Origin of the sequence: Mycobacterium sp. DL99, assembly GCF_004762045.1 — a bacterium.
In the GTDB taxonomy this organism is placed as follows: domain Bacteria; phylum Actinomycetota; class Actinomycetes; order Mycobacteriales; family Mycobacteriaceae; genus Mycobacterium.
This window is the reverse complement of the sequence record NZ_SJOM01000007.1, coordinates 6,006,099-6,121,441: the sequence shown is the minus strand read 5'-3', so window position 1 is coordinate 6,121,441 and position 115,343 is coordinate 6,006,099. Positions and strand designations below refer to the sequence as shown.

Genomic DNA, 115,343 nt, shown 5'->3' with positions numbered 1-115,343 from the left:
TGAAACAGCTTGGTGCTCAAGCGGTCCTGGCCAATGCCTATCACCTGTACCTGCAGCCGGGCCCGGACGTCGTGGCCGAGGCCGGCGGGCTGGGGGCGTTCATGAACTGGCCCGGCCCGACCTTCACCGACAGCGGCGGCTTCCAGGTGATGTCGCTGGGTGTCGGGTTCAAGAAGGTCCTGGCCATGGACACCGAGCGGCTGCAGAAAGACGACATCATCGCCAAGGGCAAAGAACGGCTGGCCGTCGTGGACGACGACGGCGTCACGTTCCGCTCGCATCTGGACGGCTCGAAACACCGGTTCACCCCGGAGGTGTCGATCGGCATCCAGAACAAGCTCGGCGCCGACATCATCTTCGCGTTCGACGAGCTCACCACCCTGGTCAACACCCGCGCCTACCAGGAAAGCTCGGTACAGCGCACCCATGAGTGGGCGGTGCGGTGTCTGGTCGAGCACCACCGGCTGCAGGGGCTGTCGCCGGAGCGGCCGCGGCAGGCGCTGTTCGGCGTGGTACAGGGCGCCCAGTACGAGGATCTGCGCCGGCAGGCCGCGAGTGGGCTGGCCTCGATCGGGCAGGAGGCCGGGCCCGCCGAGGGGCTGAACTTTGACGGCTACGGCATCGGCGGCGCGCTGGAGAAGCAGAATCTGGCGACCATCGTCGGCTGGGTCAGCAGTGAGCTGCCCGCGGACAAGCCGCGCCACCTGCTCGGGATCAGCGAGCCCGATGACCTGTTCGATGCGGTGGCCGCCGGAGCCGACACCTTCGACTGCGTATCGCCGTCGCGGGTGGCGCGCAATGCGGCGGTGTACTCGGCGACGGGGCGGTTCAACATCACCGGGGCCCGGTACAAGCGGGACTTCACCCCGATCGACGCCGAATGCGATTGCTACACCTGCGCCAACTATTCACGCGCCTACATCCGGCATCTGTTCAAGGCCAAGGAGATGCTGTCGGCGACGCTGTGCACGATCCACAACGAGCGGTTCGTGATCCGGCTGGTCGACCAGATCCGGGCGTCGATCGTGGCCGGTGAGTTCGATGAGCTGCGGGCGCACGTGCTGGGGCGGTACTACGGAGTTTCCGATGAGCGCTTGCGCGAAGAGCGAAAAGCCTGAGGCAGCTGTCCTCTTTTCTACGTGTGCACAATAAGAAGATGGCGACCGTCACCGACGATCAGGCCCCGCAGGCCCTGCTGATGCAGCTGCTCGACCCGGCCTGCCGGGCCGATCCTTACCCGACGTACAACCGGATCCGTGAGCTCGGACCCCTGCACCTACCCGAGTCCAACCTCACGGTGTTTACGTCGTTCGCCGACTGTGATGAGGTGCTGCGACACCCGGCGTCGCGCAGCGACCGGACCAACTCCACCATCGCCCAGCGGCAGCTCGAGTCCGAGCCTGGGCCGCGTCCCCGCGGCGCGACCAATTTCCTGTTCCTCGACCCGCCCGATCACACCCGACTGCGCAAGCTGGTCAGCAAGGCCTTCGTGCCGAAGGTGGTCAAGGCCCTCGAACCCGACGTCACCGACCTGGTGAACGGGCTGCTCGACGGCGTCGAGAGGCAGGGGAGTTTTGACGCCATCGACGACCTGGCCTACCCGCTGCCGGTGGCGGTGATCTGCCGCCTGCTCGGCGTGCCCGTCGAGGATGAGCCGAAATTCAGTCACGCCTCGGGTCTGCTGGCCGCCTCGCTGGACCCGTTCCTGGCCCTGACCGGTCATACCTCGGATCTGTTCGATGAGCAGATGAAGGCCGGGATATGGCTGGGCGACTATCTGCGCGAGCTCATCGATGCCCGCCGCAGTGTTCCCGGTGAGGACCTGATGTCCGGGCTGATCGCGGTCGAGGAATCGGGGGACCAGCTCACCGAGGACGAGATCGTCGCGACGTGCAATCTGCTGCTCGTCGCCGGACACGAGACGACGGTCAACCTGATCGCCAACGCGACGCTGGCGATGCTGCGCCATCCGGCCCAGTGGGCCGCGCTCGGGGCGGACGCCTCGCGGGTGGCCGCGATCATCGAAGAGACCATGCGGTACGACCCGCCGGTGCAACTGGTGGGCCGAATTGCCGGTGAAGACATGACAATTGGTGACATCACGATCCCGGCCGGCGACACCATGCTGCTGTTACTGGCCGCCGCGCACCGTGACCCGGCGGCCAGTGAGCGGCCCGGCGAATTCGATCCGGACCGCGAGAACATCCGGCACATCGGGTTCGGCAAGGGCCCGCATTTCTGCCTGGGCGCACCGCTGGCCCGGTTGGAGGCGTCGGTGGCGCTGTCGGCGGTCACCGCGCGGTTCCCGCAGGCCCGCCTGGCTGCCGACCCGGTGTACAAGGCGAACCTGACCTTGCGAGGGATGTCGACGTTATCCGTGGAGATTTAGACGATCTGCCACGGATTCATCGAAGAAATCGTCCAACACCGACGAAAACCGCAATCTGTAGGTACGGTTCTTCGGCATGCGGATCCTCTTGGTCGGTGCCGGCGGCGTGGGTGCCGCGTTCTGTGCGATCGCGGCCCGGCGCGGCTTCTTCGAGCAGATCGTGGTGTGCGATTACGACGAGGCCCGGGCCGCCACGGCGGTCGACGAGGTCGGCGACCCGCGGTTCAGCGCCGCCCAGGTGGACGCGAGCTCGGCCGAGGCCGTCGCCGCACTGGTCGGGCAACACAACATCACCCACGTGATGAACGCCGTCGATCCCCGGTTCGTGATGCCGATCTTCAACGGTGCCCTGGCCGGTGGCGCCGACTACCTCGACATGGCGATGAGCCTGTCGCATCGTCATCCCGACAAGCCCTACGAGCTCACCGGGGTCAAGCTCGGTGACGAACAGTTCGCGGTTGCCGACGACTGGCAGGCCGCGGGCAGGCTGGCCCTGGTTGGCATCGGTGTGGAACCCGGGCTCTCCGATGTGTTCGCGCGCTACGCCGCCGATCATTTGTTCTCCGAGATCGACGAGCTCGGCACCCGCGACGGGTCCAACCTCACCGTCGACGGCTACGACTTCGCGCCGTCGTTCTCGATCTGGACCACGATCGAGGAGTGCCTGAACCCGCCGGTGATCTGGGAGGCCGACCGCGGCTGGTTCGTCACCGAACCATTCAGTGAGCCAGAGGTTTTCGACTTTCCCGAAGGCATCGGCCCGGTCGAATGCGTCAACGTCGAGCACGAGGAAGTGCTGTTGATGCCACGATGGGTGGACTGCAAGCGCGCCACGTTCAAATACGGCCTCGGCACCGAGTTCATCGATGTGCTCAAGGCTCTGCACAAGGTGGGGCTCGACCGCACCGACAACGTCACGGTCGGCCCCGTCCAGGTCAGCCCCCGCGACGTGGTCGCGGCCTGCCTGCCCAACCCGGCGACGCTCGGCCCGCAGATGCACGGCAAGACCTGTGCGGGGCTGTGGGTGACGGGCACCGGGAAGGACGGTAACCCGCGCTCGACGTACCTGTACCACGTCGTCGACAACCAATGGTCGATGGCCGAGTACGGGCATCAGTGCGTGGTGTGGCAGACCGCGATCAATCCCGTTGTGGCGCTGGAACTCCTGGCCAACGGAACCTGGAGCGGCGCCGGCGTGCTGGGCCCGGAGGCGTTCGACGCGGTGCCGTTCCTGGATCTGTTGAAGGACTACGGCTCACCGTGGGGCATCAAGGAGCTCGCGCCGTAGCCCGGTGGCGGTCAGCAGTATCGCGAGCGCGATCGCCGCAGCGGTGACGGCCGCGGTCACCGGCCAGCCCAGCCACCCGACGGCGGCGGCGCCGAATGCGGTACCCAGGCTGCCGCCCACGAAGTACACCACCATGTAAGCGCTGTTGAACCGTGCCGGCGCGGCCGGGTCGATGGCCAGAACCGTGCTCTGATTGGCCACTTGGGCGGCGAACAGCCCGGCGTCGAACACCGCCAGGCAGACGAGGGTGGCCACCGGGTTCGACAGGCACCCGCCGAGGGCGATCGCGCCGAAGGCGGCGATGAGCAACCCGACCATCATGACTCGTCGTGCGCCCACACGGTCGGTCCACACCCCGGCGATGCGCGTGGCGACAATGCCCAATAGACCGGCGAGGGCGTACAGCCCGATCCGCTCGGCTGAGTATGAGTACGGCGGCTGAGCCAACGCGACGGCCAGGCCGGCCCACACCGCGCAGAACGCGAAAAACCAGAGCGCGCCGCGTATCGCGGCGATGCGCAACGTCGGGAATCGCAGGTACAGGCCCGGCAGGCTGCGAAGCGTCGCCAGGTAGCCGCTCGTGGCCGAACCGGCGGAGGCGGGCAGGGTCCGCAATGCGACGAGTGCGGCGACGACGCACGCGAGTGCGAACACGACCAAGCCGCCCCGCCATCCCAACACGTCGGTCAGCCACCCACCGGCGATGCGGCCGCCGATGATCCCGGCCGAGATGCCCGCTGTCACAATGCCCAGCGCGGTGGCCCGACGGCCGTCCGGGACGAAGCGCGCGGTGATCGAACTCAATTGCGCACCGACGGTGGAGCAGGCACCGATCACCCCGACCGTGAGCCCAAGGATCCACACGGCGCCTGCGGCGGCGTTGGCGGCCAACGCCGCGGCCAAGGCGCCGAACTGCGCTGCGAGTATGTATTTCGGCGGAAACCGGTCGACGAGCGGCACCAGCATCGCGAGCCCCAACAGGTAGCCGACCGGACCGCACGCCAGGGCGATCCCGACCTGGGCGACCGAGATGTCAAGGCTGTCAGCGACATCGGATATTGCCGGTTGCAGTGGGTAGATGGCGGCGGTGCCGAGCGCTGCGGCAATCGTCATGAACCACACGGTGGTTCGGTGTATTTCGGCCTGCGGTGTCATGTCGGTGACGGTATGAGCACACGCGCCGGGGTGCTGGCGGAAATCGGACCACGCGGTGTGGGAGAGTGGCCGAACAAGCCGCTAGAGCGGGTTCAGGATCCGCTGCAGGAACTGGCGGGTGCGCTCTTCTTTTGGGTCGCCGATCACCGCGGCGGGCGGACCCTGCTCCAGGATCACCCCGCGATCGGTGAACAGCACCTGATCGGAAACCTGTCTGGCGAACTGGATTTCGTGCGTCACGATCACCAGAGTCCAACCTTCGACGGCCAGATCGCGGATCACCGCGAGCACCTCTCCGACCAGTTCCGGATCGAGCGCCGAGGTCGGCTCGTCGAACAGCACCACTTTGGGTTTCAACGCCAGTGCCCGAGCGATTCCGACGCGCTGCTGCTGGCCGCCCGAGAGCTGATACGGATACTTGTCCTGCTGGTCGGCCAGGCCCACCTGCCCCAGTAGCTCGGTGGCCTCGGCCACCACCTCGTCACGCGGGCGCTTCTGCACCACCAGCGGGCCCTCGGTGACGTTCTGCAGCACCGTCTTGTGCGGGAACAGGTTGTGGGACTGGAACACAAAGCCGCTCTGTGCCCGGTAGCCGCGCAGCTGGTCCTTGGGAACCGGCTTGGCGAAGTCGATTTCGGTGTCACCGACCCGGATCACCCCGGAGTCGGCCACATCGAGGGCGTTCAGCGTGCGCAACAGCGTGGTCTTACCGGAACCCGACGGGCCGATCACGGTGGTCGCGGTGCCCCGCGGCACCCTGAACGACACGCCCTTGAGCACCTGGAAGTCGCCGAACGCCTTGTGCACATCGGTGGCGACGATCCGGTCGTCGCGTTCTGTGGTCATCGCGCAATGTGCCTTTCCAGTCGGCGTTCCAGGCGACTCTGGCCGAACGACAGCACCAGGCAGATCACCCAGTAGTAGATCGCGGCCGTGCCGTAGAGGGCGAAGAACTCGAATGTCGGCGCCGCGATGATCTGGGCTTGGCGCAGCAGTTCGGTCACCAGGATGGTCGAAGCCAGCGACGTGTCTTTGACCAGGGAGATCAAGGTGTTCGACAGCGGCGGTACCGCCACCCGGGCGGCCTGCGGCAGGATGATGCGCCGCAGCGTGCCGGTGTAGTTCAGCCCGATCGTCTCGGCCGCCTCCCACTGTCCCTTCGGGATGCTCTGGATCGCCGAGCGGATGATCTCGGCGGCGTAGCCGCCGACGTTGAGGCTGAACGCGATCACCGCGGCCGGGAACGGATCGATCTTCACCCCGAACTCGGGCAGCGCGAAGAACACGATGAACAGCTGCACCAGGAGCGGTGTCCCGCGGATGATCGAGATGTAGAACCGGGCGATGTTGCTCAGCACCCGGTTCGACGACAACCGGGCCAACGCGACTGCCAGGGCGATCACCAGGCCGATGATGAAGCTGACGATCGTGAGCGGGATCGTCATGGTGATCGCGGCCTTGGCCAGCGGGCCGAGGCTGTCCAGGATCAGCTCCCACGTCGACTTCGGCTGCTTGAGCTCCTGGGATCCCGTGGGTGTGCCGGAGGCGTCAGCCTTGAGGTACCTCTGTGAGATGGCGGCCAACGTGCCGTCGGCGCGCAGCTCGTCCAGGGCCTTGTCGAGGTCGGGGAGCAGCCCACTGTTCTTTCGGGCGGCGAAGCCCTGTTCGCTCTTCGCCCCGACGTTCCCGGCGATCTTGACCGACTTGTCGCCGGTCTCGGCGAGGTAGGCGTAGACGGCGATGCTGTCGTTGACCACGACGTCGACCCGGCCCTGGTTGAGGAGCTTGATGGCCTGGGTGAATCCTTCGACCGCTTCCACCCGGGCCCCGGCCTTGCGGGCGATCTCCGACCAGTTGCTGGTCGCGTTCTCGGCGGCGACCTTGCCTTTCAGATCGGCGAGGGTCTTGATCGAATCGTCGTCGGCGCGGGTGACGATGACGCCCTCGCCCACCGAATACGGTTCGGACAGGTCATATTTCGCCTTGCGCTCGTTATTGATGGTCACCTCGTTGGCGACCACGTCGAAGCGGTTGGCCTCGAGCGCGGCGAAGATCGAGTCCCATGGTGTCTCGACGAATTCGACTCTGACTCCGAGTTTGTCGGCGACTGCGCGGGCGACGTCGACGTCGTATCCGACGAGTTGTCCGGAGGCGGGGTCGTGATAACTGAACGGTGCGTACACCCCCTCGGTGCCGACCCGCAGCACGCCGGCCTGCAACGGTCCGCCGGCCTCTGGAGCCTTCGGTCCACACGCGGCGATCAGTGCCGCGAGGATCAGCAGGAGTCCCAGCAGTGGAATTCGTCGGGAGCGCACCGCCGGACGCTAACAGGGGTGCGGGAGGTTCTGCAGGTTTCTGCTCAGCCCGGCTGATATATCCACGGATGCCGCGGCAGAGCGGCCGGGTCGAATCGGTCGAGCATGCCGTCGAGGCCCAGGGCCGGCCAGCCCAGCGATGCGCTGATCTGCTCCAATGCCCGCTCGATCCCGATCTCGGCCAGGGTGACCGCGCCGTCGCGTTTGGCCAGCCGGGCGCCGTCCTCGTTGAGCACCAGCGGCACGTGCGCATACGTCGGCTCGGGGTAGTCCAGCAGCCGTACCAGGTACGCCTGGCGCGGGGACGAGCTCAACAGGTCGTCGCCCCGCACCACCTGGTCGACGCCGCTCGCCGCGTCATCGACCACCACGGCCAGGTTGTAGGCGGGCACGCCGTCACCGCGGCGCACCACGAAGTCGTCGATGATCCCGGTGTAGCTGCCGTGCAGCAGGTCGGTGACGGTGCCGACGAACGTGTCGGTGCGTAGCCGTAGCGCAGGTGGGCGATCGGTTTCGGCGCGGCGCTGTGCGCGTTCGGTGTCGGTCAGGTCCCGGCACGTGCCTGGGTACGCGCCTTCCGGGGCATGTGGGGCGCGCGGCGCCTGGGCGATATCCCTTCGGCTGCAATAGCATTCGTACAGAAGGCCGTCGGCCCGCAACTGCTCGATCACGGCGTCGTAGCGGTCCTGGTGACCCGTCTGCCATTCCACCGGCTCATCCCACGTCAGCCCGATCGCGGCCAGGTCGGCCACTTGTCGCGTACCGATCTCGGCGAACGTGCGGTCATCGAGGTCCTCGACCCGCAGCAGGAACCGCCGCCCGGTGGACCGGGCGAACAACCAGGCCAGCACCGCGGTGCGCAGGTTGCCGATGTGCAGGTCGGCCGACGGGCTCGGCGCGAACCGCCCGGCGGGGGTGAGGCTCACGCCCGCAATCTATAACGTTGGCTTTGTGCGCGAGCGACACATCAAGGGCGGCACGATCCAGGTCGACCATCAGGACGGGCTGGTGCGCGCGCGGGGCGTGCGCTACGGCACCGCGAAACGATTCGCGGTGGCCGAACCGCCCCCGGCCTGGTCGGGTGTCCGCGACGCGACGCAGTCAGGTCCGGCCTGCCCGCAGCGGCCGTCGCGGTTGGGCTGGGTCACCGGCGACGCACTCGCGGGCCTGACGACGAACGAGAACTGCCTCGTGCTCACCGTCACCGCCCCGGCCGATGCGCACCGGCTCCCGGTCATGGTGTGGTTCCACGGCGGTGCGTACGTCGCGGGCAGCGGAGAGTCGGCCAAGTACGACCCCGGTGCCATGGCCCGCGCCGGCAACGTGGTGGTGGTCAACGTGAGCTACCGGCTCGGCATCTTCGGCTATCTGGCGCCACCCGGGGCTGGTGAGGACAACCTGGGACTGCGCGATCAGATCCTGGCGCTGCGCTGGGTGCAAGACAACATCGCCGCATTCGGTGGTGACGCGGCCAATGTCACCGCCTTCGGTCAATCGGCCGGCGCGCATTCGGTCATGTCGCTCATGTTGTGTGAGGACGCGATCGGGCTGTTCCACCGCGCGATCCTGCAGAGCGCCCCGCTGGAGTTGGACGACGGGCGTGACGACATGGCGCGGGCCATGGGCTCGGCGATGGCGACCTCGCTGGCCGGTGCCGATCCGGCCGGCGCAAGCATCGAACAGCTGCTCGCCGCGGAAGGCGCCGCTGTCGCCGCCGCGCAGGGCTTCGGCCTGCTGGGCGGTCTTGCGTTCGCACCCCGGCTGGGCCGGGGGCCGCTGCCGGCACCCGCGGACGTACCCGACGCGATCGCCGCCGCCGCGGGCCGCATCGAGCTGTTCATCGGCTACACCAAGGACGACGCCGCGCCGTTCGTCGCGATGGACCCTCGGGTGGCCAGGCTCAACCGGGTACCGGTCCTCGGGCGTCTCGCCGTGCGGGCGGGGTCGGCGGCGATCACGAAACAGGCGTTCTCTGGCCCCGCCGAGCGACTGGCCGAGGCCTGGCGGGCCGACGGCGGCCGGGTGGGCACCTATCGATTCGACTGGACACCGGTCAACGCCCCGTTGGGCGCGTGCCATTGCATGGAGTTGCCGTTCCTGTTCGGCTCACCGCAGACCTGGGCGGACGCCCCGATGCTCGGCCCACAGCGGACCATCGACAGTCAGCTGTCTACCGAGATGCGCACTCGCTGGACGCAATTCGCTCATCATGGCGTCGAATCACTGCCCGCGCCGTCGTTGCGGTTCGGCTGAGCCGGAACAGACAGCCCTTGGTAGGGTTCCGGCAAAATTCGGACGCGGTGGTGTGACGGCGATTATGGGCGCAGTCCCGTCCCTGCGTGGCCGCGTCAGCGAATGCGCGGCACTTCGAACCCTGGTCCGGTCGGCTGCCTACCGGGCGGCGGACACGGCCGACCGCCGGGAAGTGCACCGTACGTTGGCGGTTGCCACCGACCCCGAGCTCGATCCTGTCCGCCGATCCGGCCCGTGGCGGGCTGACCAACCAGGAGATCGGTGCGCAGTTGTTCATCAGCACCCACACTGTCGAATGGCACTTGCGCAACGTCTTCGTCAAGCTCGGTGTCCGGTCACGCAGGCAGCTGCGATCCGTGTCCTGGACCGGTTGAACCACGGGTTTTCAAGGGTCCGAAGCATCATCGGAGCAGCCAGGCTCATCGGATGGCGACGATCCTGCTGCAAACCACGATCACAGCGAATCCCGACGATTGGGACGTCAGCCGTTTCTCGCTGCTGGCCGCCGAGTTACGGGCGGACGGGCACGATGTGCTTGCCCGTAATCGGGCCGATGGCGTTGCGCAGGATCCGGTGCTCCGCAATCTCGACGAGCTAGGGTTCGACCAGCTGTGGCTGCTGGCCGTCGACGTCGGCAACGGACTCACGCCTGACGAATGTGCGGCGATCGGCCGGTTCCGCGGGCTCGGCGGCGGGGTGCTCACCGCGCGCGATCATCAGGACCTGGGCAGCTGCCTGCGGGGGCTGGGGTCGTTGGGGCAGGTCAACGAATTCCACGACGACAGCGTGGACCCGGTGTCCCGCTGCGACGACCAGGACAATCCGGACATCTCGTGGCCCAACTATCACTCGGGCTCCAACGGTGACTATCAGCCGGTGCTGGCCGAGGAGCCGGGGCACCAGCTGCTGCGCACGGCCCGGACCGCCAGCGGCCGCATCGAGTGGTTCCCGGCCCACCCCCATGAGGGTTCGGTCTCGGCCCGGGTGCCGTGCGCCACGGTGGTGGCCCGGGGACGCAGCGCCGCGACCGGCAGGCGGTTCAATCTCGCGGTCGCGCTCGACGGTGAGCGCACGCCCGACGGCAGACCGATGGGCCGGGCTGTGGCGGAGTCGACCTTCCACCATTTCGCCGATTACAACTGGGACCTGGACCGCGGGGCACCGTCGTTCGTCACCGATCGGCCCGGTTGGCAGATCAGGTCCGATCCATCGCTTCTCGGGGTGTTCAAGGATTACGTCCGCAATCTCGCCACCTGGCTGCAGCCACCGGATCACCACTAGTCGGGAAGTAGGCCCGGGACGATGTCGTTGAGCCGGAAGGTGACCGGCTGGTCCAGCTGGGCATAGGTGCACGACCGCGGGTCCCGGTCGGGTCGCCAGCGGTTGAACTGGGCGGTGTGCCGGAACCGTCTGCCTTCCATGTGGTCGTAGCGGACCTCGACCACACGTTCGGGTCGTAGCGGCGCGAAGGACAGATCCTTGCCGGCGTTCCAGCGCGAGCCGCCGCCGTACCTGCGGGCGAGGTCCGGGTCGGCGGCCACCTGAGCGGCCCAGTTCCAGGGGTGGTGCTCGAAATCGGTGACCAGGGGCTGCAATTCGGTGAACAGGGCCCGGCGTCGTTCCATCGGGAAGGCGCCGATGACGCCGACGGATGCCAGCTCGCCGTCGTCGGTGTAGAGCCCGAGCAGCAGCGAGCCGATCGCATCCGGGCCCGACTTGTGGAGCCGATAGCCGGCGACCACACAGTCGGCGGTCCGCTGGTGCTTGATCTTCACCATGACCCGTTTGTCCGGCTGGTAGGTGAGCGTGAGCGGCTTGGCGATCAGCCCGTCGAGCCCGGCTCCCTCGAATTCGTCGAACCAGCGCCGCGCGGTCGGCAGATCGGTGGTGGCCGGGGTGACATGGAAGGACGGCCCCGAACCCAGCGCGTCTACAAGGGCGGCTCGGCGTTGCATGAACGGGCGCCCGGTGAGGTCGTCGTCACCCAGGGCGAGCAGGTCGAAGGCGATGAAGCAGGCCGGTGTCTGTGCGGCCAGCAGGCGCACTCGGGATGCCGCCGGGTGCAGACGCAGTTGCAGGGCTTCGAAATCCAGGCCACGGTCGGTGGGTAGGACGATCTCGCCGTCGACGACACACCGCGGTGGCAGTTCGGCTTTGGCTGCCTCGACCAGTTCGGGGAAGTACCTGGTCATCGGCCGCTCGTTGCGGCTGCCCAGCTCGACTTCGTCACCGTCGCGGAACACCAGCGCGCGGAACCCGTCCCATTTGGGTTCGTACGACGCATCCGGTGGAATCACCGTTGCCGGCTTGGCCAGCATCGGCGAGACGGGCGGCATCACGGGTAGCAGCATGGATCCGGATCTGGGTGTGAACTTTTCAGTTTGCGGCTATTCAGTATGCGCTACGCAGTCCGGCCAAGTCGCGAGGCAAGAGCGGGAGTACCGGGTTTCAGGCGGCCCCTTCGGGTATGCGTCAAGCAGAGCGTGACTGGTCCCAACCGCCGCCGGACTGTTCCGCAGATCCGTGCGATGAGTTGGCGGCGGCGCGGCGGTCTAGATCCATGACACCCCGATGAACCAGGATGGAGCCCGTGGACCTACCCGTAGTGCCGCCGATCGAACCGATGCTCGCCAAAGCCCAGGTAAAGGTGCCCGATGAGGCCGGGGTGTGGTCCTACGAGCCGAAATGGGACGGGTTCCGCGCGCTGGCCTTCCGTGACGGCGACGAGGTGGTGCTGCAATCGCGCAGCGGGAAGGAACTCGGGCGCTACTTCCCCGAACTGCTCGACGCGCTGCGTGACGAACTCGCCGACCGCTGTGTCCTCGACGGCGAGGTGGTGGTGCCCCGCGAGATCGACGGCCGGGTACGCCTGGACTGGGAGTCGTTGTCGCAGCGCATCCACCCGGCGGAGACGAGGGTGCGGATGCTCGCCGAACAGACCCCCGCGCACTTCATCGGATTCGACGCCCTGGCCACCGGTGACCGGGCCTTGCTCGACGAGCCCTTCCGGGTGCGCCGCGAGGCGCTGATCGACGCCGTCAACGCCAAGCAGTGGTGCCATGTCACGCGGACCACCACCGATCCCGAACTCGGTGCGCAGTGGTTGCAGACCTTCGAGGGGGCCGGGCTCGACGGGGTGATCGCCAAGAAGCTCGACGGGCCCTACCTGCCGGGCAAGCGGGAGATGGTGAAGGTCAAGCACCACCGCGACGCCGACTGTGTGGCGATCGGTTACCGCATCCACAAGAGCGGCGAGGGCGTCGGCTCGATCCTGCTCGGTCTCTACCGCGCCGACGGTGAGCTGCAGATGGTCGGTGGCGCAGCCTCGTTCAGCGTGAAGGATCGGGTCAAGCTGCTGGCCGACCTGGAACCGCTGCGGGAGGGCGATGAAGTCCGCGAGGGCGACCCGAGCCGCTGGAACTCGGCCGCCGACAAGCGCTGGATTCCGGTGCGCCCCGAGCGCGTGTGCGAGGTGGCCTATGACCAGATGGAAGGCAACACCGTTCACGGGCAACGCTTCCGGCACGCGGTGAAGTTCCTGCGCTGGCGCCCGGACCGGGAACCGGCGAGCTGCACGTTCGACCAGCTCGACGTGCCGCTGAACTACGACCTGTACGACGTCCTAGAGGGAGACAGCTGAGATGGCAACGCCGGCAACCGAACTCGATGTCGACGGGATCAAGGTCCGGTTCACCAACCCGGACAAGGTGTATTACCCGAAGCTCGGATCCGCCGGGACCAAGGGCAAGTTGATGGAGTACTACCTGCACGTCGCCGACCGGATGGTGGCTCTGTTGAAGGACCGGCCGACGCATCTGCAACGGTTCCCTGACGGCATCGAGGGTGAGGAGATCTATCAGAAGCGGGTCCCGCAGAAGCATCCCGACTATCTGCAGACCTGCACGGTCACCTTCCCGTCCGGCCGAACCGCCGACGCCCTCAAGGTGACTCACCCCGCCGCGATCGCGTGGGCCGCGCAGATGGGCACGATCACGTTGCACCCCTGGCAGGTTCGGTGCCCGGACACCGAGCACCCCGACGAGCTGCGCATCGACCTGGACCCGCAGCCGGGCACCGGGTTCGCCGAGGCCGCCTCGGTGGCCTGCGATGTGCTCAAGCCGCTGCTCGACGAACTGGGCCTGGTCGGCTATCCGAAGACCTCAGGCGGCCGCGGCGTGCACATTTTCCTGCCGATCTTGACCGACTGGGATTTCATCGCGGTGCGCCGGGCCGGGATCGCCTTGGCCCGTGAGGTGGAACGCCGGGCCCCCGATGCGGTGACCACCTCGTGGTGGAAGGAGGAGCGGGGCGAGCGGCTGTTCATCGACTACAACCAGAACGCCCGCGACCGCACGTTCGCCTCGGCCTATTCGGCCCGCAAGACCCCGATCGCCACGGTCTCGATGCCGTTGTCGTGGGATGAGCTGCGCGACGCCGACCCCGACGACTACACGATCACCACCGCAGTGGATTTCCTTGCCGGGCGCGAGGATCCGTGGGCCGGCATCGGCTCCGGGAAACAGTCGCTGCAGCCACTGCTGGACCTGGTGGCCGCCGATGAGGAACGTGGCCTGGGGGATCTGCCGTACCCGCCGAACTATCCGAAGATGCCGGGTGAGCCGCCCCGGGTGCAGCCGAGCAAGAAAGTCGCCGAGAACTGGGACGAGGATGGGAATCCCAAGTAGTGGACCTCAGGCCGTGGGTGTCCCCAGCATGAGGTCCAGGAATCGTTCGGAGCGGTCGGCGGCGGTCAGGGCATCGGCTGAGTCCATGAGATGCAGCACCCCGATACCCGTCGCGAAAGTGGCCTGGCCGCGCAGGGCCGCGTCCTCGGGGCTGAACCCGTAGTCGAGGTAGGCCTTGGTGACGGCGACCAGGACCCGGTGATCGGCCGCCCGCACGTTGGCCGCGGCGACGTCGTCGGACCTGGCCCATTCCCGCATCGCGCGTTCCAAGGTCCAGTGCTGCGGGCTGAGCAGTTGCTTCATCATTTGCGACAGCCGTTCGCGCGGCGGCAGATCTTCGAGTTCGGCCAGCGAGCGACGGTCCTGCTCCAGGAACGCATTCCACGACGCCACCAGCGCGGCCCGGTAGCCCTTCATGTCGGTGAAGTGCCAGTAGAAGCTGCCCCTGGTGGCGCCGATCTGCTCGCAGAGTCGCTCGATCTTCAGCGCCCGCATCCCGTCGGAGGCGAGCAGGGCGTACCCGGCCTGGATCCAGTCATCGGCGGTCAAGCTGCCGGGCGTGCCCTTGCGTTCGCCTGCCATTCGGACAGAGTAAGGCGCGCGCACCCTACCCCGCGGTTGACAGGTGCATCCCGAACGGCACCGCGCTGATCAGGGTGACGGGCACGGCCTCGCCGCTGGGTACCGGGTAGTGGCGCTGCTCGCCGGGGCGCGCGCCGACGATGGCCTCGCCCAGCGGTGAGTTCACCGAATAGACCTCCAGATCGCCGTATTCGGCGCCGCGGATGCCCAGCAGGAACGTCTCGACCTCGTTGGTCTCGTCGTAGCGCACGGTCAGCACCATTCCCGGCTCGGCCACCCCGTCGTCGGGTGGCGTCTCGCCCACCACAGCGTTGAGCAGCTGATCATGGATCTGCTGGATGCGGGTCTGGCGGGCCCGCTGGACAGCCACCTGGTTCTCGTCCGAGTCGGACGGGGCTTCGGTCGAGATCAGGTCCCGCAGCGCCGACAACTCGGTCTGCAGGCGCTCGTAGGCCTGTGGGGACAACCAAATACGTTGGCTGACAGTCATTGTGGTTTCCTTCCGATGAGGCGGATATGCCGTCAGGGGCGGGTTTGCGCGCCGCCCCTGACGGCTTGTTGGCCCGTCAGGGCAATGTCGTGGGCCGTCAGCGCAGCGGGTCGAATTCCCGTAAGGCTTCGGGTTGTTTTCCGGTGGTGATGTGTTCGGCAAGTAGCCGGCCGGTGACCGGGCCGTGGGCCAGGCCCCACATGCCGTGGCCGCCCGCCACGTAGATGCCTTGTGCCACTTCACCGATCAGCGGGCGCCCGTCCGGGGTGACCGGACGCGGGCCCACCCAGACGTCGGTGCGGGCCTCCCAGTCCACGCCGTCGAGCAGTGGGGCGGCGGAAGCGACGATCGCGTCGACCCGGGGCGGTTGCAGCGGATCGTCGGGGGAACGGAATTCCATGGTTCCGGCCACCCGAAGCCCGCCCTGGTACGGCGTGCAGGCCACGCGCGCGTCAGGCAGGTAGATGGGCCCGAGAATCGGGTGGTGGACCGGCACCGTGAACGAGTAGCCGCGTCCCGCCTGCACCGGCGTGCGGACCCAGGGCTTGGCCAGTTTCGACAGCCATGCGCCGGTGGCGATCACCGCGGTGTCGGCCCGCAGGGAACGATCCGCCATATCCACGTTCACGCCGGCGCCCTCGGCCCGAACGTCGGTGACCTCGCCGATGACCAACTCGGCGCCCCTGTCGACGACGGCATCGCCGAGGGCCTGCACGAACCGGCCCGGGTCCACGAAGCGCTGGCCCTCCACGTTGATGCCCGCGGTGATCACCGCCGATGCCACCGGCACATGCTGGCGCAGCGTTTCACCGGACAGGCCGGTCACGGTCACGGTCTGTCCGACCGCGGCCATCCGGCGCAGCTCGGTCATGAGATGTTCGGCCTGTTGGGCCGTTTCGAACAGTGCCGTGATCGGGCCGTCGGTGGTGGGTACCGATACCCCGTTGGATGTCAGTACGTCGTAAGCCTCGAGGCACTCCTCGTTGAGCGGCACATTGGCTTTCGCGACCCTGGTCCACGTCGAGAGCCGGCAATTCATGGCGAACCGGGCCAGGAATGCCAGCAGTCGGGGCCCCGAGGTCAGCGGGATATGCAGGGGCGCGGTCGGATCGAACAGTGACCGCAGGCCATCGCGCAGCACGGCCGGGTCGTTGAGCGGGATGGTCAGCGTCGGAGAAACCCAGCCGGCATTGCCCCACGACGCGCCTGCCGCCACGCCGCGGCGGTCGACAACGGTGACCTCGACCCCGCGTTCCTGCAGAAACCATGCTGTGGACAGGCCGACGATGCCCGCACCCACGACGACCGCTGATCGCGGTCCGCCGTCAATACGCTCCAGCCCATCCATGCCCCCATGGTGAGGCCGACCAGGCGTTTCGCGTTTGCAGGATCTCGACAAACAGTAGGGGCGTGATTGTCGAACTACGACAATTCTTCGGTGGCGGCCAGTTCGATCATCATCGCCAACCGCTTGCGGGCGTCGTCCAGGTCGAGCTGGGTCAGCTCGACCATCTTGCGCAGCCGGTAGCGCACGGTGTTCTCGTGGACGCCGAGTGCGCGGCCGGCCTCGGCCAGATCGCCCTGGGCCTCCAGCCAGGCCCGTAACGTCCCCGCGTACTGCGTGCCGTGGGCCTGGTCGTGGGCCCGCAACTCGGCGACCGGACCGCGCTGCGGGGCACGGCCGGAGCGGGCCGCGATCCGAAGCCGCTGCAGCAGGATCTCGTCCCAGGCCTCGTCGTAGACCGGCGCCGGACCCTCACGCCGCACTTCGTGCAACGCCAGGCACTCGTCGGCCTCGCTGCGGGCCAACGCCAGCTCAGCGGCGATGGCGGGACCACTGATCCCGGCCAGTACGGTCACCCGCTCGGGCAGCGCGGCGCGTAATCCCGTCACCCAGTTGCTGGCGGCCTCGGCCTCGGCGCCGGGCAGCACGGTGTAGACGGTGTTGCCGGCCAGGGCGCTGCGGCCGGGACGTGACCAGCCGAAGCCGGCGGTCGCTCGCTCGAATGCCAGCAGCAGCGCGGCGTGCCGCTCGTCGGTGGTCTGGGCCCGCAGCGCGATCACGCGGAGCGGTGTCTGCGGCAGACCGAGCCGGCTGGCCGCCGTGGTGGCGTCGGCGGCACCCTCGAGTAGGCGGATGACGAGTTCCGACTCCACCTGACGTTCCAGGTCGGCGCTGGCGCGCGAACGCAGTAGGTGCAGGGCGACCATGCGAGCGCCGTCGGCCAGTGCGGCCCGGCGCGCGTCGGGCAGTGGCTCGGCACACGTCACCCAGATCGAGCCGAGTAGTTCGCGACCGGCACGGGCGGCCACCACCATCCGGCCGGTCAGGCCGCGCTCCTCGTCGCCTTCGACGAATATCGGCTCGTCGGATTCGGCCAGATGCCGGAACACCCCGCGGGCTTCGAACAGGGAGCGGAGCCGTTCCGGTGCCCCGCGGCTCAGGATCGTCTCGGCGCGGGCCGGATCGGCGTGCTGTTGCAGCCGCGAGTACGCCAGCACCGAACTGCGCCGGTCCTCGATGGTGACCGAGCCGCCCACCGCATCGGCCAGGCTGTCGGCCAGCGCGAACAAATCGGTTGGGCCGCGCCCGGATTCGGTCTCCCGGCCCTCCAACACCACGCCGTAGACCACGGCCGCCAGCTCGCTCCAGGAGACTTCGGGTTCCACCGTCATCACCGCGATGCGGTCGTCGGCGACCGGCTCGTCGTCGTCGGGGGTGTGCGCACCGCGCACCAGCACCACCACGGCGCGCGCCGCCGAGGCCCACCGCACCGCCTCGGCGACCGAGGTGGCCCCGACCGCCAGCAGGACGTCGCCGATCACCTGGCCGGGTTCGTGCATCACGACGCTGCGCAACTCGGTCGAGCGCGGCGCCGGGGAGGTTCCATTTGCCGGGGCGCGCAGCCGCACCCCGTAGCCGCCCAGGACGTTGATCAGGCGGTCCAGTGTGACCACGGATTACGGCCCAGCGGCGAGCGTGGCCTTGCCGGTGCGTTGCTGGCCGGCCTGGTCCAGCCACGTCAGGCCCACGACGTCGCCCGGGTAGTGCTGATCGAGAACCAGCGTCAGGGTGCGGGCCGAATCCAGCCGGGCGCCCTCGATGTTGGTGAGCAGGTCGCCCGGGATCAGGCCGGCCGCTTCTGCCGGTCCGCCGGGAATGACGTCCTGGACGATCACGCCGCCGTTCTGGCGCTGTGCGGTGCGCACCCCGACGCCGAGCATGGTCGGCGGTCCGATGTGCACCGAGGGTGACGGGATGCGGGCGCGGATCTGTCCGGCGATGCCCATCGCGTCATTGATCGGGATCGCGAATCCCTTGCCGCCGGGACCCATTCGGAAGTTCACCGACGCGGCTGTCGTCATGCCGACGACCTGGCCGGCATCGTTGACGACCGGGCCACCTGAATCGCCGGCGCGGACCGGTGCGGCGAACTCGAACAGCCCGTTGATCTCATCGCTGGTGCCGGTCAGCTCGTCTTCGGCGTTGACGGTCCGGTTGAACGCGCTGACGGTGCCGATCTCGCGGGTCAGCGGCGCGCCGCTGCCCCCGGCATTGCCGAGCGCGACCACCGGCTGACCCGGTGCCAGCACCCTCGAATCGCCGATCGGGGCCGGTGGCAGCCCGGCCGCTCCGTGCAGCTGCAGCACCGCGATGTCGTTCTGACGGTCGTAGCCGACCAGGTCGGCGGGGAAACTCTGGCCGCCGACGGTGGCGCTGATCGAGTTGGCCCCTTGGACGACGTGATAGTTGGTCAGCACCTCGCCGCTCGGGGACAGCACGATGCCGGTGCCGATGCCGTAGGCCTGCTGGTAATCCACTCGGGTATCGATGCGCGCCACCGATGGTTCGATCTGGGTGGCCACGGCCTCCGGGTCACCGGGTGCGGCACCGGCAGGTGCTGACGGGGCGACGACGGCAGCCGCGGCGGCAAGGGCCGCCGCGACAATCACTTTGAACGAATGTGAGCCCACTTTGCTCATGTACCCATCTTGGCTGGGCAAGAACCCGATGTCGACGCGATTGGTGTGTGTGTCAGTCTTCGGTGGCGACTTCGCCGCGCGAGCGCAAGCCCCGCCGCTTGGTGCCGCTCTTGCTGGACGGCCGCCGGTTACGCAGAGATGCGCCCGCCGGCTCCTCGTCCTCGGTGGCCTCTTCGGCCTCTTCGGAAGCTTCGTCTTCCTCAGCCTCTGGCTCCGCCTCGGTCTCTTCTGCGTCAGCGTCAGCTGCGGGAGCCTCTTCGGTCTCCTCGACCTCGTCCGCGTCGGCAGCCTCATCGGCATCAGCCTCGGCGCCGGCCTTCGTGCGCCCGCGGCGCTCGGCCTTCTCGCGGGTCTTGACCGGCTTCGGCGGCGGGGGCGGCAGTTCGGCGACAAACGCCAGGTAGAAGCTGAAGATGCCGAGCAGGGCGATCGCGGCGGCGGCGCCGTATATCCCGAACAGCCACGGCCCGAAGCTGTCCAGTGACAACCAGATCTCGGAGACCGCGGTACCGACGATCAGCACTGCCGCCGCCACATGCAGGGAGATCGAGGCGGTCCGCAGGCGCAGCGCCAACTCCGGGGTGGCCAATTCGGGACGCTTGGTCCGCTGCAAGGTGAACACCACGGGCAGGGCCGCGAGACCGATCAGCACCCCGGTGACGATGCGCAGGATCAGCCCGAGCGTGGGCGAGGTATCGCCGACGAGCTCATGCCATCGGGGGAGAACGAAAAAGAAGAACAGGCCGGCGGCCACGATCGAAAACGACACGTGCCAGATCACCGCGACGGTGCGGCCCATACTCCTCCTCGGGTACTTAATTGGGCCGGGGTGCGAACTGCTGATCAGGGTTGATTCAGCAGTTCGCACCCCGGACCCGAGCGCGGAGGATAGGGGATTTGAACCCCTGAGGGCTGTTAACCCAACCCGCGTTCCAGGCGAGCGCCATAGGCCACTAGGCGAATCCTCCGTCGGCAATCCTAACTGACGCCCGGACCGGTCCCGTACGCGCCGGGGATAGGGGCGGGTATTACACTCGCTGTGGACCCCGCGCGGCGTCCATCCTGTGAACTCCCCCAGGGCCGGAAGGCAGCAAGGGTCAATGGGCTCTGGCGGGTGCGCGGGGTCCCCTTACGTTCCAGCTCATTCAGCTTCTGTGAAAGGCGCGCGGTGTCGTTCCAGTCCCTCGGCCGCGACGATCTGCTCGCGCAGCACGAACTCCAACAGCGCAACTACGCAGAGCTCCAGGCCAAAAAGCTGAACCTGGATCTGACCCGCGGCAAGCCGGCCCCCGAGCAGTTGGATCTGTCCAACGCGCTGCTGTCGCTGCCCGGCTCGGAAAAAGACTCCTTCCGTGACCGCGAAGGCACCGATACCCGCAACTACGGCGGCCTGCACGGTCTGCCCGAACTCCGGGAGATCTTCGGCGAGCTGCTCGGAATCCCGGTGCAGAACCTCATTGCGGGCAACAACGCGAGCCTGGAGATGATGCACGACGCCATCGTGTTCTCGCTGCTGTACGGCGGGGTGGACTCGGTGCGGCCCTGGGTGCAAGAACCCGTGATCAAATTTCTCTGCCCGTCGCCCGGCTACGACCGCCACTTCGCGATCACCGAGTCCTTGGGAATCGAGATGATCGCGGTGCCGATGCGCGAGGACGGTCCCGACGTCGACCTGATCGAGGAACTCGTCGCGGCCGACCCGGCGATCAAGGGCATGTGGTGCGTTCCGGTGTACGGCAATCCCACCGGGGCCACCTATTCCTGGGAAGTTGTCCGGCGCCTCGTCCAAATGCAAACGGCGGCAAACGATTTCCGGTTGATGTGGGACAACGCCTACGCGGTTCACACCCTGACCGGCGAGTTCATCCGTCAGGTCGACGTGCTGGGCCTGGCCGAAGCGGCCGGCAACCCGAACCGCCCGCTGGTGTTCGCCTCGACCTCCAAGATCACCTTCGCCGGGGCGGGGGTCAGCTTCCTGGGCGGCTCGCTGGGCAACATCGCCTGGTACCTGCAGCACGCGGGCAAGAAGACGATCGGGCCGGACAAGATCAACCAGCTGCGCCACAGTCGCTTCTTCGGCGACGCCGACGGCGTGCGCCTGCAGATGCAGCGCCAACGCGAGCTGATCGCCCCCAAATTCGCTCTGGTCGCCGAGATCCTTGAGGACCGGTTGGGGGAGTCGAAGATCGCGTCGTGGACCGACCCGAAGGGCGGCTACTTCGTGAGTCTCGACGTGTGGCCCGGCACTGCCAGGCGGACCGTCGCGCTGGCCAAGGACGCCGGGATCGCGGTCACCGAGGCGGGTTCGGCCTTCCCGTACCGCAAGGACCCCGAGGACAAGAACATCCGCATCGCGCCGACGTTCCCGTCGCTGTCCGACGTGCGTGAGGCGATCGACGGCCTGGCCACCTGCGCGCTGCTGGCGGCGATCGAGTCACTTTTGCGCTGACTTGGAACTGACGCCGCATTTGTGCGAGTAGCGGTGTGCGTGGATTCAAAGTCAACAGCCGAGTTCCAGTGGGGGACCGGCCAGCGGCGGTCGGCGCGGCGTGATCCCGAGCTCTGGCCGCCAAAGTCGATCCCACTCACGCTCCACCCGGGCGATGATCCCGGGCCGTCGGTGCCCCGCGGCCACTCTCACGTGGGTCCAGCCGACTCGCGTGATGTAGTCGGCACGCGCGATGTCATAGCCGAGCTGATCGGCGTGCTGCACACCCTCGTATTCGACCGCCAGCATCAGTTCCTCCCAGCCCATGTCGAGGAAGTACATCGGGTAGCCGTCGGGCCCGAGTACCGGTATCTGTGTCTGCGGCCGGGGGAAACCTGCGTCGATGAGCATCAGCCGCAGCCAGGTTTCTTTCGGGGACTGCCCGCCTGGGTCGGATACGTCCAGCGCCCGTTCGAGTTGCCGCAGGCCACGGGCGTGGCGGTGGTGTGCGGCCAGCGTCAGCACGTCGTCCGCCTTTGATCCGGTGGCTCGAGCAAGTGCGTCCAGCCGCGCGACGGCCACACCGATCAACCCGCGGCGCCCGAGGTCAAAAGCAGTGCGCTCGACGCTCGTGACCGACAGACCGTCGATGCGCGTGACCTCCCCGTCGCAGATCAGGTCCTGCCGCGTGATCACGTTCTCGGGTGGCTTGGTCTTGGCGCTGATCAATTCGATCGGAACGTCGTCGGCCACCCACTTCGCGCCGTGGAGCGCCGATGCGGCGGCCCCAGCGATCACCGCGTTACGACCCGACCACAACCACGCCGCCGTGCTGCGTTGCCGCAGCGACACCGCAGTTCGCTTGTCCACGTAGATGTTCGGCAGGATCGTGTGGTGGTAGCGGCTGAGCTGGTAGCGGTTGACGACGCCAGCCGCCAGGGCTTCGGTGCCGATGAAGGGCTCACTCATTCGGCGAGAGTCGCCGCTGGCGCGGACAAAGATCGGTGTGTGCCGGTCTCGGCGTCGCCACCTGTGGATGAATCGCGTTCTGTGCAGAACTCCGTGTTGACTTTGAGCTGACGCTGCATTTGTGCGGGTAGCGGTGTGCCTGGTTTCAATGTCAACGGGCACCGCCACGACGGCGTCAGACGCAGTCGGTAGCCTTCTCCCGTGGCTCTTTACCGCAAATACCGGCCAGCAAGCTTCGCGGAAGTCGTTGGCCAGGAACATGTCACCGAGCCGCTATCTACTGCGCTGACAGCAGGGCGGATCAACCACGCCTACCTGTTCTCCGGGCCGCGCGGCTGCGGCAAGACGTCCTCGGCGCGCATCCTGGCCCGTTCGCTGAACTGTGAGCAGGGGCCCACGCCCACACCGTGCGGCGTGTGCGATTCGTGCGTCGCGCTGGCGCCGAACGGCTCGGGCAACCTTGACGTCACGGAACTCGACGCGGCCAGCCACGGTGGCGTCGATGACACCCGCGAACTGCGCGATCGCGCGTTCTTCACCCCCGCGCAATCGCGGTACCGCATCTTCATCATCGACGAAGCGCACATGGTCACCACGGCCGGTTTCAACGCGCTGCTCAAGATCGTCGAGGAGCCGCCCGAGCACCTGATCTTCGTGTTCGCCACCACCGAACCGGAGAAGGTGCTGCCGACCATCCGGTCGCGTACCCATCACTACCCGTTCCGGCTGCTGGCCCCGCGCACCATGCGCCCACTGCTCGAACGCATCTGCGCCGAGGAGAACGTCAACGTCGACGACGCGGTGTATCCGTTGGTCATCCGAGCCGGCGGCGGCTCACCCCGCGACACGCTGTCGGTGCTCGATCAGCTGCTGGCCGGCTCCCAACAGGGCGCCGACGGTAACCACATCACCTATCAGCGGGCGCTCGCGCTTCTCGGTGCCACCGACATGGCGCTCATCGACGATGCGGTCGAGGCGCTGGCGGCCGGGGATGCGGCCGCGCTGTTCGGTGCGGTGGAAGCGGTGATCGACGCCGGTCATGATCCGCGGCGGTTCGCCACCGATCTGCTGGAACGCTTCCGCGACCTGATCGTGCTGCAGGCCGTTCCCGACGCGGTCACTCGCGGTGTCGTGGACGCGCCCGACGACGTGCTGGAACGGATGCGGGAGCAGGCGGCCCATATAGGCGCGGGCACGTTGACCCGATACGCGGAGGTGGTGCACGCCGGCCTCGGCGAGATGCGCGGTGCGACCGCGCCTCGGTTGCTGTTGGAAGTGGTGTGTGCCCGGTTGTTGCTGCCCTCGGCTCATGACACCGAATCGGCGTTCCTGCAGCGCATCGAACGCATCGAGAACCGGCTGGACATGTCAATCCCGGCCGGGGAAATGTCGACTTCGCCGTCGCCCCCGGCTTCGGCCGCCAGGCCCGCCGCCCCGACCGCCGACCCAGCGGCCCCGTCCGCTGCGGAGCCGACCAAGACGTTCACCCGTCGTAGTCAGGCTGCACGGGAACCGGAAGCTGCCCCGACACCCGCACCACCGCCTGCGCCCGCTCCTACACCGGCACCCGTGCCCGAACCGGCAGCCGCGCCCGAACCGGCAGCCGTGCCCGAACCGGCAGCCGTGCCGGAACCGGTGGCCGCGCCGCCGCCACCACCACCTGCTGCGGACTCCGAGCCCGAAATTCCCCTGCCGCCCGAGCCCGAGTTCGAGCCAGATCTCCCACCGGAACGTGCGCCCGAATCCGAGCCCGCGCCGGCGGCTGCGCCCGGTGCGCTGGACACGACCGCCGTACGTAACGCGTGGGCGGAAATCCGGTCCAAGGTACGCCTTCGCAGCAAGACGCTCGACGCGATGATCAACGATGTCATGGTGATGGCGCTCGACAGCAATACGCTTGTCTTGTCACATGTTTCGCCGCAGCTTGCCAAACGCATCACCGAGTCGCACAACGTCGAAGTGATCCGGGAGGCGCTCAAGGATGCCTTGGGTGTCGACTGGCAGATCCGGTGCGAGGTCCGCCAACCAGAAACTCCGGCCTCCGTCGCCCCGTCAAAGGCCGCCAAGCCCCCGCCAAGGGTGCCGACCCGGCCGGGCCGTGTCATTCCCGAACCCGACCCGGTGCCGGATCCTGAACCGCCGTCGTCGCCGGAGCAGGAAGAGGAAGAGATGCTCGCCGAGGCCTCGCAGAGTGAGGCCGGGCCGCGTCGCGACCCCGAGGAGGTCGCGCTGGAGCTGCTTCAGAACGAGTTGGGCGCGCGAAAGATCGAGAGCTGACGCTGCTCAGTCCCCGATGTCGCGGGCGTATTCGCGTGGAGCGCGCCCGGTCACCCGGGTGAACGCGGTGGTGAACGCACTGGCCGACTGGTAGCCGGTCCTGGTCGCTATCTCGCCGATCGAGAGTTGTTCGGATTGCAGCATGTCCTTGGCCAGCGCTACCCGCCACTCCAGCACGTACTGCATCGGTGGCATCCCGATCGTGTTCGCGAAACGTTCCGCGAACACGGCGCGGGACATGTTCGCGGTGCGGGCCAGCTTCTCGACCGTCCAGTGCTCGGCGACGCCGTCGTGAATCTCTCGCAGGGCACCGGCGAGCTGAGGATCGGAAAGCCCGGCAATCAGGCCGTGCTCGCCGGCGGTGGGACGTTCGGTTCGGAACCGGCAGGCCTCGATCAGCAGCACCTCGACGAGCCGCTCGAGAATCGGTTCGCGGCACGGACGTTGGGCGATCGCCTCGTCCGTGATGAGTTCGACGATCCGGTTCAGGCGGTCCGAGCCGGATTCGTCGTGGCGGATGAGAATCGTTGGCGGAAGGAGCTTTACCAGCAGCCTGGCGTTGGCCCGATCGAAGCGGAAGTATCCGCCGAGCATCCGCATCGGCCCCGGTCCGTCCGCCGGCCCGTAGTGGGAGTCGGCGGTCGGATGGAGCTCTATGTCGGTCGGTGCCAACGCGGGATCGCTGGCTATCACGAAACTCGGCGTCTCGGGCAGTAGCAGGAAGTCGCCGGCGAAGAGTTCGACGGGATCGATCCCGTCCGGGCTGAGCCAACAACTCCCCGCGAGCATCAGGCAGAAGGACGGTTCGGCATAGCGCGGCTTGCGGATACTCCAGTCGCCGGCACCGCTGACCACCTTGGACAGCACGACCTGGGGACGCAGCAACGGAATGATCGCTTCGAGCGGATCAGTGCTGCGGGCGATGTCTGCCGGCATGCCGCCAAGATATCGCCCGCACGACGCTGATCGTCTACGTTGCCGCGCTGCCGGCCAACGCCACCGCGTCGGCGCCGGCCGGGAACCGCAGGCAGCCGGTTCTGTCGGTCGCGGCCCGGTAGACGGTCTCGGCGACATCGGACTCGGTCGTGAAGACGGTGGCCTGACCGAACGCCGCCAGGATCGGCGCGGCGAACGCCTGATACGGCTCGGGAATCAGTCCGTCCATCCGCGTTGCGCCGTTGCTGGTGAAGCTCGTCGTCGGCCCGTAGCCCGGTTCGACAAGTTTCGCCGCCACGTTCACCGCGTCGAGCTCGAGTGCGAGCGACGCGGTGAACCCTTCGATCGCCATCTTGCTGGCGGTGTACACCGCGGCCAACGGCATCGCGGTCAGAGTCACGCTCGATGTCACGTTGACCACCACCCCGGATCCGCGCGTTCGCATCTGCGGCAGCACAGCCTGTGTCATGGCCATTACGCCGAATGTGTTGGTTTCGAACACTTCCCGGATCGTCTCCATCGGCATGGGCTCGAAGGCGCCGACAACGCCGATGCCCGCGTTGTTGACCAGCACGTCGATCGGGCCACTGGCTTCGAGCGCCGCCGAGATGCTGTCGGGGTCGGTGACGTCCAACGCCACCAGCTGGATTCGGTCCGAATCCGGCAGTAGCCCGGCGCGCGGTGTACGCATCGTGGCGATCACGTTCCAGCCGTTGGCATGGAAGTGACGGGCGGTTTCGAGTCCGTACCCTGATGAACAACCCGTGATGAGAACCGTTTTCATGGTTCAAACGGTATGGCGTCCTCGCAAGACGTTCAATAACGAATAGTCCGAAAAACGTTACTGATCGTCTTGATGGGGCTGGCGTTCTAGGGCGCCCACCAGGGCCGCAGCGGCAGGCCGCCGTCGTTGCCGCGGTCGTCGAGTTTGACGGCCAGAACCTGGTGTAGCTGAACCACATTCGTCTCGAAGCCGAGCCGGGAGCCGGCCATGTACAGGCCCCACACCTTGGCGGTGGGCAGCCCGACCTCGGCGACCGCCTCGTCCCAGTGCTCGACCAGGTTGGCGCACCAGTCGCGCAGCGTCATCGCATAGTGGTTGCGCAGGTTCTCCTCGTGCATGACCTCCAGGCCGACGTCCTGCACCTCGGTGATGATGCGCCCCGAGCCGGTCAGCTCGCCGTCCGGAAACACGTAGCGGTCGATGAACCCGCCTGCGGCCGCTCCGCTTCGGTTGTCGTGGCGGGTGATGCAGTGGTTGAGCAGGAGCGCACCGGTACGCATCTTCGACTTCAGGAAACCGAAGTACGACGGGTAGTTGTGCACGCCGATGTGCTCGGTCAGGCCGATCGAGGACACCGCGTCGAACCCGGTTTCGGCGATGTCGCGGTAGTCGCTGTGACGCACCTCGGCGAGGTCCTCGAGGCCTTCCTTGACGATGGCCTCCTGCGCCCACCGGGCCTGCTCCATGGACAGCGTCACCCCGAGCGCATTGACACCGTGGCGCGCGGCGTATCGCACCATGCCGCCCCAGCCGCAGCCGACGTCGAGCAGGCGGTCGCCGGGTTGCAGCCGCAGCTTCTCGAACACCAGGCGGTACTTGTTGTCCTGCGCCTCTTCCAGGCTGGCATCGGCATCCGGGTAGCACGCGCAGGTGTAGGTCATCGACGGCCCGAGCACCCACTCGTAGAACGTGTTCGAAACGTCGTAGTGGTGGTGGATCGCCTCGGCATCGCGGGTCTTGCTGTGCCGCAACCCTTCTACCACCCGCCGCCACCGCGGCAGGGCTTCCTGGGGCGGCGGCGCGATGGGCTTGAGATGCTCGATGCCGATGGACCGGACGATGTTGGCCAGCACCCGCGCGGGCGGACGCTTGAACGCCATCTTCTCGGCCAGTGCACACAGCAGCGGGTACGGGTCGCCGGGATGCACCCCGTACAGGTCCAGGTCGCCGGACACGTAGGCGCGGGCCAGGCCCAGATCCCCCGGGGCGGTCGCCAGGTACGTGGTGCCGCGCGGGGTCTTGAGGTCCAGACCGAGGATGGCATCGCTGGGGCCGGAGGCGCTGCCGTCGTAGGCGGTGAATTTCAGCGGCTGCGAGCCGGACGCGAAGATCTCCAGGATCTCGGCCAGGCTGAGCTTGTGATCGCCTGCGTGCGTCGAGTGTTCTTTGAAGGTGGTCATCGCTGTTCTCCGTTCATCGGCGCAACACGGCTTTCGAGTACAGGTCAAACAGGCGTGAATCGGGGTCGTAGGACTTCTTGACGGCCTTGTAGGTCTCTCCGCCGTAGAGCTGGTCGAAATCCTCACGCGGGTAGTAGGAATCGGAATACAGGGACTTGTGTCCGTCGAGCTCGCTGACCTTGGTCTCGATCAGCTTGTTGGTGTGGCCTTCCACCGGGCCGACCGGTACCGAGGACCAGAATCCGACGTTGACGTAGGTGTGGTGGGCGCGAAGGGGATACAGAGGCCAGCCCGCCGTATGGCGGTCGTCATCGCGTAACCGCAGTGGGCACAGCCAGATCGGTTCGATCGGCACGTTCTCCAGGAACCACGCAAGGAACCGTTCACAGTTCTCTATGGGCACCTCGATGTCCTGTACCACCCGCTCGCGGGGCGGGCGCCCGTTGCGCTTTTCGATCCGGTCGGCGATGTTGAACCGCTGGTCGTAGCCGATGAGTTTCCAGTAGAAGCTGCTGCGTCGTAGCCGGCGTGGCCAGAACCGCCGGATCGTGGGGTGCTGCGCGCCGAATGCCCGCGAACACCAGAACCAGTCGGTGTCCCACCGCCACAGGTAGTCGTGAATCGTCAGCCGGTCGTGCTTCTCACCCCGCGCGTGCTGGATCGAGCGGTAGTAGATGTCCTGGCCGGTGTAGTCGCTGACCGGCCCCGGCGTCGTCGTCTTGAAACCGACGCACAGGTAGCTCTCGTCGGCGCTGAACACCACGCCGTCGAGGTAATCGACCGGCTCGCCGTCGAGTCCGCCGGTCTCGATGATCCGATCCATCGCGGCGACGAGTTCGGTCAACGAGTGAAAGCGCAGGTGGCGCAACGCGACAAATGGTGTGACAGGTTCCAGCTCGATCCGCAGCCGGGTCGAATAACCCAGCGTGCCATACGAATTGGGGAATGTCCGAAACAGGTCGGAATGCTGTTCCGGTGAGGCGGTGACGATCTCGCCTGTTCCGGTGAGAATGTCCATCTCCAGCACCGATTCGTGCGGCAGACCGTTGCGGAACGAGGTCGACTCGATGCCGAGCCCGGTGACCGCGCCACCGAGCGTGATGGTCTTGAGTTGCGGTACCACCAGCGGTGCCAGGCCGTGTGGCAGCGTCGCGGCCACCAGGTCCTCATAGGTGCACATGCCGGCCACGTCGGCGGTGCGGGCTTCGGCGTCGACCGCGATCACATCGGTCAGCCCGGCTACATCCAGACCTCTGACATCGCTGCGATCTCGCGCACGAAACAGGTTCGACGTGGGCTTGGCAAGCCGCACCGTCGAATTGGGCGGTATGGCGCTGTAACTGTCCAGGAGGCGCTGCACGCCAAGGGCATGGGCAGCTTGTGCGTCAGTCGTAACAACAGACACACATATACGCTAGTCGGAGGTTGCCGACGATGCGACCGCAGACACGAGTTGAAGGAGTTTCAGTCATGGGACAGGTCAGTGCGGTCAGCACGGTTCTGATCAACGCCGAGCCGGCCGCTGTGTTCGCCGCGATCGCGGACTACCAGACCGTGCGCCCGAAGATCCTCTCCTCGCACTACCGCGACTACCAGGTGCTCGAGGGTGGTCAGGGCGCCGGCACGGTGGCCAGCTGGAAGCTGCAGGCGACCGAGTCCCGGGTGCGTGACATCAAGGCGTCGGTGGACGTGGCCGGTCACACGGTGATCGAGAAGGACGCCAACTCCAGCCTGGTGACCAACTGGACCGTCGCCCCCGCGGGCGCCGGATCGTCGGTCAACCTCAAGACCAGCTGGACCGGTGCCGGCGGGGTCAAGGGCTTCTTCGAGAAGACTTTCGCGCCGCTTGGCCTGCGCAAGATCCAGGACGAGCTGCTGGCCAACCTGAAGAAGGAAGTGGAGGGCGCGTAGCGCCCGACCATCTGGGGCGGCGAGCTATCGCTGCTGGCTGCCCAGATAGGCGGCGACACCCCGGGCGATTGCCTCGGCATACTTCTGCTGGCCGTCCGGAGTCTTCATCAGTGCCGAGTCGACCGGGTTCTTCATGTTGCCGCACTCGACGAGGATCGACGGGAACTGCGCCAGGTTGAGCCCGGCGATGTCCGAGCGGGCGTCCAGGCCACCCGAACCGATGTAGGTGGCGGGTGGGATGCCCGACGCCGAGAGCTGATCGCGCATGGTCTGGGCGAACTGCACCGACGGCCCGGCCTGCACGTTGTTCAGTGGCGGCGACGAGTAGAGCACGTGGAAGCCGCGGCCGTTGGGCGGGCCGCCGTCGGCGTGGATGGACACGATGGCGTTGGGCCGCAGGGCGTTGGCCATCGAGGCTCGTTCGTCGACGCACGGCCCCAGCGCGTTGTCGTTGCCGCGCGACATGGCGGTGCGTACACCCATCTGGTTCAGGATGGCGCGTACCCGCAGAGTGGTGTCCCAGGTGAAGGTGTGCTCGGGGTACCCGTCCGCGGTGGAGGTGCCGCTGGCCTGGCAGTCCTTGGTGCCGCCGCGGCCGGTGGGCACCTGGCGGCTGATCGACGCGTCGTTGGCGCCGTTGTGGCCGGGATCGAGGAACACGATCATGCCGGCGATGTTCGAGGGAGCGGCGTTGGCGTGGGGAGCGTCGACGATCGCCGGGACAGCCGCGGCGATGAACACGCTGCTGACCATCGCGGTGCCGACACGCACGCAGGCTGGGACTCGCACGGGCGCCACGCTAGCCCGCACGCCGACTAGGCTGAAAGTCCGAATCGCCGCCGACAGGCGAGAGCAACCAAGTCGAGACCAAGACGCAATCAACACGGCAAGGGGACCACTCATGCAACCCGGAGGCACGCCCGACATGTCGGCCCTGCTGGCGCAGGCGCAGCAGGTACAGCAGCAGCTCATGGAGGCGCAGGAGGCGCTGGCCAACTCCGAGGTGCACGGCCAGGCCGGCGGCGGGCTCGTACAGGTCACGGTCAAGGGCAGCGGTGAGGTGATCGCGGTGGCGATCGACCCCAAGGTCGTTGATCCCGAGGACGTCGAGACCCTGCAGGATCTCATCGTCGGTGCCCTTGCCGATGCCTCCAATCAGGTGACCACCCTGGCGCAGAGCCGCCTGGGCCCGCTGGCCGGCGGGCTGGGTGGGTTCGGACTTCCGGGACTCTGAGTGTTTGAAGGCCCGGTCCAGGACCTGATCGACGAGCTCGGCAAGCTTCCCGGGATCGGGCCGAAGAGCGCGCAGCGGATCGCGTTTCACCTGCTGAGCGTCGAGCCGCCGGACATCGATCGGCTCACCGCGGTACTGGGCCGCGTCCGTGACGGCGTCACTTTCTGTGCGGTGTGCGGCAACGTCTCCGACGAGGAACGCTGCCGGATCTGTAAGGACCCCCGCCGCGACGGCTCGTTGGTGTGCGTGGTCGAGGAGCCGAAGGACGTGCAGGCCGTCGAGCGCACGCGCGAATTCCGCGGTCGCTACCACGTGCTGGGTGGGGCGCTGGATCCGTTGTCCGGCATCGGGCCCGACCAGTTGCGCATCCGGGAGCTGCTCAACCGGATCGGTGAACGCGTCGACGGCGTCGATGTGGCCGAGGTGATCATCGCGACCGATCCCAACACCGAGGGCGAGGCGACGGCCACCTATCTGGTCCGGATGCTGCGCGACATCCCCGGCCTGACCGTCACGCGTATCGCCTCGGGCCTGCCGATGGGCGGTGACCTGGAGTTCGCCGACGAGCTCACGCTCGGCCGGGCGCTGGCCGGCCGCCGCGCGATGGCCTGACACCTATTTGCGCCGAAACGGTATTCCAGCAGAAAAAGTGCGAGTAGCTGCCTGCTGGATTACAGCCTCGGCGAGCTTGTCTCACCCCCGCGCCAGTATCTGCGCATGGGGGAGGTATTCGTCGGCACAGAAGCCATTGCAAATGGTGTCGTGACCCGATATGAGCTGCAGCGCTGGTATCGGCCGATCTATCCGAATGTCCACACTCCCCGAAATCATGTGCCCTCATTGCGGGACAGAACGGTGGGTGCGTGGCTGTGGACGCATCGCGAAGGCATCGTGTCCGGGGTCGCGGCCTCGGCCCTGCACGGAGCCGAGTGGGTCGACGATGACGTCGCGATCGAGCTCATCTGGGACTGCACTCGACCACCACGCGGCATCATCGTCCGGCACGAACGTATCGCTGATGACGAGATGACCTGTGTTGCGGGCATACCGGTGACGACACCCGCACGTACGGCCTTCGACCTCGGGCGTTTCCTGCCCCGCAAGAAGGCCATCCAACGCCTGGATGCCCTGATGCGCGCGCGCCCGTTCTCCGCCGAGGAGGTGCTGTTACTGGCCAAGCGCTACCGGGGCGCACGCGGGGTGGCGAGGCTCAAAGCTGTACTGCCGTTGGTCGATGGTGGCGCGGCGTCACTTCCGGAGACCCGCCTGCGCCTGCTCTACATCGACGCCGGGCTGCCACGGCCGACAACTCAGATCACGGTCGTGGACGAGTGGGGCGGGTTGGTGCGCACACTGGACATGGGCTGGGAGGAGTTCCAGGTCGCCTCGGAGTATGACGGTGGTCAACATCAAACGGATCGGGCACAGTACGTCAAGGATCTACGGGTGCTGCCGAAACTTGAGCAGCTCGGATGGGATGTCATGCGAGTCATCAAGGAGGACCGCGAAGCAGACGTGGTCCAGCGGGCCTACCGGGCATTGAAGGCGCGTGGTTGGGACGGCACTCTCCGCGAAACTGTATTCCGGCTGCGAAAGTACGGGTAGCGGCCCGCTGGAATGCAGTTTCGGCGTGAGCCACTAGCGTCGAGTCATGCCCGACCTACTTCAGATGGCGCCGTCGCTCTATCGTCTGCGCATCCCCGGCGGCCAGGCTCATCTGCTCAACAGTTACCTGTGGCTGGACGGTGAAGGTGTCACGTTCATCGACACCGGTTGGCCGGACAGCTCCGGTCTGATCGCTGAGGCGCTGGCCGTGCTCGGGATGCGACGTCTGCACGTCAGGCGCATCGTGCTCACTCACTTTCACGAGGACCATTGCGGTGCCGCGGCCGAGATCGCCGATTGGGGCGATGTGGAGGTCGTCGCCGGGGCCGCGGATGCGTCCTACGTGCGCGGCGAACCGGGTCCGCTGCCGTTGCTGACCGACTCGGAGCGGACGCTCCGCCCCGACTTCGACGCATCACCGCACGGCCCGGCCTGCCGAGTGGACCGCGTGGTCGATGACGGCGACGTACTGGACTTCGCGGGTGGTGCCCGGGTGATCGGGGTCCCCGGCCATACTCCGGGCAGCATCGCGCTCTATCTCCCGGATGCCGACGCTGTGCTGACCGGGGACACGGTTGCCGAGTTCAACGGCCAGGTGATCGTGGGCGTTTTCAACACCGACCGCACCGAGCTCACCGACTCGGTGTCCAAACTCGCGGCCACGGGCGCGCAGCGTGCCGGATTCGGCCATGGCGAGCCGATTCTCACCGACGCCGCAGCCCACATCGCCGCTGCGGTCGATGTTTTCGCATAAAGCCGCCGCGAAACGGTATTCCGGCAGGGAAAGTGCGAGTAACGGTCTGCTGGAATACCGTTTCGGCGGAAGCGAGGCGAAGGGCTACACCCGGCGCGGGGCCGCCAGGCGTTCGCGGCGCAGCAGGTCAACCTCGGGCAGCTCCAGCGGCGGCAGCTCACCGACCACCCGAGACAGCAGATGGTCGGCCAGTTCCGGATTGCGGGCCAGGCACGGCCCGTGCAGATAGGTCGCCACCACGCTGCCTTGCACCGCACCGTCGTAGCCGTCGCCCAAGCGGTTGCCCGCACCTTTGGTGACCGCGGCCAGCGGACGGGCGTCGGAACCGAGAACCGTTCCGCCACGGTGGTTTTCGAATCCCGTCAACGGCTGGGTGAGTCCGTCGAGCAGGGGCTTGGAGGCCACCTCGCCGATGGTGCGGGCTTCTTGCGGGGAGGTGGTGACGTCGAGCAGCCCGACGCCTTCCACCCGCTCACCGGCCGACGTCTCGTACCAGTGGCCGAGGACCTGGATCGCCGCGCAGATCGCGAGCACCGGCGCACCCCGCGAAACCGCTTGCTGCAGACCGGGATACCGGATCAGGTGTTTGGTGGCCAGGCGCTGCGCATAGTCCTCGGCGCCACCGAGGGTGTACAGATCCAGCGAGTCGGGCACCGGGTCGGCCAGGGTGATCTCCACGATCTCGGCGTCGATACCGCGCAGCCGCAACCGCTGCTGCAGCACCACCGCGTTGCCGCTGTCCCCGTAGGTCCCCATCACGTCGGGCAGCACGAGCCCGATCTGCACAGCACTCACGAGATCCGCCGATTCAGTTGCAGGAACGCGGTGTAGTTGGCGATCACCTCGACATGCCCGGGCGGGCAGGAGTCGATCGCGGCTACGGTGTCGTGCACCAGTGAATGCTCGACGCCGGCGTACCCGAGCCGCACCGCGAGGTCGGTGCCGCGCTCGCCGGCGGCGACGACGACAGTGTCGTCGAAGTGTTCGAACCGGACATCCCACAGCCAGGACAGGTCCTCGCCGTCGGGCACCTGCCCGTTGACCGAGATGACGACTCCGGCGCCGTGCTTGTCCACCATGGACAGGGCTTCCTGCCAACCGGCCGGGTTCTTGGCCAGCAGGATCCGGGCGGTGTGTGTGCCGATCTGTACGGTGCGGTACCGCCCGGCGACCTCGTCGACGCCGGAGACCGCGGCTACCGCGGCAGCAGGGTCGGCGCCGAGGGCGACGGCGGCCGCGACGGCCTGGGTGGCGTTACCGCGGTTGACGGCGCCGGGCAGGGCCAGCGTCATCGGCAGGACGAGGCCGTCCGGACCGTAGATGTGGGTGTCGTCGAACCACCACTGCGGGCTGGGCCGCTTGAAGTCACTGCCGGTCGAGTACCAGTCCCGCCCGTTGCGCTCGATGATCTCGCCGGATCGCGGACAGCTCACCGAGTCGCCCGCCCAGCTGCCGCCGGCGGCCACCCACACGACATTGGGGCTGTCGTAGGCGGCCGAGGTCATCAGTACGTCGTCGCAGTTGGCCACGATCACCGCGTCGCGATGGCGGGCCAGGCCGCCGCGCAGGGTGCGTTCGATGTGGTTGATCTCACCGACCCGGTCCAGCTGGTCGCGGGACAGGTTCAGCAGGACGATCACCGCCGGCGACACCGCATCGCTGACGTGCGGGACGTGCATCTCGTCGACTTCCAGGGCGGCCAGCGTGGCTTCGCGGGCCCCGGCCAGTGCCGCCACGAGCCCGGCGTCCATGTTGGCGCCCTCGGAGTTACTGGCCACCGGGCCCAGCGTGGCCAGGGCGGCCGCGGTCATCCGGGTTGTGGTCGATTTGCCGTTCGTGCCGGTCACGATCACGCTACGGCGGTCCTGGCCCAGTTGACGCAGGATCGATCGGTCCAGCGTCATCGCCACCAGGCCGCCGATCATCGCGCCCGCGCCGCGCCCGGTGACCCGCGACGCCCAGCGCGCGGTTGATCCGGCGGCCAGTGCGGCACGCCCGCGAAGGGTCAGCATTCCGGCGATTTTAGGGGCACGACACGCTGCCGCGCCGCCCGAGGTTGTCGGGCCCGCGTGCCATCCTGGCGAATATGAGCAGCGCGTGGGGCAGACCGGCGGATGAGCCGGGCGCGGGCTGGGCCGTCGTCGACGTGGAGACCACCGGGTTCCGCCCGGGTCAGGCACGTATCGTCAGCGTCGCCGCCCTCGCGGTCGGGGATGACGGAAATGTCGAGCGCAGCGTGGCCACCTTGCTGAACCCAGGGGTGGATCCCGGGCCCACCCATGTGCACGGGCTGACGGCCGAGATGTTGGAAGGCCAGCCGACGTTCGGGGCTGTCGTCGACGAATTGAGCGACATCCTGCGCGGGCGCACGCTGGTCGCGCACAACGTGGGCTTCGACTACAGCTTCCTGATCGCCGAGGCCGAGTTGGTCGGGGCCGAGCTGCCGATCGACAGCGTCATGTGCACCGTCGAGCTGGCACGCCGGCTGGCACTGGGCACCGACAACCTGCGCCTGGAGACGCTGGCAGCGCACTGGGGCGTGAGCCAGATGAAGCCACACGATGCCCTCGATGACGCGTTGGTGCTGGCGCAGATCCTCAAGCCCACCCTGGCCCGGGCCCGGGACCGCAAGATCTGGCTGCCGCTGCGGGAGGTGAGCCGACGCAGCTGGCCCAACGGCCACATCACCCATGAGGAGCTGCGACCGCTGAAGGTCCTGGCTTCGCGGCTGCCGTGCGAGTACGCCAACCCGGGTGTCTATGTGCCGGGGCGGCCGCTCGTCCAGGGCATGCGGGTGGCGCTGTCGGCGGAGGTGGCGCGCACCCATGAGGAGCTCATCGAGCGCATCCTGCACGCCGGGCTGGCCTACACCGACCTGGTGGACCAGCAGACGTCGCTGGTGATCTGCAACGAATCCGCGCCCGATCAGGGCAAGGGTTATCAGGCCGTGGAGCTCGGTGTGCCACTCCTCGACGACGAGACGTTCATGGGCCTGCTGGCCCATGTCGTCGGTGGCGCCAACGTCGAGGAGTTCTGCGACACCCCCGCGGACAGCGATCAGTACACGCTTTTCTGATTCGTGGCCCGCCGGGGCGTCCTGAGTCAGAACCTCAGCCCAGCGCCTTGGCCTTCAGCCCGTCGAACTCGGCCTGGCTGATGGTGCCGGCATCCAGCAGCGCCTTGGCGTCGGCGATCTCCTGAGCCGGGGATCGGCCGGCCGCCTGCTTGATGTAGTCGTCGGTTTCCTTCTTGGCCGCCAGCGCCGCCGCCTGCGCGCGCTCGGACATGCCTTTACCCCGGGCGATCAGGTACACCAGCGCGGCGAGCCACGGGAGCACGATCAGGAAGACCACCCACAGAGCCTTGACCCAGCCGGAGGTCTTGTGATCACGCCAGAACAGATCGGTGAGGATCTGGAACAGGACCAGCAGGTATGCGATCCAGGCGAAGATGATCAGGAAATGCCAGAGGAAATCCCATGTTGAGCCCCAGTCCATGGACTACTCCTTGTACTTGGCGGAGGCGCAGTGATCTACGCCGACGTCAGCTAAGCACGCGCGGCGCGGTTGACAGCAGATACGACCGCACGAAGTGATGCAGTTGTGATCGAAGTCGCGATGCCGACGCCCCAGACGGTCCGACCGCCGATCGACGCCTCGACGTAGGCCGCGGCCTGCGCCTCTTCACCTGAGGACATGGCGTGCTCGGAGTAATCCAGCACGTTGATGTCGTAGCCGATGGCTCCCAGGGCATCGACGAACGCCGCCAGCGGGCCGTTGCCGGCACCGATGATCTCGCGCTCGACGCCGTCGATCTTCACGATCGCGGTGATGGTGTCGGTGCCACCGTCCACCTCGGAGGCCACGACCTTCTGGCGAATGCGCTCCAGGGGGATGATCGGGGCCAGGTACTCCTCGGAGAACGCGTCCCAGATCTCCTTGGGCGACACCTCGCCGCCCTCGCCGTCGGTGATCTGCTGAATCGCCTGGCTGAACTCGATCTGCAGCCGGCGCGGCAGCACCAGGCCGTGGTCGGCCTTCATGATGTAGGCCACGCCGCCCTTGCCGGACTGCGAGTTCACCCGGATCACTGCCTCGTAGGTGCGGCCGACGTCCTTGGGGTCGATCGGCAGGTAGGGGACCTGCCACAGGATGTCGTCCATGTCGGCGTCGGCCTCGTCCGCGTCCACCTTCATCTGGTCCAGGCCCTTGTTGATGGCGTCCTGGTGGCTGCCGGAGAACGCGGTGTAGACCAGGTCACCGCCGTAGGGGTGACGTTCGTGCACGGGCAGCTGGTTGCAGTACTCGACCGTGCGCCGGATCTCGTCGATGTTGGAGAAGTCGATCTGCGGATCGACCCCTCGGCTGAACATGTTCAGGCCCAGGGTCACCAGGCAGACATTGCCGGTGCGCTCGCCGTTGCCGAACAGGCAGCCCTCGATCCGGTCGGCGCCGGCCTGGTAGCCCAATTCCGCTGCGGCGACGCCGGTTCCGCGGTCGTTGTGCGGGTGCAGGCTCAGGATGATCGAGTCGCGCGGGGCCAGGTGCCGGCTCATCCACTCGATCGAATCGGCGTAGACGTTCGGGGTGGCCATCTCGACGGTGGCAGGCAGGTTGACGATCAGCGGCCACTCGGGAGTGGGCTTGACGATGTCGGCGACGGCGTTGCACACCTCGACGGCGTACTCCAGCTCGGTGCCCGTGTACGACTCGGGGGAGTACTCGAAGCGCCACCGGGTCTGCGGGTACTTCTTGGCCTCCTCGACACACATCTGGGCGCCGTCGGTGGCGATCTTCTTGACGGCCTCACGGTCGGCGCGGAACACCACGCGGCGCTGCAGGATCGACGTCGAGTTGTAGAAGTGCACGATCGCCTGCGGGGCTCCCGCGCAGGCCTCGAAGGTGCGTTCGATCAGCTCGGGCCGGCACTGGGTCAGCACCTGGATGGTGACGTCGTCGGGGATCGCGCCGTCCTCGATGATCTCGCGGACGAAGTCGTAGTCGGTCTGGCTCGCCGACGGGAAGCCGACCTCGATCTCCTTGTAACCCATCCGGACCAGCAGGTCGAACATGCGGCGCTTGCGCGCGGGGCTCATGGGGTCGATCAGGGCCTGGTTACCGTCGCGCAGGTCGACCGCGCACCACATGGGCGCCTTGTCGATGACGCGGTCCGGCCAGGTGCGGTCGAACGGGACGCCGGCGCCGAAGGCCGGGCTGCCGCCGGGGACCTCGTCGGCGAAGCTGCGATAGCGGCTGACCGGCATGGATGAGCCGCGCTGGGTGTTCCAGACGGGCTGTCCGGGGTTGGGGGCGCCGGCCGGCGTATTGATCGCGCGAACCGAACTGAAGGCATCTGCAGAGATGTCGGGGGTGGTCATGTTTTTGCTCCGGGAGTTGAAAGGGGACCCGACCGGCGCATCGCAAAAACCCGCGACAGGAAGCCGGTCTGATCAGACCCCGTCGCGGCGTCCGAGAAGGAGCACCCGCTGCACGCGCTCAACTGTACGCCCGGGGGATTGGTTGGCCAAAATGCTGCCAGATGCCAGCGGCCCTGCCGTTATGCCGAGAATCGGTCGGGGCCGCGGCGTCAGCGCGCACCGCCGGAACGGCCGTTGCCGAACTTGACCCTGGGTGTGGCGGCGCCAGTGCTGTGCCGGGACCCGCTCGTCGTGCTCGTGCTCGTGTTGGTGGAGCCCGAGTGCGGCACCGAAGATCCCGGCCGGGGGGTCGCTGAACCGGTCTCCCCGGCGTCGTCTCGACGCACGGTCTTGTCCGGCGTGGCGGTTTCAGCCGACCCGACGGCCGATGCGGCGGGGCCGACCGCGCGAACAGCGACGCTCGGCGGCTGCGGCGCGGTGAGCGGCGGCAGGTTCACCGGAGCCACACCGGTGGCGTAGGCCCGCGCCCAGCCCAGCACGTTGGCGACGTAGGCCATGGAGTGGTTGTAGCGCAGCACCGCGGTGGTCTGCTGCGCCTGGTCGCGCAGGTCCGCACCATCGCTGCAGAGGTAGCGGGCCGCGGCCAGGGTGGCATCGAACAGGTTGTGCGGATCGGCCCGACCGTCGCCGTCGCCGTCGGCGCCGTGCAGCAGCCACGTGCTCGGCAGGAACTGCATGGGCCCCAGCGCGCGGGCGTAGGTCGTGCCACCAAAGCTGCTGGCGACGATGATCTCGTTGCCCGGCAGTGAGCCGTCGAGGGTGGGGCCATAAATGGGACTGACGGGGTCACCGCGTTCGTCGGCGGCGCCGCCGAACGCATGCGTGGACTCGACGTACCCGATCCCGGCGAGCAGGTTCCAGGTCACACCGCAGTCGGGTTGGCTCTGCGCCATCATGGCGTCCGCGTTCTGGTAGGCCGCCAGTGCGATCGCGGGGATGTGCACCGCGCCCGGTGCCTGAACCTCCGGGGGTGGCGGTGGCCCCGTCGTAGCCGGCGCCGCGGCGGTTGGACGCGCCGACGGCGTCGCCGCCCAGGGTGAGCCGGCGAGGTCGGGCAACGGCAGGACCGCGGCCACCGGCCGTACCCGGTTCTCCTGGGCCAGGCCGACCAGGCTGGGCGCGACGGCGACCGCGCTGGTCAACGCCATCCGAACGATCACGGCGAGGCAGGTGGAGGCGTCGCGGACCGCTCGACGGGCACGGTGGCGCATAGCACAACAGTGACACCCGCGCCGCTGCCTGCCAACTCCCGACACACCGGGCCCCATCGCCGGTCAGAGGCCCGTGGCGGCGTCCGACAAGGAGCACCCGCTGCACGCGGTGAGCTGACCTGCACTTCCCCCGATCGGGGGAACGCAACTTCACCCACGTCACCGCCCGATCGCCCGACAGACCCAGAGCCGTCCAGGCCGCACTCTTGTCTCAGTGGCCGAACAAGCCGCAACTGAAAACCAAAACCCAACTGAGACAGAAGGATTCACGACAATGGCGAACTTCACCAAGGCTCTGGCACTGCCCGTCCTGTCCGCAGGCATCCTCGGCGCCGTCGCGCTGGGCCTGGCCGGCACGGCTGCCGCTCAGGATCCGTCCGGCTCGGGCAACCTGTACAGCCCCGACACCTACGCGACGCCGGCTCCCGGCATGAAGCCCGGTTGGCACAACCACCACGGCCCGCAGCGGATCATCAGCCTGTACGAGCAGTGACCGAAGCGGTGGTTCACACCTGCGAATCGGGGAAGGCGATCACCGACAGGAACCGGATCGGCAGTTCGATCAGGTCAACGGGTCCGTGAGCGCCTTCCCCGTCGATCTGCAGGGAATCGCCCGGCTGCAGCCGATACACCGAGCGGCTGTGGCTGTAGTCCATGACGCCTTCGAGCATGTAGATGAACTCGGTGCCGGGATGTTGGAACAGCGGGTACGTCTGACTCTTCTCGGTCAGCGTGACGTACAGACATTCCAGGCGCTTGTGCTCCCCGCGCAGGGAGCTGAGCAGTTGGTATTCGTGACCCTGCTTGGTGCCGTTGCGCACGATCTCCGGGCCGGTGCCGGCCTTGACGAATGCCGCCGGACGTTCGACGTCGGCCCCGCGGAACAGACTGGTCACCGGAACGTCGAGACCCTTGGCGAGCAGCGCCAGGGTGGACAGGCTGCATGAGGTCTGGGCGTTCTCGATCTTGGACAGCATCGCCTTGGAGATGCCCACCCGGGCGGCCATGTCGGCGACGGTGAGCCCGTGCTGCTGGCGCAGTTGACGGACGTTGCGTCCGATCGCCGCCTCGAATTCCAGTTCCTCGACCGGTTCGTTCGGATCGCGGTCGCGAGCTGTGCCGGTGTTGCGCAGCAGCGGGACGTCACTCAACTTGTACGCCCCCGGTCTATCGCATCTCCCCAGCCCCGACGTACGGGTACCGGCTCTTGAGCAAATTGTCCTCTGCGAACCGGGCGAGGAGGAAATCCGACTCGGGTATCCGCGGGTCGCAGCTGCGCCCCTCGATCACAAGGTCGGCGACCAGCCTGCCGACCGCCGGCGCGATCTTGAAGCCGTGCCCGCTGAATCCGGCCGCCACCAGCAGGCCGTCGATACCGGTCGCGGAGATGACGGGGTTCCAGTCCGGCGTGACGTCGTAGCAGCCGGCGTAGCTGCCGGTGATCGCCGCGTCGGGGAAGCCTGGAAATCGGGTGCCGACCTTGTCGACGGTCAGTTCGATGAAGTCGTCGGTGGCCCGGTTCAGGTAGTCGTCCGGGTCGGCGAGCTCACAGTGCGCCAGGTCGCTGTTGCCGAACAGGATCTCCCCACCCAGCTCGGGCCGGACGTACTGCAGCGACACCAGATCGGAGAACACCGGGACTGCTCCGATCGGCACCCCGGGCGAGATGGTGACGATCTGCTCCCGAACCACCCTGATCGGCACGTCGACGCCATAGGGGGCCAGGAACGGCCGGGTCCATGCGCCGGTGGCCACGACGACGGTGCCCGCCGAAACCCTTGTGCCGTCGGCCAGTTCGACGCCGGTGGCCCGACCCCCGTCGAGCACCAGCCCGGTGACGTTGGCGCCCTGGCGGATTCGCACCCCGGCTGCCCGAGCCGTCACGGCGAACGCCTGTGCGGTCTGGTAGGCGTCACCGTATCCGCCGCGCTCCTCCCAGCCGAAGGCCGCGAACGGTTCCAGATCGGCCCACGGCCACAGCTCGGCCACCTCGGAGGCGTCGATCTCCTCGGTCTGCACCCCGACCTCGCGTTGGGCGGCAAGGCTCTTGCGCAGATTGTCGACGTTGGGTTCCCCGACGCCGACGACATAGCCGGTCTGCCGAAATCCGATGTCGGTCCCGAAATACTGTTCGGCTTTCTCGAACACCTCGAGGCCGACGGTGGCCATGGCGGCCAGCGAGCTGACCCCGTAGTGGCAGCGCACGATCCCGCTGGATTTCCCGGTCATCCCGGAGCCGACGGTATTGCGCTCCAGGACAGTCACATCGGTGACGCCGCGTTGGCTCAATGCCCAGGCCGCCGCCGCGCCCTCCAGGCCGCCACCGACGATGACCACATCTGCGGTACTCACGAGCCCGGAATCCAGTTCGTGCCCGCCAGCGGAACCCGGGCCATCGCCGCCGCCTCGATGGTCACTGCCACCAAGTCCTCGGGCTCCAGGTGGCACACGTGGGCCTTGCCGCAGGCCCGGGCGATGGTCTGGGCTTCCATGGTCAGCACGCGCAGGTAGTTGGCCAACCGTCGGCCGCCCTCGACCGGGTCGAACCGGGCGGCCAGCTCCGGGTCCTGGGTGGTGATACCGGCCGGATCGCGTCCGTCCTGGAAGTCGTCGTAGAAACCGGCCGCGCTGTCGAGCTTCTCGTACTCGGCGGCGTAGCGGGGGTGGTTGTCACCCAACGCGATCAGTGCGGCGGTGCCGATCGCGACCGCGTCGGCGCCCAGCGCCAGTGCCTTGGCCACGTCGGCGCCCGAGCGGATGCCGCCGCTCACGATCAATTGAACTTGGCGATGGACCCCCAGTTCCTGCAGGGCCTGCACCGCCTGCGGCACCGCGGCCAGGGTCGGGATGCCGACGTGTTCGATGAACACCTCCTGGGTGGCGGCGGTGCCGCCCTGCATGCCGTCGACCACCACCACATCGGCCCCGGCGTGTACGGCCAGCTTCACGTCGTAATAGGTGCGGGTGGCCCCGACCTTGACGTAGATGGGTTTCTCCCAGTCCGTGATCTCCCGCAGCTCATTGATCTTGATGGTGAGATCGTCGGGACCGGTCCAGTCCGGGTGCCGGCACGCACTGCGCTGGTCGATGCCCTCGGGCAGGGTGCGCATCTGGGCCACCCGCGGGGAGATCTTCTGCCCCAACAGCATTCCGCCGCCGCCGGGCTTGGCGCCTTGGCCCAGCACCACCTCGATGGCGTCGGCCTTGCGCAGGTCGTCGGGGTTCATCCCGTAGCGCGACGGCAGGTACTGGTACACCAGGTGCTTGCTCTGCCCGCGCTCCTCAGGCGTCATGCCGCCGTCGCCGGTGGTGGTCGACGTGCCCGCCTCGCTGGCCCCACGGCCCAGGGCCTCCTTGGCCGGCCCGGACAGCGCGCCGAAGCTCATGCCCGCGATGGTGACCGGGATATCCAGGTGCAGAGGATGTTTGGCGTGCCGGTTGCCGAGGATCACGTCGGTGCCGCAGCGTTCCCGGTAGCCCTCCAGCGGGTAGCGCGACATCGACGCACCCAGGAACAGCAGGTCGTCAAAATGCGGCAGCCGTCGCTTGGCACCCCAACCGCGGATGTCGTAGATGCCGGTCTCGGCGGCGCGCTGGATGTCGGCGATCGTGGATCGATCGAAGGTGGCGGATTCGCGCATCAGTACTCACTCGCATTGTCGACGTGGAAGTGGTAGAGGTTCCGGGCTGAGCCGTAACGGGTATAGCCCGCGGTGTCGTCGTCGCTGAAGCCACTGGCTGCCAACAACTCCGCGAGTTCGGCATGGTGCTCGGCACGCATCGGTTTGGCGATGCAGTCGGCGCCCAGGGAAGCCACCTCGCCGCGCACGTAGATGCGGGCCTCATAGATCGAATCGCCCAGCGCCTCTCCGGCGTCGCCGCGCACTACGAGCCGGCCGGCCTGGGCCATGAACGCGCTCATGTGGCCGATGCTGCCGCCCACCACGATGTCCACGCCTTTCATCGAGATGCCGCACCGCGCAGCGGCGTCTCCCTCGATGACCAGCAGCCCGCCGTGCGCCGTCGCACCCGCGGACTGTGAGGCATTTCCGGTGACGCGGACCGTGCCGCTCATCATGTTCTCGGCCACCCCGGTCCCGGCGTTGCCGTTGATCGTGACCTCGGCGAGCTGGTTCATCCCGGCGGCGTAGTAGCCGACGTGGCCTTCGACCGTCACCCGCAACGCGGCGTTGAGGCCGACGGCCACATTGTGTGCGCCGTCGGGGTGCGCGATGACGTAGTCACCCTCGACACCCGGCCGATGCAATGCGGCGTTGACCTCACGCAATGGTGTTGTGCGCAGGTCAAACCCAACTAACGTGTCCATGCGTAGACGACCTCCGGTTCCGGTTCCCAAATGCGTGCCTGCTCGACTCCGGGGAGTCCGGCCAGCGCGCGGTACTCACTGGCCATCGCCACCCAGTCGGCCGTCTCGGCGATCACCGCTGGCTTGCACGCAATGGCGTCACGCACCACCGCGAATGAGTCGTGATCGGAGACCAGCAGGGTGTAGAAGCCATCAAAGGCTGCGAGGAGGTCCTTTAATGCGGTCGCCACATCGCGGCCCGCGGCCAGCTGCTCGGCCACGAACCGGGCGCCCACCTCGGTGTCGTTCTCACTGTCGAACTCCACCCCGGCCCGGCGCAACTCGCGGCGGATGGTGGCGTGGTTGGCGAAAGACCCGTTGTGCACCAGGCACTGTCCGGGGCCGACGGTGTACGGATGGCAGCCCGACGGCGTCACCGCCGACTCGGTGGCCATCCGGGTATGCCCGACGCCCTGCCAGCCCTGCGCCTTGGCCAGGCCCCAGGCCTCGGTGAGGGCGCGCGGATGACCGACCCCTTTGAGCACCGCCAGATCGGCGCCGAACCCGGAGATCAAAGCGGTCGGGTAAGCCGCCCGCACCAGGCTCAGCAGTTCCTCGGAGTCCATGTCGGCCGACAGCAGGTAGGTCGAATCCACCTGCACCACATCCACATCCGGACCCAGCTCGGGTGCCTCGGCGATATCGGTGACCGAGACGCAGCCCTGCCCGTACGGCGACCACTCCGGGTCCCCGTAGACCGCGATTCCCGCCGAGTCGGCACCGCGGTCGGACATCTCGCCCAGCATCGCGGCGAGCAGTTCGCCGAGCCGCGGGTACAGCTCCGGTGTGCGCAGGTGTAGCCCCACGATCCCGCACATGTTGTTCTCCCTTCTAGAAAGCCGTCAGGTATTGGTCGATTTCCCACGGCGTGACGGTGCCGTGGTAGGCGAAGAACTCCTCGCGTTTGACGCCGGCGAAGTAGGAGGCAACCCCGTCGCCCGCGACGTCGAGCACGCCGGTGACGATCGGATCGGTCTCCAGTGATTCGATCGCGTGCAGCAGCGTGGGTGGCAGGGCCGCCGGTCCCTGGGCGCCCACCGCTCCCGGGTCGAGGCTGCGCTTGACGCCGTCGAGCCCGGCGCCCAGCGCCGCGGCGATGGCGAGATAGGGATTGGCCGAGCCGTCGCCGCCGCGCAATTCGATGCGTTGGCTGTCGGGCACGCGGATGTAGTGGGTGCGGTCGTTGCCGCCGTAGCTGGGCTTGCGAGGGGCCCACGAGGCGCCTGATGCGGTCGAGATGGCACCGGTTCGCTTGTACGAGTTGACGGTTGGCGCGACCACAGACTGCAGCGCGCAGGCGTGGTCGAGGATGCCGCCGATGAACGCGTACGCCGTCTCGGACAGGCCGAGGCCCCGCTCGTCGGCGTCGGCGGGGAAGACCGGCGTCCCGGCGCTGGTCAGTGACAGGTGCAGGTGCAGCCCGCTGCCGGTGCGGTCGGCGAACGGTTTGGGCATGAAGGTCGCCACCATGTCCCGTTCGGCGGCGATCATCGACAGCAGGTAGCGCAGCGTGATCACCCGGTCGGCGGTGGTCAGCGCGTCGGAGAACTCGAAGTTCTGCTCGAACTGCCCGTTGCCGTCCTCGTGGTCGTTGGCGTAGTTGGACCAGCCGAGGCTGTTCATCGCGGTGGAGATCGCGGTGAGGTGGTCGTACATCCGGGTGACGCCGCGCGCGTCGTAACAGGGTTGGGCGGCCGTGTCCGCCGCGTCGGCGGTGGCCAGGGTGCCATCGGCGTTGCGGCGCAGCAGGAAGTACTCGACCTCGGCGCCGACCCAGGGTTCGAATCCCGCGTCGGCGGCGCGCTGGATCAGGCCCTTGAGGATGACCCGCGGCGCGTACGGCCACGGTGCGCCGCCGACGTGGGGGTCGCAGTGCACCAGGGCCAGGCCTTCTTTGATGAACGGTATCGGGGTGAACGATGCGGGATCGGGGATGGCGATCAGGTCGGGGTCTTTGGGTTCCTGGCCCATGGCGCCGACGGCGTAGCCGGCGAAGCCGACGCCCTCGGTGGCCAGAAGCTCGACCGATTCGACGGGAACCAGTTTGGCGCAAGGCTTTCCGCGCAGGTCGACGAACAGCGCGAGGATGAATTTGGTACCGGATTGTTCGGCGAGGGCGGCGAGATCGGAGGGCATAGCACCAGCACTTTCGTCTCTTGTTATGAATCAAAGTATCACAGTAGGAAACATCGGCAAGCCGAGGAAACCCCGGTCACCGGCTGCCGTGAGAGCGGCCCACGGCAGCCGGGCCGGGGAATCGTGGGTCAGGTCAGGCGAATTCGAGCTCGTAGGCCGAATCCCGGTGGAACGTGGTGTCGATACCTTTCTCCTCTGCCTCGGGGGAGATGCGGATACCCATGGTTTTCTTGAGCACGTAGGCGATGACGAACGCGACCACGAACGAGTAGGCGGCCACCGCGCCCGCGGCGATCGCCTGTCTCCACAGCTGGTCGAGGCCCCCGCCGTAGAACAGGCCACTGACCTTGCTGGGCATGGCTTCGCTGGCCAGGAAGCCGATCAGCAGGGTGCCGATCACGCCGCCGACCAGGTGGACACCCACGACGTCCAGGGAGTCGTCGTAGCCGAGCTTCTCCTTGAGGCCCACCGCGAGCACGCACACCGCACCGGCGATGGCGCCCAGGATGATGGCGCCGACCGGCGTCACCGCACCGCAGGCCGGGGTGATGGCCACCAGGCCGGCGATGGCACCAGAAGCGGCGCCCACACCGGTGACGTGGCCGGTCTTGACCTTTTCGACCGCGATCCAGGCCAGGGTGGCCGCACAGGTGGCGACGAAGGTGGTGACCATCACGATGGCCGCGGAATTGCCTGCGGCGAGGGCGGATCCGCCGTTGAAGGCGTACCAGCCGGCCCACAGCATGCCGGCGCCCAGCAGGGTCAGCGGGACATTGTGCGGCTTGCGCAGCTGGCCGAACAGGGCGGACTTGCCCAGCACGATGGCCAGCGCCAGGGCGGCCGCGCCGGCGTTGATGTGCACGGCGGTACCGCCGGCGAAGTCGATGGCGTGCAGCTTGTTGGCGATCCAGCCGCCGACGGAGTCGTCCGAGAACGTCTTGTCAAAGGCGAACACCCAGTGCGCGACAGGGAAGTACACCAAGACGGCCCACACGCCGGCGAATACCATCCACGCGCCGAACTTCATCCGGTCGGCGACCGCGCCGGAGATCAGCGCCACGGTGATGGCTGCGAAAAGTGCCTGGAACAACGAGAACAGGCTGACCGGAAGGCCGTTGACCGAGGTCATCGGCTCCACCAGATCCTTCATGCCGGCGAATTCGGTGAAGCTACCGACCAACCCGGTGCCGCCGATCGAGCTGCCGAAGGCCATCGAGAAGCCGAACAGCACCCACAGAACGCCCACCAGGGCGACCGCGCCGAACGTCATCATCATCATGTTGGTCGAGCTCTTGACCGAGACCATGCCGCCGTAGAACAGGGCAAGGCCGGGGATCATCAGCGTGAGGCCGATGATGCAACACAGCATGAACGCCGTGGTTCCTGTATCCATCAACATCTCCTGGGGGTGGCGGCCCGGACGGGCCGATCACTGGGAGTTGACGACGTTTCTGTTACGTGGACCGGCTCGTTGTGTTGCGGTGACGTAAACCTCGGCGCTGCAAGGCGGTGAGGACCCCGTTACGGAACGTTCATCGACAGAAACGCCGGAGAAATCCGTATACCGCACCGTATACAGCCATGGATACAGCGCACGCCGAACATCATTCGGCGCTTGGTGAGGAGTACGAGAACCAGCCCGTCCCGGTGTCCGCCCGCAAATCACTGTTCGCGGTGTCGGCGGTTTGGGTCGGATTCCCGATGATCATGACCTCGGCGGTGTTCGCCGGCATCGTCGTCTACAACCTCGGCTTCGTCGCCGGAATGGCGGCGATCCTCGTCGGCGACCTCATCCTGATGGGCTACGTGGGCACGCTGAGCTACCTGGCCGGTCGCTCCGGTAAGAACTTCGCGCTCACGGCGGCGGACACCTTCGGAGCCAAAGGCTTTCGCATCGTGTCGGCATTCCTGTCCGCGCTGGTGATCGGCTGGTTCGCCTTCCAGACCGGCATGGTGGGGTCCACGCTCAACCTGTCCATGGGGTGGAGCGCACCGTGGATCACGCTGCTGGCCGGGGTGCTGTTCGTGGCGCTGACCTTCGTCGGGATCCGGGCGATCTCGTGGATCGGCGTGGTCGCATCGGTCCTGTTCATCCCGCTCGGTGTGGTCGCCGTGGCGTTGGCCGCGGCCGATCACGGCATCGGCTCGGCCCTGTCCTACGGCGGTGGAGCCGGGGCGAGCGCGTTCAGTTTCGGTGTCGCCGTGACGATGGTCTTCGCGTGCTTCGCCGACTCGGGAACCATGACCGCCGATTTCACGCGGTGGGCCCGCAACGGTAGGGAAGGTGCACTGGCGGCGTTCGCCGCATTCCCGGTGGCCTACTTCATCGCTCAGCTGGCCGGCGCGCTCGTGGTCGCACTCGGTGCCGCCGCCGCGGCCGACACCGCCGGAGGCGACTTCCTGCATGTCCTGGTCAGCGCCGGGGGAGTCCTGGTGCCGCTGGCGATCGTGTTCGTCTTCGTCAACCTGGGCAGCGTGTGTGCACACTGCCTGTACAACGGGGCTGTCGGATTCGGCAATATCACCGGAAAGACCATGCGCCAGTTGACGATCGTGCTCGGCATCATCGGAACAGTCGCCGCCGTCGCCGGCATCTGGTCGTACTTCGCAACCTGGCTGAACATCCTCGGGGTGCTGGTACCCCCGATCGGCATCGTGCTCATCCTCGACCAGCTGGTGTTCTCCGCCAGGCGCACGTCGTCGACCGCCGGGCTCTACTGGAAGCCGTTCGCCGCATGGGCGATCGGCGCCGGGGGAGCGCTGCTGACGCACTTCTACGCTCCTCAGCTGTCCGATGCGGTGGTGGCGATGGTTGTCGGCGGCCTGGCCTTCACCGCCCTGGCGTACCTGCCGGTGCACGCCGAGCAACCCGTTCTCGTGGGAGAGACCGCATGACCGTCACCATTGCCGCCAACCCCTATGTGTGGCCCTACGACGGTGACATCCCCACCGGGCGAACGGCGTTGATCAACATCGACTGGCAGGTCGATTTCTGCGGCGAGGGCGGATACGTCGACACCATGGGCTACGACCTGTCCCTGGTGCGTACCCCGCTCGGCCCCGCGCAGGAGGTACTCGCGGCGGCCCGCGCCGCCGGGCTGTTCATCGTCCACACCCGTGAGGGCCATCGGCCCGACCTGTCGGACCTGCCTGCCAACAAGCGCTGGCGCTCGGCCCAGATCGGTGCCGAGATCGGCTCGGCCGGGCCATGCGGACGGATCCTGACCCAGGGCGAGCCGGGCTGGCGGTTGGTACCCGAGATGGCCGCTCTGCCAGGCGAACCCGTCATCGACAAGCCGGGCAAGGGCAGCTTCTACGCGACGGATCTGGAACTGGTGCTGCGCAGCCGCGGCATCACGCACATCATCTTCACCGGGATCACCACCGACGTCTGCGTGCACACCACCATGCGTGACGCCAACGACCGCGGATACGAATGCCTCGTCGTCTCCGACGCCACCGGTGCCACCGACTACGCCAACCACGTTGCGGCGCTGAACATGATCACCATGCAGGGCGGGGTGTTCGGGGCGCATGCCACCAGCTCCGATGTGGTGGCCGCGCTCAAGGAACTGCAATGACCACGACCCAAGTGGAGGAACCGGTCTCCCTGCGCGACCGCGTCTACCTCGACCTCGGCAAGAAGCTCATGATCGGCGAGATCGACCATCGCACCCGGTTGGTCGAGTCCCAGCTGTGCGAGACGCTCAACGTCAGCCGGACCCCGCTGAGAGAGGCACTGGTCCGGCTGCACGCCGACGGCATGCTCGAACGCAGGCCCGACGGGTACTACCCGGTCGCGCTGGATATCCCGGGCGTCCGCGACCTCTACGAGCTGCGCATCACCATCGAACTGCGCGGCATCACCCGGATCCTGGAAACCGATGAGCTGCACTACGACAAGGACCGGCTCGCGACATTGCGCGCGGAGTGGCTGGACCTGAAGGCCAGCCCGCCCCCACCGGACGGTGACATGGTGCTGCGCGACGAGTCGTTCCACCTCGAGCTGTGCGCGGCATCCGGGAACAAGGCGATGGTGGCCACGCTCGACAACCTCAACCGGCGGATCAGGCTGATCCGGATGTACGACTTCGTCACCGAGGAACGGGTGATCGCCACCATCGACGAGCACCTCCAGATCGTCGACCTCCTGCTCGATGATCAGCTCGACGCCGGCCGCACCGCCTTGCACGAGCATGTCGGGGCGAGTTTCGACGTGGTCGAGCGGCGTGCACTGCGAGCGCTGAGCGCCCGCGCGCTCGGCCAGTCCGTCACCTCGCTGGAGGCACTCTGGAAGTAGCGGTCGGCTAGTTCCCGTCCGATCCGGGCAGCGGCCGTTCTCGCACACTCGGCGTACCGAGCCGCCAGGCCAGCCAGGGCAGTGCCGCATCGAATGCCGTACTGGCCGCCTGGAAGTCGTGCCCACCCTGATAGCCCACCACCGAGCATTCGACGTTGTAACCGCTCAGCAGGGCGCACAGCTTGTTGGCGTTGGAGGCGTGTTCCTCGGAGAAGGTGTCCCAGCCGGCGATCGCCTCCTCGGATGGAGGGGTGGTCGTGGGGTCACGGTGGACGGTCGGTGTGTTCTCGCCGACGTCGAGCCACGCCGCCATGGAGTCGTACGGGCCGTGCCGGGTGATCACCGTCTTGGGGTCGAACGCTTCCCAGGCCGCCTGGTCGCCGCCGAAGAGTCGTGCGATGGTCTGGTCTTTGGTGCCCGCATTGGGCCCGAGGGTGCCGTCCGGCCAGACGAAGGCGCTGAACATCTCGGGATTGCGGACTGCGGTGTTCAGGGCGCACGTCGCACCCGAAGACCACCCGGCCAGTCCCCAGTTCTCGGCTTTCGGGCTGACCCCGAAGCGTGAAATCAGGTAGGGCACGAGGTCTTTGGTCAGGTGGGACGCGGCGTTGCCGCGGGTCCCATCGACGCATTCGGTGTCATTGCTGAACTTGCCTGCGATGTCGGGGAATACGATGACCGGCGCATTGCCGTGATGCAGTCCGGCGAAGTCATCGACCGCCCGCGACCGACTGCGACCACGATCGCGATCAAGGCAAGCAGCTGCAGAGTTATCGGAATCAGGCCGTTGGTCAGGGACAGGTTCATGTGGGTGGGCTGTCTCCGATCTCCCGTGAAAGCTTGTGCAGCAGCGGGTCCGGATCGTCGGCCGATTTCCGTAGCACGGGGCCGTATTCGGGATGGGCCAGCGCGAAGGCGAACTGTGCGACCAGGTAGTCGGCCGGATTGCCGGTGTCATACCAGTGCCCCTGGATCACCTGGCCGTAGACGGCATGGTCTCTCGCGTAGGCGTTGATCGCGTCGGTCAGGTAGATCTCGCCCGACTTGGGCTGCTCATACCAGCGCTTCGTCTGCTCGCGAAGCTCATCGATGATGCCCGGAGTGACGACATAGCCACCGATCGCGGCATAGCCTGACGGGGCCTCGTTCGGCTGGGGTTTCTCGACGATTCCGGTGATCCGGAGTAACCCGCCGTCTAGATCCTCCTTGATGACCGGCACGCCGTACCGGCGTGAATCCGCTGGGGCCATCGGCATCAACGCCAGCACCGGGGACGACGTCTGTTCGTAGGCCCGGATCAGCTGCTGGGCGCGCGGCACCTCGGCGACGAAGACGTCGTCGGGCCACAGCACCAGGACGGGCTCGTCACCGAACGAACGTGAGGCATTGAGCACCGGGGTGCCGTTGCCGTACGGACCGTGCTGATGGAGGTACGTGATGTGGCCCAGCGCGGACAACTCGCCGACCTCTTCGACGGCGTCGGCGTATGCGTTCTTGCCGTCCGCGCGCAGCTGATCGACCAGCGTCGTATTCGGTCGAAAATGCTCTTCTATCAAGGTCTTTCCACCGGACACCACGATCGTGATGTCGGTGATCCCGGAATTGACCAACTCGCGCACTGTGTGTTCGATGACCGGCTTGTCGCCGACCGGCAGCATCTCCTTGGGGATGGCCTTGGTCAGCGGCAGCAGCCGTGAACCGATCCCGGCGGCGGGGATGACGGCTTTGCGGATGGCCTGTCGTGCCATGTGTTCCTCTCCCGGTGCTTCACCAAAACTAGCCGGTGCGCCCGTCAGTCGAGCGGAATTCCCCAGCTCCCCGCAAACGCAATCTGCTCCAGCGGTAGCCGTTCGCGGGGCCGGCCGTCCCGTTCGGCGATCGCGGGGTCGGTCTTCGAGTAGTCGCCGAGCACGCCGATGGCGATGACGGCAAGCGGCCGCACGCCGTCCGGAATGCCGAACGCTGCCCGGGCGCCGTCGACGTCGAAGCCGGCCATCGGGTGGGCGATCAGCCCGCGGGACACCGCCTCGATGGTCAGCTGCGCGATCGCGGCGCCGGCGTCGACGCAGGCGTAACGCGCGGTCCGCTCATCTTCTCCCCGGTCGGCGCACACCAGGATCAGCGCCGAGGCCGCATGCGCGTAGCTGTTGCCGCGTTTGAGCAGGCCGGTCAATGTAACGAAGGTCTCATCGCCCCGCCGGCCCACCAGGAACCGCACCGGCTGGCGGTGGCCCCAGCTGGCGGCCCAGCGTGCTGCCTCCAGGAGTGCGGTGAGTTGGTCAGCGGTAATGGCGGCATCGGGATCGAACGCCCGGGGGCTCCAGCGGGCCGCGATATCGGGATGGATCGGCACGCTGGTGCTGGCCAGTCGGCCGTTCGGCGTGTCAGGCACGTGAGCCAAGCTACCGGCGGGGAAAATCGCGTGCGCGTCTCCCTTATCCTTGTCTCGACTCATTCCAGCGTTCTGAAGGGTTGGACAGTGGCGCTCGTCGTACAGAAGTACGGCGGATCCTCGGTATCGGATGCCGACCGGATCCGTCGCGTGGCCGAGCGCATCGTCGAGACGAAGAAGGGCGGCAACGACGTCGTCGTGGTGGTCTCGGCGATGGGCGATACCACCGACGACCTGCTTGACCTGGCCCGTCAGGTCTCCCCGGCCCCGCCGGCGCGCGAGATGGACATGCTGCTGACCGCCGGTGAGCGCATCTCCAACGCCCTGGTCGCGATGGCCATCGAGTCCCTCGGTGCGCAGGCCCGCTCGTTCACCGGGTCGCAGGCCGGCGTCGTCACCACCGGGACTCACGGCAACGCCAAGATCATCGACGTCAGCCCCGGCCGCCTGCGCGATGCGCTGGACGAGGGCGTCATCGTGCTGGTCGCCGGGTTCCAGGGTGTCAGCCAGGACAGCAAGGACGTCACCACGCTGGGCCGCGGCGGCTCGGACACCACCGCGGTCGCGCTGGCCGCGGCGCTCAAGGCCGACGTCTGCGAGATCTACACCGACGTCGACGGCATCTTCACCGCCGACCCGCGCATCGTGCCCAATGCCCGCCATCTCAACGCCGTCTCCTTCGAGGAGATGCTCGAGATGGCCGCGTGCGGCGCCAAGGTGCTGATGCTGCGCTGCGTCGAATACGCCCGCCGGTACAACGTGCCGATTCACGTTCGCTCGTCGTACACGGACAAGCCCGGCACCATCGTCAAAGGATCGATCGAGGACATCCCCATGGAAGACGCCCTTCTGACCGGAGTAGCCCACGACCGCGGGGAGGCCAAGGTCACCGTCGTCGGTCTGCCCGACGTGCCCGGGTATGCCGCCCAGGTGTTCCGCGCGATCGCCGAGGCCGACGTGAACATCGACATGGTGTTGCAGAACATCTCGAAGGTCGAGGACGGCAAGACCGACATCACCTTCACCTGCCCGATGGACAACGGCCCGACGGCCGTGGAGAAGCTGACCGCACTCAAGGACGAGATCGGCTTCAGCCAGGTGCTCTACGACGACCACATCGGCAAGGTGTCGCTGGTCGGTGCGGGCATGCGCAGCCATCCCGGCGTCACCGCCAAGTTCTGCGAGGCGCTGGCCGAGGTCGGCGTGAACATCGACCTGATCTCCACTTCAGAGATCCGGATCTCGGTGCTGGTCAAGGACACCGAGTTGGACACGGCCGTCCGCGCGCTGCACGAGGCCTTCGACCTCGGCGGCGATGACGAGGCCGTGGTCTACGGCGGAACGGGGCGCTGAGATGGTCTCGATCGGAGTCGTCGGCGCGACCGGCCAGGTCGGCCAGGTCATGCGCGCCCTGCTGGAGCAGCGGAACTTCCCGGCCAGCTCGGTCCGGTTCTTCGCCTCGGCGCGGTCCGAGGGGAAGAAGCTGACCTTCCGCGGCCAGGAGATCGAGGTCGAGAACAGCGAGACGGCCGACCCGTCCGGTCTGGACATCGCGTTGTTCTCCGCCGGTGCGACGATGTCGCGCGTGCAGGCCCCGCGGTTCGCCGCGGCCGGCGCCGTCGTCGTCGACAACTCCTCGGCCTGGCGCAAGGACCCCGAGGTTCCGCTCGTAGTTTCCGAGGTGAACTTCAAGCGCGACGCGGGGCTGCGCCCCAAAGGCATCATCGCCAACCCGAACTGCACCACCATGGCCGCCATGCCGGTGCTCAAGCCGCTGCACGAAGAAGCCGGGCTGACCCGCTTGATCGTGTCGAGCTACCAGGCGGTGTCGGGCAGTGGCCTGGCCGGTGTCGAAGAGCTCGCATCGCAGACGCGCGCGGTGGTCGAGGGAGCAGAGCAGCTCGTGCACGACGGGTCGGCGCTCACGTTCCCCGCGCCGGTTAAGTACGTTGCGCCCATTGCGTTCAACGTGATCCCGCTGGCCGGTTCGCTGGTTGACGATGGCTCCGGTGAGACCGACGAGGACCAGAAGCTGCGCAACGAGAGCCGCAAGATCCTGGGCATCCCGGATCTTCTGGTGAGCGGCACCTGCGTGCGCGTTCCGGTGTTCACCGGACACTCGCTGTCGATCAACGCCGAATTCGCCCAGCCGCTTTCGGTCGAGCGTGCCAAGGAACTGTTGGCCGCAGCGTCGGGAGTGAAGCTGGTCGATGTACCGACCCCGCTGGCCGCCGCTGGCGCCGACGAGTCATTGGTCGGCCGGATCCGGCAGGATCCGGGTGTGCCCGACGGGCGTGGTCTCGCGCTGTTCGTGTCCGGCGACAACCTGCGAAAAGGTGCCGCGCTGAACACGATTCAAATCGCCGAGCTGTTGGCCGCCGAGCTCTAAACGCCGCCTTGCGCCGAAACCGCATTCCAGCAGGGGTCCTCTCGGTTTTTCTCTGCTGGAATGCCATTTCGGCGACACCGGCAGCGGGTGCGAACCCGGGCTTCGGGCTGGGCGACCTGGTGGTACCTCCGCTGGCTCCCGGTCAGGTGTTGCGGATCGGGCCGAGTGCCGGGACCGGTACTCCCACCCGTGATTACGGCATCGGCGCGACGGACCTCTGTGAGTTCATGGAGTTCCCCAGCCGGGTGCTCCAGGTCTGTGGTGACAGCTTCGCGGGGCAGGCAGTGGGCTTCGGCGGTTGGCACTCGCCGGTGGCGCTGCACGTCGACGCCGACTCGATCGAGGATGTTGGCGGTGTGCGCTACCGCGGTGTCACCGGCGTGGACAAGCCGTTGCTGGCCGATCCTGCCCCGCCGGGTGGATCCCAGTTGCCGGCCGGCGTGATCTCGATCAACCGCGAGAACTACATGATGGTGACCACCACCCACAATCTCGTGCCGCAGAGCTCCCGGTTGGTGAAAGCGGATGCGGCCCAGCCGAATTGGCCGACGGTGCCCGGCTCGGTGCGCGACGCCAAGTATCAGGGCGGCGCCCAGTCGCAGATCACCGGCTACTACGACCCGGTCCCGGCGCCGGATTCACCGAGTGGGTGGGTGTACGTCCTGGCCAACAATTTCGACCGCAGTAGCCCGCCGTTCCTGTACCGGGCCAACCCGAAGACCTTCACCGACCGGGCCGGCTGGCAGGGCTGGTCGTCGGCGGGTGGTTGGGGCAAGCCGCCGACGGCATTGTTCGCCGACCGTACGGGGGAGATGAGCATCCGGCAGATCGACGGCAAGCCCGTGCTGTCGTACTTCAACGCCACCAACGGAAACATGGAGATGCGGGTCGCCTATGACCCCACCGGACTGGGTACTGCACCCGTGACGACGGTGGTGTTCGCCAGTGCCTGGCCGGACCCGGTCGACTCGTTGCCCCCGCCGGAGGTCAACCAGCTGGCGCAGCCCTATGGCGGCTATATCTCACCGGGCTCGACGCTGGATCAGGTCCGGGTGTTCGTCAGCCAGTGGAACACCATGGCCCGCGGCGGCACGCCGTACCGCGTGATCCAGTACGCGGTGAACCCGTTCAAGCCGTGGGAACAGTAGGTCAGCGTGAACGAGCGCGCCGATTTCTACCGTCGGGCTGTAGTCAGCGGGGCAGTCTCGGGTCTTTCAAAGCTGATTCACAGCCAATTCTTGATCAGCACCTCAGCAGCGCTCGCATGCTCGTGTCATGACTGAAACACCCCCTGATCCTGCGACCGAACCTGTCGCTACCACCGAGCCGGTGGCCGCCGCTCCCGCACCTGTGGCTGCCCCGCCCGCCGAGAACAAGCCGAGCCGCCTCATGCAGGCGCTGGCCTGGGTGGGCATCGCGGCCGGCACGGTGTTCATCGTCGCCGTGGTCTTCGGCACCGGGTTCTTCCTCGGTGCGCATTCCGGTGGCGACGGCCATCACCACCGCGGCGGTCACGACCGTGGCGGCATGATGATGTTCCACCGCGGCGGACCGGACGGCGGACCGGGGCGGATGGGACCGGGGCACGGCATGATGCCGCCGTGGGGCCCCGGTGGGCCCGGCTCATTCGGCCCGGGTGGCCCCGGTGGATGGGGTCCCGGTGGACCCGGCGGTCCCGGCGGTGGCTCGGAACGCCCTGAGACCCCGCCGACACCGGCACCGCCTGCGCGACCATAATCACAGCCCGCTCTTTTGGACTGACTCCAAAGAGCGCGCATACTGGAGCCGTGACCACGGTGCATGAACACGACCCCAAGGCCCTGTTGCGGGCTGCCGGGCTGCGTGTGACCGCGCCGCGGGTCGCGGTTCTCCAGGCGCTGGCCGACTATCCGCATTCGACTGCAGACGATGTGGCCGGGCTGGCCCGCGAGAACCTCGGCGCGGTATCGACCCAGGCGGTCTACGACGTCCTGAGGGCCTGCGTGAATGCAGGTCTGGTCCGTCGTATCGAACCCGCCGGCTCCTCGGCACGCTACGAGACCCGCGCCGGCGACAACCATCATCACCTGGTCTGCCGGGTGTGTGGTGTGGTTGCCGACGTCGACTGCGCCGTCGGGGAGACCCCGTGCCTGGAACCCTCTGACCTGGCCGGTTTCGCGGTTGACGAAGCCGAGGTCGTGTTCTGGGGCGTCTGTGCGGATTGCCAGGCGGCCGCCTCCAACTAGACCACTCTGCAGCCCAACGGACGCCCCGGCCACTTCCCCTTGGTGGCCGGGGCGCCTGGCTTTTCGCCCAAGCACTGGGTGGCGTTCCCGGAATCGTGAGATTCTCGCTAACCATGACGCGCAATCGGTTCCTGGTTGCCGCACTGCTCGCAGTGCCGGTCCTGGCCGCCGGCTGCGGTATGGGCGCCGAACCTGAGCGCGGCGCGGCCATGGTCTTCGCCGTGGGCGATTGCGTGAGCGTCCCGGCCACCACGCCGGCTGCCCCGGAGGTGACGCGGGCCGGCAAGGTGTCCTGCAACGTCGACCCCAGCTACACCGTCGGTGCCATCGCCGACGGCACCGGGACCTGCCCTAGCGCCGAGTATCAGCATCTGCCGGCAGAGATCGCCGATCCGTCGACCGCCCGCCTGTGCCTGGTCCCCAATCTGGTCGCCAGTCACTGCTATGAGCTCGGTATGCCCGCCGGCATGGTGGCGCTGGCCGACTGCACCGCCCGTACCGACCGCGGCCCCGGGGTGACGGTTCAGGTGACCCAACGACTCGACGTGCGGGACGGATCGGCCTGCCCTGCCGAAACAGGGCACTACGCCTGGCCTTATCCGTCGCCGGCGCGAACCTATTGCACGAGGACGGTTCACTAACTGGCATGATCGAGGCCATGCGTGCCGTGACTGTCGGTTTCGGACTGGCCGGTCTCGTGCTGGCATTGGCTGCACCTGCTGGTGCGCGTCCCTCGGATCCTGGTGTGGTGTCCTACGCCGTCATGCCCAAAGGTTCGGTGGGCAACATCGTCGGTGCTCCGATGCGGTGGGAGTCCGAGTTCACCGATCCGTTCCAGGGGTACTCGGTCGACATCCCGGTGTGCAACAACTGGGCCGATATCGGCCTGCCTGAGGTGTACAACGACCCGGACCTCGCGTCGTTCAACGGAGCCACCACCCAGACCGCTGGCGATGACCAGTCTCATTACGTCAAGCAGGCGGTCGGGGTGTTCGCGACGCCGGAGGCCGCTGACCGGGCGTTCCACCGGGTGGTCGACCGCACCAACGGCTGCTCGGGCCAGACCACCGCGATGCACCTGGACAACTTCGTGACCCAGGTGTGGACCTTCACGGGCGGCCCGGCGAGCGCCACCGACGCCGATTGGGTGAAGCAGGAGGCCGGCACGGACCGCCGCTGTTTCAACACCACCCGCAAACGGGAAAACGTGCTTCTACAAGCCAAGGTGTGCCAGTCCGGCAACGCCGGCCCCGCGGTCAACGTGCTGGCCGGCGCCATGCAGAACACGCTGGGGCAGTAGAACGTGTCGGTCCTATCTGGATGATGGAACACAACCGAACCGATTGACTCCGGTGAGGACCGGGAGGGGTGGTTGCGATGGCGGTACCCGCCAGGGCTGATGCGGCCCATCTACCTCCCGTCGAGTTCACCGGTGCCGAGGACGCCGCGGCGTTCATCGAAGCCAGCTGTCTGCACGATGGGCCGGTCGGCCAGGTGGGCCTGGAGATCGAGGCGCACTGTTTCGACCTTGACGATCCGTTGCGGCGTCCAGGCTGGGGTGAGCTTTCCGAGGCCATCGCCTCGGTGCCCGCGCTACCCGGCGGCAGCCGGATCACCGTCGAACCCGGCGGCGCGGTTGAGCTCTCCGGCCCTCCGACGGAAGGGCCCTCAGCCGCGATCACCGCACTGCTCGCCGATCGGGCCGTGCTGCGCGCGGAGTTCGAACGCCGCGGCCTGGGGCTGGTGCTGCTGGGCGCCGATCCGGTACGGCCCACCCAACGGGTCAACCCCGGCCCGCGCTATCAGGCCATGGAGAAGTTCTTCGCAGCCAGCGGATCGGCCGCGCCCGGCGCCGCGATGATGACATCGACCGCTTCGGTTCAGGTCAACCTCGACGCCGGCCCGCGGGATGGCTGGGCGCAGCGGGTGCGGCTGGCCCACGCGCTCGGTCCGACGATGATCGCCATCACCGCGAATTCGCCGATGCTGGGCGGGCAATTCACCGGCTGGCAGTCCTCACGGCAGCGGGTGTGGGGGCAGCTGGATTCCGCACGCTGCGGGCCGATCCTGGGCGCCGACGGCGATGATCCGGCCAGTGACTGGGCGCGCTATGCGCTGCGGGCGCCGGTCATGCTCGTCAACACTCCAGATGCCGTCCCGGTGACCAACTGGGTCCCGTTCGCCGACTGGGCCGACGGGCGCGCGGTACTCGGCGGCCGCCGCCCCACCGAAGCCGATCTCGAATATCACCTGACCACGCTGTTCCCGCCGGTGCGGCCGCGGCGCTGGCTGGAGATCCGCTATCTCGACAGCGTGCCGGACGCCCTGTGGCCCGCCGCGGTGTTCACGTTGACCACGCTGCTCGACGATCCCGATGCCGCCGCGATTGCCACCGAGGCGACCGCACCGGTGGCCACGGCATGGGACCGGGCCGCCCGGATCGGACTGGCCGATCGCCGGCTGCAGGAGGCGGCCGTCGCATGCGTGTCGGCCGCGGCCGAGCGCGCTCCGGCCGATCTGGCGGAATCGATGGGGCAGTTGATGCGTTCGGTCCAGGAGGGGCGCTGCCCGGCCGACGATTTCGCCGACCAGGTGGTGGCTCACGGAATCGCTTCTGCGATGAGCCAACTGGTGAAGGGCGAGCTTTGACCACACGCGAGACGCTGGCGCAGCAGCTCACCAGGGCGCGGGAACGCACCCTGTATCTGGTCGACTTCGACGACGCTGAACTGCACCGCCAATACAGCCCGTTGATGAGCCCGCTCGTCTGGGACCTCGCCCACATCGGTCAGCAGGAGGAGCTGTGGCTGCTGCGGGGCGGCAACCCGGACCGCCCGGGCATGCTGGATCCCGAGGTGGACCGGCTGTACGACGCCTTCGTGCACTCGCGGGCCAGTCGCGTCGGCCTGCCGCTGCTACCGCCGGCGGACGCCCGAACCTATTGCGCGACCGTGCGATCCAAGGCGCTCGATGCCCTGGACGCATTGGACACCGGCGATCCCGCGTTCAACTTCGGTCTGGTGATCAGCCACGAGAACCAGCACGACGAGACCATGCTGCAGGCGCTGAACCTGCGCTCCGGGCCACCGCTGCTCGACACCGGCAGCGCGTTGCCCACCGGCCGTCCCGGGGTGGCCGGCACGTCGGTGCTGATCCCGGGCGGGCAATTCGTGCTCGGTGTCGACGAGCTCACCGAACCGCATTCGTTGGACAACGAACGTCCGGCGCACTCCGTCGACGTGGCGTCATTCCGAATCGGCCAGGTACCCGTCACCAATGCCGAATGGCGCGAGTTCATCGACGACGGCGGCTATCAGCAGTCCCGTTGGTGGTCGGAGCGCGGTTGGGCCCATCGTCAGGAAGCGGGTCTGGCAGCGCCCGAGTTCTGGGGGCCGGACGGCACCCGCACCCGGTTCGCCCACATCGAGACCATTCCGGCCGATGAACCCGTCCAGCACGTCACGTTCTTCGAAGCCGAGGCGTACGCCGCCTGGGCGGGGGCCCGGCTGCCTACCGAAGTCGAATGGGAGAAGGCCTGTGCCTGGGATCCGGTGGCCGGGGTCCGGCGCCGATTCCCGTGGGGCGCTTCCGAACCCACCAACGCGCTGGCCAACCTCGGGGGCGACGCGCGTCGGCCCGCCCCGGTGGGGGCGTATCCGGCCGGTGCATCGGCCTACGGTGTCGAGCAGATGCTGGGCGATGTCTGGGAGTGGACGACGTCCCCGCTGCGGCCGTGGCCTGGCTTCACGCCGATGGTGTACGACCGCTACACCGAGCCGTTCTTCGACGGTGACTACCGGATCCTGCGCGGCGGTTCGTGGGCGGTGTCCGCAGACATCCTGCGGCCGAGCTTCCGCAACTGGGACCATCCGATCCGGCGTCAGATCTTCTCCGGTGTGCGTCTGGCCTGGGACGCCTGATGTGCCGGCATATCGGGTGGCTGGGCGCGCCGCGATCGCTGGCCTCGCTGATGTTGGATCCGCCGCAGGGCCTGCTGGTGCAGTCGTATGCCCCGCGTCGCCAGAAGCACGGGTTGATGAATGCCGACGGTTGGGGTGCAGGGTTTTTCGACGACGGAGTGCCGCGTCGGTGGCGTAGTGACAAGCCGTTGTGGGGTGACGCCTCGTTCGCGTCGGTGGCACCGGCGTTGACCAGTGGGTGCGTGGTCGCGGCCGTGCGCTCGGCGACCATCGGCATGCCGATCGAACCCTCGGCTTCGGCGCCGTTCACCGACGGACACTGGCTGCTGTCGCACAACGGGGTGGTGGACCGTGCGGTGCTGCCGTTGACTAGGTCGGCCGAGTCCGTCGTCGACAGCGCCGTGCTGGCCGCGCTGATTTTCGCCCGGGGCCTGGATTCGTTGGGTGACACCATTACCGAGGTCGGGGCCCTGGATCCGAACGCCCGGCTGAACATCCTCGCTGCCAACGGTTCTCGTATGGTAGCCACCACCTGGGGCGATACCCTGTCGATGCTGCGGCTGCCGGATGGCGTCGCACTCGCCAGTGAACCCTACGACGACGATCCCGGCTGGTCCGACATCCCGGACCGCCATCTGGTGCACGTCTCTGACTCGCATGTCGAGCTCACCCCACTGAAAGGTTCGGTATGACGCTCACCCTGTCCAACTATCTGGCGGCCGATTCCGCTGCCACCGCGCTCCGTCGCGATGTGCGCGAGGGGCTAGCCCAGTCGCCGAAGATGCTGCCGCCCAAGTGGTTCTACGATTCGGTGGGCAGCGATCTGTTCGACCAGATCACCCGGCTGCCCGAGTACTACCCGACCCGTACCGAGGCGCAGATCCTGCGGGACCGTTCGCCGGAGATCACCGCGGCCGCCGGTGCCGACACCCTCGTCGAGTTGGGCAGCGGCACGTCGGAGAAGACCAGGATGCTGCTCGACGCCATGCGCGACGGCGGCCAGCTGCGCCGGTTCATTCCGTTCGACGTCGACGCCGGCGTGCTGCGGGCCGCCGGCGACGCTATCGGCCAGGAGTATCCGGGCATCGAAATCGATGCGGTATGCGGTGATTTCGAAGAACACCTGGGCAAGATCCCGTCGGTGGGACGCCGTTTGGTGGCGTTCCTCGGCTCGACCATCGGCAATCTGACGCCCGGCCCGCGGGCGGATTTCCTGACGTCACTGGCGGAGACCCTGCAACCTGGCGACAGTGTGTTGCTGGGCACCGACCTGGTCAAGGATTCCGGCCGTCTCGTCAGCGCCTACGACGACAGCGCCGGTGTCACCGCGGCGTTCAACCGCAATGTGTTGTCGGTGGTGAACCGTGAGCTCGACGCAGACTTCGATCTCGACGCCTTCGAGCACGTGGCGAAGTGGAATGCCGACGAGGAGCGCATCGAGATGTGGCTGCGGGCGGACGCACCGCAGCAGGTCAGGATCGCCGGCCTGGATCTCGACGTCGCATTCGGTGCCGGCGAGGAGATGCTGACCGAGGTGTCCTGCAAGTTCCGGGCCGACAGTGTTGCCGGCGAACTCGCGAAAGCCGGTTTGCAGCAGACACATTGGTGGACCGATGAAGCCGGTGACTTCGGCCTGTCGTTGGCGGTGAAATGAGCCTCGCACAGCAGTGGACTGATGCCCGTCCCAAGGTCGCCGGTTTGCACCTCGACAGCGGCGCGTGTTCGCGGCAGAGCCTCGCCGTCATTGATGCCGTCGCCGCACATGCCCGCCATGAGGCCGAGGTCGGCGGCTATGTGGCCGCCGAGGCGGCAGCGCCGGTGCTCGCGGCGGGCCGGGCTGCGGTCGCGGCGCTGACCGGACTCGACGCCGCCGATGTGGTCTACACGTCAGGGGCCAGCCACTCGTTGGACCTGCTGCTCGGCAGCTGGCCGGGGGAGCGCACGCTGGCCTGCCTGCCCGGCGAGTTCGGGCCGAACCTGGCGGTCATGGCCGCCAACGGTTTTCAGGCGCGCGCCTTACCCGTCGACGGGGACGGTCGGGTCGTGATCGACGAGGCGGCCCGCGTGCTGGCCACCGATCCACCGGCTTTGGTGCACTTCACAGCGCTGGCCAGTCATCGTGGCGTGGCTCAGCCGCTGGCTGAGATGGTCGCGGTGTGCCGTGAGGCGCGCGTCCCGATCGTGGTGGACGGCGCGCAGGCATTCGGGCATCTTGACTGCAACGTGGGCGCCGACGCGATCTACTCGACGTCGCGCAAATGGATCGCCGGGCCACGCGGAGTGGGGTTCCTGGCCGTGCGGTCTGAACTGGCTGAGCGGCTGCAGCGGCGGCTGCCGCCCGCGTCGTGGGATGTTCCGGTGAGCGTGCTGGCGAGCTTCGAGCACGGTGAGCACAATGCCGCGACCCGCATCGGTTACTCGGTGGCGCTGGGTGAATACCTCGCTGCTGGACCGGAAAACGTCCGCGGCCGGCTGGCGGAGCTGGGCCGCACGGCGCGGCAGGTCCTCGCCGACGTGCCCGGCTGGCGGGTGGTGGAACCCGTGGATGAGCCGACTGCGATCACCACGCTCGAGCCCACCGATGGTGCCGATCCGGTTGGGGTGCGCGCGTGGCTGATCGCCGAACGCGGAATCGTCACCACCGCATGTGAACTCGCGCGGGCGCCGTTCGAGATGACCAAGCCGGTGCTGCGGGTCTCACCGCATGTCGACACGACGGCCGAGGACTTGGAACAGTTCGCCTCGGTGCTGCGCGACGTGCCTTAGAGCCGCGTCGAGATCACGTCCAGTTGCGCCGGGCTGCGGCCGAGCACCCGAAGAGCTACCCCGGATTGGGAACCGCCCCGACCTCCGCCGCCTGAACCCGACGACCCACCGTTCTGAATTGAACGGCTACGTCACCGGGTCGGCAGCGGGTCGCAGTACTCCCTAGACGTCGGTGGAGTCGAATGCTACGGTCGTGCCGAATCGTTTCGGCAGACATGCCCCCGGGGCGATGGATGTCCAGACGGTTCTGCCAAATGGACGTGCGAGTGTCTGCTCGTGTGAAGAAAAGTGAGGAAAACCATGACTGAGGTGACTGCGGGCTCATTCGACGAGACCATGTGGAGCGGGCTCTTGCATGGAGGCCACGGCGGAACTTTCATGGGTGTGCCGAGCATCGAACTCGACCGCGACGTGATCAGGGCGTCTGGTACGAAAGCGGTCGTTTACGGATTCCCGTTCGACGCTACGACGATCAGCCGGAGCGGCGCGAACTATGGTCCTCGCGCGATTCGCGAGACTTCGGTGCAGTTCACGAACTTCCAGGCGACCTACGATTTCGACCTGTTCGCGCATCTACCGCTCGCCGACGGTGGAGACTGCAAAGTCGCTCTCGGCAACACCGTGAAGACATTCGAGCGGGTAGAGGCTGACATCGCCGAGATCGTGGCGGGCGGAGCCATTCCGGTGGTCTTCGGCGGCGATCATTCGGTGAGCATTCCGGTCGGCAAGGCCGCCAAACGACCGGGTACGAGCCCGGGATGGGTGCAGTTCGACACGCACCTCGACGCCGCACCGAACGTCGGTGGCGAGGAGCTGAATCATTGCTGCACCATCACCCGCGCGGTCGATAACGGCTACGACCCGTCGAAGATGGTGCTCGTCGGCATCAGCGGCTGGATGAACCCGAAGACCGAGTTGAAATATTGCCGTGACCACGGCATCCGGGTCATCTGGCTGGAAGATATCTGGGAGCACGGTGCCGCCTGGGTGGTCGATCAGATTCTCGAGCGCATCGGCGACGACGGGTTCTACCTGACGTTCGACGTCGATTCGCTCGACGCCGCCTACGCGCCAGGAACCTGCGCTCCGACACCGGGTGGAATGACCATGCGCGAGGCGCTGGAGATCACTCGCGGTATCTCGCCGGCCGGGCTTATCGGCGTCGATGTCGCGGAGGCGCTTCCGGCGCATGACCATTCGACCCGGACTCAGCTGATCGCTGCTCGCGTCGTACTGGAGGCACTCGCCTTCCACGCGGGGTCGCCCCGCACGCCGGTAAGAGTCGGCTGAGGTGACGTGAACGGGTGCGGGTTCGGGCTGAGCAGGCCCGGGCCCGCACCCGTGTGTGCGTCTACTGCTTCTACGATTCGTACAGTTCGGGGCGGCGCTGACCGAGCATGTCGATCACTCCGTCGCTGCTCATACCGACCTCCACCTCGGCAGTCAGGCCGCCGGTCTCGACGGAGTCGAGTGAGGCGAGCACGGAGCCGTCCCGGTCGATGATCCGGCTCGATCCGCAGAAGCTGTGTCCCGATTCGCTTCCTACCCGGTTCGCGTAGGCCAGCGGGACGCGGTTCTCCAGTGCGCGAGCGCTGCTTGCGATGACATGATCGCGCTCGTAGGGGTGCATGTTGGCCGACCCGGCGACGAGAAGGGCGGCCCCGCGGAGGACCAGGGTGCGGGATACCTCGGGGAATTCGAGCTCAAAGCAGTTCAGTACGCCAATCCTGGTGTCGCAGAGGGTGACCGGTTCGAGCACGTCGCCGCTGAGGAATGCCTCGCGCTCCTTCCCGAACAGGTGTGTCTTGCGAATGGGATCCTTGATCGTGCCGTCTCGGTCGATGGCCAGATAGGCATCGAAACAGCCACCCGGGCCGCGTTCGACGAACCCGGCCAGCAGGGCTGTGCCTGAGGAACGACAACGGTTCGCCAGTTCGGTGATCCTCGGATCGTCAAGCTGCAGTGCGATCTCGTCGAGAGCAGTCGTCTGGTACCCCGAGAGGAAGAGCTCGGGGAAGACGATCAGGTCTGTTCCACGCGTCGCAGCAATACCCTCTCCGACCCGGGAAATGTTGGCTTCGAGATCGCGTGGCCTGGGTGCTTCCAAACGTTTCGGCGACCGTAGTGTGAGCGCCGTTACATGCCTTCACCTGTGAATCAAGGGAGCCCCATGGCCGAGGCGCCGATGGTGATGAAGAGAGAATTCACCACGTTTTCCGCTCTGTCTGTCGCGTTCGCATTCGTTTCGCCGATCGTGGCGGTCTACAGCGTCCTGGGCGTCGGGCTGGCTACCTCGGGGCCCGCGTTCATCTGGGGCGGCCTCATCCTCTATGCCGGCCAATTCGTCGTGGTGCTCACGCTGGGTGTGCTTGCTTCGAAGTGGGCGGATTCGGGCGGTATCTATCAGTGGTCTCGCCGGCTCCTGGGATCTCGCTACGGTTGGTTCGCCTCGTGGACCTACATCTGGACACTGCTGATCACGCTTCCTGCCGTCGCATACGCCGGAGCGGTGCTGATGCCGCCCATCTTCGGTCTTTCGGGCGTCGATCATGGGCTGGTGACGTGGTTGGCGGTCGCGATCCTCGCGTTCAGCACGCTGGTGAACCTCGCTGGGCGAGTGTTCATCAAGATCCTGATGGTCGCAGTGATCGCCGCCGAGGCGGTGGGGTCCGTCGGGGTTGCGATCTGGCTGCTCGTGTTCGAACGCCACCAGAGCCTCGAGTACATTTCACCGACGGCGCTCCCTGACCACCAAGGGGTGCTGTTCGCGGCTCCACTCGTGATGGCCATCGCGTTCTCGAGTTACTTCGCGATCGGCTTCGAGAGCGCGAGTTCGATCGCCGAGGAGGTCAAGCGCCCGAAGCGGGCTGTGCCCCGGGCGATGGTGGTCTCGTTCTTCGCCATCATGGCCATCGTGGTGTTCAGCACGCTCGCGTTCACGCTCGCGGTGCCGAGCGAGGACTTCCTGCGAAACCCCGAGAACGCCGCGGATCCGGCCGTCGCCATCATGGCCGGCGCGCTTCCCGAGCCGATGTTTCGCGGCATCCTCGCCCTTTTCGTCATCGCATTCGCTGCGAGCCTCATGACGATTCAGATCACGGTCTCTCGAATCGTCTGGGCGACAGCGCGAAACGGAGAGCTGCCGTTCGCCCATACCCTCACGAGTCTTTCGGGAGCGACCGGGCTGCCGAGGAAGGCGGTGGTCGTCACGGCGATCATCGCGGCGCTGCTCTTTATCCCGTTCCAGAGCGAGGGCATCCAGATGGCCCTGATCTCCTTTTCCTCGGTGGGATTCTTCATCTCCTTCCTCTTCCCGATCCTCGGCCTGGCCATCGCGCGCGTTCGCGGCCAGTGGAGCGAGGAGCCCGGCCTCTTCCTGGGACGCGCGGGACGAGTGATCGGGTGGATTGCGCTTGCGTGGCTGGTATTTCAGATCGTGAACGTCGCGTGGCCCAGAGAGTCCGGCAGCGGCTGGGCCAGCGACTGGTCGACGATCATCGGGGCGCTGGCGGTCGGACTACTCGGCGTGGTGGTCGAGAACTGGGTGCACCGGAGGAGACTGCACGCGGCCTCGACGGGCCAGTCGATCGTGATTTTCGAGCGTGACGAGTCGGCCGACGAAGAACCCGACCGCGACCCGGAGCCAGAGCCTGGTTGCGACCCGCTGCGGAACTACAGTGCCAGCCCGGAGACCGTGTGAGGAGCCCGTTCACTCAGTCCGCGAGCGTCGATTCTCGAACGGTCAGCGATGCGTTCACGAGTTCGCGACGGCGGCCGGTCTCCCCGTCGAGTGCCGCAACAAGCAGATCCACTGCGACCTCTCCCAGCCGAACGGGGTGCAGATCGAGTGCGGTGATGGGTTTCTGCAGGCCGTAGTCGAGGTAGCGGCTGTCCGTGAGGCTGACCACCTGGAGGTCGTCGGGGACGGCCAGCCCGAGCATGTGGGCGCTGCGCTCGGTGGCGAATGCCAGCGTGTCGAGTGTGGCCAGCACCGCGTCGAAACGGCGATCGGGAGAGGCGAGTGCGGCCCGGATCACCGGCTCGGCCTCATCCACACGCGGGCCGGGAGAGCGGATGATGATCGGGTCCAGCGAGACGGTCGAGCACCAATCGAGGTATGCGGAGAGCTCGTCTCGCACATAGGAGGAGCTGGTCTCGCTCAGGAACAGCGCCGTTCGCGAACTGCGGACCGCGTTCAGATGCACCAGAGCCGTCGTTGTGCCGGTGGAGAAGTCGTTGTCCACCCAGCTGAAGTCGCCCGAGTTCCGACCGATGGTGGCGCAGGCCAGGCCGGTGCGCGCGACTTGTGTGAGCAACTCGTCGTCATCGCTCGGGTCGACCACGATCAGGCCGTCGGCTGCGGAGAGGAACGCCTCTGAGGACAGGTGGGACGGGAGCATGGACAGGAGGAACCCGCGCCGGAAGGCTTCAGCGCTGGCCCCGTTGAGGACCCTGAAGTAGTACTCGATGTCCCATTCGGGTTGTAGATCGGTGGTCGAGGACCGTACGGCCATAGGGGAGACGGTCAGCACGAGCGAGCCGGTCCTGCCCGCATTCAGGTTCTTGGCGATCCGGTTTGCCGTGTACCCCAAGCGATTCGCGACATCGATCACGTTCTGACGAGTGGCCGCGGCGACGCGTCCCTTGCCGTTCAGCGACTCTGATGCCGTGGCGATCGAGACGCCGGCTTCATGCGCGACGTCCTTGATGGTGATGCGGCGGGGTTTCACGGAGCGCCCGACTCGCAATCCGTATTTGAGAACTGGTCAAGATTGGCCAGGACTGTGTCCACCGTGAGGTCGAGTGTCCCGAGTTGATTCGCAGGGGGCAGCAACGTCCGGAATTCTTCGACCAGAGCGCCGATTCGCTCCTTCGTGTAGCGCAGCGTGCGATCCGAACCTGCTTCGTCGGCCAACACGGTTCGCAGGGACGGGTCTGAGGCGGAACGCGTTTCGCCCAGATCGACGAGGTGCCGATACGCGCTCCACAGTGGCAGTGTCGGAACTCCGTTGCGGAGATCGGCCCCGTGATCCTTGCCGAGGTTCAGCGCGTCGTCCCTGACGTCAAGAAGGTCGTCAGTGAGCTGAAATGCGAGGCCGAGCCGCTGGCCCGACTCGCGGAAACGATCCTGGCACGCCGGGTCGTACGAAGCTGCCATGGCACCCAGCTCGAAGGCCGCTCCGAAGAGGGCGCCGGTCTTGAGCGTGGCGTAGTCCTCGATTGAGGGTTGGCCGTCGTCACCCCATCCGAGCGTCGGTTCGAGAAGTTGGCCCTTGCAGAGCTGCCCGAAGGCGCGAGCGAGGGGGGTGACGGCGCGCTCGCCGAGAACTGCCGCGGTTTCGAACGAGACGGCGATGAGCAGATCTGCGATGAGGATGGCGGTGGCCTCGTCCGCGGCGGAGTGCAGCGATGGCAGCCCCCGGCGAAATTGAGACCTGTCGATGATGTCGTCATGGACCAGTGAAGCGGTGTGCAACAGCTCGAGGGCGACGGCGGCATCGGCAGCGAACCGTGGATCCGGCGTGCCGAATGAGTGCGCTATGAGGAGCAGGGTCCGGGCGCGCAGGTGCTTCCCTCCGGAGAGGGCGTCGATGACCGTCGATGGATCCTCAACTGGGAGCGGGGTTTTCGCAAGGCGCTCGGAGATCTGAGCCCGAAGACCGGCGGCCACGGCGGACACCTGGGCATCGATCGCCTCCGGGGAGAATGGTTCCACGTCTCGTGCGAGCGTGATCGGCGTCGTCACTTGGGTCCCTTCTCCGTTGGATGCGAGGAATCCAACCAGGATACGGACACGCATGACGGGTGCCAAATCGATTCGGCACCAGTGCGGCCACCGCTCTGACGCGGCGGCCTATCTCAGCCTGCCTTGTGTGCGGTCAGCAGAAACGCCGGGAACTTGATGCGGCCCTTCTCGTCAAAGTCGTGCTTGGGCAACTCGAACGGAACATCGGCAGGCATCGCGACAGCATTCGCATGGATGAATGCCGGCCGGATGTCGTCGACCTCCCAGTGCTTCGACACCGCGGCGCGCAGTTCGTCTTCGGACACCTCGTTGGGCTTCGTCTCCAACTCGGCCGGGAACGCGCCCTTGGCGAACACCAGCACGTAGTAGTGCGCACCCGGGGCCGAGGCCCGGCGGATCGATTGCAGGTATCCGTCGCGACCTTCGACCGGCAGCGAGTGGAACAGGGTCGAATCGATCACGGTGTTGAACCGGCCGTCGTAACCCGTAAATGACGTGATGTCGGCCTGGGCGAAGCTGGCCGTCGACAGCCCGCGCACCTGCGCAGCCTGATTGGCCGCCGCGATCGCCGTCGGGCTCAGATCCAGCCCCACGACGGTGTAGCCGTCCGACGCCAGCGCCAGTGACAACTCGGCATGGCCGCAGCCCGCGTCGAGCACATCGCTCTCGAACTTCCCGGCCTGGTGCAGCGCCGCAAGCTCGGGCTGCGGCTCACCGATGTTCCACGGCGGCTGGCCCTCGAAACCTGCTTCCCCCTTGTACGCGCCATCCCAGTCCAAGACCTGTCCAGAAGTCATTCCTCCAACGTACGCGTCTCAATCCCACGTATGGACGGGCTCATTACTGTGCATACGCTGGACATACTCCCGCAACATTTCGGCCAGCGCCTTGGGCCTGGTCAACCCCTGTGACTGCAGCTTTTGCACGGTTGCCACCTGCCACGTCGACCCGGTCCGTCCGGTCTTGGCGCGACCTTCGATCACCCCGAGATAGCGGTCACACACCTCCCCCGCCACACCCCAGCGGCGCAGCCCGTCGTGCGCCATCGGGAGCAGCCTGCGCAGCACCAACTCATCGGGCGTCACCTCGCCCAGACCGGGCCAGTACAGCCGGGCATCCAGGCCGTTCTGGGCGCCCTCGATGAAGTTGTGGTGGGCCGCGGCGAAGCTCATCTTGGTCCACAACGGGCGGTCTTCCTCGGACAGCGTTCGCAGCAGGCCGTAGTAGAACGCCGCATTGGCCAGCATGTCCACCACGGTCGGGCCGGCCGGTAGCACGCGGTTCTCCACCCGCAGGTGGGGAACACCGCCCACCACGTCATATACCGGGCGGTTCCACCGGTAGATCGTCCCGTTGTGCAGCCGTAGCTCAGCCAGCTGAGGCGCCCGGCCCGCGGCGAGCTCGGCGACCGGATCCTCGTCGGACAGCTCGGGTAGCAGCGACGGGAAATACCGCACGTTCTCCTCGAACAGATCGAAGATCGACGTGATCCAGCGCTCGCCGAACCAGACCCGCGGCCGCACGCCCTGGGCCTTGAGCTCATCGGGCCGGGTGTCGGTGGACTGGGTGAACAGCTCGATGCGGGTCTCGGCCCACAGCTGATGACCGAAGAAATACGGTGAATTGGCCCCCACCGCGAGTTGCGGGCCGGCCAGCACCTGGGCGGCATTCCAGTTGCGGGCGAAATCGGCGGGGGATACCTGCAGATGCAGCTGCATGCTGGTGCATGCGGACTCCGGCGCGATGGACGCCGACTGCAGACTCAGCCGCTCCGGCCCGGAGATGTCGATGGGCATGTCCTCGCCGCGGGCGGTGAAGATCGAGTCGTTGAGCGCCTGATAGCGCGTCGACTGGCTCATCCAACCGTCCGACAGGTGCTCGGGCATCAGGGTCGGCAGGATGCCCACCATCACGATGTGCGCTCCGTCCTCGCTGGCCTTGGCCTCGGCGGCATTGAGGCTCAGCCGCACCTCGTCCTCAAGGTCCAGCGCGGCTCGGCCGGGCAACGGTCGTGGAGGGACGTTGAATTCGATGTTGTAGGCGCCCAATTCGGTTTGATAGGCCGGATCGGCGATCGATGCCAGCACTTCCTGGTTGGTCATCGCGGGTTGGTACTCATCGTCGACGAGGTTGCACTCGATTTCCATGCCGGTGAGCGGGCGCTCGAACTCGAAACTCGACCGGGACAGCATGGTTTCGAACACGTCGAGGCACAGTTGCACCTTGCGCCGGTACTCCTGCCGGTGCGCGCGGCTGAACTCGGTGTTCTTGACCTCTTCGCCCACACCGCGATGCAACAACGCGAACGGGCGTGCGCGCAGCAGAATGGCCAAATGACCACGGAGGCGGAGGCCGACCGATGACCTCAGCGGTTGAGGACGACCAGGGCGGGCTCGAGCAGGTCTCGCACGTCGATCGCGTCGCATCACTCACCGGGGTGCGCGCGGTCGCCGCAATGACGGTGATGGGAACCCACGCGGCGTACGGCACCGGCCTGCTCTCGCACGGATACCTGGGGCTGATGAGCGCCCGCCTCGAGGTCGGGGTGGCGATCTTCTTCGTGCTCTCGGGGCTCCTGCTGTTCCGCCCCTGGGTGCAGGCCGCGGCCTCGGGGGCCGACGCGCCGAGCACCCGACGCTATGCGCGAAATCGGTTCCGCCGCATCATGCCCGCCTACGTCGTCACGGTCCTCGTCGTCTACGGGATCTACGAACTGCGGCCCGTACAGCCGAATCCCGGACACACGTGGCCCGGCCTGCTACGCAACCTGACCCTGACTCAGATCTACGGCGACAACTACTTCGCGGAGTACCTGCACCAGGGATTGAGCCAGATGTGGAGCCTGGCGGTGGAGGTCGCGTTCTACGCCGTGTTGCCTCTGCTGGCCTATCTGCTGTTGGTGGCGTTGTGTCGCAGGCGTTTTCGGCCGGTTCTGCTATTGGCCGGGCTGACTGTCCTGGCTGCGGTCAGCCCGGTGTGGCTGGTGCTGCTGCACAACACCGAATGGATGCCGGTCGGAGGTGGTGCCTGGCTGCCGCACTATCTGGTCTGGTTCGTCGGCGGGATGGTGCTGGCCGTGCTGGGCACGATGGGCGTGCGCTGCTATGCGATGGCGGCGTTGCCCCTGGCGCTGGCCTGCTATCTGGTGGTTTCGACCCCGATCGCCGGGATCACCACCGCGGTATCCCTCGACCTGACCGAGGACCTGGCCAAGACGATGTTCTACGCGATCATCGCGACACTCGTGGTGGCCCCGCTGGCGCTGGGCGGGAACGGTCTCTACGCGCGGCTGATGGGCAGCCGGCCGATGGTGTGGCTGGGCGAGATCTCCTACGAGGTATTCCTGCTACACGTGGTCGCCATGGACCTGGTCATGGCGTTCGTGTTGGGCTGGCACGTCTACACCGGATCGGCCACGGTGTTGTTCATCGTGACCTTGGTGTTCACGGTGCCGTTCGCCTGGCTGTTACATCGGCTGACTCGGCCGCGCGGTTAGTCACGGGGCCTGCCCCGGCCCGCCCGGGCGGGGGCAGGGATCCACCGGGCTGGGCCGGTGCCGCAGCCGCGGCCCGGCCGTAATCCTGTTGTGGCGACAGCAGATCGGCGTAATCGCCGTATTGCGGTGCTTGCTGGGTTGCCTGCGACTGGGCGTAACCCTGGCCATACGCCTGGCCGTAACTGCTGTGCTGCGACGAATCCTGTTGTGCCACCGCGCCCTGCTGGTAGTACTGCTGCACGGCCTGGTTGTAGTAGTCGAGATAGGCCTCGTAGCCGCCGGCGGCGGTGGCCGCGGCCGGCGGCTCCGGTGCCAGCCACATCGCCGCGACGGCCGCCACGGCCTGCAGTCCGTTGAGCACCGCGATGGTCGTCAGCACCCAGCCCGAGGTGGAGGAGGTCAGGACGCTCGACAAGGCATCGAGAAAACCCGCGGCGGCCAGGACGGCGGGCAGCCATGGGAGGGCAGTCTGCTTGGGCAGCAAGCCGATTGCGGCGGCCAGGGCGGCCAGTGCGGCGAACCTGACGTGCCAGTCGTTGCCGCCGCCGTCGGCGGCCGGTCCGAAACTCACGCAGTAGCCGATGAGACCCAGCACCACCACCGCGATCGACAGGTTGCGATGAAGCGGATTGACCACGATCACTCCTTCATATCAGTCAGTGCTGTTCGCGGACGCTCTCAGATAACGCATCTCGTCGTCGGTGGCGACCATCGTGACCACCGCCGAACCGGCCTGGGTGCTGACCTTGACCGTGTCGTGTTCCAGTGAGATCAGATCGAGGACCACGTCGGCGTGATCGGAGGCGGGCGTATTCGGTGGGGCGAGCACCATGGTGGTGACCCCGATCCGGACTGATTGCTCTGGAACACCGTCGAACATCTCGACGGTGTAGTTGCGCTCCGCACCGGCCTGGATGGCGCGCCGGTTGAAGTCGGCAACCCACAGCAGGTCATTGCGCCCGACCACGTCGACCATGTCGCGCCAGAACGCCGGACGCCGGCTGTGCACCAGCACCCGGGCGCCCAACGCCAGCGAGCGCAGCACCACCTGCTGCGCCAGGTGCAGTGTGCCGACGATCTCCACCCGGCGGATCTGAGCGCCGAACAGCGGCAGCGCGACCGCGCGGCCCTCCTGGTCGGCGCCGATCACCTGTCCGCAGCCCGAGGCCGGCAACGCCAGATCACTGAGCGCATCACCGCGGAGGCCGGACGCCCAGTGCTCGATGTGGTCGGACCCGGGGACCGTCGGGATCGGAAGCGTCGCGGCCAGCGCGGAAAACTGCTGACCGTGCAGCGGGGTGAGACCGCGCAATTGGGTGGGGACGCGCACGTCGCTGTCGAAGCGGACCAATCCGCGGACCTGGACCAGATCTTCGTCGGTGCCGTGATCGGGGGCCTCGCGCAGCGACAGGCACACGGTGGTGGAGTAGCTGGGTACCGTCCACAGCAGCCCGAGTCCCGCCGTGGTCAGCATGTTCGGCTGCACGGCGAAGCTGGACAGCCGGAAGTGGCCTTCGCGGCAGTCCTCCCAGGTTTCTTCGACGGTGCCGAGATTGATGCCGTCGCTGAGCTGATTGGTGGCCGCAGCGATGCCGCTGGCGGACAGGAACTGGGGCTGAAGGCCCGCCTCGGCCAGCCGGTTGGCGACGCGACGGGTCGCAGTGGTGGCGGCGCGCAGGATGCCGTCACGGTCACCGCCCCGGCGCCGGACCGCCTCCGCGCAGCGTGACGGGTTGAACCGCACGGCAATCCATACGGTGCGCTGGGCGATCGCGGGCAGCGGCCCCAGCACGGAGTCATAGACGGCGGCGACGTCGGTGTGACCGGCCGAGCGGGCGCCCTGACTGATGATGTCGATGGATTCGAGCGTGATGTCGAACTGGCGCAGGCAGTCCAGCAGCGCCTGCACGGGAACCATCTCGCCGGAAACTGTGACCCCGGGCTCCAAAACGGTCAGAGCCCTGGGGTTTTCGTCGATCTTGAGCAATGACAGCAAAGTCGAGCCGTTCCAACGGAATCCGATCTGCAACCCGTCGGAGGTCGGAACGTCGAACGGTTCGGTCGGCAGGGATCCCGGCTCGGTCTTGCCCGCGCGTCGCCGTCGATTCCGCAGAAACCTCCCGCGCAGCGCCAGTGCCCGCGGTGCTGTCGTGCCCTTGACGACCGGGGCAACCAGCAACAGCGCCGGCACCAGACCCACCGCCGCGCCCTGCCAGCCGGGCCGGTGCAGTTGCTGCGCGACGACGATGCCGGCGCCGACGAGTATTTGCAGGACGATCAGGTCGGCCAGGGGGACGGGCCGCTGCGGGCCAGTATCGCCGGCGGTGGTCAGCTTTGCTGCGAAAGTCAATGGACGCATCGCTTTTCGAATAGGCGCTCGGACGTCATGTCGAGGTGGTGCGGACGTGCTAAACACTACGCATGCCAGCGCAAGTTACCACTCGCGCACAGGTGAACGGCTACCGTTTCCTGATCCGCCGGCTTGAGCACGCGCTCATCCGGGGCGATTCGCGGATGATCCACGATCCGATGCGTGGCCAGATGAGGGCCCTGATCGTGGGGGTGGTGATCGCTGTCCTGATCACCGGGGCCTCGGCCGTGATGGCGTTCTTCAAGCCGGCACCCAACATCGGCGACGCGCAGATCGTGCTGAGCAAATCGAGCGGTGCGCCGTTCGTCCGGATCGGTGACCAGATCCACCCCGTGCTGAATCTGGCCTCGGCCCGGCTGATCGTCGGCAGGAACGACAGCCCCAAGCAGGTTGACGACAAGTTCCTCGACGCCGTACCGCGCGGGCCCATGGTCGGCATCGTCGGCGCGCCCGCGAGCATCAACCGCGGCGACGACCTGGCGACGTCGTCGTGGACTGTCTGCGACAACCTGCTGATGCCGGCCGTCACCGAAACCACCGGCACGCCCAGCCTGCAGACCACGGTGCTGGCGAATGACCCGGTGCTCGACGGCGGCATTCGCCCGGCCGACTCCGCCGAGGCGATCCTCACCGAAACCGGCGGCACCACCTATCTGGTCTACCGCGGTGTGCGGGCCCCGATCGATGTGTCAGATCCGGTCCTGGTCAACGGACTTCACCTCCAGGGCGCGGCCACCCGGCCGATGTCGTTGTCCGTGCTCAACACCTTCCCGCTGGTCGACCCGATCACGCCGGTGCTGATCCAGGGTTCGGGGGAGCCCGGCCTGCTCGGACCGGACCACCCGGTGGGAGCCATCGTCAAATCCGTCGACTCGCGAGGTGAACAGCTCTACGTCGTGCTGCGTGAAGGTCTGCAGCCTGTCTCGCAGGCCACCGCCGACATCATTCGCTACAGCGCGTCCGGCGAGGTGGCCACCGGCGAGATCGACGAGATCGCGCCCGCAACACTGGCCGAGGTGCCGACCGTGCACCGGCTGCCGATCGACCACTACCCGCTGGTGTCGCCGCGGATCGTGTCGCCCAATCCCGATCGGGTGGTGTGCATGGGCTGGCAGCGGTCCAACACCGACGCTGGAGCGGACGTACGGCTGCTGGTCGGGCACCGGTTGCCCACCGCCGAGGGAGCTCAGATGGTTCGGCTGGCCAGCGCCGACGGCGGCGGCCCGGGGGCGGATTCGGTCTACCTGACCCCGGGAGCCGGCGAGTACGTGCAGGCCACCGGCAACGATCCCGACAGCCGCTCGGCGGGGCAGCTGTTCTACGTCTCGGATACCGGAGTGCGTTACCACATCAAGGATTTGCCGACGGCCGAGGTGCTCGGGGTCAGCGGCGTGAAGGTGCCCGACGGCCCGGCCAACGCCCCGCAGTGGGCACCCTGGCCGGTGCTGTCGCTGTTGCCGCCCGGGCCGGAGCTGTCTCAGGAGGCGGCCCTGGTCGCCCATGACGGGATGGCCGCCGACCCGGACAGCAGTAAGGTGTCAACCGGCTGACCAGGCGTTTACAGTCGCATCTCGCGGAAGAACGCGTAGACCCGGATGATCCAGAAGCACAGCGGGAAGAGCGATCCCACGGCGATGTATTCGAGTATCTCGACCTGACGCCGCGCCACCGGGGAGAACTCGCGCAGGGGTGCGACCAGCCCGCACGCCAGGATCAGGACGAGCAGCACGACCGCGGCGCGGGCCTGCCACCCCTCGACGTTCAGCGCGGTCTTGAGGACCACGGCGACGGCGATGGTCAGCCCGCTGCCGATGAGCGTCGCCGACTGCACCAGGTCGTGATGGCCGCGACCGCGCAGGCACAGCACCGTCGCCACCATGACGGCGAAAACGGTGCCCTGCCAATAGAACCCGTTGCTGACGTCCACGGCCAGGTAACAACCGGCCAGGGCCGCCAGCGCGGCCGCGACGAGAATCCCGGTGAGGTGCTGATTGGCCCGCCGAACCCGGCTGATCAAGTCTTCCTCGGTGGGGATGATCTGTTTGCCGATCGCGTTGACGCCCTCGACGGTGGGGCCACCCTGGGTCTCGATGTCATCGAGCGGCTCACCCGCGGTGGGCACCCGTGGGATCGGGAGTTTCGACAGCCCGATCGTCACCCGCGGGGCAAGGTAGACGACGATAACGGCCACGGTGGCGAGCAAAGCACCTACCGCGCGGATGGGTGGCTGCCACAGCAACATTGCCGTCGAACTGACGCCGCCGAAAGCGCACGCCGCGATGATCGCGGTGTACACCGCGGATCCGCTGCCCGAGACGAGCAGCACCAGGAGCGCGCCGAAAGCGGTCAGGGCGAACGCCATCGGCAGGGAGGTGGCGCCGGAACCGTCGGGTACCAGGTACAGCGAGCCCGCGAAGACCAGTGGCGTCGAGACCGCGGTGATCCAGCCCGGCGCCGCGGCGAACCCCGGCCGGTGCGCCACCAGGCAGGCCAGCAGCATCCCCATCACGCCGAGGGCCAGTACCGCCGCGGGCACTGCGGGTTGGGCGGTCCACCGTGCCGTCACGCCGGCCAGCGTGACGGCGGCGGCCGCGGCGACACCGAACCCGGCCAACACGTTGGCGTTGTCCGCGAACCAGCTCGCCACGGTGCCGGCCGCTGTGTCGTGGGTGTCGTCGACGTCGTCGAACAACAACGGGCTGACCGGCTGGCCGACCGCGCGGATCATCAACAGGTCGCCGTCGTGGACGCCCGCCTCGGCGATGGACAGGTGCGGGGCGATCGGTTCACCGCCGAGCGGTGCCAGGGTCCACCGCCCGTCGGCGGCGTCGAACTCGATGATCGCGTCGTGCGCGGTGATCTGTTCATTCGCGATATCGATGACATCGGGAATGTATTGGGCGATGCTGACGTGTGCAGGCAACCCGACGTCGATGTTCAGTTCGCCGACCACCAGGGTCAATCGGCTCAGCTCGGGTTCGGCTTCTTGATCAAGCTCTGACTCAAGTAGGGTCACAATCCAGTCGGCCTCCTGCGCAATGGGATTGCTCGACACGAACAATACCCAGCATCCGGCCCAGCAGCTTCCGGGGAGGGAAGGTTGAGTACGCAGGGGTTCGTCCGCCGCCTTCGGGTGGCGCCGCCGCGGATGCCCGGAGGCGAGGTCAACCTGGCCCCACCGCCCGAGGTGCCGCGGGCCATCCCGGGCAATCTGTTCATGCGGCTGATGCCGTTCGTGATGCTGGTCGCGGTGATCGGCATGATCGCGCTGATGATCACGGTCGGTGGCCGCGACATGGCCAGAAGCCCGATGTTCCTGCTCTTTCCGATGATGATGGTCATGTCGATGGTCGGCATGTTCATGGGCGGCGGGAACAAAAATGGCAAAGCCGCCGCCGAGCTCAACGAGGAACGCAAGGACTACTTCAGTTACCTGGCGAATCTTCGCGAGGAAGCCGACACCACCGGGGCCGAACAACGCACGGCGCTGGAATGGAGCCATCCCGATCCGCGCGCGCTGACCGATGTGGTGGGCACCCGGCGCATGTGGGAGCGACGGCCCAGCGATGCCGATTACTGCCATATCCGGGTCGGTATCGGGACGCACCGGTTGGCGACGCGGTTGATGGCGCCCGAGACCGGCCCTCCCGAGGACCTGGAACCGGTGTCGACGGTGGCGTTGCGCCGGTTCGTCAAGACCCACTCGGTGGTGCATGCGCTGCCTACCGCGGTGTCGCTGCGGGCGTTTCCCACGATCACCTTCGAAGGGGAGCGCAAGCTCGCGCAGCAGCTGGTGCGCTCGATGGTGTTGGAGCTGTGTACTTTTCACGGTCCGGACCATGTGCAGGTGGCGATCGTCACGGCCAACCCCGACGGTGAGAACTGGAGCTGGGTCAAGTGGTTGCCCCATGCGCAGCATGCCTCGACCCGCGACGGCATGGGTTCGATGCGGCTGCTGTTCCCCACGCTCGAGCTGATGGAGACCGCGATGTCTGCGGAGCTGGCCGAACGCGGCCGGTTCACCCGCAACGCACAGCCGACGCAGGGCCTCAAACAGCTCGTCGTCGTGCTGGACGACGGATTCGTCACCGGCGACGAGCAGTTGATCACCGACGCCGGGCTGGACAGTGTGACGCTGCTGGACCTGAACGGCCTGCGTCCAGGCGGGTCGGCTCGGCGCAGCCTGCAACTGGTCGTCGAGGGCGACGACGTCGCCGCGCGTACCGCGGTGGGCGTCGAACGGTTCGCCACCCCGGACACGATCACGATCCCCGAGGCCGAGACCACGGCACGGCGGATCGGCCGTTACCGCCCGGCCAACGCCGCGCACATCGTCAGCCTGGAAGCCGATTCGAGGGCGGTCGACCCAGGCCTGATGGCGCTGTTGAAGATTCCCGATGCCGCCGGGATCGTGCCGGAACAGGTGTGGCGACAGCGGTCCCCGCGGGAGCGGCTGCGGGTGCCGATCGGGATCACCCCGAACGGTCAGCCCATCGAACTCGACATCAAGGAAGCCGCCGAAGGCGGGATGGGCCCGCACGGTCTGTGTATCGGCGCCACCGGATCGGGCAAGTCGGAATTCCTACGCACGCTGGTGTTGTCGATGATCACGTCGCACTCGCCCGAGCAGCTCAACCTGGTGCTGGTCGACTTCAAGGGCGGGGCGACGTTCCTCGGTCTGGACGGGATCGCCCACATCGCGGCCATCATCACCAACCTCGAAGACGAACTGACCATGGTGGACCGCATGCGTGACGCGCTGGCCGGCGAGATGAACCGCCGCCAGGAGTTGCTGCGCTCCGCCGGAAACTTCCCCAACGTCACCGAATACGAGCGGGCCCGCGCGGCGGGCGCAGACCTCGAACCTCTTCCCGCCCTGTTCATCGTGGTCGATGAGTTCTCCGAGCTGCTGTCGCAGAAGCCGGATTTCGCCGAGCTGTTCGTGATGATCGGCCGGCTGGGCCGCTCGCTGCACATGCATCTGCTGCTGGCCTCGCAGCGGTTGGAGGAAGGCAAGCTGCGCGGCCTGGACTCGCACCTGTCCTACCGGATCGGCCTCAAGACGTTCTCGGCCGGCGAGTCGCGCAGCGTGCTCGGCGTGCCCGACGCCTATCACCTACCCAGCGTCCCCGGTTCGGCGTTCCTGAAATGCGATGCCTCCGAACCGATCCGGTTCAATGCCTGCTATGTGTCGGGGGAGTACGTCAAGCCGCGGATATCAGCCCGCACCGGGCGGGTGACCCAGTTGGGCGCACTCGCGCCCAAGCTGTTCACCGCCACGCCGGTCAAGAAGGACGCGGTGCCCGCGCGCGGCCCGGCGCCTTCGGCGCTGCCCGTCGAGGTGGATTCCGCCCCGGCCGGACCGGTCAAGACGACGCTGCTCGGTATGGTCGTCAGCCGGCTGCGCGGCCACGGCAGGCCCGCGCACGAGGTGTGGCTGCCGCCGCTCGATGACAGTCCGGCGGTGAACGAGCTTCTGCCGGAATCGGATTGGTCGGCACCGGTGAATGTCAACGGCCGGTTGTGGATGCCGATGGGCGTGGTGGACCGGCCCTACGATCAGCGCCGCGACCTGCTCATGGTGGACCTGTCCGGCGCCCAGGGCAATGTGGCGGTGGTCGGCGGGCCGCAGTCGGGTAAGTCCACCGCGCTGCGCACGCTGATCCTGTCCGCGGCCGCGACCCATACTCCCGAGCAGTTGCAGTTCTACTGCCTGGACTTCGGCGGCGGCACGCTGACGAGCCTGGCGAAGCTGCCGCACGTCGGCGGGGTGGCCGGCCGGATGGACGCCGACGCGATCCGGCGCACCGTCGCCGAGGTGGCCGGGGTGCTCCGGTCCCGCGAGCAGCTGTTCCGCGAACTCGGCATCGAATCCATGCGGGACTTCCGCCAGCGCAAGGCCCAAGGCGGCGTGAGCGAGGACAAATTCGGTGATGTGGTGCTGGTCATCGACGGCTGGGCGTCGATCAAGAGCGACTTCGAGGCGCTGGACACGGTGATCCAATCGCTGGCCATCCAGGGCCTGTCGTACGGCGTTCACCTGGCCATCACCGCGTCGCGCTGGATGGAGATCCGGCCCGCGGTCAAGGACATGCTCGGCACCCGCGTCGAGCTGCGCCTCGGCGATCCGATCGACAGTGAGGTGGCACGGCGGTCCGCTGAGCTGGTGCCCATCGGACGGCCCGGCCGCGGTATCAACTCCGAGCGGCTTCACATTCTGATCGGGTTGCCCCGGCTCGACTCCAGTTCGGAGGTGGAGGATCTGCCCGCCGGAGTGGCCGGAGCGGTCGAGGCCGTCCGCGCGCACTACGGGGACCGTGAGGCGCCGAAGGTGCGGATGCTGCCGCACGATGTGAACCGCGACGACGTCGTGAAGGTGGCTCGCGATGCCGGTCAACTGGGCAAGGCCCGCATCGCGATCGGCATCAACGAGGAAGAACTGGCCCCCGTCGTCCTGGATTTCGATTCGCAACCACACCTGGTGGCCTTCGCCGACACCGAATGCGGAAAGACCGGTCTGCTGCGCAACATTGCCGCCGGTGTGATGGAGAACGCCAGCCCGCTCGAGGCCAAGATCATCCTGGTCGACTTCCGCCGCTCGATGCTGGGCGTCGTCCCCGACGAGTACCTCGGCGGCTACGCGACTGCCCCGCAGTCGTGCACAGATCTGATGATGGCGCTGGCGGGCGCCCTCAAAGATCGGCTGCCGCCCAACGACATCACCCAGCAGCAACTCAAGGAGCGGTCCTGGTGGTCAGGGCCGGACCTGTTCGTGATGATCGACGACTACGACCTGATTCCCGGCGGATCGCTGAGCCACCCGCTCGGCCCGCTGGTGGAGTATCTGCCGCAGGCCCGCGACATCGGTCTGCGCGTCGTCGTCGCGCGGCGCAGCGGTGGTGCCGGGCGGGCGATGATGGATCCGATCATCGGGCGTCTGAAAGACCTGTCCTGCAACGGTTTGGTGATGAGCGGAAGCAGAGACGAGGGCGGGCTGTTCGGCGGATACAAGGCCGGCACGATGCCCCCCGGCCGCGGCATGCTGGTCTCGCGGACCACCCGCAGCGGCGTGGTTCAGCTGTCCAGGATGCCTGACCTGTGACCGGGGTCGAGGAGCTTCGCGCGGTGCTCGTGGTGTCCGCGGCACCCGAGGCGATCCGGGTGTCCGTGGTCGGGGGACGCACCCAACTCGATGTCGCGCTGCCGGCCGACGTCCCGGTGGCGGCGTTCCTGCCGGAGCTGGCCCGGCTGATCAGGTCCCGCGACGACGAGCGCGGCGACGACGTGGCCGATCGCGATGAGCGACGGACGTTCTGGGCGCTCAGTCGCGAGGGCCGGGCCGGCAGCGGTGTGCTGGAGCCCGACCGGACCTTGCGTGAGGCCGGGGTGGAAAACGGTGAGCTACTGCGACTCTCGGCTCACCGTGCGCTGTCGCCGCCCACGCTGTACGACGACGTGGTGGACGCCGCGGCCCGGCTGAACCGGGCTTCGTACGCGGCCTGGAGTGCCTCCGCGGCGCGAATGATGGCCTTCGCCGGGTGGTGGCTGTGCTCGGCGGTATGGGTCGTCCTGCTGCTTGCACCCGCGTTGACGGCGCACCGGCCGACGATCGTGATCGCTGCGGCGGTGATGCTGGTGACGCTGGTCGCCGGCGCGGCACTCGTGCGCCGAGTGCTCGGCAGGGCCGACATCGCCGCGGCGGCGGGTCCTCCGGCGATCGCCATCGGTGCCGCAGCAGGCTGGTTGCTGGCGGCGCCCCACGGCGCGGTCGGCCTGGCCTCCGGGTGCGCAATATTGTTGGGGCTCACGGCGATCTGCCATCGTGCGATCGGTGCCGGCCATTGGACCTACGTCGCCGCAGCGGTGGTGCTGGGCTTCGGCACGGCGGCATTCGCGGCCCGGGCCCTGGGCGCACCGGTCACGGTGGTGGCCACCGTCGTCGCCGTGGTCGCGGTGTTCGGATGCCTGGCGGTGCCGGCGCTGACGGCACGGCTGGACCAATATCCGGTGGCGTCGGCCGGCGCGTCGCGCGCCGATGACCCGTTCACCACATCGGCAGTGCAGACCCAGCCCGGCGCCCCGATGCCGAGCGCGGAACAGGTGTGGGATCGCGTGCATTCAGCGGTGCTGACCCGCTCCGGGCTGCTGGCCGGTGCGGCAACGACCGCGCTGATCGGCACCACCGTATTGATGCGGGCCGACACGGGTTGGGCGGCATTCGCTTTCGCCCTGGTCTGCGCTGCGGTGCCGGCCTTGCGAAGCCGTCGGGCCGACACCTGGCCGGAACGTGCCGCGCTTGCCGTGCCCGCCCTGGGACTCGTACTGATGGCCTGCGTGCAAGCCCAGACCGGGGTGTGGACGTTGCAGCTCACCGGCGCCGTCGTGCTTGCGGTGCTGGCCGTCGCCGGGGTCGCAGCCCCTTACGTTCGCCGGATCCGGACCGCCGCCGGGTATCTCGAGTATCTGGCTGTGGCCGCGGTGATCCCGCTGGCGCTGTGGTCGCTCGGACTGTACGAACGGCTGGGCGGCTAGTGAGCGCCCGGCGACACGCGGCGGTGGTGACCGTCGTCCTGACCGTGGCGCTGGCCGGCTTCGGTGCACCCCCGGCCGGTGCGGTGACGCCGCCCGTCGTCGAGCCCGGTCCGCCGCCGATCGGGCCCGTCGCACCGGCGCAGCCCACCGAACTGAAGGCGATCTGCGGTATTCCGACCGGCGTGCTGCCGGGCACCGACTTCACCAAGCAGACCAGTGCCGAGGCGATGCTCGAATACCGCAGGGCCTGGCGCTTTTCCCGCGGTGCCGGGCAGAAGGTGGCGGTGATCGACACCGGCGTCAACCGTCATCCGCGGCTTCCCGCGCTCGAACCCGGCGGCGACTATGTGTCGAGCAGCGACGGCCTGGTCGATTGCGATGCGCACGGCACCCTGGTCGCCGGGATCATTGCCGCGGTGCCCGCCGACGGTGACAGCTTCGCCGGCGTCGCGCCGGAGGCTTCCATCCTCTCCATCCGCCAGAACAGCGGCGCTTACAGCGTCGCGGGCACGAGCAGCAGCCAGAACGACGATCCCAACGCGACATCGATCGGCTACGGCAACACACACACGCTGGCGCTTGCGATCGCTCGGGCGGTGGATCTCGGTGCCACGGTGATCAATCTGTCCGAGGTGGCCTGCGCTCCTGTTGCGGCCGGAATGGACGATCGGGAGCTCGGCCGCGCGGTGCGATACGCCTACGAACGCAATGTCGTGGTGGTGGCGGCGGCGGGCAACTTCAACTCCCAGAGCATGTGCAACGCGCAGAACAACATGAACGATCCGAACCAGCCGTTGCACAAGGGCTGGAGCAGCGTCAGCACCATCGCCAGCCCGGCCTGGTTCGCCGACTACGTCCTGACGGTCGGGGCAGTGACCACGGCGGCCGCCCCGGCCGACTTCAGCCTGCACGGACCATGGGTAGCGGTGGCCGCCCCCGGCGAGCGGGTCACCTCGCTGGACCCGGGCGGGCCCGGGTTGAGCAACGCACAACTCGGCCAGCAGGGGCTGGCGCCGCTGAACGGCACGAGCTTCGCGACGCCGTTCGTATCGGGGGTGGTGGCGTTGATCCGGTCGCGGTATCCCGACCTGACCGCAGGTGAGGTCAAGGATCTGATCGAGCGCACCGCCCGCACCCCCGGGAATGGACCCAACCAGGCCACGGGTTATGGAGTCGTGGACCCGGTCGCGGCACTGACCTACCAGCTCCCGCCGGGGGCCGACGGTCGCGATGTCACTGCCTCTTCACCGATCAGCGGGCCACCGCAACCTGATCCGGGTAATGTGCGGGCCCGCAGGATCGTCTTCACCGTCACCGCGGCGTGTCTTGCGTTGATGGTGGCGGCGGTAGCGGTGGCTGCTGCCCGGCGACGGACCAGGTGAGTTAGGGGAAAGATGCCGGACGAGAATCGGCCGATCGGCGAGCCCACATCGCTCGACGACTTGGCTCCTGGCGAATTGGACGAGGTGGAGGCCCGGGCGGCCGCGCTGCTGGAACAGATTGCGGCACAACGGTCAGCCCGGCAGATCCACACCGCCAAGTCGCCCGCCGACGACACAACCGATGCCTTGGTGGTGCCGCCTCCGCCGCCGCCCGCGTCTGCGGCACCGGTCCGCCGGCTCGCCCCGCCGCCGTGGCAGATGCACAGCTCGATCGGATCAAGGGAGTTCGCCGAACGGTTCGACCTCGAGGAGCCTGCGCCTGAACGTCCGGCTCCTGAGCCGCAGGTAGCGCCGGCTCCTCAACCGGAACCGGCGACGGATTTGATCCCGATTCCGCCGCTACCCGCGCCGCCGCGGCCGGTCCCACCGATGCCTGCGCCGCCGTTGCCACCTCCGCCGCCGCCGTTACCGCCACCGGGATTCATGCCGCCGTTGCCGCCACTTCTGCCGCCGCCGGGTGTGGCTCCGCCGCCGCAGTACTCGCCGGTGCCGCCTTCGCTCGACGACGCCGGGATCCTGAACCGCTCACGCACCGCACCTCATTCCGGATGGCGCCGGGCCGTGCACCTGGCCAGCGCCGGTCGTGTCAGCCCGGGAGAATCGCGTAGGGAGCGTGAGCGGGACGACCTGCTGGCCCAGATCCGCCAGCCGATCGCCGGTGACTTCCGGATCGCCGTGCTGTCGATCAAGGGTGGGGTCGGAAAGACCACCACCACCTTGGGATTGGGCTCGGCGCTGTCGATGATGCGCCACGACCGGGTGATCGCGGTCGACGCGAACCCGGATCGCGGGACACTCGCCGAACGGGTGCGGGATGTTTCGAGCGAGTCCACGGTGCGCGACCTGCTGTCGGACCCGAACATCGAGCGCTACGCCGACGTGCGCAGCCACACCCGGATGGCGGGCAGCCGACTGGAAGTGCTGGCCAGCGAGCAGGAGCCCGCGGTTTCGGAAGTATTCGGCGAGTCCGACTACCGCCGCACCGTCAGCATCCTGCGTCGCTACTACAACATCATCCTCACCGACTGCGGTACCGGCATCATGCATTCGGCGATGGCGGGCGTGCTCGATCTGGCGCACGCGATCGTGCTGGTCAGCTCGCCGGCGATCGACGCGGCCCGTAGTGCGTCGGCAACGCTGGACTGGCTGATGCAGCACGGACATTCGGCATTGGTCCGCGAGGCGCACGTGGTGCTCAGCGCGTCCCGGCCCGGTTCGGCGAAGCTGAAACTGGACAAGGTCTACGAACACTTCGAAGCGCGCTGCCGCTCGGTGCACATGATCCCGTTCGATCCGCACCTGGCCGAGGGTGCCGACGTTGACTTCGACCTGCTGGACCCGTCCACCCTCCAGGCGTATCTGGAACTGGCTGCCGCAGTGGCGGAAAAATTTCCCCGGCTGCGCGGTGCACCCCAGTACCGGTGACCGCACCGCGCTCGAGCATCGAGGCAAAGTATCGGCGAATCCGCCAAGGGGCTGTGAGCTATCTGTGCGGAATGCGGACCAGCCCGTTGGCCTTGGTTGTCCCTACGAGTTGGCAAATTGACGCGTGAGCAGCATTGTGACGATGGCAATTTCGCCATGCGTAATTGTTCGCGCACTCAAATATGGTCAGCCGTAATCGAATTCGACTAAGTCTGTGGCGGCGCCATTGCGAATCTGGAACACTGATCCGAATGAGCAACGATGCCCTCCGGCATCAGATGACCGAGGTGCTGGCCCTGGTCCAAGAGCAGATGGCCGATATTGCTGCGGTGCAGCGCGAGCAGGCGCAGCTCACCGCAAGTGCTGAGGAGGCAGACGGCTTGGTCGCGGTGACGGTCGACGCCCGCGGTCATGTCATCGAGACTGTCATCGACGAGTCGTATCTCGAAGAGTACGAACTCGAAGAACTCGGCGGCCACGTGACCGCGGCGGCGCAGTCAGCGGCGCAGCTCGTCGCGCAGCGGTCGGCTGCCCTGATGATGCCGATCGAAGAACGGCGCCGGATGATGCCGTCACTGTCCGACTTCGCCGACAGCGCGCCCGATCTGCGCGAACTGACCAGATCCGTGTTCGGCAACGACGATGCAGTCGTCGGAGCGGGCCGGCCGGAGGATGACGACCGGGACGAATCCGCATTCCCCACTGTGAGGAGCTGAATCGATGGCTGACGAACTCGGTGTCGGACCTTCTGACCTGCGGGCGACCTCGAGGAACCTGAATGATGTCAGCGTCAGGATGAAGAACGTGCTGTCCACCCTGCAAGCCAATCTGATGGCCGAAGGTGCCGCATGGGGTGACGACAAGATGGGTGACGGGTACGCGAAAGGCAGTGCCGGGTATCTGGCGCAAAAGGATTGGGTCGACGGCTCGGTGGTGGTCAAGACCGATCTGCTCGACTACTACTCGGACGGTTTGAAGGGTTCCGCGGACTCCTTCGAACAGAACGACCAGCCGTAGTCGTCTGCCGCATGGAGTGGTGCGCCACATAGGCCTGTTGCCACACCAATTCGCTTATGGACATCCAGATCCCACCCGAACTCCAATGGGTGTCATATCTCGCGGGCGGTGAGTGGCCGCAAGGCAGCGAAACCCGAACTCGCCGAATCGGCGAGCATTATCAGGCCGCGGCCGAAGCATTGCAGGACCTCGTCCCGGATCTGAACAGGGTCCGCGGTGAGACGATGTCGGTACTGACCGGCGACACCGCCGATGCTGCGGATCGACAGTTCGCCATGCTGTTCGACGGCGAGTACACGGTGGACAAACTTGCCCAAGGAATCTCGGGAATGGGTGAGGGCGCCACCAATTTCAGCTCCGAGATCGAATACAGCAAGCTGTCGACCATCGTCGGGCTGGCGCTCGCCGCCGCTGAGATCTCGTACAGCCTCGCCATGGCCGGTCCCACCTACGGGGCGTCGACGGCGGCGATCCCCGTCATCGAGACAACGACCATCGCGTGGATACGTGCGGTCATCATGTGGGCGATTCGGCGTCTCGGCGAGAAGATGGCCGAACTGCTGACCAAGACGATGATGAAGAGGCTCCTGCACGAAGGCTGGACGGAAGCCTTGGAGGAGCTTGCACAGGGCTGGCTTCAAGAGGGGATCGTCCAGGGCGTCCAGGCCGAAAAGGGGCATGCCGATTTCCGGTGGGACCGGTTCAAACAGACTGGGATCTCCTCGCTGGTCGGCGGCGCAGGGGGCGGAATCACCGCCGTGCCGGTTGCGCATGGGCTCGGACCCGCTCGCAACCGGTTCACCGCGGCGACCAAGGGCGCGACCACCATGTTCACCGCCGGGGTGTCGGGCAACGTGGCCGGCACGTTGGCCGTCGGCGGTGAATTCGACACGATCTCGATACTTGCCAGTTCCACCAGCACCAGCATCGGTGGTCTGAAAGGCATCGGCGGAGGTCATCCGGCGCAACAGGGCAACCAGACCAATCCGGCCGGTCTCCCGCGGCCCGATGCTCCGAACGTCGGGCTGCGGGGCGAGGATCCGGATGGCCGGCTGGACACCGGCCGGCAGGACAGCGAGAACGACGGTGAGGATGACACCAACCGAACTTCGCAGAACGATTCCGCCGGGCCATCGGCCGCCCCTGCCAAGTCGAGTCCGGGACGTGCCGGCGCTGGTCAGACGAATAACACCACACCGCAATCGGATTCGAAGCAGGCAATCCGAAATGGGGAACGTCACGGTGCCGTCGACGAGTCGACGGATCAGGACTCCGACGAGTCGCAGGATCAGGCCGACGCCGAAACAGACACCGATGCCGATACCAACACCGATACCAACGTCAAGCACGAATCCGACGATGAGCCGGCCGTCGTGCCCGACGAGGAGCGCTCGTCGAATACGCAGCACGACAACAACGATTCAGCCGACACTCCCGCCGAGGAGCCAGCGCACACTGCCACGCTGAGCCCGGAGCAGGATGTCGCCAATCCTGCGGCGAATGTCGCTACGACGGACGTGCCGCACGCTGCAGTGGCTGCAGAGCCGGTGTCGGTCGATACCGGGCAGACCGTGGGCACTCAGGATGTCGAGGGCGCACACGATACCTCCGAGGTCAGAGACGTCGCAGAGGTGACTGCTGATCCGGCGCAGCAGACTCCCTTAGCGGAAGCACCCGAACAGCAGGGCCCGGCGGTTGCCCCTGCTCAACCGTCGTCGACCAGCACGGTTTCGCCGGCGCCCTCCTCGCAGACGTCGGTCCCCACCACGTCGACAACACCCGAGCAGAGCGCGAAACCGGCTGCCGCAAAACCTGATTCAAAGTCCGATTCAAAGCCTGCCGAACCCAAGCAGGAAGCTCCGGCAGCGCGCCCCGCCGGGCCGGAATCGCAGGCGGCAGGGGTGCCCGCCGCGCGTGTCCAGGAGACCGCCCAAGCCACGCACCAGACCGGCACCCAGGACAGCGACGAGGACGTCACGCCGGCAAGCGTGGCGCCCGAGGTTACCGAAACCGGCGATCCGGACCATGGCGATCAGAACTGTCTCTTCGACGCTCGCGATGATCTGTCGGCGCACTTCCGCCGCGAGTACCAGGTTGACGGGGAGCCGACGTCCACTGGAATGCCTGCGCGGGCGTTGTACCAGGCCACCAGTTCGCGGGCGGACTTCGCCACCTACAGCCAGATCGAGGCCAGGCTGCGGGGCATGGCGCCCGGCTCGGCCGCGGTCATCACCTCCGCGTGGGCCGGCGATGGGCAGCGCCAGGGCGGACATGCCTATGTGGCGGTCTACGACGGCAAGGATGTCTATCTGCTCCGCCGCGGTGAGCGGCAGGGCTGGCCACCGTCCTGGGGTCAGAGCGCGGTATCGACGACAGCAGTGGGTTACCTTGATGCAAACGGTGATCCGGTGGACGAGCTCGGGCTCCGCTCCGATGATCTCGATGCCGCGATTGCAGTGGGCGACGTGCAGGGCACGCCGGACCAGACGCCGGGTGAGCAGTGGCGCGGAGTCGCAACGCAGAGTCAGATCGCCGAAGAGGCACTCGCCAAGCGCGTGCCTCCGGTCGACGCCGGTGACCTGCGAAATCCGTTGGGGTTGATGGAATCAGCCGATGCGCGTGCCCGCGCCAATGCCACCTGGTGGGGGGCGCTGTCCGGTCCTGAACAGCGCGCCCTGATCGACACGTACCCGCAGCACATCGGTAATTCAGAGGGCATTTCGCCGGCCGCCCGCCACGAGGCGAACACCCAACTACTGGAGACGCAACGCCGGCAGTTGGAGTCCTGGCGGGACAGCGGCCATCGGCTCAGCCGCAGCCAGAGCAGGACGCTGGCCCGGCTGGAGCGGATCCAGAGTTCGCTCTCCGACGCGCAAACCCGGGCACGGGAAGCCGGGATCGACGGTCCGATGCTGTTGGCCTTCGACGCGTCGGCCTTCGGCGGCGACGGGCGGGCGATCGTCAGCTTCGGCGCGGATCCGTATCAAGCGGATTCGGTGTCGTGGCACGTGCCCGGGCAGGGCACGACGATTGACCGGATCGGCGCCTGCATGGACGGCGCTCTCAACCACCTGCAGGCCACGCTCCAGGCCAACCCGGGGCAGTCAGCTGCCTCGATCGCGTGGCTCGGCTATGACGCACCCAGTGGTTGGAGTGGGTGGCGGGTGGCGGGGCACGGGTCCGCCCGAGAGGGTGGCGCGGTTCTCTACAGCGACGTCCGGGCGTTCAACGCGGCCCGCGACACCTGGGCCGGCGACGGCAGCCACTTCACCGACAACCACATCTTCGCCCACGGCTACGGTTCGAACGCCGTTAGCTATGCGGGTCGAGATGGTCGCCTGGCCAACGATATTCGCACTGTCAGCCTCACGGACTCGCTGGGAGCCGGACCGGTGCGCCGCGCCGCGGAGTTCGGGATCGGGGCCGACAACGTCTACGTTGTGTCCTCGTCACGGGACGTCCCGACCGCGCTGGCCGGGCGAACGCCGATCGCCGAGCTCAGCCTCGGGGCCGACCCCTGGGCGGAAGCCTTCGGGGCCAACCGGGGAACCCACACACAACTCGAACCGTCTTCCGAGACCGATGTCCCTGCTCTTGAGCCCACGGCGCCGACCGTCCAGAGCACCCGCGCGATCGCGGATGAGGCCCTGGCGCAACGGGATCCACCCGCGAGTGCCGCCGATGTGGTCAATCCGCTTGGTGTGGCCGAGGACGCCAGAACCCGGGCCGAGGCCAACGTGCGCTGGTGGGCGGGTCTGTCCGAGGAACAGCGCGATGCTCTCGTCCAGACGTATCCGACGCGTATCGGCAATTCAGAGGGTATTCCGCCGGCCGCCCGCGACCTGGCGAACCGCACCGCGTTGCAGATGGCCCGGGATCATGTACAGAAGAAGCTTGATCGCGGCGAAAAGCTGACCAAGCCCGAGAAGAATCACCTGCTGCGCATGAATCGCCTGGACGCCGCGCTGCAGCAGATGGGGCGCGAGGCGGCGGAGGCCGGCCTCGATGCGCCGCTCGTCCTGGCATTCGACCCGCCTGCGTTCGGTGGCGATGGCCGGGCGGTTGTCAGCTTCGGCGCGGATCCCTATCAGGCGGATTCGGTGTCGTGGTTGGTGCCAGGATTTGCGACGACGATCGACAAGCTCGAAGGGAACATGCGCAATGCGCTGAACCACCTGCAGTCGACGCTCCAAGAGAATCCGACGTTGGCGGCGACGTCGATCGCCTGGATCGGCTATGACGCTCCCAACGACTCGGCCACCGCTCGCGTTGCCAGGCCGACCCTGGCACGCCAGGGTGCCGAAATTCTGTACAGCGACCTCCAGGCGTTCAACGCGGCGCGCGACACCGTGGCCGGCGACGGCAGCCACTTCCGCGACAACCACATTTTCGCGCACTCATACGGCTCGACCACCGCGAGCTACGCCGGCAGGGACCAGCGGCTGGCCAACGACATCCGCACGGTGACGCTGCTGGGTTCACCGGGTGCCGGCCCGATGCACAATGCCAGTGAGTTCGGTATCGGCAATCACAACGTGTTCGTGGCGTCCTCCTCGCTGGACCCCGTCACCGGGTTGGGCGGGCGCACCCCCGGCGAGAACGGCCGGTTCTTCGGACGCGGTCTCGGTATGGACCCGGCGATGAAAGAATTTGGAGCAGTGCGGGTTACCGCCCAATTCCCAGCATCGATGAACGACGGCGGCAGCGTCGGCACCCATCGAAGCTACTACCGGTACATGGACGGCGACACCGATCCGCGGGTACGTACCGAATCGTTGGCCAACTTCGGCCGCATTGCCGCCGGGCAGCCAGAGAGGCTGCATCTCGAAGGGCACCGCACCGTTGTCGACGGACGCACCGTAGAACCGGCCGAGGGGCGGGCCCTACGACTGGACGGTGACACCGACACCCACCAGCCCGGGGAGCCACGTCGGTGGAATCCGCGGTGGCATCCAGGCGAGGTTGAGCCGTCAGCGACGCAGGTGGCGGCGGATCAGGCGCTGGGGCAGCGGATCCCGCCGGTGGGCATCAACGATCTGGTGACCCCGCTGGGGAACGAGCCGCAGGCGGTGGCCCGGGCCCAGGCCAATGCGGCCTGGTGGTCAGGGTTGTCGCCGGGTCAGCAGCTTGCGCTCACGCAGGCGTACCCCTACCAGATCGGCAACGCCGAAGGCATTCCGGCTGCCGATCGCAATACTGCCAATCATCGTGTACTGCAACGCTATATGGACCGGGCCGCCGGCATTCAGGCGCAGATCGACGCCGGCACCCGCCCCACCGACACACAGCTCGACTTCCTGCTGCGGGTGAATCGCCTGGAGAGCGCTCTGCAGAGGGCACATGTGGCCGCCCAGCAGGCCGGCGTGGGGGACCCGTTGATCCTCGCGTTCGACCCGCCGGCATTCGGCGGCGACGGGCGCGTGCTGGTGAGCTTCGGCGCCGATCCGTACGTCGCGGATTCGGTGTCGTGGTACGTGCCGGGCATGGGCGCGCAGATCAACAAGCTCGACTACCTGATGCACTGCTCGTTGAACATCCTGCAGTCGATTCGCACTGAGAACCCGTCCATCTCGGCGGCCTCGATCGCCTGGTTGGGTTATGACGCACCGAATGACTCGGGGACGGTGCGGGTCGGTAGTTCGACTTTGGCGGAGGCCGGGGGCGACATCCTGCACGCCGACATCAGCGCGTTCAACGCGACGCGCGACGCGTTCGCCGGGGACGGTAGTCATTTCACCGGCAATCACATCTTCGGGCATTCGTACGGGTCGACCACCACCAGTTATGCGGGACGCGGTGGGCGGCTGGGGGAGCATGTCAGCACCATCACGCTGCTCGGTTCGCCCGGTGCGGGGCCGTTGCAGAGTGCCAGTGATTTCGGGATCGACCCGCGCAACGTGTTCGTCGCCTCGTCATCACGGGATTTCGTGACGGGCCTCGGTGGGCGTACATCGGATTCGCATGGACGTTTGGGCCGGGGTCTGGGCACTGATCCCGCGATGGACACCTTCGGCGCGCAGCGGATCCGCGCGGAGTTCCCGGCATCGATGGACCGCAAGGACACGACCGCGACCCACAACGCGTACTTCGACTTCCAGGAGACCGATGGCCCGGGCACCCGGCAGTGGCTGGTCACACCTACGAACGAGGTCCGTTCGGAGTCGCTGGCGAACCTGGGCCGCATCGCTTCCGGGCACACCGAACGACTCGACCTCGAAACCCACCGCACGATGCAGGAGCGGCCGGGGCGCCTGTTCGGAACCCGCAGGGCAACTGTCGAACCCGCGGCGGCCCGGAGCAACAACGGGGGCCGCAACTGGTGGAATCCGCGGTGGCGTGACGCCGACATCGAAGTCGACCCGCAGCACGCGGTCACCGAACCCAACTGGACCGCGAGCAGTGGCCAGACACAGCATGCGGCGACCCGTGCGGTAGCGGATGCCGCATTGGCGCAGCGAGTTCCGCCGGCAGGGGCCGCCGATCTGGTCAATCCGTTGGGCCGGGCCGGCGATGCGACGGCGCGGGCAGAGGCCAATGCACGGTGGTGGTCAGGCCTGACCGATGCGCAGCGGCAAGCGTTGATCGAGACGTATCCGAGCCGGATCGGCAACGCCGAGGGTATTGCGCCATCGGCCCGCGATGCCGCAAATCGCCTCGCCATCAAGCGCTTCCAAGAACACGTGCAGTCGATGATCGACCGTGGTGTACGACCGGGGAAGAACGAACTCGCCAATCTGTTGCGGGTGAATCGGCTGGACGCCGCGTTGCAGGCAGCGGCGGCGAACGCGGCGCAGGCCGGGGTCGGGGGCCCGATGGTGCTCGCGCTGGACCCGTTCGAATTCGGTGGTGACGGCCGGGCAATCGTGAGTTTCGGGGTGGACCCGTATCAGGCGGACTCGGTGTCGTGGCTGGTGCCCGGATTCGCAACCACTGTCGACAAGCTCGAAGGCAACATGCGCAATGCGCTGAACCACGTGCAGTCGACGATGCGCGAGAACCCGACGCTGGCCGCGACTTCTATTGCCTGGATCGGCTACGACGCACCGAATGGCATGGCCAGTGGCCGGGTGATGAGCCCGGGGCTGGCGCGTGCCGGTGCCGAGATCCTGTACAGCGACATCCGGGCATTCAATGTTGCGCGCGATACCGTGGCCGGCGACGGCAGCCGGTTCGACGGCAATCACATCTTCGGCCACTCCTACGGTTCGACCACCGTGAGCTACGCGGGCCGGGGCGCGCGGCTGGCCAACGACATCCGCACCGTGACATTGCTGGGCTCCCCAGGCGCAGGCCCGCTGCACCACGCCAGTCAATTCGGGCTCGAGGACGGCAACGTGTTCGTCGCGTCCTCGTCGAGGGACCCGGTCACCGGGTTCGGTGGGCGCAGGGCGGAGCAGAACGGCCGCTTCGCCGGGCGCGGTCTGGGTATGGATCCGGCGATGGATGAATTCGGAGCGGTTCGGGTTACCTCCGAGTTCCCGGCATCGATGAATACCCGAAGTTCGTTCGGAACGCACAAGAGCTACCACCACCACGTGGCTGAGGGCGACGGTGCACCGGTGCGCTCCGAATCCCTGGCCAACTCCGGGCGGATCGCTGCCGGCCGTACCGAGCGGCTGGACCTCGAACGGCACCGCCGTGTTGTCGACGGGCGCACGGTGGATCCGGCCGCCGGACGGCCACTGCGACTGGACGACGACACCCAGGTGGAACACGAGGGCCCGCGGCGGCCGTGGAATCCGCGGTGGCGCGCGGGTGAGATCGAGCCGTCGGTCGCGCGGGTGGTGGCGGATGAGGCGCTGGGGCAACGGATTCCGCCGCTGGCCGTCGACGACCTGGTGCATCCCCTGGGTAGAGAATCACAGGCGGTGGCTCGCGCCCGCAACAATGCCGCCTGGTGGGCGGGATTGTCGGAGGACCAACAACAAGCCCTGCTCCAGGAGTACCCACACCAGATTGGCAACGCTGAAGGCATCCCTGCCGCCGTTCGCGACATCGCCAACCGGGAGATGCTGCGGCGCTACGCCGAGCGGGCCGCGGCGGTGCAGGCCAGGATCGACGCCGGCGAGAAGATCAGCAATCGCGAGATGGACTTCGTGCGTAGGGTCAACCGTCTCGAAAATGCCATGCAGCGAGCGGAAGTGGCGTCCACGCAGGCCGGGGAAGGCCACCCGCTGTTGCTGGCGCTGGACCCGGGGGCGTTCGGTGGCGACGGTCGCGCGCTGGTGAGCTTCGGGGCCGACCCGTACACGGCGGACTCGGTGTCGTGGTACGTGCCCGGCCTGGGTTCTCAGCTGGACAAGCTCGACTACATCATGCACTGCGCGTTGAACATTCAGCAGTCGGTGCACGCCGAGAACCCCTCATTGTCGTCCGCCTCGATCGCCTGGCTGGGTTATGACGCACCGAACGATTCAGCATCGGCGCGGGTGGCCCGGCCAGGCCTGGCCCGCGCCGGCGGTGAGATGCTCTACACCGACATCAGCACGTTCACCGCGGTACGGGATGCATTCGCCGGGGACGGAAGCCATTTCAACGGCAACCACGTATTCGGACACTCGTACGGCTCGACCACCACCAGCTACGCCGGGGTCGACGGGCGGCTGGCTCCCCACGTCACCACGGTGACGCTGGTCGGTTCACCTGGTACCGGCTCCTTGCAGCATGCCGGCGATTTCGGCCTCGACGAGGGCAGGGTGTTCGTGGTCTCGTCGTCGCGGGACTTCGTCACCGGCCTGGGTGGACGGACACCGGGTTCGATGGGGCGCTTCGGGACCGGCCTCGGTACCGACCCGGCGATGGACACGTTCGGTGCGCGACGCGTCAGCGGCGAGTTCCCGGCGTCGATGGATCGTAAGGACACCCTGACGACCCACAATGCCTACTTCGATTATCTGGAAACCGACGGTCCGGGCACCCGGCAGTGGCTGGTCACCCCATCGCACGCGGTCCGTACCGAGTCGCTGACGAACGTCGGCCGCATAGCCGCCGGGAACTACGACGACGTTCGTGCCGAACCGCACCGTACCGTCGACGGAAACCGTTCGCGCACCATCGAACCCGCGGCGAGCCGGCAAGCCATGCGGCTCGATGACGATCCCGGTGCCTTTCACCCGACCGACACTCACCAACGGAACCGCATCCCACGCTGGGCCCGAGGCAACGACTGTGCCCAGGTCCTGGCACAGGAGGTGTCGGCACGGACTGGCCGAAACATCCCGCTCGACGTGGCGCCCTCACGCCGGGGGACGCCCGCGCGGGCGATGTTCCGAGCGTTCGGGTCCAGCGCGGATTTCGCGACGTACGCGCAGATCGAAGCGACGCTGCTGGGCCGGCCCTCGGGCTCGATGGCGGTGATGGCGTCGCGCTGGAGTGGGGGACAACCCGTCGGCCACGCGTATATGGCGGTCAACATCAACGACCGGGTGTACCTGTTCGACCCGCACACGCGCCAGTATTCGGGCTGGCCCCCGCACTGGGGGCAGGACGCGGTAACCCAGACCGCTGTCGGCTATCTGGACGAGGACGGCAAACCCCTCCAGAAGGGGCGGTGGTACAACCAGTTCGCGGCAGCCGCCATCGGTAGGGTCCAGGGTCTTCCGGAGGGGCTCGCCCACGGAAATGTCGACGGCAGGACGGCTGCCGAGCGTGACACCGCGAATCGGGATGTACTGCAGCACTATCGAGACCGCGCCGACCACATTCGGACAAAGCTCGATCAGTTCGGCCCGACCACCCGCGAAGAACGTGCCTTCCTGGAGCGCATCGACCGCCTCGACCTCGCGGTGCGGAAGGCCGATGCGGACGCGGCGCGGGCCGGCCTCGACGCCCCGCTGGTGCTCGCGTTGGACACCTCGGCCTTCGACGGCGGTGGGCACGCCGTCATCAGCTTCGGCGCCGACCCGTTCCACGCCGCGAATGTGACCTGGCAGACCGCCCGTGGATCGATCGAGCAGTTGGGCACCGTCACGGCCCGTGCGCTCGATGGCCTGCAAGAAACCCAGGATTCGGCGGCCATTGCCTGGATCGGCGCGGACACCGGGGCACTGCACCAGGAATTGGCTGCATTCCACGCGACCCGGCAGTCCTTGGGGGAACCGGGACCGTTCACCGGGAATCATGTTGTCACCCAGGCCGACTCACGGAATTCCACGGAGCGTCCCGCGGCCCAGGTGGTGGCCCACCGCGGGGCATCCCACGACTTCCCGGAGCAGACCCGGGCCGCGTACACCGAAGCGCTGCGGCAGGGAGCGGACGCCCTCGAATGCGATGTCCGGCTCACCAAAGACGGTGAGCTGGTGCTCATCCACGACAAGACCGTGGACCGCACGTCCAACGGCGCCGGCCGGGTCGGCGACATGACGCTGGCCGAGCTGCAGGCGCTCGACTTCGACGGTCATGGCATTTTGACCCTTGACGAGTTCATCCAGCTCGCCCAGGACGCCGAGCGGCCGGTGACGTTGTTCATCGAGACCAAACATCCTGCGCAGCAGGGCTTGAAGATCGAGCGCGAGGTGGTCGCCGCGCTGCAACGGCACGGGCTGACGAATCCGGGGCCGGATCAGTTGGTCAAGGCGGCGGTGATCTCGTTCTACCCCGATGCGTTGCTGCGGGTCCGCATGGCCGCGCCCAACGTCCCCACGGTTCTGCTGGGCCCGTCGGCCCGGTATCTGGCCGGCATAGTGGGAGCCACCGCGATCGGCCCGTCCATCGAAACGCTGCGCAACAATCCCGAACTCGTCGGGGCGGCCGCCGAGCGAGGACTGGCCACCTACTGCTGGACGGTCAACAACGAAGCCGACGTGCAGTTCGCGCGGGATCTCGGCGTCGACTGGGTCGCCACCGACCACCCGGGCCGGACCGGGAACATGCTCGGAGACGCACCCACGCGATCGCCTGGTGAGCATGAAAGTTCGGAGACGGCTGCGGAATCCGTGGACCGCCAGACAGTTCAGCAGAGGGCCGAAGACGCCCTGTCGCGGCGGATACCGCCGGTGCGGCCCGACGAACTGCGCAACCCGATGGGGCCGGCTGAGGAAGCCTCGGCGCGCGCGGCCAACAACGCTCGCTGGTGGTCCGGCCTGACCGACGAGCAGCGCAGCGCCCTCATCGAGACATACCCGCAGCACATCGGCAACGCCGAAGGTATCGATGCGACAGACCGAAACCGCGCGAACCGCAAGGTGCTGCAGCAACTACGCGACGAAGCCGACGCCGTTCGGTCGAAGGCAGACCGCGGAGAACGGCCGACGCGCGCCGAGCGGAAACTTCTGCGCCGGGTGGACAAGCTCGACCTCGCGATACGCAAGGCGGATGGCGACGCGGCGCGGGCCGGGGTGGACGGGCCTCTCCTGTTGGCCTTCGACCCATCGGAGTTCGGCGGCGACGGGCGCGCCATGCTCAGCTACGGCGCCGACCCGTACACCGCAGAATCGGTGTCCTGGCATGTGCCCGGAATCGCCAGCTCGGTGGACTCACTGCTGGGCTTCAACACCACCTCCGCGCTACATCATCTGCAGGCAGTGCAGCAGGAGAATCCCGGATTGTCGGCGGCCTCGATCGCCTGGATCGGGTACGACGCCCCGAGTGGCTGGAGCATCATGCGTGCCGCAGGGCACGGCATGGCCCGCACCGGCGGTGACATCCTCTACAGCGACATCAGGGCATTCAATGCGGCCCGCGACGCCCTCGCCGGCGATGGCACTCGCTTCACGGGCAACCACGTCTTCGGCTATTCCTACGGATCGACCACCACCGGATACGCCGGCCGGGACGGGAGATTTGCCGGCCATGTCCGCACCGTGTCACTGGTCGGCTCCCCCGGCGCAGGTCCCGTGCGCACTGCCGGCGAGTTCGCCATCGGTGCCGAGAACGTCTTCGTCGCGTCATCGTCGCGAGATGTGGTCACCGCGTTGGGCGGTCGCACCTCCGGATCCAACGGCCGGATCCTCGGAATCGGGCTCGGCACCGACCCGGCGATGGATTCCTTTGGTGCTGTGCGGGTTACCGCCGAAGCGCCGGCCGTCATGAACCGTATGGCAACCGGTGGCACCCATCACACCTATTTCCTGGACACGGAGGCGACGACAAATCTCGGGCGCATTGCTGCCGGGCGTACCGATGCCGTCACTACCGAGCAGCACCGCACCGAGCTGGGCCGGAGTCGGCGTGCGCCGTTGCTGCGCACAGTCGAACCCGCCGGAGATCGGGTGGGGGGCCGACGATTCTGGAATGCGCTGTGGTGCCGACCGCCGAACTGCGTCGTCACCCTCAGCGAAGAGTTGTCCTCGTTGTTCGGCCGGAAGTTCGGCCTGGATGTCAGGCCGTCGCGCCGCGGTGTGCCGGCGCGGGCATTGTTCCAGTCGGTCCGCTCCGATGCGGATTTTGCGACATACGACGAGATCGAGGCGACGCTGCTGGGCGACCCATCGCTGAAGGTTGCCGTGGTGACGTCGCAATGGAGCGGCGGCCGGCAGAGCGGTCACGCCTACATGGCGGTCAAGATCGGCCGCAACGTGCAGCTCTACGATCCGCACACCCGGAAGTACTCACCCTGGCCTCCGCACTGGGGGCAGAATGCGGTAACCCAGACCGCTGTCGGCTACCTACGCACCAACGGCAATCCGGTCGGGCCGATGACCGTGGATGTGCCGCTGCGGCTCGACGCCGCCGACGCGGTCGGCAATGTGCAAGGCCCGCAGACTGATCCGGAGTTCTCCCGGCGACAGGCCGAGTACCGCGCGCAGGATCCGGCTACGCGACTGGTGGACACCCGGTACGCCGAGCCGCTGGGGGACGTGGTCGACAACGCCTCGGATCATGCCCGGGTCCGCCAGCTTGCCCAGGACCTCTCCGGGAGGTATGGGCCGTACCGCATTCAGCTGACTGCCGAGAACCTGACCGACGAGGTTCTGCTGACCGGCGCGATCTTCAACGGTGACACCAAGATCGGGACCATCCAGCGATCGTTCAGCAGGGACAGTGAAGGCAACCTCGTCGCCTATCACACGGGCGTGGTCATCAAAGACAAGAATCTGCGCGGTCAGGGATTCTCCAAGGCCCTGACCTCCGAGCTGGAACGCTTCTACGTGCACTCGGGCGTGGATCGCATCGAGCTGACGACGCACGACAAGGGTGCCTACGCCTGGGCCCGGCGCGGTTACGCCTGGGATCCCGGTACCCGTCAGCTGCAGGAATCGCTCGATCGGGTGAAGCAGTCGGCCCGCGAGCTACGTGAGACTGTCAGCGACGAAGCCAAGGCACTGCTGGATCAGGTTGTGCAACAGCTAGATCCGAGCAATCCCCGACTTCCGGAACCCATCGATCTGGCGAATCTGGCCACCACCGCCGAACCCAAACTGGGTCGCGACCTGCTGGACGGCACCGGGGCGGTGCCCGGCCGCAACGGGGTGCACTACGTCAAGTACCTGGATCCGGCGCCGGTCGCCCCAACCCGCACCGGTCTGAAGGGGTGGATCCAGAACGTGTTCGGGCGCGACTCCGCCCGGAGCCGGGCCGACGACAACTGCGCCTACGGTGTGGCCGGCGAGCTGTCGAGGATCCACCCCGGGCGGCGTTTCATTCTGTCCGTTGCACCCTCGAGCACCGGGGTCCCGGGCTGGGCCCTGTTCCAGGCGGCGGAGTCCCGGTCCCAGTTCGCCACCTACGACGAGATCCAGGCCGAACTGCTGGGCCCGACGGCCCGGACTTCGGCAATCGTGGTGTCGCGCTGGGCAGCCGATTCCGGCCGTCAGGGCGGGCACGCCTACCTCGCGGTCACCGACGGACAGCGGGTGCAGCTCTACGACCCGCGCACCAGGCGGTACTCGCCGTGGCCACCGTACTGGGGCGAGGCCGCGGTGGACCGCACCGCCGTCGGCTACCTCGACGAGAACGGAGAGCCGGTAGACCGGCTCAGCTATGACGTGCCCCTACAGATCTCGCTGGACGCCGCCGATGCCGTCGGCGATGTGCGGGGCGCTCCGTCCGGCAGCGATTTCCCGGCAAGACAACAGGATTACCGCGAACAGGATCCGACCACCCGCCGTGTCGACACCCGCTACGCACAACCGTTGGGGGAGGTCGTCGACAACTTCGACGCCGATGAGGTCCGTCAGCTCGCCGATGACCTCTCGGGCGTCTACGGCCCGTATCGCGTCGAGATGTTCCGAGCCGTCGCCGAGGAGCGTAGCGGCGGGGTCATCGTGGGCGGCCTTATCATCAGCGGCGACGAGGAAATCGGGTTCGTTCAGCAGACCTACGTCCGCGACCGCGACGGCAGCCTGGTCGCTCATCAGAACGCGGTGGACATCCCCGATCGCGCATTCCGTGGTCAGGGATTCTCCAAAGCTTTGAGCCGGGCGCTTGAGCAGTACTACACGATGTCCGGCGTCGACCGGATCGAGCTGCGGACCGAACAGGACGGTGGCTATGCCTGGGCCCGCCAAGGTTTCAGCTGGAACCCCGACCCGCAGAAGTTGCAGGCCTCGGTCGACAACGTCAGAAACTCTGCCCTCCGGCTTCGTGATCAGGTCAGTCCAGAAGCGCGAGCGGTCCTCGATGAGCTTGTGCAACGCCTTGATCCGAGCCGGGCAGATCTCCCTGAGCCGGTCGACATTGCGGCGCTGGTCACGGTCGAGGAACCTCACCTCGGCCGCGATGTGCTGACCGGTACGCACTGGAGCGGGGTCAAATACCTAGGGGCCGCTGATGCGATCGGCGATGTGCAAGGTAGCCAGGACCGCGACCAGGATCCGGGAGACACAGATCAGGCACGGGCGGACTATCGCGCCCAGGACCCGCGCACCCGCCGGGTGGACACGCGCTACGCCCAGCCGCTGGACGAGGTGATCGACAATCTGGACCGCGACGAAATCCGCCGGCTGGCCGACGACTTATCCGGTAGGTACGGTCCGTACCGCGTCGAGTTCGAGGGATCAATCCTGCGCGGCTACGACAAGATTGTTCTCGAAGGCGTTATCCTGCACGGCAATACCGCGATCGGTTCTGTCGAGCGCACGTTCTACCGTGACGATGAGGGCAAGCTGGTCGTCTACAACATCCTCGTGACGATTGACGAGGACTACCGCGGCAAGGGTTTCTCGAAGGCTTTCACATCGGAACTGGAGCGGTACTACACCCGGTCCGGTGTCGACCGCATCGAGCTGTTGTCAATGTGGCACGGCAGTAACGCGTGGGCTCGTCGCGGATTCACGTGGGATCCGGACTTGTACCGGCTTCAGGAGTCGCTTCAGAGCGTCAAAGCCAATGCGAGCAGAATACGAAACCAGGTCAGCCCCGAGGCGCAGGCGATCCTTGATGAGGTCGTGGCCCGGTTGGAACCCGGGCACTCCCGGCTACCCGAGCCCGCCGATCTGGCTGCTCTCACGACGTCCGCGGAACCCAAGCTGGGGCGCCAACTGCTGTACAACACCTCCATCCGCTTTGTCGGGTATATCGAAGGTGCTGGACCGGGATTGGATTTCTCTGCGAGACAAGAGATCTACCGTGCGCACGACCCGACTGTGCGTCGAGTGGATGCGGGCTACGCCGACTCGATGGGCGATCTGGTCGACAGCCTCGATGCGGTGCGTATCACCCAACTGGCTCGCGACCTCTCCGGAACCTACGGGCCCTACCGCGTGGAGTTCAGAGGGGAAGCCGAAGAGGACGTCTTCCTGTCCGGCGTGATCCTCAACGGAGATAACGTCATAGGCAAGATCGCCTACAGTTTCTTCCGGGACGGTGACGGACTGCTCGTCGCACATCACGAGGAGGTGCGGATCTTCGACAACCAGTTCCGTGGTCAGGGATTCTCCAAGGCTTTCTCCGCGGAACTGGAGAGCTACTACCGACGCAGTGGTGTCGACCGGATCGTGTTGGTGGCAGAGGAAGACGGCGGCAATGCCTGGGCCCGAAGGGGTTTCACCTGGGACCGAGAGCCGGAAAGACTGGCCCGGTCGCTCGGATCGGTGAAGGACGCCGCTCAGGTACTGCGGGAGCAGGTGAGCCCCGAGGCCCGGGCCCTCCTGGACGAGATCATCGCTCGGCTGGAGCCTGATCATCCTCGGCTGCCCGAACCGATCGACCTGGCCTCGCTGGCCAGTGCGCAGGAGCCCGCGCTCGGCCGTCAGTTGATGACCGACACCGGTTGGTTCGCCGTGAAGTATGTCGGCGACGTCTCGGCTGATCCCGTACGTGTGTTGGGCCTACTTGACCATCAGCCGGGAACGCTCTCGGAAGGCCAGGCAATCGCGGCGTTCAGCCATGGTGAACTCCGGATGCGCGAGTTCAACGAACAACTCGCCGAGGCCGGAGTCAGTGCCGAGACACGGGCCCGGCAGCTCTCGGAACTACGGAACTCGTTGCGCACCTGGGCTTACCAGTTGATGAGCAATCAGGTTGCCGCGGAGTTCCTGTCGCGCATCACGATCAACCCGACATTCGAGGACCTGGTCACCCGCAATGCCGAGCGCGGCCTCACCGGAGACGCGATCTTTGAAGCGATCATCGACAGCTCCACCCACAGCCGCCTCGAACCGGGCAGCCTGTCCGACATCGAAACCGGCGCGGTGTACTCGCAGTTCGAGCTCGGACTGCGGGCCCTCAACGAGCAGATGGTCAGCGACGGCCTCAGCGCCGAGGATCGGGCCAGAACTCTGTCGGGCCTGCGCAGTTCGCTGCGCGCCTGGACGCGGGAACTGATGGAGAACCGCTCGGCGGCGGACTGGATGGCGGCCAACGAGAGCAATCCGTCGTTCGAGGATCTCGTCGCCCGCTACGAACGCAAGGGACTGTCGGGCGATGCCGTCTACGAGGCGATCATCGACGGCGCCACCCACAGCCACTATGCCGCCGGGACCTTGACCGATGAGCAGACCCGGACCGTTTACACCACCTATGAGATGCGGATGCGTGAGCTCCGGGACCAGCTCCTGCGCGACGGCGTCGGCGCCGAGGAGCGAGCCAGGACGATGTATGGGATGAGAGCGACCATCCGCACCTGGACGCGTTCGCTGATGGCAGACCGGGAGATGGCCGAATGGCTGAACGCCAACGAGCCGAACCCGACCTTCGACCAGCTGGTAGAACGAAATCGCGCCAAGGGCCGCGTCGGCGATGAGATATACGAGGCCATCGTCGACAGCTCAACCCGTAGCCGTGGCAGTGTGAACGCAGGTCTCGGTATCGATCCGGACAATCCGCCCGATCTGCCGCCCATGAGGGGACCCGACGACGACGGCAGTCCACCGGATCAGGATCAGGAAGAGGACACGACATGACCGAGCATCAGCGGTTCACGCCGCTGCGCTACGACCAGTCCGGGCTGCGCGGTAAGCGCGCGCACGTGCTCGTCGACGAGCCCACCGACGAGATCGACTGGCCCGCCGATCTCCCGGCCGGGATAAAAAGCGTGGTCATCGTGGATGACACACCGAACCCGCACCACACGCTGAGGGTGCACCCGACCGACGACCCGGACCGGGTGGCGTTGGTGGTTTTCGACCAGTTGGCGCTGTACGAAGGCGACGAGGAGTAGGCATGGACCCGCGACGGATTGAGCTCAACCGCAGGCACAGCCGGGAGATGGGTGCGCTGTTCAACCAGTTCCTGGACATTCATCCAGACGTCGAATCCGAGGTACACGGCGCCCAGATGACGCCGGAGCAGGATGCGGCGTGGACGTCATTCAGCGCGGAGCTGCTGGCCCGCCACCAAGCCGAGCGCTCGGCACTGGCCGACGAAATCGAAGCCGAACAGCAGAGTCTGGGAAGGTAGACGCAATGGAAGCGGCACAGGCAATCTCGTTGGTCACAGACTGGATCAGGTCCCGGGGGCTCGACTACCCGACCGAAGGTCTGGCAGCCGATCGCTTCGACAAGGGCTGGAGCGTGTACGCACCGGTCGAGATCGACGACAGCGATCCGATGGCGTTCCTGGACATCCCGGTCGGGCGGTCGATCTTCCTGGTGGGCGACTCCGGGCGCATCGAAGAGGTGTCGTCGTCGATCCCTCCTCAACAGGCACGTGACCAGTTCGCCGCACAGGAACCTGCGCGCCCGGCCAACGGTGCCGCCGCGCCGAACAACTCCGCCTCTGACGAGGCGGCCTTCATGGCCGAGTTCGAGCGCCAGTTCAGGTTGGCCGCAGCCGACGACCCGTCCGCGATCGCCGACTTCACGATCGTCGGCGAGCCGCCGGCACCGGTGGGCGGCGCACCCAGCAGCGCGGACGCTGCGACGGCCGAGGAGGCGTCCCGCCTCATCGACTCGATCGTGCAGCAGCTGGCCCAGCTCGGCCCGGAAGGCTGGGACGAATTCTCCGCGGTGTTCGCCTTCACCGTCACCTCCCAGATCGCCCAGTTGCAGTTCTGGGCCCATGACCGTACCGGCCTGGTTCCGGTGCCGCAGTCGATCGCCGACCTGGTTCGCCAACAACGTGAGGTCTCGGCCCGCATGAGTGCCGGACCGTGGTGGCGGCTGCTGTTGAACGTCACCAATCGTGGCGAGACGACGGTCGACTACGACTACGGCGACGAGCCGTTCCCGGACGACCAGATCGTGGCCGCCGAGCACTACCGCAACGACCTTGATACCTATCCGCGCGCGCAGGTACCGGTGTGGCTTGCCGGGTATACCGCCGGGCCCGACGCGCAGGGGCGCGATGCCGCCCAGGCAGCGGCCGCGGCGGACGCCGACAGAGCGGCGGGTCGCACGGGCGTCGTCACCGACCAGATCCCCCCGCTTCCCGACCTGCTGGCACGCTGGGCGGTGCTGTCGGCCGCCTATACCGGTGTCGGATCGGGCTGGGGTCCACGGATCTACCCCGGTTACGCCTGGTTCGAGAGCGATGCCCGCAGCGGCGCGACGCTGTTTCTCCTGCCCGGTGACCGCGCGGTGCTCTCCGGCGGAAAATGGAATTCCGAGTTGCTGGAGGCTGCCTACAACGGCGGTGGCCCGCTACCCGATCTCTACGGCGGAGCCCCGGCGTGGGTCAATGACTCCGTGTTGAACACCCGAAATCGCAACGGGCTGTTGAGTTTCTGCTTCTGGTGGGCGAACGGTCAGTGGTATCGAGGTACTGCCGACACCTCAGGTGAACTGGATCTATCGGTGCCGGCCATCTGGACACCGGAGGCCACCGTCGCCGGCATGGTGACTCAGACCGGATCCGCGACAACGCAAGCGTGCCAGGCTCTGTTGGAGGTCGCCACCGAGCGCACCGCCACGGTCGACGACGTAACGGCAGTGTTCGACGAGCGCCCCGACGCACAGGTGTATGCCGCTGCCAATCAGCTGAGTTTGGCCGGCCTGCTGACTTAGAACTGGCGGGTAGCTGAACTCTCGGCGAACAAGGCCGTCTGGCATGGCGGTCTGCGGTAACGCGCAATAACGTGAATTGCGATGCTGCATAGAATGTTTCGCCGATGGGGGATCGGGTGACCCTGCAAATTCCCGGCCCGCTGCAGTGGGTGTCCTACCTCGTCGGCTCGCAATGGCCCAAGGGCGACGAGGATGCCATGTACCGCATCGGCGGGGAATGGGGCGATCGCGCCGAACAATTGACGGAGCTGATACCCGAACTGAACCGGATGCGGGCCAGTACCAGTGCTGTGCTGCAGGGCGTGACGGCAGGCGCCGCGGACGGTGAGTTCGCGTTGCTGTTCGACGGTGACGCCACGGTCGACAAACTCGCCGAGGCGATGGCGGCCCTCGGCACGCTTGCCGAAAGCACCGGCAAGAACATCGAATACACCAAGTTGCAGATCTTGACGTCCCTGGCGATCGCGGCGTTCGAGATCTCCTGGGCACTGGCTCAGACCTCGGTGACCTTCGGCGCATCGGCGGCCGAGATCCCCATCATCGAGACGACGACATCCGCCGCGATCCAGCGGATGGTCTCGGTGCTGCTCAAGGATGTCATGACCGACCTGGGCAAGGCGATGACGAAAACGACGGTGCACCGGATCATCAAGAAGTCCGGCGTCGAGGCGGCTGAGGCTCTCGGGCAGGAACTGTTCATCCAGAACGTCCAACAGTCCAAGGGGCATCAGAACGAGTTCGACTGGAACCGGCTGGGAAGCGTCGCACTGGCCAACTCTGTCGGCGGTGCCACCCAGGGCACCGTCAGCATATACGGTCAGCGCGCACTGGGTAATTCGGCGGTCAAAGGTGCGGCCGTCGGATACGTCGCAGGCATGTCCAAGAAGGTGACCGGAGCATTGGCCACCGGCAGTGAGATCGACCCGGTTTCCGTCCTCGGATCGGTGCCTACTTCAGTCACAGGCGGGGTACGGGGTCGAGCCGCGGCACACAGCGCCAAAGCGTCGACGCCCGATGGGGGCGGTGCCTCGGCTGCCAGTGGGGGAGACGGGGACTAGACATGGACAACGACGCGGCGCGCCATGAACTCAGCGATGCGCTGGCCCTCGTACAGGAACAGTTTGCCGATCTCGCCGTACTCGAGCAGGAGCGGGCAGCGCTATCCTCGGCAGCCACCTGCGCTGACGGCACCGTCACGGTGACCGTGGACTGCGACGGCGTTGTCATCCACACGTCTGTCTGCGAAACATATTTGGATGAACACGATCTGGTCGATCTCGGACGGCACATCACCGGCGCAGCCCAGGACGCCGCCCGCGACATCGAGCGGAAAATGGCGGATCTATTCGCCCCGCTGGCCGAGCGACGGGAGCGGTTTCCCTCGCTGTCCGACATCGTCGAGGGCGCACCCGACATCAGAGAGCTGCTGTCGATCGCGGTGCCGGTTCCTTGTGGTGACGGCGAAGAAGAACCAGACGACTACCCCACCGTGAGGAGCGTGCGATGACCGTACCGCTGGGCGTCACGCCGGCCGACCTACGCGGCACCGCGCGATACCTTGCCTCTGTCAGCAACGACATGAAAGCCGTGCAATCGGCGCTGATGCAGATGCTCAGCGGTGAAGGCGAAGCGTGGGGGCACGACAAGATCGGCAAGCAGTTCGCCGACGGCGGCAAAGGCTATAAGGCGCAGTTGGACTGGGTCGATGGGTCGATCACAGCGAAGACCGATCTGCTCGACTACTACGCCGCGGGCCTGCACATCACCGCGGATGCGCTGGAACAGCAAGACAAACCCTGACGCCTCACTCTGAGCGGCCCGGCGTGAACTGCTCCCCCCGGGCCGGGCGTGCGGGTCCGGGCTGGACAGCCGAGTCAGGCTGCCAGGTGGTGCCGCGCTGCGGAATGCGGCGACGGGACTCGGGCTTGTCGGCCGGCGTGCTCTCGGTCTGCGCCGATTCCTCGTCGGCGCCGACCACCGGCACCGACGCATCGGCGTCACCGATGACGTCTTTACCGTTCTTCTTGCGCCGCAATGCCTTGTTGACCTGATGGCCTTTGCCGTTTTGATCGCCGGCGCGCTGGCCGGCTGCGGGGGAGCCCGCTCCCGGGCTGCCTGCGCCTGCACCCAACCCGGCCCCGGCCCCGGCTGCCGTGGTGGGCATCTTCGCCGCGGCTGTTGCGGGCGCGCTGCTCGGCAGACCACTCGCTATGCCGCGCATCGGAACTCCGCCACCGGCGCCGCCCGCACCCTTGCCGGCGCCCGCGCCACCGAGCCCCTGCGGCCCGAGGCCGAGGACACCCTCAGGTGGGCCTCCCAGCCCTGACCCCAGCGGGTTCTGTTGGGCCGCGTTCTTGGCGGCGTCCATCGCCTGGCCCATCGCGTCCTTGGCGGCATTGGTTGCCGCGTCGACCGCCGACTTTGCGGGATCGGTCAGGCTCTTGAGGGCGTCCTTGGTGGGATCAGTCGTGGAATCCTTTTGGTCGATGGACCTTTGGTCGATCGGCTTCAGCTTGTCGAGATCGGTCGGTTTGTTGGGATTCAGCTTGTCGAAGGCCGACTTGTCGAGAGGCTTGATGCCTCCGGGGGTTTTGCCGCCGCCCGGGCTGAACGGCTTGGTGCCACCCGGCCCGCCTGGCCCGCCGGGGCCGGTCGGATCGGTGGGAGCTTCGAACTTCATGTTCGGCAGCGGAGGAAGATTGGGGAAGCCCTGGGCCACCGCTTCGATGGCCGGCTGGTAGGTGCCGTCAAAGAGTTGCACCGCGTCGGTGTAGTCCTTGATCGATTGTTCGACCCGCTCCTTGTCCTTGACCGCGGTGTCTACGTTCACGTACTGGCCATTGTCGAGCCGTAGGAGGCCCTCAGAGTCGAAGTGGTACCTATTGTTGTATGCCACGACCTCGGCATTGACCCCCTGCAAATTCTTTGAATCAAAATCCTTGACCACGTCATCGCTTGCAGAGTTGGGGAAATGGGCTTGGACATAGTCGAATGCGGTATGGAGCACCTTCAGCCGGTCGGAGATCTCTTGCGACGACGGCGTGAAATCGTAGATCGAGGTCTTGGTGACCTGCTTGGAGGCGGCTTCCGCCGCCGTCGCGCTGTCGCCGGACCACTTTCCCTCAATTGCCTTGTCGACTTTGTCCTTGAAGGTCTCGGAATCTTCCTTCAAGTTGTTCCCGTGAGTTGTCCAGGCCGTGGCCAGGGTATCGATCGCGGTGAGGTTCGACTTCAACGTGGACTTTTCGTCGCGGAGTTCTTTGAAGGTCCAGCTCTCGAAGTTGATCTGCTTACCGCCGGTGGTCGCGGCAGTCACCGCATCCTGAACGGTTCGATCTGCGGTCAGCCCCGGAATTTCGTCAAGTGTTGAGGTGTCCGGTGCTCTCTTCTCATCCTGGATGGTGAACTGGTCCATCGCCTTGAGTTTGTCGCCCGCATCGGGATATTCGTTGTATTTTGTGGGCTCGTCGTGCCCCATCAATTTGTTCCACTCCGATGGGGTCCAATTGTGGGAATCCGAGGTGAACAGCTCGCCGCCGAAGAGGGCGCCCGTCCAATTTCCGAAGCCGCTCATGGCTAGCCGGACTCATGTTTCTTCAGCGCATTCGCCGCGTCATGCGCCGTCTTGATGAAATCCTGTGTCTGGGCCAGCTGCTCCCTGACGTAATCGGTCAGCGCCTTGCCCTTTGCGTTGAAGGCGTTCTCCATGGCCTTCGCCAGGTCGTTGTTCGCATTACTACCGAAGTAGCCCGTGGTGTCGTCCAGCGCATTGTCGATGATCGCCTGCAATTTCGCCTCGTAGGGATCGAAGGCGCTGCTCTCGAGTCTGTCGACAGCCCCCGGTTCGAGGTGGAGGTAAAGCTTTCCGTCGGCGGTAGCGGCGTCCAGGCCGCCCCAGGGACTAGTCATGATTCTCCTCTGCCGCGATCGTTACGGTTGTGCTGGATCTGATTGTGCTGCATTGAACGGCAACGTCACCTCTTTCTCGATTCGAAGCAGCACCGCTGCCGAGTTGACGAAATTCCCGGCGGCAAACAGCATGACCAGGTCGCCGGGCTTGGCGATCTTCTGGTTCATCAGATAGGCGAGACTCACCCCGAAGTCCGAGACCGTCAGATGCCCGAACTGTGCCTGGAAGTCACGCAGACCGGGGGCCGGCCGGAGCCGGGCGTGCATGGCGAGGGCGTCGGTCACCTGTCTCGGCTCAATGAATGACGGTGCGAACCAATCGATGTCATCCGGTTTGAGGCCGGCGCGTTCGTAGCATTCGATCACGGTTCCGACGGCTACCCAGAAACTGGCTATTGCGTTGTCTTTCACGGTCCCAGAACCACGTCGGTCATAGTTCTCCCACCTGGCGATCCAATCCGCCAAGGTCGGAAACGTCGGATCGTCGATGCCGCCATCAGTCCTGCCGTGCATCATGCCGGCCGACGGATTGTGCGAACGTGCCGCGGCGGACACGATGCGGGCGAACCCCTCGGTCCGGTTCAGAAGTGCGCAGAAACCGCTGTCGCCCAGCAGGGAACCTTCGGTCGCCGGGCTAGCCGCATACTCGTGCCGGTCGAAGTAGAAGATGCTGTCGCCACCGGTCACCATCGCGTTGTCCCCGGCCCAACCCGCCTGCAGCACCGCATCGGCGAGCATCACGCCGTACAGGCCACCGGAACAGAACTGCCGGATCTCGGTCGCGGAACCGGCGGATGTCCTGCCCAGCACGGACTGTTGGAGTGAATTCTGTATCGGCCAGAAATGCTCGCCCTGATACAGGGTGCCGCAATGGAAGGAAGCGGCCATGCTGTCCGCCGCCGCGGACAGCGCGGTGCCGTCGATCTGTCGCGCTGCGTTCTCCACCATTTGATGAACGGACTGCATCTCGGCCGCTGCGGTCGCGAGATGCTTCGGGCGACCGGCGCTGTCCGTGCCACCGGGTATGTACGTCGAAACCGCACTAAGGTACGCCATTGAACTCTTGTTCTGTTCGCGCTGCTGCGAGGCGTTCCTCCGCCCCCTTGACGTGTGCAGCCTCGATCTTCTTGAAGGCGGCCAAGGCATTGGGGACCGTGGCCGGAATGATCTGGAACGAGCTGATGCCCTCGTTCACCAGGTAGGCGCCGTCGTCGGCGACGTTGATCAGCGTCAGGTGATTCGCGTTGCGCAGCGTGTAATCCTTGGTGAATTCCGAGGATCCGGAGAGCAGTACCGAACCGGTGATTCGCGAGTCGCGCAGCACCTGCTCGGGAGTCTCGTCCTCGAACTGACCGTCTTTCCGTGGTCTGCTGCCGGGCGGGTAGTCCGGCAGGGCCTCGAGGACCACCTGCGGGAAATCCACGTTCACGCACCCGATGATCTGGACGTCTTCGCCGAAGATCGTCTCTCTACCGGGGTCTTGGGTGATGACTGCGCAGTATCCCGACGCTCCGATAACACCGAACAGGCGATACAACCGCGCCCCGGTGCCGTCTTCGATCTGTCCGAACCCCTGCAGCAGGAACACCGGCGAGCGCAGCGCGTCGAGTATGGCAAGTCGAGTCTGCGTCATGCCGGCGCGCTGACGGGCCAGGGCGGTCTGCCGATCGGCCTCGAGTTCGGTCTTGTACCGCTGCTTGCTGTTTCGATATGCCAGGGGGAGCGGCAGCCGGTCGAGGCCGACCACCTCGCATAGGCATCTGAAGTCGAACCCGCTCATGAACCACGGTTCGACGTCATGGCGTAGCGGGGCCACTTTATCGGTGATCACGTTGAGCCCCTTTCGGTCTGGCAGTTGGAAATCGGACGCGTAAGCGGGCCCGGTCGCGGTGGAGCCGTCAACCGAGCCCGCCGACGAACGGCTGTGCTAGAAGCCGCCGGCAAGATGCCTGTCGAGCGCCGCCGCGTCTTCCTGCGACTGATTGCCCCCGGACCGGGTCTGGGTGATCTCGTTGAGGATCGCGTCCATCTGCTGCAGGATCTGAGTCTGCTTCTGGTGCAGCGTCGCCGCGGCATCGCCCTCGTACACGCCCTGCAGTGCGGCGAACACCTGGCTGACTTCCTCACGCATCTGCTGCGCGTTGTTGGTCATCCCCTGAATGTCGTCCAGGGACGCGTAGTTGGCTCCGTACTGGTACCGAATGCTGTCTGTATCCATGGATCAAGCCCTTTCGATGTCTGGCCGGCAACTAGTCAGCGTCGTGGCTGACGAGTGCGTTGATGTCGGACTTTCCCTTGTCGACGATGTGCTGCAGGTTGTTGATGACGTAGTTGAAGTCTTCGTGGTGCTGCGTCATGATGCCGCGAAACTTGGCGGCCTTGCCGCCAGTCCACGAGCTGGCGGTCATCGACTCGGTTTGGTCGAGGATCTGGGAAGCCAGCCGCCGGACATCCATCATCTGTTTGTCGATGTTCTCGATCTTGCTCTGGGCTTCCGCGGGCGTCAGATGGAGCGTCATGCCTTACCTCTCTTGTCAGACCCGGCGCGAATCGCCGGACGGTGGTTGAGAATTCGCTGGTGAACACGGAGCGGATCTAGCAGTCCCCCCATCTGTAGCCGGACAGCTCGACAAGCTGGCCGATGGCCTGCCTGATCGTGTGGTCCGATCCCGGCTTGAGGGTGGTCCACAACTGGCCACTGGGCGAGGCGCTCGGGGCGCCGACGATCCGTCCCCGCTTGGTGTAGAAGATGGCGACCGCCCCGGCAGAACGTGACACGCGGTCCACGTCGTCATCGAGTGCGTAGTAGACGATCTCGGCGAAGGCCAGCCGTGCGGCCAGCGCCGAGCCCAGCATCATCGCGGTTCGGGTGTCGGCTCCCAGAGCCCGGATCCGGTCGGACAACTCGGTGGGTTCATGGGAGTCCGACAGTGCCTGGGCGATCTCGGTCAGCGGCGCGCCGACGGGACTGATCTCGGCTGGGACGGCCGCGGGGAGGCGACGCAGCAGGGCACCGGTGGCGCTGGAAAGGTTTGCGCCGTCGTCGATCAGGTCCAGGGTGATCTCGTCGCCGACCCGGCAGGCCGAGACGCACTGTGTGCCATGGCGTACGACCGTGACGCGGGCCAGGCCATCGGGGGTGACCAGGCGCATCGCGAGCTCACGATCCGGCCGTTGCAGTGACTCCACGACCACGGCGAGTTCGGTGCCGACCTCCCCGGCTGACAGTAGGCCGCGTTCGGTCAGGTTCCGGGTGGCCGCACCGGCCGCCTCGGCCCGTGCCGTCCCAGTGGGGTGCCGCGGTCGGAGGTCCAGCACCACTGGTAGCGCCTGGACTCCGAGACGTGCTGCCAGAACGTGCAGTTCGTCGTTGGTGACGACGAACTGGGGAGCGAGCGAGGCCGTCATAGGTTGAGCCCCCGGTCCACGCCGATCACCGGAGGAGTGACCCAGCGGTTGTCCACCTGCTCAAGCGTCCGTTCGGGTTCGTCGGCGAAGCCCT

Annotated in this window: 95 protein-coding genes, 1 tRNA gene, 1 other RNA gene and 2 pseudogenes (2 of these 99 cut by a window edge); 50 read left to right on the top strand and 49 right to left on the bottom strand. The window is 67.0% G+C overall.

Annotation, left to right across the window (positions count from 1 at the left end; genetic code table 11):
• The 3 genes from tgt to EYZ64_RS29730 all read left to right on the top strand — a co-directional run.
• A protein-coding gene (gene tgt, locus EYZ64_RS29740; RefSeq protein WP_135459351.1) for a tRNA guanosine(34) transglycosylase Tgt crosses the window boundary here: on the top strand, nt 1-1,118 show its 3' portion. The gene continues 151 nt to the left of window position 1, outside the view; the window shows 1,118 of its 1,269 coding nt (coding positions 152-1,269); its start codon lies off the left edge, out of view; its stop codon occupies nt 1,116-1,118.
• 38 nt (nt 1,119-1,156) lie between these two features.
• Nucleotides 1,157-2,389, top strand: coding sequence for a cytochrome P450 (locus tag EYZ64_RS29735; protein WP_135459350.1), 1,233 nt, complete (start codon nt 1,157-1,159; stop codon nt 2,387-2,389).
• Nucleotides 2,390-2,465: 76 nt separating this feature from the next.
• Entirely contained in the window at nt 2,466-3,677 is a 1,212-nt protein-coding gene (locus tag EYZ64_RS29730; protein WP_135459349.1) for a saccharopine dehydrogenase family protein, read from the top strand.
• On the opposite strand, the gene EYZ64_RS29725 is transcribed toward EYZ64_RS29730, so the two are convergent.
• The 4 genes from EYZ64_RS29725 to gluQRS form a co-directional block, all read right to left on the bottom strand.
• Complete coding sequence (locus tag EYZ64_RS29725) at nt 3,645-4,790, bottom strand: MFS transporter (RefSeq protein WP_167858025.1); 1,146 nt, start codon at nt 4,788-4,790, stop codon at nt 3,645-3,647. The genes EYZ64_RS29730 and EYZ64_RS29725 overlap by 33 nt on opposite strands.
• A gap of 123 nt (nt 4,791-4,913) precedes the next feature.
• Complete coding sequence (locus tag EYZ64_RS29720; RefSeq protein ID WP_135459347.1) at nt 4,914-5,678, bottom strand: amino acid ABC transporter ATP-binding protein; 765 nt, start codon at nt 5,676-5,678, stop codon at nt 4,914-4,916.
• A complete protein-coding gene (locus tag EYZ64_RS29715; RefSeq protein ID WP_135459346.1) occupies nt 5,675-7,147 on the bottom strand; it encodes an ABC transporter permease subunit in 1,473 nt (490 codons plus the stop codon). The genes EYZ64_RS29720 and EYZ64_RS29715 overlap by 4 nt, the downstream gene beginning before the upstream one ends.
• 44 nt (nt 7,148-7,191) lie before the next feature.
• Nucleotides 7,192-8,073: a tRNA glutamyl-Q(34) synthetase GluQRS gene (gene gluQRS, locus EYZ64_RS29710; protein WP_135459345.1), complete on the bottom strand. Its 882-nt coding sequence runs from the start codon at nt 8,071-8,073 to the stop codon at nt 7,192-7,194.
• A 25-nt stretch (nt 8,074-8,098) separates the two neighbouring features.
• Between gluQRS and EYZ64_RS29705 the strand changes: the two genes are divergently transcribed.
• The 3 genes and pseudogenes from EYZ64_RS29705 to EYZ64_RS29695 all read left to right on the top strand — a co-directional run bounded on the left by EYZ64_RS29705 (nt 8,099) and on the right by EYZ64_RS29695 (nt 10,681).
• The gene (locus tag EYZ64_RS29705; protein ID WP_135459344.1) at nt 8,099-9,400 is read left to right on the top strand and encodes a carboxylesterase family protein; all 1,302 of its coding nucleotides are present in this window, start codon (nt 8,099-8,101) and stop codon (nt 9,398-9,400) included.
• Between the two features lie 230 nt (nt 9,401-9,630).
• Nucleotides 9,631-9,774 (top strand): annotated as a pseudogene (locus EYZ64_RS29700) (helix-turn-helix domain-containing protein); the annotation flags it as partial.
• A gap of 52 nt (nt 9,775-9,826) precedes the next feature.
• A complete protein-coding gene (locus EYZ64_RS29695) occupies nt 9,827-10,681 on the top strand; it encodes a hypothetical protein (protein ID WP_135459343.1) in 855 nt (284 codons plus the stop codon).
• Here the strand turns inward: EYZ64_RS29695 and EYZ64_RS29690 are convergent.
• Nucleotides 10,678-11,751 carry an ATP-dependent DNA ligase gene (locus EYZ64_RS29690; RefSeq protein WP_135459342.1) on the bottom strand — a complete coding sequence of 358 codons (1,074 nt, stop codon included), beginning with the start codon at nt 11,749-11,751 and terminating at the stop codon, nt 10,678-10,680. The genes EYZ64_RS29695 and EYZ64_RS29690 overlap by 4 nt on opposite strands.
• Nucleotides 11,752-11,981: 230 nt before the next feature.
• Between EYZ64_RS29690 and EYZ64_RS29685 the strand changes: the two genes are divergently transcribed.
• Together EYZ64_RS29685 and ligD are read left to right on the top strand one after the other, a co-directional pair.
• A complete protein-coding gene (locus EYZ64_RS29685; RefSeq protein WP_167858024.1) occupies nt 11,982-13,040 on the top strand; it encodes an ATP-dependent DNA ligase in 1,059 nt (352 codons plus the stop codon).
• A 1-nt stretch (nt 13,041) separates the two neighbouring features.
• A complete protein-coding gene (ligD, locus tag EYZ64_RS29680) occupies nt 13,042-14,085 on the top strand; it encodes a non-homologous end-joining DNA ligase (protein WP_135459340.1) in 1,044 nt (347 codons plus the stop codon).
• 6 nt (nt 14,086-14,091) lie between these two features.
• Here the strand turns inward: ligD and EYZ64_RS29675 are convergent, their stop codons facing one another.
• The 7 genes from EYZ64_RS29675 to EYZ64_RS29645 all read right to left on the bottom strand — a co-directional run bounded on the left by EYZ64_RS29675 (nt 14,092) and on the right by EYZ64_RS29645 (nt 20,109).
• Nucleotides 14,092-14,667, bottom strand: coding sequence for a TetR/AcrR family transcriptional regulator (locus EYZ64_RS29675; protein ID WP_135459339.1), 576 nt, complete (start codon nt 14,665-14,667; stop codon nt 14,092-14,094).
• Between the two features lie 25 nt (nt 14,668-14,692).
• Nucleotides 14,693-15,157, bottom strand: coding sequence for a GreA/GreB family elongation factor (locus EYZ64_RS29670; RefSeq protein ID WP_135459338.1), 465 nt, complete (start codon nt 15,155-15,157; stop codon nt 14,693-14,695).
• Nucleotides 15,158-15,254: 97 nt separating this feature from the next.
• A complete protein-coding gene (locus EYZ64_RS29665) occupies nt 15,255-16,505 on the bottom strand; it encodes an NAD(P)/FAD-dependent oxidoreductase (protein ID WP_135459337.1) in 1,251 nt (416 codons plus the stop codon).
• A 74-nt stretch (nt 16,506-16,579) separates the two neighbouring features.
• Nucleotides 16,580-18,115, bottom strand: coding sequence for a PucR family transcriptional regulator (locus EYZ64_RS29660; protein ID WP_135459336.1), 1,536 nt, complete (start codon nt 18,113-18,115; stop codon nt 16,580-16,582).
• A 3-nt stretch (nt 18,116-18,118) separates the two neighbouring features.
• Nucleotides 18,119-19,141 carry a S1C family serine protease gene (locus EYZ64_RS29655; protein ID WP_135459335.1) on the bottom strand — a complete coding sequence of 341 codons (1,023 nt, stop codon included), beginning with the start codon at nt 19,139-19,141 and terminating at the stop codon, nt 18,119-18,121.
• 52 nt (nt 19,142-19,193) lie between these two features.
• The gene (gene lucA / locus EYZ64_RS29650) at nt 19,194-19,940 is read right to left on the bottom strand and encodes a lipid uptake coordinator LucA (protein WP_135459334.1); all 747 of its coding nucleotides are present in this window, start codon (nt 19,938-19,940) and stop codon (nt 19,194-19,196) included.
• Between the two features lie 83 nt (nt 19,941-20,023).
• Nucleotides 20,024-20,109, bottom strand: a tRNA-Ser gene (locus EYZ64_RS29645).
• Between the two features lie 70 nt (nt 20,110-20,179).
• On the opposite strand from EYZ64_RS29645, the gene ffs reads away from it, so the two are divergent.
• Both ffs and EYZ64_RS29635 read left to right on the top strand, forming a co-directional pair.
• An RNA gene (ffs, locus tag EYZ64_RS29640) (signal recognition particle sRNA small type) lies at nt 20,180-20,274 on the top strand.
• A 35-nt stretch (nt 20,275-20,309) separates the two neighbouring features.
• Entirely contained in the window at nt 20,310-21,590 is a 1,281-nt protein-coding gene (locus EYZ64_RS29635; protein ID WP_135459333.1) for an aspartate aminotransferase type Ic, read from the top strand.
• A 51-nt stretch (nt 21,591-21,641) separates the two neighbouring features.
• Here the strand turns inward: EYZ64_RS29635 and EYZ64_RS29630 are convergent, their stop codons facing one another.
• The gene (locus tag EYZ64_RS29630) at nt 21,642-22,538 is read right to left on the bottom strand and encodes a DUF559 domain-containing protein (RefSeq protein ID WP_135459332.1); all 897 of its coding nucleotides are present in this window, start codon (nt 22,536-22,538) and stop codon (nt 21,642-21,644) included.
• A gap of 201 nt (nt 22,539-22,739) precedes the next feature.
• Here EYZ64_RS29630 and EYZ64_RS29625 point away from each other — a divergent pair, with 201 nt between their 5' ends.
• A complete protein-coding gene (locus EYZ64_RS29625; protein WP_135459331.1) occupies nt 22,740-24,815 on the top strand; it encodes a DNA polymerase III subunits gamma/tau in 2,076 nt (691 codons plus the stop codon).
• A gap of 6 nt (nt 24,816-24,821) precedes the next feature.
• On the opposite strand, the gene EYZ64_RS29620 is transcribed toward EYZ64_RS29625, so the two are convergent.
• From EYZ64_RS29620 to EYZ64_RS29605, 4 genes are all read right to left on the bottom strand, one after another.
• Nucleotides 24,822-25,751: an AraC family transcriptional regulator gene (locus EYZ64_RS29620; protein WP_135459329.1), complete on the bottom strand. Its 930-nt coding sequence runs from the start codon at nt 25,749-25,751 to the stop codon at nt 24,822-24,824.
• A 34-nt stretch (nt 25,752-25,785) separates the two neighbouring features.
• Nucleotides 25,786-26,535, bottom strand: a complete 750-nt coding sequence (locus EYZ64_RS29615; protein ID WP_135459327.1) for an SDR family oxidoreductase — start codon at nt 26,533-26,535, stop codon at nt 25,786-25,788.
• A gap of 86 nt (nt 26,536-26,621) precedes the next feature.
• On the bottom strand, nt 26,622-27,935 hold the full coding sequence (locus tag EYZ64_RS29610; RefSeq protein WP_135459325.1) for a class I SAM-dependent methyltransferase: 1,314 nt from the start codon (nt 27,933-27,935) through the stop codon (nt 26,622-26,624).
• A gap of 13 nt (nt 27,936-27,948) precedes the next feature.
• Nucleotides 27,949-29,340 (bottom strand): FAD-binding oxidoreductase, encoded by a 1,392-nt coding sequence (locus EYZ64_RS29605; protein ID WP_135459323.1) that lies wholly within the window; start codon nt 29,338-29,340, stop codon nt 27,949-27,951.
• 65 nt (nt 29,341-29,405) lie between these two features.
• Between EYZ64_RS29605 and EYZ64_RS29600 the strand changes: the two genes are divergently transcribed.
• Nucleotides 29,406-29,846: an SRPBCC family protein gene (locus EYZ64_RS29600; RefSeq protein WP_135459321.1), complete on the top strand. Its 441-nt coding sequence runs from the start codon at nt 29,406-29,408 to the stop codon at nt 29,844-29,846.
• A 24-nt stretch (nt 29,847-29,870) separates the two neighbouring features.
• Here EYZ64_RS29600 and EYZ64_RS29595 read toward each other — a convergent pair whose 3' ends face one another.
• Entirely contained in the window at nt 29,871-30,599 is a 729-nt protein-coding gene (locus tag EYZ64_RS29595; RefSeq protein ID WP_167858209.1) for an Rv3717 family N-acetylmuramoyl-L-alanine amidase, read from the bottom strand.
• A 148-nt stretch (nt 30,600-30,747) separates the two neighbouring features.
• On the opposite strand from EYZ64_RS29595, the gene EYZ64_RS29590 reads away from it, so the two are divergent.
• From EYZ64_RS29590 to EYZ64_RS29575, 4 genes are all read left to right on the top strand, one after another.
• Nucleotides 30,748-31,080, top strand: coding sequence for a YbaB/EbfC family nucleoid-associated protein (locus EYZ64_RS29590; protein ID WP_135459319.1), 333 nt, complete (start codon nt 30,748-30,750; stop codon nt 31,078-31,080).
• The gene (gene recR / locus EYZ64_RS29585) at nt 31,081-31,692 is read left to right on the top strand and encodes a recombination mediator RecR (protein WP_135459316.1); all 612 of its coding nucleotides are present in this window, start codon (nt 31,081-31,083) and stop codon (nt 31,690-31,692) included.
• A gap of 105 nt (nt 31,693-31,797) precedes the next feature.
• Complete coding sequence (locus EYZ64_RS29580) at nt 31,798-32,685, top strand: type IV toxin-antitoxin system AbiEi family antitoxin (protein WP_135459314.1); 888 nt, start codon at nt 31,798-31,800, stop codon at nt 32,683-32,685.
• Between the two features lie 46 nt (nt 32,686-32,731).
• Nucleotides 32,732-33,439, top strand: a complete 708-nt coding sequence (locus tag EYZ64_RS29575; RefSeq protein WP_135459312.1) for an MBL fold metallo-hydrolase — start codon at nt 32,732-32,734, stop codon at nt 33,437-33,439.
• A gap of 84 nt (nt 33,440-33,523) precedes the next feature.
• Here EYZ64_RS29575 and EYZ64_RS29570 read toward each other — a convergent pair whose 3' ends face one another.
• Together EYZ64_RS29570 and EYZ64_RS29565 are read right to left on the bottom strand one after the other, a co-directional pair.
• The gene (locus EYZ64_RS29570) at nt 33,524-34,225 is read right to left on the bottom strand and encodes a type 1 glutamine amidotransferase (protein WP_135460318.1); all 702 of its coding nucleotides are present in this window, start codon (nt 34,223-34,225) and stop codon (nt 33,524-33,526) included.
• Nucleotides 34,226-34,230: 5 nt separating this feature from the next.
• Nucleotides 34,231-35,451 carry a Mur ligase family protein gene (locus EYZ64_RS29565; RefSeq protein WP_135459310.1) on the bottom strand — a complete coding sequence of 407 codons (1,221 nt, stop codon included), beginning with the start codon at nt 35,449-35,451 and terminating at the stop codon, nt 34,231-34,233.
• A 74-nt stretch (nt 35,452-35,525) separates the two neighbouring features.
• On the opposite strand from EYZ64_RS29565, the gene EYZ64_RS29560 reads away from it, so the two are divergent.
• Complete coding sequence (locus tag EYZ64_RS29560) at nt 35,526-36,515, top strand: DEDDh family exonuclease (protein WP_135459307.1); 990 nt, start codon at nt 35,526-35,528, stop codon at nt 36,513-36,515.
• 34 nt (nt 36,516-36,549) lie between these two features.
• Here the strand turns inward: EYZ64_RS29560 and EYZ64_RS29555 are convergent, their stop codons facing one another.
• The 3 genes from EYZ64_RS29555 to EYZ64_RS29545 form a co-directional block, all read right to left on the bottom strand.
• The gene (locus tag EYZ64_RS29555; RefSeq protein ID WP_135459305.1) at nt 36,550-36,936 is read right to left on the bottom strand and encodes an SHOCT domain-containing protein; all 387 of its coding nucleotides are present in this window, start codon (nt 36,934-36,936) and stop codon (nt 36,550-36,552) included.
• Between the two features lie 50 nt (nt 36,937-36,986).
• Nucleotides 36,987-38,816, bottom strand: a complete 1,830-nt coding sequence (gene leuA, locus EYZ64_RS29550; RefSeq protein WP_135459303.1) for a 2-isopropylmalate synthase — start codon at nt 38,814-38,816, stop codon at nt 36,987-36,989.
• Nucleotides 38,817-39,025: 209 nt separating this feature from the next.
• Nucleotides 39,026-40,087, bottom strand: coding sequence for a lytic transglycosylase domain-containing protein (locus EYZ64_RS29545; protein WP_135459301.1), 1,062 nt, complete (start codon nt 40,085-40,087; stop codon nt 39,026-39,028).
• Nucleotides 40,088-40,361: 274 nt separating this feature from the next.
• Here EYZ64_RS29545 and EYZ64_RS29540 point away from each other — a divergent pair, with 274 nt between their 5' ends.
• Nucleotides 40,362-40,580 carry a hypothetical protein gene (locus EYZ64_RS29540; protein ID WP_135459300.1) on the top strand — a complete coding sequence of 73 codons (219 nt, stop codon included), beginning with the start codon at nt 40,362-40,364 and terminating at the stop codon, nt 40,578-40,580.
• A 13-nt stretch (nt 40,581-40,593) separates the two neighbouring features.
• Here the strand turns inward: EYZ64_RS29540 and EYZ64_RS29535 are convergent, their stop codons facing one another.
• The 7 genes from EYZ64_RS29535 to EYZ64_RS29505 form a co-directional block, all read right to left on the bottom strand.
• Nucleotides 40,594-41,238, bottom strand: a complete 645-nt coding sequence (locus EYZ64_RS29535; protein WP_135459298.1) for a helix-turn-helix domain-containing protein — start codon at nt 41,236-41,238, stop codon at nt 40,594-40,596.
• A gap of 16 nt (nt 41,239-41,254) precedes the next feature.
• A complete protein-coding gene (locus tag EYZ64_RS29530) occupies nt 41,255-42,439 on the bottom strand; it encodes an NAD(P)/FAD-dependent oxidoreductase (protein ID WP_210115597.1) in 1,185 nt (394 codons plus the stop codon).
• The gene (locus EYZ64_RS29525) at nt 42,436-43,728 is read right to left on the bottom strand and encodes an FMN-binding glutamate synthase family protein (RefSeq protein WP_135459295.1); all 1,293 of its coding nucleotides are present in this window, start codon (nt 43,726-43,728) and stop codon (nt 42,436-42,438) included. Before EYZ64_RS29525 ends, EYZ64_RS29530 begins: the two co-directional genes overlap by 4 nt.
• Nucleotides 43,728-44,414: a GltB/FmdC/FwdC-like GXGXG domain-containing protein gene (locus EYZ64_RS29520; protein ID WP_135459293.1), complete on the bottom strand. Its 687-nt coding sequence runs from the start codon at nt 44,412-44,414 to the stop codon at nt 43,728-43,730. Before EYZ64_RS29520 ends, EYZ64_RS29525 begins: the two co-directional genes overlap by 1 nt.
• Nucleotides 44,402-45,271, bottom strand: coding sequence for a class II glutamine amidotransferase domain-containing protein (locus EYZ64_RS29515; protein WP_135459291.1), 870 nt, complete (start codon nt 45,269-45,271; stop codon nt 44,402-44,404). The genes EYZ64_RS29520 and EYZ64_RS29515 overlap by 13 nt, the downstream gene beginning before the upstream one ends.
• Before the next feature lie 13 nt (nt 45,272-45,284).
• Nucleotides 45,285-46,589 (bottom strand): type III glutamate--ammonia ligase, encoded by a 1,305-nt coding sequence (gene glnT / locus EYZ64_RS29510; RefSeq protein WP_135459288.1) that lies wholly within the window; start codon nt 46,587-46,589, stop codon nt 45,285-45,287.
• Nucleotides 46,590-46,722: 133 nt separating this feature from the next.
• On the bottom strand, nt 46,723-47,982 hold the full coding sequence (locus EYZ64_RS29505; protein ID WP_135459285.1) for an ammonium transporter: 1,260 nt from the start codon (nt 47,980-47,982) through the stop codon (nt 46,723-46,725).
• A gap of 188 nt (nt 47,983-48,170) precedes the next feature.
• Here EYZ64_RS29505 and EYZ64_RS29500 point away from each other — a divergent pair, with 188 nt between their 5' ends.
• The 3 genes from EYZ64_RS29500 to EYZ64_RS29490 are packed head-to-tail and all read left to right on the top strand — an operon-like array spanning nt 48,171 to nt 50,889.
• A complete protein-coding gene (locus tag EYZ64_RS29500) occupies nt 48,171-49,484 on the top strand; it encodes a cytosine permease (protein WP_135459283.1) in 1,314 nt (437 codons plus the stop codon).
• Complete coding sequence (gene biuH, locus EYZ64_RS29495) at nt 49,481-50,170, top strand: biuret amidohydrolase (protein WP_135459281.1); 690 nt, start codon at nt 49,481-49,483, stop codon at nt 50,168-50,170. The genes EYZ64_RS29500 and biuH overlap by 4 nt, the downstream gene beginning before the upstream one ends.
• Nucleotides 50,167-50,889, top strand: coding sequence for a GntR family transcriptional regulator (locus EYZ64_RS29490; protein WP_135459279.1), 723 nt, complete (start codon nt 50,167-50,169; stop codon nt 50,887-50,889). The genes biuH and EYZ64_RS29490 overlap by 4 nt, the downstream gene beginning before the upstream one ends.
• Nucleotides 50,890-50,896: 7 nt before the next feature.
• Here the strand turns inward: EYZ64_RS29490 and EYZ64_RS32140 are convergent, their stop codons facing one another.
• From EYZ64_RS32140 to EYZ64_RS29475, 3 genes are all read right to left on the bottom strand, one after another.
• Entirely contained in the window at nt 50,897-51,484 is a 588-nt protein-coding gene (locus EYZ64_RS32140) for an alpha/beta hydrolase-fold protein (RefSeq protein WP_286175354.1), read from the bottom strand.
• 208 nt (nt 51,485-51,692) lie between these two features.
• A complete protein-coding gene (locus tag EYZ64_RS29480) occupies nt 51,693-52,637 on the bottom strand; it encodes a UTP--glucose-1-phosphate uridylyltransferase (RefSeq protein WP_135459275.1) in 945 nt (314 codons plus the stop codon).
• A 44-nt stretch (nt 52,638-52,681) separates the two neighbouring features.
• Nucleotides 52,682-53,281, bottom strand: coding sequence for a nitroreductase family protein (locus EYZ64_RS29475; RefSeq protein ID WP_135459273.1), 600 nt, complete (start codon nt 53,279-53,281; stop codon nt 52,682-52,684).
• Nucleotides 53,282-53,368: 87 nt separating this feature from the next.
• Here EYZ64_RS29475 and EYZ64_RS29470 point away from each other — a divergent pair, with 87 nt between their 5' ends.
• The 13 genes from EYZ64_RS29470 (at nt 53,369) to speB (ending at nt 65,871) form a co-directional block, all read left to right on the top strand.
• Complete coding sequence (locus EYZ64_RS29470) at nt 53,369-54,634, top strand: aspartate kinase (protein ID WP_135459271.1); 1,266 nt, start codon at nt 53,369-53,371, stop codon at nt 54,632-54,634.
• 1 nt (nt 54,635) lies between these two features.
• The gene (locus EYZ64_RS29465; protein WP_135459269.1) at nt 54,636-55,670 is read left to right on the top strand and encodes an aspartate-semialdehyde dehydrogenase; all 1,035 of its coding nucleotides are present in this window, start codon (nt 54,636-54,638) and stop codon (nt 55,668-55,670) included.
• 65 nt (nt 55,671-55,735) lie between these two features.
• Nucleotides 55,736-56,818 (top strand): DUF4185 domain-containing protein, encoded by a 1,083-nt coding sequence (locus EYZ64_RS29460; protein WP_286175353.1) that lies wholly within the window; start codon nt 55,736-55,738, stop codon nt 56,816-56,818.
• A 127-nt stretch (nt 56,819-56,945) separates the two neighbouring features.
• Complete coding sequence (locus tag EYZ64_RS29455) at nt 56,946-57,407, top strand: hypothetical protein (RefSeq protein ID WP_135459265.1); 462 nt, start codon at nt 56,946-56,948, stop codon at nt 57,405-57,407.
• A 50-nt stretch (nt 57,408-57,457) separates the two neighbouring features.
• Complete coding sequence (locus EYZ64_RS29450; protein WP_135459263.1) at nt 57,458-57,895, top strand: Fur family transcriptional regulator; 438 nt, start codon at nt 57,458-57,460, stop codon at nt 57,893-57,895.
• 113 nt (nt 57,896-58,008) lie between these two features.
• On the top strand, nt 58,009-58,536 hold the full coding sequence (locus EYZ64_RS29445) for a hypothetical protein (protein WP_135459261.1): 528 nt from the start codon (nt 58,009-58,011) through the stop codon (nt 58,534-58,536).
• Between the two features lie 17 nt (nt 58,537-58,553).
• Nucleotides 58,554-59,195: a sensor domain-containing protein gene (locus tag EYZ64_RS29440; RefSeq protein WP_167858206.1), complete on the top strand. Its 642-nt coding sequence runs from the start codon at nt 58,554-58,556 to the stop codon at nt 59,193-59,195.
• Between the two features lie 77 nt (nt 59,196-59,272).
• A complete protein-coding gene (gene egtA / locus EYZ64_RS29435) occupies nt 59,273-60,544 on the top strand; it encodes an ergothioneine biosynthesis glutamate--cysteine ligase EgtA (protein ID WP_135459257.1) in 1,272 nt (423 codons plus the stop codon).
• Nucleotides 60,541-61,815 carry an ergothioneine biosynthesis protein EgtB gene (gene egtB / locus EYZ64_RS29430; RefSeq protein ID WP_135459254.1) on the top strand — a complete coding sequence of 425 codons (1,275 nt, stop codon included), beginning with the start codon at nt 60,541-60,543 and terminating at the stop codon, nt 61,813-61,815. The genes egtA and egtB overlap by 4 nt, the downstream gene beginning before the upstream one ends.
• Nucleotides 61,815-62,507: an ergothioneine biosynthesis protein EgtC gene (gene egtC, locus EYZ64_RS29425; protein ID WP_135459253.1), complete on the top strand. Its 693-nt coding sequence runs from the start codon at nt 61,815-61,817 to the stop codon at nt 62,505-62,507. The genes egtB and egtC overlap by 1 nt, the downstream gene beginning before the upstream one ends.
• Nucleotides 62,504-63,469, top strand: a complete 966-nt coding sequence (gene egtD, locus EYZ64_RS29420) for an L-histidine N(alpha)-methyltransferase (protein WP_135459252.1) — start codon at nt 62,504-62,506, stop codon at nt 63,467-63,469. The genes egtC and egtD overlap by 4 nt, the downstream gene beginning before the upstream one ends.
• On the top strand, nt 63,466-64,581 hold the full coding sequence (gene egtE / locus EYZ64_RS29415; RefSeq protein WP_135459251.1) for an ergothioneine biosynthesis PLP-dependent enzyme EgtE: 1,116 nt from the start codon (nt 63,466-63,468) through the stop codon (nt 64,579-64,581). Before egtD ends, egtE begins: the two co-directional genes overlap by 4 nt.
• A 300-nt stretch (nt 64,582-64,881) precedes the next feature.
• The gene (gene speB / locus EYZ64_RS29410) at nt 64,882-65,871 is read left to right on the top strand and encodes an agmatinase (RefSeq protein WP_135459248.1); all 990 of its coding nucleotides are present in this window, start codon (nt 64,882-64,884) and stop codon (nt 65,869-65,871) included.
• Between the two features lie 70 nt (nt 65,872-65,941).
• Here the strand turns inward: speB and EYZ64_RS29405 are convergent, their stop codons facing one another.
• A complete protein-coding gene (locus tag EYZ64_RS29405) occupies nt 65,942-66,688 on the bottom strand; it encodes a carbon-nitrogen hydrolase family protein (protein ID WP_135459246.1) in 747 nt (248 codons plus the stop codon).
• Nucleotides 66,689-66,751: 63 nt separating this feature from the next.
• On the opposite strand from EYZ64_RS29405, the gene EYZ64_RS29400 reads away from it, so the two are divergent.
• A complete protein-coding gene (locus EYZ64_RS29400) occupies nt 66,752-68,281 on the top strand; it encodes an APC family permease (RefSeq protein ID WP_135459244.1) in 1,530 nt (509 codons plus the stop codon).
• Between the two features lie 13 nt (nt 68,282-68,294).
• Here the strand turns inward: EYZ64_RS29400 and EYZ64_RS29395 are convergent, their stop codons facing one another.
• The 4 genes from EYZ64_RS29395 to EYZ64_RS29380 all read right to left on the bottom strand — a co-directional run bounded on the left by EYZ64_RS29395 (nt 68,295) and on the right by EYZ64_RS29380 (nt 72,612).
• Complete coding sequence (locus tag EYZ64_RS29395; protein ID WP_167858022.1) at nt 68,295-69,311, bottom strand: LacI family DNA-binding transcriptional regulator; 1,017 nt, start codon at nt 69,309-69,311, stop codon at nt 68,295-68,297.
• Nucleotides 69,308-70,327, bottom strand: a complete 1,020-nt coding sequence (locus EYZ64_RS29390; RefSeq protein ID WP_167858021.1) for a polyprenyl synthetase family protein — start codon at nt 70,325-70,327, stop codon at nt 69,308-69,310. The genes EYZ64_RS29395 and EYZ64_RS29390 overlap by 4 nt, the downstream gene beginning before the upstream one ends.
• Nucleotides 70,328-70,440: 113 nt before the next feature.
• Nucleotides 70,441-71,124 (bottom strand): class I SAM-dependent methyltransferase, encoded by a 684-nt coding sequence (locus tag EYZ64_RS29385; protein ID WP_135459237.1) that lies wholly within the window; start codon nt 71,122-71,124, stop codon nt 70,441-70,443.
• Between the two features lie 18 nt (nt 71,125-71,142).
• Nucleotides 71,143-72,612 (bottom strand): glutamate-cysteine ligase family protein, encoded by a 1,470-nt coding sequence (locus EYZ64_RS29380; protein WP_135459235.1) that lies wholly within the window; start codon nt 72,610-72,612, stop codon nt 71,143-71,145.
• Between the two features lie 74 nt (nt 72,613-72,686).
• On the opposite strand from EYZ64_RS29380, the gene EYZ64_RS29375 reads away from it, so the two are divergent.
• The gene (locus EYZ64_RS29375) at nt 72,687-73,823 is read left to right on the top strand and encodes an acyltransferase family protein (RefSeq protein ID WP_135459233.1); all 1,137 of its coding nucleotides are present in this window, start codon (nt 72,687-72,689) and stop codon (nt 73,821-73,823) included.
• Here EYZ64_RS29375 and EYZ64_RS29370 read toward each other — a convergent pair.
• Nucleotides 73,771-74,460, bottom strand: coding sequence for a DUF5336 domain-containing protein (locus EYZ64_RS29370; RefSeq protein WP_135459231.1), 690 nt, complete (start codon nt 74,458-74,460; stop codon nt 73,771-73,773). The genes EYZ64_RS29375 and EYZ64_RS29370 overlap by 53 nt on opposite strands.
• Before the next feature lie 15 nt (nt 74,461-74,475).
• Complete coding sequence (gene eccE / locus EYZ64_RS29365; RefSeq protein WP_135459228.1) at nt 74,476-76,182, bottom strand: type VII secretion protein EccE; 1,707 nt, start codon at nt 76,180-76,182, stop codon at nt 74,476-74,478.
• 62 nt (nt 76,183-76,244) lie between these two features.
• Between eccE and eccB the strand changes: the two genes are divergently transcribed.
• Entirely contained in the window at nt 76,245-77,744 is a 1,500-nt protein-coding gene (eccB, locus tag EYZ64_RS29360) for a type VII secretion protein EccB (RefSeq protein ID WP_135459226.1), read from the top strand.
• 8 nt (nt 77,745-77,752) lie between these two features.
• Here eccB and eccD (EYZ64_RS29355) read toward each other — a convergent pair whose 3' ends face one another.
• On the bottom strand, nt 77,753-79,249 hold the full coding sequence (eccD, locus tag EYZ64_RS29355; protein WP_286175185.1) for a type VII secretion integral membrane protein EccD: 1,497 nt from the start codon (nt 79,247-79,249) through the stop codon (nt 77,753-77,755).
• Nucleotides 79,250-79,294: 45 nt separating this feature from the next.
• On the opposite strand from eccD (EYZ64_RS29355), the gene eccCa reads away from it, so the two are divergent.
• From eccCa to EYZ64_RS29290, 13 genes and pseudogenes are all read left to right on the top strand, one after another.
• Nucleotides 79,295-83,296 carry a type VII secretion protein EccCa gene (gene eccCa / locus EYZ64_RS29350; RefSeq protein ID WP_167858020.1) on the top strand — a complete coding sequence of 1,334 codons (4,002 nt, stop codon included), beginning with the start codon at nt 79,295-79,297 and terminating at the stop codon, nt 83,294-83,296.
• Nucleotides 83,293-84,726 carry a type VII secretion integral membrane protein EccD gene (eccD, locus tag EYZ64_RS29345; protein WP_135459222.1) on the top strand — a complete coding sequence of 478 codons (1,434 nt, stop codon included), beginning with the start codon at nt 83,293-83,295 and terminating at the stop codon, nt 84,724-84,726. The genes eccCa and eccD (EYZ64_RS29345) overlap by 4 nt, the downstream gene beginning before the upstream one ends.
• Entirely contained in the window at nt 84,726-86,108 is a 1,383-nt protein-coding gene (gene mycP / locus EYZ64_RS29340) for a type VII secretion-associated serine protease mycosin (protein WP_135459220.1), read from the top strand. The genes eccD (EYZ64_RS29345) and mycP overlap by 1 nt, the downstream gene beginning before the upstream one ends.
• 51 nt (nt 86,109-86,159) lie before the next feature.
• A pseudogene (locus EYZ64_RS29335) lies at nt 86,160-87,593 on the top strand (MinD/ParA family ATP-binding protein); the annotation flags it as partial.
• A gap of 251 nt (nt 87,594-87,844) precedes the next feature.
• Nucleotides 87,845-88,309, top strand: a complete 465-nt coding sequence (locus EYZ64_RS29330) for a YbaB/EbfC family nucleoid-associated protein (RefSeq protein ID WP_135459215.1) — start codon at nt 87,845-87,847, stop codon at nt 88,307-88,309.
• Between the two features lie 4 nt (nt 88,310-88,313).
• A complete protein-coding gene (locus EYZ64_RS29325) occupies nt 88,314-88,610 on the top strand; it encodes a hypothetical protein (protein WP_135459213.1) in 297 nt (98 codons plus the stop codon).
• 56 nt (nt 88,611-88,666) lie between these two features.
• Complete coding sequence (locus EYZ64_RS32705) at nt 88,667-105,892, top strand: alpha/beta hydrolase (protein WP_135459211.1); 17,226 nt, start codon at nt 88,667-88,669, stop codon at nt 105,890-105,892.
• Entirely contained in the window at nt 105,889-106,149 is a 261-nt protein-coding gene (locus tag EYZ64_RS29315; protein ID WP_135459209.1) for a DUF7161 family protein, read from the top strand. Before EYZ64_RS32705 ends, EYZ64_RS29315 begins: the two co-directional genes overlap by 4 nt.
• 2 nt (nt 106,150-106,151) lie before the next feature.
• Nucleotides 106,152-106,388: a hypothetical protein gene (locus EYZ64_RS29310; protein WP_135459207.1), complete on the top strand. Its 237-nt coding sequence runs from the start codon at nt 106,152-106,154 to the stop codon at nt 106,386-106,388.
• Between the two features lie 5 nt (nt 106,389-106,393).
• Nucleotides 106,394-107,932, top strand: a complete 1,539-nt coding sequence (locus tag EYZ64_RS32535) for a hypothetical protein (RefSeq protein ID WP_286175183.1) — start codon at nt 106,394-106,396, stop codon at nt 107,930-107,932.
• A gap of 104 nt (nt 107,933-108,036) precedes the next feature.
• On the top strand, nt 108,037-108,990 hold the full coding sequence (locus EYZ64_RS29300) for a WXG100-like domain-containing protein (RefSeq protein ID WP_135459205.1): 954 nt from the start codon (nt 108,037-108,039) through the stop codon (nt 108,988-108,990).
• Nucleotides 108,991-108,992: 2 nt separating this feature from the next.
• Nucleotides 108,993-109,439: a YbaB/EbfC family nucleoid-associated protein gene (locus EYZ64_RS29295; RefSeq protein WP_135459203.1), complete on the top strand. Its 447-nt coding sequence runs from the start codon at nt 108,993-108,995 to the stop codon at nt 109,437-109,439.
• Nucleotides 109,436-109,732 carry a hypothetical protein gene (locus EYZ64_RS29290; protein WP_135459201.1) on the top strand — a complete coding sequence of 99 codons (297 nt, stop codon included), beginning with the start codon at nt 109,436-109,438 and terminating at the stop codon, nt 109,730-109,732. Before EYZ64_RS29295 ends, EYZ64_RS29290 begins: the two co-directional genes overlap by 4 nt.
• Nucleotides 109,733-109,736: 4 nt before the next feature.
• Here EYZ64_RS29290 and EYZ64_RS29285 read toward each other — a convergent pair whose 3' ends face one another.
• From EYZ64_RS29285 to EYZ64_RS29250, 8 genes are all read right to left on the bottom strand, one after another.
• Nucleotides 109,737-111,506 carry a hypothetical protein gene (locus tag EYZ64_RS29285; RefSeq protein WP_135459199.1) on the bottom strand — a complete coding sequence of 590 codons (1,770 nt, stop codon included), beginning with the start codon at nt 111,504-111,506 and terminating at the stop codon, nt 109,737-109,739.
• Nucleotides 111,507-111,508: 2 nt separating this feature from the next.
• Nucleotides 111,509-111,841, bottom strand: coding sequence for a hypothetical protein (locus EYZ64_RS29280; protein ID WP_135459197.1), 333 nt, complete (start codon nt 111,839-111,841; stop codon nt 111,509-111,511).
• 21 nt (nt 111,842-111,862) lie between these two features.
• The gene (locus EYZ64_RS29275; protein ID WP_167858019.1) at nt 111,863-112,789 is read right to left on the bottom strand and encodes a 3-oxoacyl-[acyl-carrier-protein] synthase III C-terminal domain-containing protein; all 927 of its coding nucleotides are present in this window, start codon (nt 112,787-112,789) and stop codon (nt 111,863-111,865) included.
• 94 nt (nt 112,790-112,883) lie between these two features.
• Entirely contained in the window at nt 112,884-113,672 is a 789-nt protein-coding gene (locus EYZ64_RS29270; RefSeq protein WP_135459192.1) for a hypothetical protein, read from the bottom strand.
• 96 nt (nt 113,673-113,768) lie between these two features.
• Nucleotides 113,769-114,059 carry a hypothetical protein gene (locus EYZ64_RS29265; RefSeq protein ID WP_135459190.1) on the bottom strand — a complete coding sequence of 97 codons (291 nt, stop codon included), beginning with the start codon at nt 114,057-114,059 and terminating at the stop codon, nt 113,769-113,771.
• Nucleotides 114,060-114,090: 31 nt separating this feature from the next.
• A complete protein-coding gene (locus EYZ64_RS29260; protein ID WP_055118232.1) occupies nt 114,091-114,360 on the bottom strand; it encodes a WXG100 family type VII secretion target in 270 nt (89 codons plus the stop codon).
• Nucleotides 114,361-114,436: 76 nt separating this feature from the next.
• On the bottom strand, nt 114,437-115,249 hold the full coding sequence (locus EYZ64_RS29255) for an ESX secretion-associated protein EspG (protein WP_135459187.1): 813 nt from the start codon (nt 115,247-115,249) through the stop codon (nt 114,437-114,439).
• Nucleotides 115,246-115,343: the 3' end of a PPE domain-containing protein gene (locus EYZ64_RS29250; RefSeq protein ID WP_135459185.1), read on the bottom strand. 985 nt of this gene lie beyond the right edge of the window; 98 of the gene's 1,083 nt are visible here — the last part of the coding sequence; the start codon falls outside the window, past its right edge — the gene reads right to left on this strand; its stop codon occupies nt 115,246-115,248. Before EYZ64_RS29250 ends, EYZ64_RS29255 begins: the two co-directional genes overlap by 4 nt.

Bases quoted from the DNA above. Each gene is read 5' to 3' on its own strand.
- EYZ64_RS29280 (WP_135459197.1), bottom strand. From the start codon at position 111,841: ATGACTAGTCCCTGGGGCGGCCTGGACGCCGCTACCGCCGACGGAAAG.
- speB (WP_135459248.1), top strand. From the start codon at position 64,882: ATGACTGAGGTGACTGCGGGCTCATTCGACGAGACCATGTGGAGCGGG.
- EYZ64_RS29265 (WP_135459190.1), bottom strand. From the start codon at position 114,059: ATGGATACAGACAGCATTCGGTACCAGTACGGAGCCAACTACGCGTCC.
- EYZ64_RS29665 (WP_135459337.1), bottom strand. From the start codon at position 16,505: ATGGATGGGCTGGAGCGTATTGACGGCGGACCGCGATCAGCGGTCGTC.
- EYZ64_RS29275 (WP_167858019.1), bottom strand. From the start codon at position 112,789: ATGGTGGAGAACGCAGCGCGACAGATCGACGGCACCGCGCTGTCCGCG.
- EYZ64_RS29630 (WP_135459332.1), bottom strand. From the start codon at position 22,538: ATGAGTGAGCCCTTCATCGGCACCGAAGCCCTGGCGGCTGGCGTCGTC.
- biuH (WP_135459281.1), top strand. From the start codon at position 49,481: ATGACCGTCACCATTGCCGCCAACCCCTATGTGTGGCCCTACGACGGT.
- EYZ64_RS29675 (WP_135459339.1), bottom strand. From the start codon at position 14,667: ATGGCAGGCGAACGCAAGGGCACGCCCGGCAGCTTGACCGCCGATGAC.
- EYZ64_RS29575 (WP_135459312.1), top strand. From the start codon at position 32,732: ATGCCCGACCTACTTCAGATGGCGCCGTCGCTCTATCGTCTGCGCATC.
- EYZ64_RS29465 (WP_135459269.1), top strand. From the start codon at position 54,636: ATGGTCTCGATCGGAGTCGTCGGCGCGACCGGCCAGGTCGGCCAGGTC.
- leuA (WP_135459303.1), bottom strand. From the start codon at position 38,816: ATGACCACCCCCGACATCTCTGCAGATGCCTTCAGTTCGGTTCGCGCG.
- EYZ64_RS29445 (WP_135459261.1), top strand. From the start codon at position 58,009: ATGACGCGCAATCGGTTCCTGGTTGCCGCACTGCTCGCAGTGCCGGTC.
- EYZ64_RS29310 (WP_135459207.1), top strand. From the start codon at position 106,152: ATGGACCCGCGACGGATTGAGCTCAACCGCAGGCACAGCCGGGAGATG.
- EYZ64_RS29325 (WP_135459213.1), top strand. From the start codon at position 88,314: ATGGCTGACGAACTCGGTGTCGGACCTTCTGACCTGCGGGCGACCTCG.
- ligD (WP_135459340.1), top strand. From the start codon at position 13,042: ATGGCAACGCCGGCAACCGAACTCGATGTCGACGGGATCAAGGTCCGG.
- EYZ64_RS29330 (WP_135459215.1), top strand. From the start codon at position 87,845: ATGAGCAACGATGCCCTCCGGCATCAGATGACCGAGGTGCTGGCCCTG.
- EYZ64_RS29385 (WP_135459237.1), bottom strand. From the start codon at position 71,124: ATGACTTCTGGACAGGTCTTGGACTGGGATGGCGCGTACAAGGGGGAA.
- EYZ64_RS29555 (WP_135459305.1), bottom strand. From the start codon at position 36,936: ATGGACTGGGGCTCAACATGGGATTTCCTCTGGCATTTCCTGATCATC.
- EYZ64_RS29725 (WP_167858025.1), bottom strand. From the start codon at position 4,790: ATGACGATTGCCGCAGCGCTCGGCACCGCCGCCATCTACCCACTGCAA.
- eccE (WP_135459228.1), bottom strand. From the start codon at position 76,182: ATGCGTCCATTGACTTTCGCAGCAAAGCTGACCACCGCCGGCGATACT.
- egtE (WP_135459251.1), top strand. From the start codon at position 63,466: ATGAGCCTCGCACAGCAGTGGACTGATGCCCGTCCCAAGGTCGCCGGT.
- egtA (WP_135459257.1), top strand. From the start codon at position 59,273: ATGGCGGTACCCGCCAGGGCTGATGCGGCCCATCTACCTCCCGTCGAG.
- EYZ64_RS29520 (WP_135459293.1), bottom strand. From the start codon at position 44,414: ATGGACACGTTAGTTGGGTTTGACCTGCGCACAACACCATTGCGTGAG.
- EYZ64_RS29600 (WP_135459321.1), top strand. From the start codon at position 29,406: ATGGGACAGGTCAGTGCGGTCAGCACGGTTCTGATCAACGCCGAGCCG.
- EYZ64_RS29315 (WP_135459209.1), top strand. From the start codon at position 105,889: ATGACCGAGCATCAGCGGTTCACGCCGCTGCGCTACGACCAGTCCGGG.
- EYZ64_RS29300 (WP_135459205.1), top strand. From the start codon at position 108,037: ATGGGGGATCGGGTGACCCTGCAAATTCCCGGCCCGCTGCAGTGGGTG.
- EYZ64_RS29540 (WP_135459300.1), top strand. From the start codon at position 40,362: ATGGCGAACTTCACCAAGGCTCTGGCACTGCCCGTCCTGTCCGCAGGC.
- EYZ64_RS29685 (WP_167858024.1), top strand. From the start codon at position 11,982: ATGGAGCCCGTGGACCTACCCGTAGTGCCGCCGATCGAACCGATGCTC.
- EYZ64_RS29295 (WP_135459203.1), top strand. From the start codon at position 108,993: ATGGACAACGACGCGGCGCGCCATGAACTCAGCGATGCGCTGGCCCTC.
- EYZ64_RS29615 (WP_135459327.1), bottom strand. From the start codon at position 26,535: ATGAAAACGGTTCTCATCACGGGTTGTTCATCAGGGTACGGACTCGAA.
- EYZ64_RS29255 (WP_135459187.1), bottom strand. From the start codon at position 115,249: ATGACGGCCTCGCTCGCTCCCCAGTTCGTCGTCACCAACGACGAACTG.
- EYZ64_RS29480 (WP_135459275.1), bottom strand. From the start codon at position 52,637: ATGGCACGACAGGCCATCCGCAAAGCCGTCATCCCCGCCGCCGGGATC.
- EYZ64_RS29610 (WP_135459325.1), bottom strand. From the start codon at position 27,935: ATGACCACCTTCAAAGAACACTCGACGCACGCAGGCGATCACAAGCTC.
- EYZ64_RS32705 (WP_135459211.1), top strand. From the start codon at position 88,667: ATGGACATCCAGATCCCACCCGAACTCCAATGGGTGTCATATCTCGCG.
- EYZ64_RS29285 (WP_135459199.1), bottom strand. From the start codon at position 111,506: ATGAGCGGCTTCGGAAATTGGACGGGCGCCCTCTTCGGCGGCGAGCTG.
- lucA (WP_135459334.1), bottom strand. From the start codon at position 19,940: ATGGGCCGCACCGTCGCGGTGATCTGGCACGTGTCGTTTTCGATCGTG.
- egtD (WP_135459252.1), top strand. From the start codon at position 62,504: ATGACGCTCACCCTGTCCAACTATCTGGCGGCCGATTCCGCTGCCACC.
- EYZ64_RS29670 (WP_135459338.1), bottom strand. From the start codon at position 15,157: ATGACTGTCAGCCAACGTATTTGGTTGTCCCCACAGGCCTACGAGCGC.
- EYZ64_RS29595 (WP_167858209.1), bottom strand. From the start codon at position 30,599: ATGGTCAGCAGCGTGTTCATCGCCGCGGCTGTCCCGGCGATCGTCGAC.
- EYZ64_RS29560 (WP_135459307.1), top strand. From the start codon at position 35,526: ATGAGCAGCGCGTGGGGCAGACCGGCGGATGAGCCGGGCGCGGGCTGG.
- EYZ64_RS29730 (WP_135459349.1), top strand. From the start codon at position 2,466: ATGCGGATCCTCTTGGTCGGTGCCGGCGGCGTGGGTGCCGCGTTCTGT.
- egtC (WP_135459253.1), top strand. From the start codon at position 61,815: ATGTGCCGGCATATCGGGTGGCTGGGCGCGCCGCGATCGCTGGCCTCG.
- EYZ64_RS29500 (WP_135459283.1), top strand. From the start codon at position 48,171: ATGGATACAGCGCACGCCGAACATCATTCGGCGCTTGGTGAGGAGTAC.
- glnT (WP_135459288.1), bottom strand. From the start codon at position 46,589: ATGCCCTCCGATCTCGCCGCCCTCGCCGAACAATCCGGTACCAAATTC.
- EYZ64_RS29505 (WP_135459285.1), bottom strand. From the start codon at position 47,982: ATGGATACAGGAACCACGGCGTTCATGCTGTGTTGCATCATCGGCCTC.
- EYZ64_RS29655 (WP_135459335.1), bottom strand. From the start codon at position 19,141: ATGAGCAAAGTGGGCTCACATTCGTTCAAAGTGATTGTCGCGGCGGCC.
- EYZ64_RS29590 (WP_135459319.1), top strand. From the start codon at position 30,748: ATGCAACCCGGAGGCACGCCCGACATGTCGGCCCTGCTGGCGCAGGCG.
- EYZ64_RS29565 (WP_135459310.1), bottom strand. From the start codon at position 35,451: ATGCTGACCCTTCGCGGGCGTGCCGCACTGGCCGCCGGATCAACCGCG.
- EYZ64_RS29525 (WP_135459295.1), bottom strand. From the start codon at position 43,728: ATGCGCGAATCCGCCACCTTCGATCGATCCACGATCGCCGACATCCAG.
- EYZ64_RS29580 (WP_135459314.1), top strand. From the start codon at position 31,798: ATGGGGGAGGTATTCGTCGGCACAGAAGCCATTGCAAATGGTGTCGTG.
- EYZ64_RS29690 (WP_135459342.1), bottom strand. From the start codon at position 11,751: ATGCTGCTACCCGTGATGCCGCCCGTCTCGCCGATGCTGGCCAAGCCG.
- EYZ64_RS29545 (WP_135459301.1), bottom strand. From the start codon at position 40,087: ATGCGCCACCGTGCCCGTCGAGCGGTCCGCGACGCCTCCACCTGCCTC.
- EYZ64_RS29735 (WP_135459350.1), top strand. From the start codon at position 1,157: ATGGCGACCGTCACCGACGATCAGGCCCCGCAGGCCCTGCTGATGCAG.
- EYZ64_RS29440 (WP_167858206.1), top strand. From the start codon at position 58,554: ATGCGTGCCGTGACTGTCGGTTTCGGACTGGCCGGTCTCGTGCTGGCA.
- EYZ64_RS29720 (WP_135459347.1), bottom strand. From the start codon at position 5,678: ATGACCACAGAACGCGACGACCGGATCGTCGCCACCGATGTGCACAAG.
- EYZ64_RS32535 (WP_286175183.1), top strand. From the start codon at position 106,394: ATGGAAGCGGCACAGGCAATCTCGTTGGTCACAGACTGGATCAGGTCC.
- EYZ64_RS29695 (WP_135459343.1), top strand. From the start codon at position 9,827: ATGGCGACGATCCTGCTGCAAACCACGATCACAGCGAATCCCGACGAT.
- EYZ64_RS29515 (WP_135459291.1), bottom strand. From the start codon at position 45,271: ATGTGCGGGATCGTGGGGCTACACCTGCGCACACCGGAGCTGTACCCG.
- EYZ64_RS29620 (WP_135459329.1), bottom strand. From the start codon at position 25,751: ATGCCGGCAGACATCGCCCGCAGCACTGATCCGCTCGAAGCGATCATT.
- EYZ64_RS29375 (WP_135459233.1), top strand. From the start codon at position 72,687: ATGACCTCAGCGGTTGAGGACGACCAGGGCGGGCTCGAGCAGGTCTCG.
- EYZ64_RS29290 (WP_135459201.1), top strand. From the start codon at position 109,436: ATGACCGTACCGCTGGGCGTCACGCCGGCCGACCTACGCGGCACCGCG.
- EYZ64_RS29400 (WP_135459244.1), top strand. From the start codon at position 66,752: ATGGCCGAGGCGCCGATGGTGATGAAGAGAGAATTCACCACGTTTTCC.
- EYZ64_RS29260 (WP_055118232.1), bottom strand. From the start codon at position 114,360: ATGACGCTCCATCTGACGCCCGCGGAAGCCCAGAGCAAGATCGAGAAC.
- eccB (WP_135459226.1), top strand. From the start codon at position 76,245: ATGCCAGCGCAAGTTACCACTCGCGCACAGGTGAACGGCTACCGTTTC.
- EYZ64_RS29455 (WP_135459265.1), top strand. From the start codon at position 56,946: ATGACTGAAACACCCCCTGATCCTGCGACCGAACCTGTCGCTACCACC.
- EYZ64_RS29490 (WP_135459279.1), top strand. From the start codon at position 50,167: ATGACCACGACCCAAGTGGAGGAACCGGTCTCCCTGCGCGACCGCGTC.